Below are 114,944 nucleotides of genomic sequence, written 5' to 3' on the forward strand. Positions count from 1 at the left end.
GGCGACGTCACCGACCTCGGCCCGCACATCCTGGACCGTCTGTCGAACTGAGGGGCTGGAAGCTCATGGCGTACGACGTCGAGAAGCCGGACGAGCAGTGGCGCGCGGAGCTGAGCCCGGGCGAGTACGCGGTCCTGCGGCAGGCGGCCACCGAGCCCGCCTTCACCGGTGAGTACACCGACACCAAGACCCGGGGCGTCTACTCCTGCCGCGCCTGCGGCACGGATCTGTTCACCTCGGAGACCAAGTTCGAGTCCCACTGCGGCTGGCCGTCCTTCTTCGACCCCAAGGACACCGACGCGGTGGAGCTCATCGAGGACCGCTCGCACGGCATGGCGCGGACCGAGGTGCGGTGCGCGAGGTGCGGCTCGCACCTCGGGCACGTGTTCGCGGGCGAGGGGTATCCGACGCCCACGGACCAGCGGTACTGCATCAACTCGATCGCGCTGCGCCTGGTCCCCGAGGAGGGCTGAGGCGGCGCTCAGCGGATCCGGCACTCCTGCTGGGTGAGGCGCCTCGTGTCCCCCGCGGTGCGCTTGCACAGCACCCGGGGTTCGGAGGTGCCGTCTTTGGCGCGGCGGACCTCCTTGAGGACGATGCTGTGCCCGGTGCGGTCGCCGTAGAGCGGCGCGCCGGTGAAGTCGATGGTGCCGGTGGCCATGCCCTCGATCTTGACGTTGCGCAGGTTCACCCAGGTCGAGGCCCGGCTCTGCGGCCGGTCGTCACGGGTGGCCGCCCAGAACAGGGCGCGGGTCGCGTCGTGGGCGAGGGCGGTCTGGCCGCTGGCCAGGGCGGGGCTGTCGTAGCGCAGGCGGCGACCCTGCACCCCCGGCAGGTGCTTGGTGGCGTCCAGGTAGAAGCCCGTCTTGCCGGCGGCCGTCTCCAGCTCCGCGAGGGCCGCGTGGTACAGCGTGACCTTCGGCGCGACGGACTGGCCGCCACCGCCGAAGTCGGCCTTGGACAGATCGTCGCCGGTGAGGATGGCCAGGGGCTTCCCGGCGCAGCCCGGCTCGGTGCCCAGCTGGGTCATCAGGGGGTCGATGTCCTCCACCCGGCCCGCGAAGTAGACCACGGACGGGACCCGGCCGCCCCGGCAGATCTCCTGGGCGTGCGAGCGGAGTTCGGGCTTGCCGCCGCTGAGGGTGTAGCGGCGCTGCGGGAGCGGGGTGAAGCCCTGGTGGCGCAGCATCCCCTGGCCGTAGCGCGCCTGCTCGTCGGTGTAGAGGTCGTCGGTCTTCGCCGTGTCACGGGCCAGGACGAGGGAGTACTGGGGCCGGTCGGGTCTGCGCAACTGGGCGGCGATCAGGCCGAGCTGCCGGGTCTGCCACTCGTCCGTGGCGGCCAGGCTGAACCAGTTGGCGAACTCGCGGGGCAGATAGGTCGCGGAGTTCGTGCCGGAGACGACCGGCAGCCCGGCTTCCATCAGGGTGCGGGTCGTGGCCCGGCTCGACTTCAGGTCGCGGCCGGTGCCGACGACCCCCACCACGGTCGGGTCGTGGACGGCGTACGCGGCGATCGCCTTGGCCATCTCCTCCTGGTGGCCCAGGTCCACGCCGCCGTTGGCGATCAGGACGCGCAGCTTCACGCTGGAGTTCTCGTTGATGACGGCCTGCGCCAGATACACGCCGGCCAGCTCCTCGGCGCCCTTCACCAGGGAGGAGCCGGTGGCGGTGTCGGCGCTGAGCGGACCGGCGTAGACGACGGTGACGTACTTGCCGGTGTGCCGGGCGACGACGTCGGCGTTCTGCCGGGCGATACCGTCCTCCAGGTCGGCCACCGTCCAGGGCGTCTCGTCGTCGGCCCTGAGCGCCTTGACGTCGTCACCGGGCTCGGGCGCGGGCAGCCAGTCGGCGAAGCGGACCCCGTCCGTCGCTATGCCGATGCACTCCGTGCGGCCGTCGGGCCCCTGCTCGCGCCGGGTGTCGCGGTTGGCGGTGAGCACGGACGCCGAGCAGTACCGGTCGTGCAGGGCGTCGGCCCGCATGACGGCGCCCGCGGACAGCAGGGCGATCACCAGGACCAGGGTGTGCAGGGCCCACACCAGCCGGGCGGATGTCGGCCGTGCGGAGGCCCGCAGATGGCGACGGCCCTCCTCGACCGGACCCAGCTGGTCGTGCGGCAGCGGGATCCTCATCACCCACGGCAGGACGGACCGTTCCCGGCTGGGTGACTGCTCGGCGCGCAGGTTGCGGCCCCACTCCCGGTACCAGGTGCGCAGCCGGACGCCGAAGGTGGGCGGTGCGGTGTCCGGGACGGGTGCCGTCTGGACGGCGCTGCGCTCCAGGCGTGGCACGTCGTGCGTACGCACCGCGGCGACCACGAGCAGCGGGTCGAGCTCGCTGCGCCGGCTCCGGACGTCGCTGATGGCCCGGATCAGCTCGATGCCGCCGTTGCGGTCGTCCGCGTGCGGCAGGAACAGCATCGGCGGGCGCGGCCGTTTGAAGCCGCGCAGGTCCCAGCTCCAGCGGCGGTGGTTGTCCCGCAGGTCCTCGCGCAGCGCCAGCACGCACAGCTGGAGGTGGAAGTCGCCGCCCGCCGTGAGCGCCTCGGCCACGTCGTAGGCCCGGGCGGCGATCGCCTTCCAGGAGCGCACCGGCCGCAGCAGCGACACCTCGGTGGACCCCTCCTGGTCCGCCGCCCTCAGGAAGGTCGTCGTCATGAACCAGCGGCTCTCCCGGCGCAGCCACAGGAAGATCGGAGACCGCCCCGGCAGGACGTAGTTCAGGACGGTCAGCAGCAGCAGGAAGACGAGACCGGCACCCACCGCCACGTACCACTCGCTGCGGGCGAGGAGCGCGGCGAGCACGGTCACGAGGCTCGCCGGGAGGATGTGCGCCATGTCGAACAGCGGCAGGCCCGAACGCCAGCGGGCGGTGTTCTTCGGTCGCCAGCGCTGCTGCGCCAGCTCGTTGAGCAGCCGCTGCCGCTGGTCCTGCCCGGACTCCGGGCTGCCCGGGGCGGGCGTCGGCCAGCTGTCGCCGAGGGCCGCGACCGCGTCGTCGATGGCGTGCACCAGTCGCAGCCGCGGGAACGCGTAGCGCCGGTAGACCGCCTTCGGGCCGCCCCACCTGCGCGGGTCGCTCAACGCCCGCACCAGGGCGGTGGCCCGGCGCACCTCCGTGGTGCCCTCGTAGGCGTCCTGGGTCACCGCGCAGCGCGTGCCGTGCGCCTCCTGGCCCGCGTGCAGCTGACGGACCAGCCCGGCCACCGCGTCGTCGTCCCGGTCGTCCTGAGCATGCACGACGAACACCGGCATCGGCGGTTCGGTGCTCCTGCGGAAGTCCTGGATGAGGATTTCCAGCTGGTTCTGGAGGTGGCGCCCGGCGTCGCTCTCCGGCATGCCGTCATGGCCCCCAGGGCAGTCCGGCGGCGTGCGGTCGGCGTTCACCATGGGTAACCCCCGTTAACCTTCGGCGACCTACGAGGTTAACCGGTGCGGCTGTTGTGGGAGTGGGTGACGCACGAACTGTTCGTTCCGCCCGGGTCATTGACGCGGCCCGTCCGGATCACCACACTGGCGTGACTACGTAGTCAAGCAAGCCCTTTCTCCCTGCGAGGAGTGGGTGACTGCGTAGTCCGTACCGCAGGCCGCCACCCCGGGGAGCCCTCATGACGACGACCGCGGCCGCCGGTGGGCGACGCCGTCGCGGGCCGGGCATGACCGAGGTCGCCCGGGCCGCCGGGGTGTCGCAGAAGACCGTGTCGCGGGTCGTCAACGGCGAACCGCACGTCAGCCCCGAGGTGCGGGACCGCGTGCTGAGGGCCGTCCGCGACCTGGACTACCGTCCCAACACCGCGGCACGGGCCCTGCTCCTCGGCCGTTACCGGCGCATCGGCGTGGTCTCGCTGGGCAGTTCGCTCTACGGCCCCTCGACGCTGCTCATCGCCCTGGAGCGGGCCCTGCGGCGGGCCGGGTACTCCGTGGCCCTGGCCGGCACTCTGGAGGGGGGGAGCATCTCGGCCTCCGTGGACGCGCTGCTGGAGCAGGGCGTGGACGGGATCGTGCTGTCCGAGCCGATCGACGACGGCACCCCGCTGCGACCGACCGCGGACGTGCCCGTGGTCAGCCTCGGGGAGGGCGTCGAACTGGCGCCGGGTGCCGGGGTCGTGGTCGGCGCCGACGGCGTCGCCGCCGCACGGCTCGCCACCGAGCACCTGCTGTCCCTCGGACACCGCACCGTCTGGCACATACCCGGCCCGCAGGACTGGTGGGCCGCCCGCGACCGGCTGCGCGGCTGGCGCGAGGCCCTCGCCGCCGCCGGGGCGCCCGAACCGCCGCTGCCGTCGCCGGGCGACTGGAGCCCGGCTTCCGGATACGCCGCCGGAGAACAGCTCGCCCGCCTCTCCGAGGTCACGGCCGTGTTCGCCGCCAACGACGACATGGCCATCGGTGCCCTGCGCGCCTTCGCCGACGCGGGCCGCGCCGTCCCCGGTGACGTGAGCGTCGTCGGGTACGACGACATCCCCGCCGCCGCCTACCTCGTCCCGCCGCTGACCACCGTCCGGCAGAACTTCGCCGCCGTCGCCGACCGCGCCGTCGACGTACTGATCGCCCTGGTCGAGGGCCGCCCCGCACCGGCCGGACCGGCCGGGCGGGCGGTCGAGCTGACCGTACGGGCCTCGACCGGGCCGGTACGCGAAACGGACCCCGACCGCCCCCGCCCGTAGCCGCCCCACGTGAGGAGTCACGTGTCGTACCTCCCGGCAGCACCAGCCCCTCCCACCCGCCGCGCCCTGCTGCGCGGTGCCCTCGGCCTCGGCACGGCCGGCGCCCTCTCCGCCTGCGGCGGCGCCGGCACCACGCCCCGCACCTCCGGCGACGTCACCCTCGGCCTGTGGACCCACGACCCGGGCTACGAGGCGTTCTTCGAGAAGGGCATCCCGGAGGCCGACCGGGCCGGCGACTTCCGCTACCACCTGAGGGTCACCCGCTCCGGCGCCCCGGACATCGTCACGAAGCTGCTCGCCCGGGCCGTCGCCGGGCGTGGCACCCCCGACCTCGTCGGGTTCGAGATCGGCAGCTTCCCGCGCATGCTGCGCGGCGACATCGCCGAGCGGCTGCTGCACGACTTCACACCCGACATCGAGGCCGTACCCGGGCTGAAGGAGGACCTGCTGCCGGCCCGCACCGCCCCCTTCAGCCGGGACGGCCGGATCTACGCCTTCGACTCGGACACCCCGATGGTCGTGTACTTCCAACGCCAGGACCTCTTCGAGAAGTACGGCCTGCCCGAGGACGTGGGCACCTGGGAGGAGTTCGCCGAAGCCGGTGCGCGGGTCCACCGGGACCACGGCGCCTCGATGTGCGTCGTCTCCACGGTCGGCAGCGACCCGGGCCAGGTCGTGCAGTCCTTCCAGATGCTGCTCTACCAGCGCGGCGGCGCCTTCTTCGACGCCGACGGGACGCTGGTCCTGGACTCGCCGGAGGCCGAGGAAGTGCTGCGGTTCCTCTGCGAGGGGCTGCGCAGCGGATTCGTCGTGGAGGTCTCCGACTACTACGGGGCCGGCATGCAGACCGCGTTGAAGCGGAGCCGGGTCATCGGGCTGCCCATGGCCATCTGGTACAAGAACTACGGCCTGGTGACCAACGTGCCCGAGCAGAAGGGCAGGTGGCGGGTGCGGGCGCTGCCGCGCTTCGCGGGTGGCGGCGGGGTGACCGCCGCGCTCGGCGGCACCGGTTTCGGCGTCGTCGAGGGCAAGGCCGGCACCCGGGCGGCGACGGAGTTCCTCTTCAGAACCTGGCTCACGCACGACGGACAGGTCCGCCGGTTCACCGAGACCGGATACCTGCCCACGCGGCGGTCCGTGTACGAGGACCCCCGGCTGGGCGCCTACGAGGACGAGTTCTGCGGCGGACAGCGGCTGTTCGGGCTGTACCGCTCGCTGCTGCCGGACGTGCCGCCGTTCCACCAGAGCCCCGACCAGTCGATCCTCTACGACGTGCTCGGGGGGAACCTGCTGCGGGCGTACCACGGGGACCTGTCGCCGCGGCAGGCGCTGCAGCGGACGGCTGAGGACTTTCGTGACCAGGCCGGGCGGTAGTTCGTCCGCTGCGCCGTTGGGGCTTGTCGCGCGGTTCCCCGCGCCCCTGAGGTGCTGACGATCTCGGCGGATGAGGAGCAACTCACCATGACCACCACCCTTGCCGGGACGCCCGGCACCGCCCGTACGCACGACGCACCGGGCCGGAAGGCACACCGACCCCACAGAACCTGGGCGCCCTACCTGTTCGTCTCGCCCTTCTACGTCCTCTACGTCCTGTTCATGCTGGTCCCCGTCGGTGTCTCGCTGTGGCTGAGTCTCACCGAGTGGGTCGGGCTCGGACCGCCGCGTCGGGTGGGGCTGCGCAACTACCGGCTGCTCGCCACCGACATCAGCTTCCACCGGGCCCTGGGCAACACCACCGTGTTCGTACTGGTCGCTCTCTGCCTGGTCGTGCCGCTCGCGCTGCTGATCGCCCAGGCCCTCAACACCCGCGGGCTGCGCGTGCGCGACCTGTGGCGGACCGCCTACTTCGTGCCGATCGTGGTCTCCCCGATCCTCGTCGCGCTCATCTTCGGCCTGGTCTTCGACCGGCAGTTCGGGCTGGCGAACGCCGCGCTGCGCGCCCTGTTCGGCACCGGCGGCGTCGACTGGCTCGGCGATCCGAACCTGGCCGGAGTGAGCATCGCCCTGGTGATGCTGTGGCGCTGGACCGGCTACCTCACGGTCTTCTTCCTCGCCGGGCTGCAGAACGTGCCCCGGGAGCTCTACGAGGCCGCGGCCCTGGACGGGGCCGGGCGGCTGCGTACCTTCACCACCGTCACGCTGCCGGCGCTGAAGCCGGTGACCGCGTTCGTCGTGGTCACGTCCTTCATCGGCGCGGCGCAGATCTTCGAGGAGCCGTATCTGCTGACCGGCGGCGGACCGGCCGAGTCCACCCTCTCGGTGACCATGTTCATCTACCGGGCCGCCTTCCAGCGCCAGCAGTTCGGCTACGCCTCTGCCGCCGCCGTCGTCCTCTTCGTCCTCGTCTTCGGCCTCAGCCGGCTCTTCAACCGTCTCCTCGGCATCGGGAGGGCCGCCTCGTGACACGCGCCCGCATGCCGCTCCACGTCTTCCTGCTCCTGCTGTTCGTGGGCTTCCTCGCCCCGCTGGTGTGGGCGCTGAGCGGCTCGTTCAAACCGCGCGGCGAGATCTTCGGCTACCCGCCGGAACTCGTCCCGGACCCCTTCACCCTGGACAACTACCGCACCCTGCTGACCGAGCAGCCCTTCGGCCGCTGGTTCCTGATGAGCACCGTGGTGGCCGTAGTCGCCACCCTCGTGTCCGTGTTCGTGTGCGCGCTCGCCGGGTACGCCTTCGCCAAGTTCCGCTTCGCGGGCAGACGGCTGCTGTTCAACGTCATGTTCAGCTCGCTGTCGATACCGTTCGCGGTGATCCTCGTGCCGCTGTTCGTGATCCTGGTGAAGACCGGGCTCGGCAGCCCGTGGTTCGCGCTGATCGTGCCATGGGTGGCGCCCGCGTTCGGGATCTTCATGATGCAGCAGTACATCGTGCAGTCCATCCCGGACTCGGTACTGGAGGCCGCCCGGATCGACGGCGCGAGCGAGTTCGGCATCTTCCGGACCATCGTGCTGCCGCTGCTGCGGCCCGCGCTGGGCGCGCTCGGCGTCTGGCAGTTCCTGCAGAGCTACAACAGCTTCCTGTGGCCGCTGGTGCTGGTGTCCGACAGCTCCCGGTACACCCTGCCGCTGGGCCTGCAGACGCTGTTCGTGTCGGAGCAGCGGCAGTACGACCTCGTGCTCGCCGGAGCGGTCCTCGCCGTCCTGCCCGCCGTGGCCCTCTTCGTGCTGCTGCGCAAGCAGCTCCTCGAAGGGCTCTCCACGGGCGCGGTCAAGGGCTGACATCTCGACAACCCCCTGGAGGACAAGCATGCCCGAGCTGCCCCCGCGCGTCCTGTTCGGTGCCGCCTACTACCACGAGTACCAGCCGTACGAACGCCTCAAGGACGACCTCGACCTGATGGCCGAGGCCCGCTTCACCGTCATCCGGGTCGGGGAGTCCGTCTGGTCCACCTGGGAGCCCGAGAACGGGCGTTTCGACCTGGACTGGCTCCAGCCGGTCCTGGACGGCGCCCACGAGCGGGGCATCTCCGTGATCCTCGGGACGCCGACGTACGCGGTGCCGCCCTGGCTGGCCCGGCAGTACCCGGAGATCGCGGGGGAGTCCCGCACGGGCGAGCGCATCGGCTGGGGCGCCCGGCAGGAGGTGGACTTCACGCACCCGGCGTTCCGCTTCCACGCCGAACGGATCATCCGCAAGGTCGCCGAACGGTACGCCGGTCACCCTGCCGTCATCGGCTGGCAGGTCGACAACGAACCCGGTCTGCACCTCTTCCACAACCACGGCGTCTTCCAGCGCTTCACCGACGAACTGCGCGAGCGGTACGGCGACGTGGAGACCCTCAACCGCGAGTGGGGCCTGGTCTATTGGTCGCACCGGCTGTCCACCTGGGCCGACCTGTGGACCCCGGACGGCAACGCCCAGCCGCAGTACGACCTCGCGTGGCGGCGCTTCCAGGCCCGGCTCACCACCGAGTTCATCGCCTGGCAGGCCGGCATCGTGCGCGCGTACGCCCGTCCCGGCCAGTTCGTCACGACGTGCATCTCCTACGACCGTCAGGGCGTCGAGGACGACAAGCTCACCGAGCACCTCGACGTCACCGCGGGCAACCCGTACTACACGATGCAGGACGCCCTCGCCCTGCCGGATACGGGCGCCGGCGGGCAGGACTGGACGACCAACGGCACCTGGGCGCTGTACCGCAGCGCCGACCGCATGTACTCCTCACGCCAGGAGCCGTTCCTGGTCACCGAGACCAACGCGCAGGCCATCGGCGGGCCCTGGGACAACCGCCCCGCCTACGACGGGCAGTGGCGGCAGGCGGCCTGGGCGCTGATCTCCAGGGGCGCCTCGATGATCGAGTACTGGCACTGGCACACCCTGCACTTCGGCACCGAGACCTACTGGGGCGGCATCCTCCCGCACAACGGCCGCCCCGGCCGCGTCTACCGCGAACTGGCCGCACTCGGGGCGGAGTTGGAGCAGGCCGGTGATCTGGTGTCGGCCCTCACCCCGGACGCCGACGTCGCCTTCCTCTACGACGGCCCCAGCAAATGGGCGCTCCAGGGCCAGCCGCCGCTGGCCGGTGCCGACGGAGGCCCGGACGGGCGGTCGTACGAGAGGATCTTCGACGCGTACTACCGGGGTGCCTTCGACGCCGGGCTCCAGGCACGCGTCATGCACCCCGGGCAGCTCCCGGACGCGGACCTGCCGCCCCTCCTGATCGTCCCGGCCTACTACGCCGCCGACGACACCGTCCTCGACCGGCTCCGCGCCTACGCCGGGGCCGGCGGGCATCTCGTCCTCGGTCCGCGCACCGGCTACGGCGACACCGAGGCCCGGGCGCGCACGGATCTCCAGCCGGGCCGACTGGCCGAGGCGGCCGGGGTGACGTACGACGAGTTCAGCAACCTGCGCGTCCCCCTGCCCGTCACCGGCACGGACGAGCTCCCTCTTCCGCCCGGCGCGCACGCCCTGCACTGGGCGGACGGGCTGTCGCCGCGGGGCGCCGAGACCCTGGCGGCGTACGAGCACCCGCACTTCGGCCGCTGGCCCGCCGCCACGGCCCATCGTCACGGCGCCGGGCGCATCACCTACGTCGGCACCGTGCCCGACCCCGTCCTCGCCCGCGCCCTGTTCGACCGGTACGCCCCGGACGGTGCCTGGCGCCCCGCCCACCCGAGCGTGACGGCCACTTCGGCGACCGCACGGGACGGCCGCCGCGTGCGCTTCCTGCACAACTGGTCGTGGGACGAGGTGTCCGTGCCGGTGCCGACGGCCCTGCGGGACGTGCTGTCGGACACCCTGTACGCCGACGCGGTGCCGCTCGGACCGTGGGACGTCAAGGTGCTGCGGGAGGAGTAACCCCGCCGGCCACTCCCCGGACCCGGTGAGTCGGGCCGCCTGTTCGCCGGGCGGGCTTCCTGGAAGCCCTGCCCGGCGCCTGACCCTCCGCCACCGGGAACCCCGCGCTGCGCAGCACCCGTCGCCCGGCGTCCACCGCGAACACCTCGCAGTGCTCCCGGGCCGCCGCCCACGCGACGCCCTCCACGCCGAGTGCGAACGCCGCCGTCGCGACCGTGTCCGCCTCCGTCAGGGTCGGGGCCACGACGGTCATGCCGAGCAGTCCTGTCGCGGGGCGGCCGGTGCGGCCGTCGAGGATGTGGTGGTCACCGCGTTCGTAGCGGGCCGAGGTCGCGACGGCCCGGTCCGTGACGTCCAGGACCGCGCAGAGCCGGTCGGCCCGCTCGGGATGGCGCACGCCGACGCGCCAGGGCCCGCCGGAGGCGACCACGTCGCCGCCCGCGTTGACACAGAACCGCCTCGCCCCGGCCGCTCTCAGCAGCTCCGCTCCCTTCTGCACGGACCAGCCCTTCACCACGGCGCAGGGGTCGAGGCCGCGACCGGGCAGGCGCGCGTCGAAGGCGCCCCCGGTCGCGATCCGGTACTCCTCGCACAGGTCCAGGACCTCGCGGAGCCCCGGGCTCGGCTCGCTCACCTCGCCCCGCTCCAGCCGGGACACCTCGCTGTCCGGACGGAACGGGCTGAACCGCGTGTCGACCTCGCGCAGCCAGGCGAACAGGGCGTCCACCGGTGCCTCGGGGAAGTCCTCGTCGTCGATCCGGACCGACACCGGGAACCCCATGACGTGCTCGACGCGCCGCATGCCGTCAGCCCTTCGCGTCGATGGCGGCCTGGAGCGACTCCCGGTAGCCGTCGCTGGTGACGGTGGCGCCGGACACCGTGTCGATGTCGGCGCTCTGCGCCTGGAGCGTCTCCTCGATCAGCCGGGGTACGGCGGCCGTGGTCTGCGGGTGGTCCGGCTGCCGGAGCATCCGCACCGAGGCGATCTCGTCGCCGTCGAAGGTGACCTCGACCCGCACCGGGCCCTTCTCGGTGTCGACGAGGGACCCCGACACGACGGTGGTCGTGGTGCCGCCGGACGAGGAGACCGAGGGGGTGGACGCCGGCGCCGCCTGCGCTGGGGCCGGCGACGAACCGGTCTCGTGCGAGGGCGCGTAGCGCCAGAGCGGGATCAGGCCCGCGACGCTCAGAACGAGGACGGGTATGGCTCGCTTCACGAATCTCTCCTCGTCATCCGGCCAGGCTGAAGCGTTCGAAGTGGACCTGCGGCGTCGGCACGCCCAGCTCGCGCAGGCTGCCGAGCACCGCGTTCATCATGGGCGGGGGACCGCACAGGTAGACGTCCCGCTCGGCGATGTCGGGCACCAGCCGGGCGAGCTCCCGGGGCGCCAGCCGGTCGGGCACGGACGGGCCCGTGACCAGGTGCAGTTCGGCGCCCCTGGCGAGCGCGAGGTCGCGCAGTTCGTCGTAGAGCACGGCGTCCTGGTCCGTGGCCACCCGGTAGATCACGACCGCGTGGCCGTGCAGCTCCTCCAGCAGGGCCCGGATCGGCGTGACACCGACGCCGCCGGCGATGAGCACGGCGTCGGGCCGGGTGCGGTGCAGGGTGGTGAAGGCTCCGTAGGGACCCTCGGCGAAGACGCGCGTGCCGACCTTCAGATGGCGCAGGGCGGCGCTGCCGTCACCGGCCCGCTTGGCGGTCAGACGCAGGGTACGGCCGTCCGGGGCGGCCGACAGGGAGAACGGGTTCGCCTGCCACCAGCGGTCCTTCGTCAGGAACCGCCACAGGAAGAACTGCCCGGCCCGGGCGGGCAGCCGGTCCAGGTCGCGGCCCGTGATGTAGACCGAGACGACGTGGGCGTTCTCCGGGACGACGGCCGTCACCCGGAGCCGGTGGCGGAGGTTGCGCCACAGCGGCAGCACCAGCCGGCCCGTGAACACCGAGGCGAGGGCCACACCCCACACGCCGTACCAGTAGGCCTCCGCCACGGACGACGAGGCGAACGTCGTCCCCGCCGCGACCTGGTGCGTGAAGGCCAGCACCACCGCCACGTAGGTGTACAGGTGGATGAAGTGCCAGGTCTCGTACGCCAGCCGGCGCCGGGCGTAACGGGCGGACACCGCCCCGACCACGAGGATGATCGCCAGCGCGACGATCGCCCGCAGCACGCCCTCGACCGTCCCGGCGAGGTCCACCAGCTGGTTCACCGGGTCCAGGGACGAGGCCTGCGCGTAGCCGAGGACGATGAACACCGCGTGCGACAGCAGCAGCCACAGCACCGAGAAGCCCGTCCAGCGGTGCCAGGACGTCAGCCGGTCCATGCCGATCCGCCGGTCGAACCAGGGCAACCGCGCCACCAGCAGCAGTTGGAACGCCATCAGCAGCGCCGCGTACAGCCCGGTCAGCCGGCCCAGCACGATCAGCGCGTTCGAGGTGAAACCGGCCTGCGCGAAGAACACGGCCACCACGACCGCGTTCGCCAGCAGCACCGCGTACAGGCCGGTGCGGCCCACCACTCGGGGCCGCACGCCCCGGCGGGTCGCCGCTGGGGGTTGATGGAGGGTCGTCACGGTCGGCAGCTCCTTGATCGGCTCCTGGGACACCGAGCTTGGCGCGGGGGAGCTGTCGGAAAGCTGTCGCTCGACTTTCAAGTCTTTATCGATCCCGCCGCGGGAGGGCGGGCGGCTATGGCGGCACGGGACCCGTGCAGCACTATGAGGTCGTGGAAAAGGTACGACTTCTCGTCGTCGACGACGACCCGCCCATCGCCGACCTCGTCGCGACCGTCGCCCGCTACGAGGGCTGGGACGCGGTCACGGCATACACCGGCGAGGACGCGCTGCGGCGGGCCGCCGAGTTCCACCCCGACATCGTGGTGCTCGACCTGATGCTGCCCGGCGTGGACGGCTTCGGCGTCCTGGACCGGCTGCGCGCCTCCGGCACGATGGTGCCGGTGGTGTTCCTCACCGCCCGCGACGGCGTCGCCGACCGGGTCGCGGGCCTGACCAGGGGCGGCGACGACTACCTGGTCAAGCCGTTCGCCGTCGAGGAGCTGATGGCCCGGCTGCGGACCGTGCTGCGGCGCAGCGCCGGGCCCGCCTTCCAGCGGTCCGTGCTCCAGATCGGCGACCTGACCATGGACGAGGACACCCGGGAGGTCCGGCGCGGCGAGCGGCTGGTGTCGCTGACCCCGACCGAGTACGAGGTGCTGCGCTACCTCATGCGCAAGTCGCCCACCGTGCTGACCAAGGCGCAGATCCTCGACCACGTGTGGGAGTACGGCTTCGGCGGCCGCTCCAACGTCGTCGAGCTGGTCGTCAGCCGGCTGCGCCGCAAGCTGGACGAGACCGACGACGGCGGCTCGCCGCTCATCCACACCGTGCGCGGGTTCGGATACGTGCTGCGGCAGGCCGCCGAGTGATCGCCCGGCTGCGACGGGCCTACCGCGGAATGCGCCTGGGCACCCGCATGGCTCTCGGCCTCGGCGCCCTCTCCCTGGTCGTGTTCGCCGTCGTCGGCACGGCCCTGACCACATACATGCGCGACTACCTGTCGGCCCAGCTCGACACCCAGCTCGCGCAGGCCCAGATCGCCCAGTCCAAGAGCATCGCGGACTACGGCACGCTCTCGGGCAAGAAGTACTACAGCTGGTTCTACGCCGTGTACGACGTCTCGGACGGCCCGCCCGAGCTCCGCAGGCCCGAGGACCCCGCCGACCTGCCGAAGGACGTCGACGACTTCACCGCCCTGGCCTCGGCGCAGACCACCGCCCACACGGAGCTGCTGCGCACCGAGCACCTCAGGGGCGCGGGCTCCTACCGGCTGCGCGCCTGCGAGGTCGAGCCCGGAGTGATCCTGGTGAGCGCCGCGCCCATGGAGGACATCGAGGACACGGTCGGGCAGCTCATCACCATCCAGGTCGTCACCTTCGCCCTCGCGCTGCTCGCGCTGGTCGTCTTCGGCCGCCGGATGCTGCGCCGCGGGCTGAAGCCGCTCAGCGACATGGCGTCCACCGCGCACGGCATCGCCTCGCACGACCTGACCGAGTCGGCGGCCCGGCTGCCGCTGCGCGCCGACGGCCGGGACGGCGGCCCGGAGGTGGACGAGCTGCGGACCGCCTTCAACACGATGCTGGAGCACATCGACGACTCCCTCGCCGTGCGCGCCGAGGCCGAGCAGCGGCTGCGGCGCTTCGTCGCCGACGCCTCGCACGAGCTGCGCACCCCGCTGATGTCGGTGCGCGGCTACGCCGACCTGTTCCAGTACGCCGCCGCCAACGCCCCCGAGGAACGCGACCGGCACCTCGCCCGGCTGCGTGCCGAGGCCGCCCGCATGGGCATCCTCCTGGACGACCTGCTGCTGCTCGCCCGGCTGGACGCGGCGGAGGTGGAGGCGCCGCTGCGGATGCAGGACGCCGACCTGGTGGAGCTGGTGGGCCAGGCCGCGGACGCCTTCCGCGCGGGCCGCCCCGGCCATCCGCTGACCGTCCTCGCGGGTCCGGGGCCGGTGCGGCTGCCGATGGACCCGCTGCGCATCCGGCAGGTCGTCGACAACCTCCTGACCAACGCCGCGGTGCACACCCCCGCCGGGACGAAGGTGTCGGTGGAGGTCGCCCTCCTGCCCGGCGCCGCCGAGGTGCGGGTCGCCGACACCGGCCCCGGCATCCCGCCCGACGACCGGGCCCGCGTCTTCGACCGCTTCTACCGCGTCGACAAGGCCCGCAGCCGCGACCGCGGCGGCAGCGGCCTGGGCCTCGCGGTCGCCCAGTCCCTGGTCCGTGCCCACGGCGGCCGTATCGAGCTGAACAGCGCACCGGGAGCGACGGTGTTCACCGTGCGCCTGCCCGTGCGGGACGTACGCCCCGCGGACGGATGACAGGCGCCCTCTAGACTCGTCCGGAAACAGCCCGTACGACCATGGCCAACGCTACCGCCAACCCGAAGGGCTCCGGCGCCTTGATACGGATCGAATCAGTCACCAAGCGCTATCCGGACGGCACGGTGGCTGTCGACCGGCTCTCCCTGGAGATACCCGACCGCTCCATCACCGTCCTCGTCGGACCCTCGGGCTGCGGCAAGACCACCACCCTGCGGATGATCAACAGGATGGTCGAACCCAGTGAGGGAACCATCCTCCTCGACGGCGAGGACATCCAGCGCCGGCCCGTCACCACCCTGCGCCGCTCCATGGGTTACGTCATCCAGAACGCCGGCCTCTTCCAGCACCGCACGATCCTCGACAACATCGCCACCGTGCCCCGCGTGCTCGGCTGGGGCAAGCAGAAGGCCCGGGCCAGGGCGGCCGAGCTGATGGAACGCGTGGGCCTCGACACCGCCCTCGCCAAGCGGTACCCGTACCAGCTGTCCGGCGGCCAGCAGCAGCGCGTCGGCGTGGCCCGGGCGCTCGCCGCCGACCCGCCCGTGCTGCTCATGGACGAGCCGTTCTCCGCGGTCGACCCGGTGGTGCGCAAGGGACTCCAGGACGAACTGCTGCGCATCCAGGCCGAGTTGGGCAAGACCATCGTCTTCGTCACCCACGACATCGACGAGGCGATCAAACTCGGCACGATGGTCGCCGTGATGCGCGAGGGCGGTCACCTCGCCCAGTACGCACCCCCGGCCGAGCTGCTGTCCGACCCCGCCGACGCCTTCGTCGAGGACTTCCTCGGGGCCGACCGAGGCATCCGGCGGCTGTCGTTCTTCCCCGCCGCCGAACTCCCGCTGACGACCGGCCCGGTGCTCCCGGCCGACGCCACCGCCGAGCAGCTCGCCGCCCCCGACGAGCCCTGGCTCCTGATCACCGACGCCGACGGCCGTCCCCTCGGCTGGGGCGAGCGGCGCAGCCTGACGGCCGGTGACATCAGGACCGACCGGCTCGTCCCGCACGGACGGCCCTTCGTCCCCGGCAGCGACTCCCTGCGGACCGCCCTCGACAGCGCCGTGCTCTCCCCGGCCGGCCACGCCGTGGCCGTCGACGACACCGGCCGCGTGATCGGCGTGGTCTCGCAGGCGACCATCGGCGAGGCGATCCGCAGCGCCCACGCCGGCGGTCACGCCGACGAGGCCAAGGTCGCCTCGTGAACGGCTTCTTCGACATCCCGAGCGACCTCCAGCACAGCTACCAGGGCCTGATCGGACTGCACCTGCGCGAGGCCCTGCTGCCCGTCCTGGCCGGCCTGCTGCTCGCCCTGCCGCTCGCCCAGCTCTGCGTCCGGTTCCGCTGGCTCTACCCGCCCGTGCTCGGCGCCACCACCATCCTCTACGCCGTCCCGTCGCTCGCCTTCTTCGTGGTCCTCATCGACTACACCGGCCAGACCGAACTGACCGTGATGATCCCGCTGGCCGTGTACAGCCTGGTGGTACTCGTCCCGGCCATCGTCGACGGCGTGCGGTCCGTGCCGCAGGAGACCCTGGCCGCGGCCACCGCCATGGGCTTCGGGCCCGTACGCCGCTACCTCCAGGTGCAGTTGCCGATCGCCGTGCCCGCCATCATCGCCGGGCTCAGGGTCGCCACCGTCTCCAGCATCTCCCTGGTCAGCGTCGGCACCCTCATCGGCAACCAGGGCGCCCTCGGCAACCTGCTCGCCGACGCGCAGAAGTACGACCGGCCCGAGCTGGCCGTGAACTCCGTGATCACGACGGCCGTCCTGGCCATCCTGTGCGACGCCCTGCTGGTGCTGCTCCGCGTCGCGCTGACCCCGTGGATGCCCAAGAGCACCCGAACGCGCCCGAAGACCGGCGTGCGGCAGCGACGCCCCGCCCCCCAGGACGTGACCCGGTGAACGTACTGAACTTCGTCAACGCCTTCTTCAGCGACAGCGCCCACTGGCACGGTTACGACGGCATTCCGCAGCGCCTGCTCGAACACATCCAGTACTCCGCCCTGGCGCTGGCCCTCGCCGCCGCGATCGGCCTGCCCGTCGGCCTGCTCACCGGGCACACCGGGCGGGGCGGCAACGCTCTGGCGTTCATCGCCACCGCGGCCCGCGCGCTGCCCAGTTTCGGCCTGCTCGTGCTGATCGTCATCATGATGGGCTTCGGGCTGCTGCCCGTGATGATTCCCCTGGTCATCCTCGCCGTGCCGCCGATCCTGGTGACCACCTACGAGGCCGTCCGCACCGTCGACCCGTCCCCCGTGGACGCCGCCCGCGGCATGGGCATGCACGAGTCGCGGATCCTCTTCCAGGTCGAACTGCCGGTCGCGCTGCCGCTGATCCTGAGCGGACTGCGCTCGGCGGCCATCCAGATCGTCTCGACGGCCACCATCGCCGCCTACGTCAGCCTGGGCGGCCTCGGCCGGTACATCGTCGACGGGCTCTACCAGCGCAACTACGAGAAGGTGGTCGGCGGCGCCACCCTCGTGGCCGTCCTGGCACTGGTCACGCTGGCGTTGTTCTGGGCGGTGGGCCGCCTGGCGGTGTCACCGGGGGTGCGCCGGCGCTGACGTCCTGGCGACGTCTGTAGGAAACCGTGACCAGGCGTCCCTTGACTGATCGTGAAGCCGCTGGATTGGATCGGTGGATGACTTCTACCGCGAAGAGCAGCCGGTCCAGGACGAGGCACACCGGCGCGGCGGCCGCCGCGCTCACCGCCGCTGCGGCGCTGCTCGCGGGCTGTTCGTCCGGCGGCACCTCCGACGACCCCCTGGCGGGGGAGAAGGCGGAGGCGGGCACCGTCGTCGTCGGCTCGAACAACTTCGCCGAGAGCACCCTGCTCGCCGACATCTACGGCGAGGCGCTCAAGGCCAAGGGCATCAAGGTCGCCTACAAGCACAACATCGGCAGCCGCGAGACGACGTACGGCCTGATGAAGAACGGCACCGTCACCGTGCTGCCCGAGTACAACGGCTCGCTGCTCGCCTACCTGGACCCCAAGGCCCGGCAGAAGTCCGCGGAGGCGGTGAACGAGGCCGTCAAGGCCAAGCTCGACAAGAAGCTGACGCTGCTGGAGTCCTCGCCCGCCGAGGACAAGGACTCGGTGACCGTCAACGCCGCGACCGCCGAGAAGTACAAGCTCACCTCCTCGTCCACCCTCGCGGACCTCAAGGAGGCCGCCCCGGACCTGGTGATCGGCGGTTCGCCCGAGTTCCAGACCCGGCACCAGGGCCTGGAGGGCCTGAAGTCCGTGTACGGCCTGGAGTTCAAGTCCTTCAAGGCGCTCGACGCGGGCGGCCCGCTGACCCAGGCGGCGCTCACCAGGAACACCGTCCAGGCCGCCGACATCTTCACCACGGACCCCACCATCGTGAAGGAGAAGTTCGTCGTCCTGAAGGACCCGGAGAACCTCTTCGGGTTCGCGAACGTGACCCCGCTGGTCCACAAGGACGGCCTCTCCCAGAAGGGCGTCGACGCGCTCGACGCGGTCTCCGCCAAGCTGGACACCAAGACGCTCCTGGAGCTGGACGCGCAGGTGCAGCTGGAGAAGAAGGACCCGCTGGACGTGGCGACGGCGTGGCTGAAGTCGGCGGGCCTCAACTGACGGTCTGAAGACTGACGGCCTGACGGAGACGGTCACGGGCCCGGGTCCGGGCCCGGGCCACGCGACAGCCCGGGCCGGTCCCACCGGCGGCCGGCCCCTACGCCCCTACGCCTGCACCGCGGAGGCGATCAGCTGGTCGATCAGGGCGATCAGCACGTCCCGGCACGACTCCCGGTCCCGCGCGTCGCACAGCAGTACCCGCACGTGCTCCGGCACCGCGAGCGCCTCCCGGATGTCCTCGGGCGGGTACGGGTGTTCGCCGTGGAAGCCGTTGACGCCGACGACGAACGGTATGCCCCGGCGCTCGAAGAAGTCGATCGCGGCGAAGCTGCACTCGGGTCTGCGCACGTCGACCAGGACCACGGCACCGAGCGCGCCGAGCGCCAGGTCGTTCCACATGAACCAGAACCGCTGCTGCCCCGGTGTGCCGAACAGGTACAGCACCAGTTCCCGGCTGATGGTGATCCGGCCGAAGTCCAGGGCCACGGTGGTGGCCCGCTTCTCCTCGATGCCGTCGAGGTCGTCGACGTCCAGACCGGCGATGGTCAGGGGTTCCTCGGTGCGCAACGGGACGATCTCGCTGACCGACCCGACCAGGGTGGTCTTGCCGACGCCGAAGCCCCCGGCGATGAGGATCTTGACCGTGTCGGGTGCCGAAGACGCGTCAGGGGCAAGGTCAGAGCCGGCCAAGGCCGTCCCTCACTTTCTGCAGCAGGTCCAGGTCCGGGGTGGTACGGGAGACGAGGCGCGGCGGGCGGACGGTGATCCGGCCCGCCTCCAGCAGGTCGCACAGCAGGATGACGACCACACTCACCGGCAGGTCGAGCCGGGCGGCCAGCTCCGCCACGGCGACCGGCTCGGCGCACAGCCGGAGGATCCGGGTCTGCTCGGGCTGGCACCGGGCCGCCGTGGCGGGCTGCGGATCGACCGCCGTGACCGTCGAGATGAGCGTGAAGTCGGCGCGGCTGGGGCGGGTCCGGCCCCCGGTCAGAGCGAACAGCCGGACGAGCCGGCCCGCCGAATCACCTACGGTCACCTCACACGCCGGGATCGACGACGAGCCCGGCCATGCCCCGCGGTGCCGCGCTGAGGTGCTCGCCGATCTTCTTCACCAGCATGTTCATCTGGTACGCCACCACCCCGACGTCCGCACCCGGCCCGGTCAGCACGACCAGATGCGCACCGGGACCGGCGGAGGTCAGGATCAGATAGCTGTTGGCCATCTCGATGAGGGCCTGGCGCACCGGACCGCCTCGGAAGTCCATGCTGACGCCCTTGCTGAGGCTCATCAGCCCGGAGGCGGTCGCCGCGAGCCGCTCGGCGTCGTCCCGCAGGAACCCGGTGGACTTGCTGACCACCAGGCCGTCCTCGGAGAGCACCACGGCCTGGTTCACGTCGGCGACCCGCTCCACGAGTCCGGTCAGCAGCTGGTCGAGCTGGGTGTGCGTGGCGGGAATGGGGCGTGTCATTGCGGTGTCCTTCGTCAGCGGTCGGCGGGCGGAGTCGAGGGGACGGGACCGGCGGCCTGCCGGGGTACCGCGGCCGCCTTCTCGTCGAGGGGCGGCTCGGCGTCGTCGTCACGGGCCCGGAGCGTGCCGCGCTGGAAACCGGCCAGCGAGGAGGCGGCGGCCTCGGCGGTGAAGTCGTCGAGGGAGCCGTCGTCACCGGCGGGCGCGGACTCCTCGCGCAACTCCTCCACCAGGCTGGTCTGCGGCACCCTGCGAGGGAGTGGCGTGAGCCCGTCCCGCCGGGGGACGGTCTCACGGGCGGCGGAGGGGGCGGCGGAGGCGGTGCGGGCCGTGACCAGAGGCCGGGGCTCGGGATCGGGCGCGGCGCCGTGTTCCGCTCCCCGGGGCGCCTCACTCCGCTCGACGTCCGTCGAACCTCGTCCGTCCACCGCCGCCTTCTCGCCCTGCGGGGCGGCGCCGTCCTTCACACCGTCGCCGGGAGCCTCCCGCACCACGATCTCGTGCGGTATCAGCACGATCGCCGTGGTCCCGCCGTACGGTGACGAGCGCAGGGTGACGGCGATGCCGTGCCGGTGGGCCAGCTGGGCGATCACGAACATGCCGAGGCGCAGGTCGTCGGCGAGCGCCACCACGTCGAACTGCGGCGGCACCGCCAGCTGTTCGTTGAAGGACGTGTAGTCCTCCTCCGACATGCCGAGGCCGCGGTCCTCCACCTCGACGGCCAGGCCCTTGGCCACCATCCCCGCACGCACCGTCACGGGGCTCGGGGCGGGGGAGTACGCGGTCGCGTTGTCGATGAGCTCGGCCAGCAGATGGATGACGTCGGCCACCGCGGGCGGCGCGACGAACACCTCCTCGTCGGTGAGCACCTCCACCCGCTGGTACTGGGCGACCTCCCCGACCGCGCTGCGCAGGATGTCCATCAGCGCGACCGGCTCGGCCCAGCTGCGGCCGGGCCGTTCACCGCTGACGATGACGAGGTTCTCCTCGTAGCGGCGCAACTGGCTGGCCGTGGAATCCAGTTCGTACAGGCCCTTGAGGATGTCGGGGTCGGTGTGCTCGCGCTCCAGCGTGTCGAGCTTGCTCAGCTGGAGGTTGACCAGGTTCTGGCTCTGCCGCGCGATGCCCAGAATGATCTTCTGGAACCCGCGCCGGGTGTCGGCGAGTTCGACCGCGGTGTGCACGGCCGTGCGCTGGGCGGTGTTGAACGCCCGGGCCACCTGGCCGAGTTCGTCGTGGCCGTAGTCCAGCTCGGTCGTCGCCGACTCCGGGTCGACCGTCTCGCCCCGCTCCAGCCGCGCCACCACGTCGGGCAGCCGCTCCTGCGCGAGGCTGACGGCGGCCCGGCGCAGGCCGCGCAGCCGCCGGGACAGCGAGCGGGTGATCCGCCACGACATGCCGACGCACACCAGCAGAGCGAGCAGTCCGCCGGCGCTCAGCAGCGCCGCCTTGAGCAGCAGGGCGTCCGATTTGTCGGCACTGCGCTGCAACAGCCCCGCCGTCTGCTGCTGGATGAGGCCCTCGTACTGCTCGGACAACGTGTCCATGGCGCGGGACCACCGCTGTTGCGCGTCCGGCAGGGCGATCCGGTCGGAGGCGGCGCCCGCGTTGCGCGACGCCAGCACCTGGTCCTCGACGGCCTGCAGTGTCTGCCAGTCCCGGCTCGCCAGGATCCGCTCGGTCTGCGCCTTGGCGCTGCCCGTCAGCTGTGGCAGGACCTGGTCCTTGACCAGCCAGCGCCGGGTGTTCACCAGCTCCGTGAACTGCGTCCACGTCTCGTCGTCCAGATGCCCGGTGGGCCAGGCCAGGGTCAGCTGCGCGTCCTCCCGGGAGACCAGCTCCGCCGCGTGCTCCAGACCGACCAGGGGGCCCGCCTGCGAGGTGAGGTCGCCGTCGTCGACCTGGGACAGCTCCTGGAAGGCGTGGATCTGGTCGTCGATGATCGAGGAGTACTGGTCCAGCGCCTGCTGCGGGGTGATGTCGGTCGGGTCGTCCACCTGGTCCCGGTAGTACTCCAGGCTGCCCACCGAGCCCAGCACCGAGTACAGCCGGTCGGATATGCGGGAGGGCGCCTTCTCGATCGCGTCCGCCTGCCCCACCAGCTTGGCGACCGCCTTGTCGGTCTCCTCGCGCTGTGCGTCGAGGGCGGCCCTGGAGCCCGTCGGCGAGGCCATCCAGGCGGCCGACAGCTGACGCTCCCGCTGCAGCGCGAGCGTCGCGTCGGTGCCCATGGCGCCGGTCGACCGGCTGAGCTCCGTCTGGTCGCGCAGCCTGAGTCCCTCCGAGAACATCTGGATCGTCGTGACGCCCCACATGGTGGCGAGGGTGACGCTGGGCACCAGGGCCAGGAGCACCAGGGAGAGGCGTATGGAACCGAGGCGGCGCCGGGCACCTGTCCGTCGAGGCATCGTCGTCCTAGGGCGTTCAGCGGGGAGTGAGGAACGGGGAGGCGGAGCGGTCGGGGGGGAGTGGGGTACGGGCGCGGGGGTGGTGCCGTCCCGGGCACGGCACATGGGATGTGCTGGATGTTATCCGTACAAGTGGGTGTGCGGGCCCGGCCTGACCGAATCTTTGGCGACTCCGTCACAGGATGTGCCCGGTCACCGGGTCCCGGCGGCCGCGAACCGTGCCACGGTGGCCACGTTCGACCTCGTCACGAAGGCGGGGCCGGTCAGCACCGGGGCCGTCCCGCCACCGCTGACGTTGCCGTTGGTCCGGTACAGCCACAGGGCGTCCACCGCGAGGTAGCCCTGCAGATACGGCTGCTGGTCCACGGCGAACTGCACCTCGCCGTCCTTGACCGCCCTGACCAGGTCCTTGTTCAAGTCGAAGGTGGCGACCTCGGCCCGGCTTCCGGACTGCCGCACCGCCTTGACCGCGCTCAGCGCGGCCTGGGCGCTGTTGGTGACGACCTCGTCGATGCTCGAGTCCTGCCGCAGCCGGGAGGCGATCGTGGCGGTCACCGCGTCCAGATCGGTGCCGTCCACGTACAGGTTGTCGGTGTCGCCCCGGAAGGTCTTGCGCACACCCGCGCAGCGGGCCTCCAGCGCGACGTTGCCCCGCTCGTGCACCACGCACAGGGCGTGCTCGGCCTTGAGGCCGTCCAGCTTGTCGCCTACGGCCCGGCCCGCGACGGACTCGTCCTGGCCGAAGTACTGCAGGAGCCCGGTCGGCCGCCAGGCGTCGATGCCGGAGTTGAGCCCGACGACGGGGATGCCTGCCGCCTTGGCCTGGGCGACCGGGCCGCGCATGGCCGCCGGCTTGGCCAGCGTCACCGCGATGCCGTCGGCCTCGGCGCGCACCGCGTCCCGCACCAGATCGGCCTGCGCGGCCGGGTCCGCGTCGCTGGCGTAGGTCAGGTCGATGCCGTCCTTGGCGGCCGCCGCCTCGGCGCCCCTGCGCACCAGGTCCCAGAAGGCGTCGCCCTTGCCGCCGTGTGTCACCAGGGTGACCTTCATCCCGTCGCCGGCTCCGGCCGCCGCGTCCTGCTCGTCGCCGGCCCCGCCGAGGACGGAGCAGCCGGACACCAGCAGACACAGGGCGGACGCCAGGGCGGCGGCACGCGTGCGTCTCACGGAAGTGTGTGGCGGGGGAGGAAGGTTCATGAGGGGCGGACCTCGCTGTGCGGCCGAGCAAGAGCAGGGTGAGAGTGCGTGCGGCCGCCGAGTGTGCAGCGGCCTGATGACTCTCGCTGGCCCGGAGCCAACCGTGTGTGACCACTGGTCGTCAAGTGAGCGGCCACATGCCGTGAGTTGATGCTGCCGCATCGTGATGATCTGTCCGACCCGTCGAACAGCGGCATTCCGGTTACGGCTTGTGCGCCACCGCCCCGTACATCGCGATGTCCTCGTCGCGGATGCTCCCACCTCCGCTTTCCATACCGTCCGTGCGGTTCGGACGCCACTTGTGGACCTGGACCACGCCCGGTTCCACGAGGTCGAGACCCTCGAAGAACTGCGCCGCCTCCGCATGGGTGCGCAGCCTCATCGGCATGCCCCGGGCCGCGTACTCCCGGGCGACCCGGCCGACTTCGTCCGGGGCGAAGTCGGCGGTGCCGACCGACATCGCCAGACAGCTGCCGGACGGCAGCGGTTCGAGGAGCCGGCGGACGATACCGACGGCGTCGTGCTCGTCGAGCATGAAGTGCACGATCGCGATCACCGTCAGCGCGACCGGCTCCGACAGGTCGAGCGTCTCCCGGAACCCCTGGGCGTCGAGGATGGCCGCCGGATCGCGCATGTCCGCCTCCACGTACGCCGTCCTGCCCTCCGGCGTGCCGGACAGCAGCCCCCGCGACAGGGCGAGGACGAGCGGGTCGTTGTCGACGTAGACGACCCGCGCCCCGGGGGCCGCCTCCTGGGCGATCTCGTGCAGGTTGGGGGAGGTCGGGATGCCGGTGCCGATGTCGAGGAACTGGCGGATCCCCGCCTCCCGGGCCAGATGGCGCACGGCCCGGTGCATGAAGTCGCGGTTGGCCCGCATGTGGACGGGCAGGGCCGGCCACTCGCGGCACATGGCGTCGCCCGCCTCCCGGTCGGCCGGGTAGTGGTCGTCGCCGCCGAGGATGTAGTCGTAGATCCGCGCGGAGTGCGCGCTCCCGGTGTCGACGCGGTGCTCCGTCATCTGGCCTCCCGGTGCTCAACTGTTCTGCAGAAGGCAGCAGTTGGCCGCCGCACGTGATTCCACCACTCCTGGCCCCGCGAGGGAAGGAACCGCTTGCTCCGGTGGTCCTGGGGCCCGTCGCGAGCGCGGCGTCGCGCGGACGGGCACGTTCGCAGAGCGTGCTAGGACTGCCGCGCCGGCGTCGGGGGCAGGTTCTCGGCTGCCCGGGCCTGCTTCCGGCGCCGTCTGCGGCTGACACGGGGTTCCTGGTCCGGGAGCCAGCCGAAGGCGAGGCAGCTGCCGGTCACGCCCAGGAGCAGGCCGACGAAGAAGCCGCCCAGGTTGGAGGTCATCCAGGTGCCCAGGGAGACCAGGACGCCGATGACCGAGTAGAACAGGCGCTGGGTGGGGTTGAAGAGGATCAGCACGCCGCACAGCAGCATCACGACCGGGAGCAGGTAGCCGGCCAGGCCCTGCATGCCGACGTGCAGGATGACGTCCAGCGACGCCTTCAGGGTGAGCAGGACCTCCGCCCCGCCCAGGGCGAGCAGCAGCCCGCCCCAGAACGGGCGGCCGGCCCGCCACTGCCTGAAGGCGGGCCGGACTCCCTCGCGCGGGCCGCGCGGCATCAGCAACCCGATCCGCTGAAGCCCAGCTTCAGGCCAGGCAGCTTGAACACACCGGCTGTGGTGGCGTAGTTGGTCTGCCGCAGGTTGGCGATGTGCACGGTGTCGGACTGCTGGCTGAACACGCCGATCGGCCCACGGCCCTTCGGGCCGGCCTTGTTCAGGGTGCTGGCGTCGTTGCCGATCTCGATGTTGGTGAAGGCGGCGTCGCCGGTCAGCTCGGTCGAGTCGGTCGTCAGATCGCTGGCGCGCACCTTCTGCGAGCCCTCACCCGCCCTGATGACCAGGTTGGTGCCGCCCAGGTCCACGCTCTGGCAGAGCTTGGTGAGCGTAGCGTTCTTGATCACGGACGTGACGACCAGCACCTGGCCGCCGGTCTCACCCGCGTTGGGGCTGCCCTCGGCCATCTCGTCCAGGCCGCCGAACTGTGCGAAGCCGGTGCCGTCCAGTTCGGTCGCGGTGACCGTGAAGGGCATGCCGGAGATGGCGAACTGCACGCCCAGGGCCCCTTCGGCGGTGAGGACCGCCAGGCCCGCGGCGACCAGGGTGGCCGGCACCGCCATCACCGCGGCCCGGCGCGCCCGGACCCGCCCGCGTCGTGCGGGGGCGTCACTGACGTCCGGGGCGGCGGCGCCGTCCGGTCTTTCGGGGGTGTGCTCGGCGGAGGAGGTCATGTCTGCTCCAGGTGCATGTCGGTGCGGATCGGACTTCGGTGGCAGGTTGCCCTGGCGCGGACACCGACCGCGTGCGCACGTCTCCCGCAACTCCCGGCGGGTTGCAAGGGCTTTCTCGTTACGCCGCAGTAGCCGTCGAGGAAGTTACCGGGGGTTACATGAAGGGTCAAGGGAAGTGTGAACAAAGAGTGGTGATTGTGCGTCGCGGGTGAGTCACCGGTTTCCCGAAAGGCTCACCGTACGCACAACTCCCTTGCAAAGCCTTGACGTTGACGGAGGGGCGGGTCTACAACTCTCCTCGTCCCACCGGATCCGTGGCGCCGGATCCGCAACGCGGCACGTCCGTGTGTCCCGGACCCGCTCGTCCCGTCAGGGCATCTCGTCGCCCGGTGCGTCCGCACGGGCTTTCCCTCGCCCGAGTCCCCCCCCCGCCACGGCACGGCCGCTTCCTCCGGAGCCGTGTCACCAGCCACCCCCCGCCCGGCCCGGCCGGAGGTCCCTTCCCGTGTGAACCTCCGGCCGGTGGCCGGCCTGCCGTTGCCGGCCCGTCACGTACGGAGAAGGCGTGACGGGCAGGCAACGGCGGACGCCCGGCCCACCCCCACCGCTCACCCCCCCCCGCTATGGAAAGAGGTACACCCGCATGCGTACGCGCACCCTCCTCACCCTCACCGCCGCCGTCGCCGCCCTGGGCCTCGCCGCCCCCGCCTCCGCGGCCGACACCCCCGTTCTGACCACCGCCGACGGAGCGGCCGTCGCGGTCGGCGACGTCCTCGACGCGTCCCTGGCCGACGGCACCGCCGCCACCTTCTACTCCAGCGCGACCGGCACCAGCGGCATCTCCTGCACCAAGTCGGCGTTCTCCGCCGCCGTCACCGACAACCCGGCCGCCCCCGGCACCGCCACCGAGTCCCTGACCTCGCACAGCTTCGACACCAGTGGCTGCACCGCCAACGTCATCGGGGTGCTCGGCGTCAGCGGCATCACCGTCGACAACCTGCCCTACACCACCAGCGTGTCCTCCGACGGCACCGTCTCCGTGACTCCGGCCGAGGGCTCCGCCGTCCAGTCCACGGTCAAGCTCCGCACCCTGCTCGGCACCATCACCTGCGTCTACCGGACCCCCGGCCTGACCGGCACGGCGAGCAATGCCGACAACAGCATCTCCTTCACCAACCAGCACTTCACCAAGGTGTCCGGCTCGTCACTGTGCTTCAGCAACGCCTACTTCACCGCCAAGTACGCCCCGGTGACCAAGGGGGGCGCGGCCGTCGTCGTCAACTAGGGGCGGTCGACGGTAGTTCAGCGTCGCCGTAGCCGTACGGCCAGGGCGGCGCCGCCGGCGAGCAGCAGCACCGCCGCGGCGCCGCCCGCCAGCAGGGGCGCGGACGGGCCGGAGGACGGGCCGGACGTGGTGGCCAGTGGCGTGTGGTCGTCCTGGGGCCGCGGGCCGGAGGAGTCGACGGCGGGGCTCGCCACCGGCTCCTTCTTCTCCGGCGCCCTCTCCTGTTCGGACTTCCTCTGCTCCGGCTCCGCCGTCTTCCGCTCCGTGCTCGCCTCCTCCTTCCGCGGCTCCTTCTCCGTCTTCTTCTCCGTCTCCGGGAACACCACGTCCGAGCACGAGTAGTAGGTGTCCGGCGTGCTGCTGTTCTGCCAGACCGTGTACAGCACATGCCGCCCGGCCCGGTCGGACGGGACAGTCGCCTCGATGCGGTACGCGCCGTCCGTCAGGGCCGGGTCCCTCACCTCGGCGAACGGTTTCGAGGGCAGGTCGGACCAGGACAGCGGCCCGGCCGGGTCGTAGCCGGGCTTCGTCAGATACATCCGGAACGTGCCGGTGTGCGGGATCGTCGAGACGTACCGCATCGTCAGCGTCGCGCCGGGCGTCATCCGGGTCGACGGCCAGTCGGCGCGGGCGAGGTCGAGGCCCCGGTAGGCGGGCAGGCCACCGCTGCACAGCTTCCCGTCCGGGATCACCGCGCGGTCCCGGCCGTTCACGTTCGCCACCCGCAGGTTGTCCCACGCCGTGAAGGGTGTGCCGTTCGCGGCGACGGCCGCACGGCACGCCGCCGTGCCCGCCCGGTCACCGCCCTGTGGGGAACAGGCCACCACCCGGCTCATCGGGTCCGTCGGCGCCCCGTGCGCGCGGGCGGGTCCCGCCGTCCCGAGCGGCAGCAGCAGCGGGGTCACCAGGACCGCGGCGAGTGCGGTGCGGTGTGCGGTCGTACGAGGCATCCGTCTGCTTCTCCTCGGCCCGGGCGGCGACGTTCGGTGTGCAGTACGGGAAATCGACCCGACGCGTTCATCGCGTCACGACCCGCTGCAAAGCGCCCATTGGCCGCCCAACTGCCCGCTGTCGCCTGCCATAGAGGGTGGGGTGGCGAAGGGAACGAGGGTTTCCCCTGTATCCCGATGACCTTCCCTTTGCCTATCGTTCGAACACAGCTGACCCACAGGTAACCCCGAACGGTCCGCTTCCGCCACACGCCTGGCCGGCCATCGCGTCGCTCTTCGCTTTTCGAACCACCCCCCTCCGCTTCGAGGACGAAGCGACCCCACCGCCGCTCCGCCCAGCCCGGAGTCCGGCCACGAAAGGCAACGACTGTGCGTATCTCCCCAGAGCTCAGACGGAAGCTGATATCCGTCGCCGTCGTCTCCACCGCCCTGCTGACCGCAGCCCCCGCCTCGGTCGCCGTCGCCCAGGAGCCGGCCCCCCGCCCCGCCGCCGTCCCCGCCGCGCAGACCGAGGCCGCCCCCGGTGTCCAGGCCGAGCGCCTCATCGTCGGCTACAAGTCCGGCGCGAGCGAGGCCAAGTCCGACAAGGCGGCGGTCGCCGACGCCGAGTCCAAGGCCGAGAAGACCGGCGAGGAGATCGACTTCCAGCGCCGCCTCGGCACCGGCGCCGCCCTCGTCGAGCTGGGCAGCGACCCCACCCGTGCCTCCGTCGCCGACGTCGTCGCCCAGTACCAGGCCGACCCGCAGGTCGCCTACGTCGTCCCGGACCGTCTGAACAAGCCGACGGCCGTCACCCCGAACGACACCGACTACGGCAAGCAGTGGGACCTGTTCGAGTCCACCGCGGGCATGAACGTCCCCGGCGCCTGGGACACCACCACCGGCAGCGGCGTGACCGTCGCCGTCATCGACACCGGTTACGTCGCCCACTCGGACCTGGCCGCGAACATCGTCGGCGGCTACGACTTCATCTCCGACACCGCCGTCTCCGTCGACGGCAACGGCCGTGACAGCAACCCGGCCGACCCGGGCGACTGGTACAACGCCAACGAGTGCGGCCCGGGCATCCCGGCCTCCACCTCCTCCTGGCACGGCACCCACGTGGCCGGCACCATCGCCGCCGCCACCAACAACGGCAAGGGCGTCGCCGGTATCGCCCACGGTGCGAAGATCTCCCCGGTCCGCGTCCTCGGCAAGTGCGGCGGCTACGACTCCGACATCGTCGACGCCATCACCTGGGCGTCCGGCGGCAGCGTCTCGGGCGTGCCCGCCAACACCAACGTCGCCAAGGTCATCAACATGAGCCTCGGCGGGGGCGGCGCCTGCTCCAGCGCGACCCAGAGCGCCATCAACGGCGCCGTGAACCGCGGCACCTCGGTCGTCGTCGCGGCCGGCAACGAGAACCAGAACGTCTCCAACGCCTCCCCGGCGAACTGCAACAACGTCATCACCGTCGCCGCGACCAACCGCGCCGGCAGCCGTGCCTCGTACTCCAACTACGGCTCCCTCGTCGACATCGCCGCCCCCGGCGGTGAGACCCGCACCTCGACCGCCAACGGCATCCTCTCCACGCTGAACTCCGGCACCAAGACGCCGTCGAGCGAGAACTACGCCTCCTACCAGGGCACCAGCATGGCCGCCCCGCACGTCGCGGGCCTCGCCGCCCTGATGAAGTCGGCCAACTCCGCCCTCACCCCGGCGCAGATCGAGTCGGCCGTCAAGGCCAACGCCCGCGCCCTGCCGGGCACCTGCTCCGGCGGCTGCGGCGCGGGCCTCGCGGATGCCGCCAAGACGGTCCAGGCCGTCAAGGGCGGTACGCCCACCGGCACCACGTTCTCCAGCACCACCGCCGTCGCCATCAGGGACAACGGCGCCGCGATCGAGTCGCCGATCAGCGTCACCGGCCGCAGCGGCAACGCCTCCTCGGCCCTCCAGGTCGGCGTCGACATCACCCACACCTACCGCGGTGACCTCGTCATCGACCTGGTCGCGCCGGACGGTTCGGCGTACCGCCTGAAGGGCGCCTCCTCGGACTCCGCGGACAACGTGAACACCACCTACACGGTGAACGCCTCCAGCGAGGTGGCCAACGGCACCTGGAAGCTGCGCGTCCAGGACACCGCCGCCCAGGACACGGGCACCCTCAACGGCTGGAAGCTGACCTTCTGATCCTCCTTCGGGAACGCTGAACGAGGCAGGCCACGAACGGGCGGGCCGGCCGGTGCGGATGGGGCACCGGCCGGCCCGCCTTTACGTCCGGCCCCGAATCCCCCACAGTCAGATACCGAACGTGCTGTTTTCTTTCACCAGTTGCGCTTGTTTTGCCGGATGTGCACCCGCACTCCGGCACACTGGTGTGATGAGCGCCGTCTCAGGGTGAGTTATCGTGTACGGGGGGTAAAAACAAACGGCATGACCCGTTCATTTCCGTCCCGGGAGAGTTCAGCCGATGGCGAGGCAGTTGCGAGCCGAGCAGACCCGCTCGACGATCATCACGGCCGCCGCTGACCTGTTCGACCGTCGCGGCTACGAATCGACCAGTCTCAGCGACATCGTGGAGCACGCGCACGTCACCAAGGGCGCCCTGTACTTCCACTTCGCGGCGAAGGAGGATCTCGCCCACGCGATCCTCGAACTCCAGTCGCACACCGCCCGCCGGCTCGCGACGGACACGGACAACCGCGGCCACACCTCCCTGGAGGCGCTGATGCGCCTCACGTTCGGCATCACCCGCATGTCCGTCGAGGACCCGGTCCTGCGGGCCGGGCTGCGGCTCGCCACGGGAGGGATCCGGCCCCGGCCGCCCCTGAGCCACCCCTTCACCGAGTGGCTGGACATCGTCACGGCCCGGCTCGTCGGCGCGGTCAAGGAGTCCGACGTCCATCCGGACGTCGACATCGACGTCGTGGCCCACTCGTTGGTCTGCTTCTTCGTCGGCACTCGCGTCGTGGGCCGCTCCCGCGAGCCGGTCGCCCGCCAGCCCCGCCGGACGGCCGAGATGTGGAACATACTCATCCGCGGCCTGGTCCCGGTGACCCGCCGAGCCCGCTATCTGAGCCTGGCGGCCCGCCTGGAGCGGGAGATCGCACCGGTGTGACCGGGGCGGGCCCGGCGACCGGGCCCGTGCGACGGGCATGCGCATCAGCACGACGTGCACGCCCATCCCCGCGGTGGGCAACGCCCATCCCCGCGACGGGCACGCGCATCCACCGGGCGGGGGCACGCGCATCACCGCGACGCACGTGCGCGTTACCGTGAGGCCCATGCCCGACACCCCCTCCGCACCCCTGCTCCTCGGCAACCAGCCGGGCTCCTTCCCCCACAGCGTGCTGGCCGAGCGGCACCCCGCCATCATCGAGCAGGTCCGCGAGGCCTTCCCGTACGAACCCGGGCAGCACCGCGCCCTCGACGAACTGCTCGCCAACTGCACCGAGGGCGAGATCGAGCCACTCCCCGCCGACGCGCACGACCGGCACCACTGGGAGACCTGGGGGCTGCGCGCATACACCGGCCGCTCCTGGTTCGACGTGCCGTGGCTCTGGTCCGAGAGCTGGTTCTACCGCCGACTGCTCGAAGCCGTCGGGTACTTCGGCCCCGGCCCGTGGCAGGGCATCGACCCCTTCCGCCCCTTCAAGCTCGCCGAACTCGACTCCGCCGAGACCGACGAGGAACTCGCCGCGCTCGACGACCTCGCCGGCCGCCCCGCCGCCGAACAGGAACAGGCCCTGCTGCACGGCTCCCTGTGGGGCAACCGCGCCGACCTCGGCTTCCGCCTCTCCGCCGAGGGAGCGCGGACCGCGGACGCCGCGCCCGGCCTGGTCGCCGACGACAGCGACCGGCTCCGGTCACTGCTGGACGGTGCCGGCGGGGGAACGCTGTGCCTGGTCGCCGACAACGCGGGCCGTGAACTCGTCCCCGACCTCCTCCTCATCGCGCACCTGCTGCGAAGCGGCCGTATCGGACAGGCGGTCCTGCACGTCAAGCCGTATCCCTACTACGTCTCCGACGCCACCACCGCCGACGTCGTGGACGCCCTGCGCCGGCTGACCGGGGCCCGGGGAGCGGCCGCCGCGTACGGGCGGCACCTGTGGTCCGCCCTGGGCGACGGGCGTCTCACCCTGCGCGCCCACCCCTTCTCCAGCGGCCCGCTGCCGTACGCGGAGATGCCCGGCGACCTGCGCGCCGAGTTCGCCCCGGCCGTCCTCACGATCGTCAAGGGCGACCTCAACTACCGCCGTCTGGTGGGCGACCGGCTCTGGGACCCCACCACACCGTTCGCCGACGTCGCCACCTGCTTCCCCGGCCCGGTCGCCGCCCTGCGCACCCTGAAGTCCGACGTGATCACGGGCCTCGACGCGCACACCGAGGCGGCCCTGGTCGCGGCGGAGGACCAGCGCTGGCGCACCAGTGGCACGCACGCGCTGATCCAGCTACGGGACGCCCCCTGATTCACGCGATGGTGTGATCATGTGCGACTCGGTGGATGCCGTCGCGGGGCGCCGGGTAGGGCCCGGCCATGACGCAGCCGTTCGAACTCCCGCACTTCTACCTGCCGCATCCCGCGCGGCTGAACCCACACCTCGACGAGGCCAGGGCGCATTCGACGGAGTGGGCGCGCGAGATGGGCATGCTGGAGGGATCCGGAGTCTGGGAGCGGGCCGACCTCGACGCGCACGACTACGGCCTGCTCTGCGCCTACACCCACCCCGACTGCGACGGCCCCGCCCTCTCCCTCATCACCGACTGGTACGTGTGGGTCTTCTTCTTCGACGACCACTTCCTGGAGATGTACAAGCGCAGCCAGGACCGCACCGCCGGCAAGGCCCACCTGGACCGGCTGCCGCTGTTCATGCCGCTGGACCTGTTCGCTCCCGTGCCGGAGCCGGAGAACCCGGTCGAGGCGGGCCTCGCCGACCTGTGGGCGCGCACGGTGCCGAAGATGTCCGAGGACTGGCGCCGTCGCTTCGCCGTGGCCACCGAACACCTCCTCAACGAGTCGATGTGGGAGCTGTCCAACATCAACGAGGGGCGGATCGCCAACCCCGTCGAGTACATCGAGATGCGCCGCAAGGTCGGCGGTGCCCCCTGGTCGGCGGGGCTCGTGGAGTACGCGACCGCCGAAGTGCCCGCCGCCGTCGCCGGGACCAGGCCGCTCAGGGTCCTGATGGAGACGTTCTCCGACGCCGTGCACCTGCGCAACGACCTGTTCTCCTACCAGCGCGAGGTCGAGGACGAGGGCGAGAACAGCAACGGCGTGCTCGTCCTGGAGACCTTCTTCGGCTGCACCACCCAGGAGGCCGCCGACACCGTCAACGACGTCCTCACCTCCCGCCTCCACCAGTTCGAGCACACGGCGTTCACCGAAGTGCCCGCCCTGGCCCTGGAGAAGGGGCTCCGGCCGGACGAACTCGCGGCGGTGGCGGCGTACACCAAGGGGCTGCAGGACTGGCAGTCCGGCGGCCACGAGTGGCACCTTCGCTCCAGCCGCTACATGAACGAGAACGCGGTGCGCGGCGGCAGCCCGTGGCCGGGATGCTCCGGCATCGGCACCTCCGCCGCCGACGTCCGCGCCCTGCTCACGAAGGCCGGTGCCGAGCGTCTGCGCTCGTACACGCACGTGCCGTACCAGAAGGTCGGGCCGGCGCGGATCCCCGACATCCGCATGCCGTTCCCGCTGGAACTCAGCCCGCACCTGGACGGCGCCCGCCGGAGTCTGCGCCACTGGGTGGAGCGCATGGGCATCCTCGCCGAGGGCGTCTGGGACGAGGACAAGCTCCGCGCCTACGACCTCCCGCTCTGCTCGGCCGGCCTGGACCCGGACGCCACGCGCGAGGCCCTCGACCTCAGCGCGCAGTGGCTCGCTTGGGGCACCTACGGCGACGACTACTACCCGCTGGTCTACGGCCACCGCCACGACCTCGCCGCCGCCCGGCTGACCACGGCCCGCCTGTCCGACTGCATGCCGCTCGACGGGGCGGAAGCGCCCCTCCCGGTCAACGCCATGGAGCGCGGCCTGGCCGACCTGTGGGCGCGTACCACCGCGGGGATGACGCCCGAGGCGAAGCACACGCTGAAGGACGCGGTCGACGTCATGACCGAGAGCTGGGTGTGGGAGCTGTCCAACCATCTCCAGAACCGCGTGCCCGACCCGGTCGACTACCTGGAGATGCGCCGGGCGACCTTCGGCTCCGAGCTGACCCTGAGCCTGTGCCGGATGGGACACGGCCCGGCCGTCCCGCCCGAGGTCTACCGCAGCGGCCCCGTCCGCTCCCTGGAGAACGCGGCGATGGACTTCGCGTGCCTCCTCAACGACGTCTTCTCGTACCAGAAGGAGATCGAGTACGAGGGCGAGATCCACAACGCGATCCTCGTCGTGCAGACCTTCTTCGGCTGCGACTACCCGACCGGGCTCGGCATCGTGCACGACCTGATGAGCCGGCGCATGAGCCAGTTCGAGCACGTCGTCGAGCACGAACTGCCCATCCTGTACGACGACTTCCAGCTCACGGGCGAGGCGCGCGCGGCGATGCGGACGTACGTGGCGGACCTGCGGAACTGGCTGGCCGGGATCCTCCACTGGCACCGCGAGGTGGACCGCTACAAGGACGAGTGGCTGTCCCGCCGTGCCCACGGCTTCCTCCCGGACCGGCCGCCGGCCGTACCCGTGCCCGCTCTTCGCTGACCGCCCACCTGCCCCACGGCTCGTGCCGCGCCCCGGTCTCCACGGCTCGTGCCGCGCCCCGGTCTCCACAGCTCGTACCGCGCCCCGCGACCGGGTGCGGTACGAGCCGTGCCCGTGTTCGCGCCGCGTCCGCGCCGCGTCCGCGCCGCGTCCGGACCGCGTCCGGCCCCGGCCCCGGCCCCGGCCCCGGCCCCGGCCCCGGTCAGTCTCACTCGTTCGTGGCTCGTCGGCCGCCGATGTGCCGGGTAGTGCACCTGCCGTGATCGTTCCGGGTCCGCCGGAGGCGATCGGCACCATCCGGAGGCGAGCCATGGAACAGACCGCGCTGCGACCCAAGCCGATGCCGGGGCAGGAGCCCGACGGGCCGGCGCCGACGACGGGGCCCGGCCTGTCACGGCCCCGCCCGCACGCCGCCCGGCGACGGGGGAGACGGCTCCTCAACGTGCTGCTCGCCGGATGCACCGGCGCGGTCCTGGTGCTGTCCGGGATCGGCCTCGGGGCGATGGGCGCCACGGTGCTCGGAAAGGGCGGGCGCTTCGACCCGCGGGGGTGGCACACGGCCTCGCTCCCCGGCCCCTCGCCCTCCGCCGCTCCCTCCGCGCCCGCCGCCGCGACCCTCGGCGTGCAGGTCATGGACGCCCGGAAGCCGGGGGCCGTGGTCGTGGGGCTGCACGTCCCCGGGCCGGCCCAGGCCGCCGGGCTGGTGCGCGGCGACGTCCTCCTCGCCTTCGGCACGACCCGGATCGACACGGCCGCCGATCTGGTCCGGGCCGTCGCCCGCGCCCGCCCGGGGTCCGAGGTCAGGCTGACCGTCCGCCACCGCAGCGGCGGCTACGAGCAGCTGATTCTCGTACCGGCCGTCGCCGCCTGATGCACGCCCACACGGCACGACCGGGGACTCCGTGACGGCCTCGGCCGGGCCCCGATGGAAAAACCGCCACCGGGCATGAGCACGGACGCGTGAGCAGCCCTCCGTCGTCAGGCAGGTTGCCCGGGTGAATGCCCGCAGACGGCTCGCGCCGCCCCCTCCGGCGGGGCAGGATGCTGCCCGTAGCCCCTTCGCCCGTCCTGGGAGGCCCGGATGACCGGAAGCACGGCCGCGACCTTCACCGCCGACGACTACGGGGCCCGCATGGAGCGCGCCGCGCGGACGGCAGCCGAGGCCGGTCTCGCGGGTCTGCTGGTGGCCCCGGGGCCGGACCTGGTGTGGCTCACCGGTTACACACCCCCGGCGGTCACCGAGCGGCTCACCCTGCTGGTCCTCGCCGCCGGGCAGGACCCCGTCCTCGTCGTCCCCGCCCTGGAGGCCCCGGACGCGCACCGGGCGGCCGGCGCGGCCGCCCTGACCCTGCGCGACTGGACCGACGGCAAGGACCCCTACGCCGCCACCGCCGCCGTCCTCGACGCCTCCGGCCGGTTCGGCATCAGCGACAACGCCTGGGCCCTGCACCTGCTGGCCCTCCGGCAGGTCCTGCCCGGCAGCTCCTACGCCTCGCTCACCGAGGCCCTGCCGATGCTGCGCGCCGTCAAGGACACGGCCGAGCTGGACCTCATGGCGGCCGCGGGCGCCGCCGCCGACGCGACGTTCGAGGAGATCCGGAACGTCCCCTTCGCCGGCCGCCGGGAGTCCGACGTGGCCGCGGACCTCGACCGGCTGCTGCGCCGGCACGGACACGAGCAGGTCGACTTCACCATCGTCGCCTCCGGCCCCAACGGCGCCAACCCGCACCACGAGGCGGGCGGCCGGGAGATCGCCCGCGGCGACATGATCGTCCTCGACTTCGGCGGTCTGCGGGACGGCTACGGCTCCGACACCTCGCGCACGGTCCACGTCGGCGAGCCCACCGACGAGGAACGCCGCGTCCACGACATCGTGCGCGAGGCCCAGGAGGCCGGCTTCCGCGCGGTGCGGCCCGGGGCCGCCTGCCAGGACGTGGACCGGGCCGCCCGCCGGGTCATCGCCGACGCCGGCTACGGCGAACACTTCATCCACCGCACCGGACACGGCATCGGCGTCACCACCCACGAGCCGCCCTACATGATCGAGGGCGAGGCACGGCCCCTCGTGCCCGGCATGTGCTTCTCCGTCGAACCCGGCATCTATCTGCCCGGCCGGTTCGGAGTCCGCATCGAGGACATCGTGACCGTGACCGAGGACGGCGGGCGGCGCCTGAACACCACCACACGTGAGCTGGTCATAGTGGAGTGAGGCCCCGATGTCCCCTGCCCGCCTCCCGAACGGCAACGGCGCGACCATGACCCAGGCACCCACACCCACCGCGGACACCGTCCGCCGGCTGGTCCTGTCCCTCCTCAAGGACGCCAAGGACGGCAAGAACGTCAAGGACGCCGGAGACGACGCGGGCGGCCGGGGCGGGCGTAAGGCCCGGCAGGGCGAGAGCGGCCCCGGCCCCGACGTCCGGCCCGCCACCGAGGACGCCGAACCCGTCACCTGGTGGGTCGGCTCCCGGCACGTGCTGCGCCTCGCCCCCGACCGCGAGGCCACCCTGCGCCAGCGCCGCGAACTGCGTCTGCGCGACCTCGTCCGCCAGCACGTCCCGCCGGCCGTGCCCGTGAGCGTCGCACACGGCGAGTGGGCCCCCGGCCTCGGCTACACGCTGGACACCAAGGTGCCCGGGGGCTCGGGGGAGGAGCACGACGTGTCCGCCGTCGGCGAGGCCGATCTCGCCGGGCTCCTGACGGGTCTGCGCGAGGTGCCGGTCCGGCAGGCCGAGACGCTCGGTCTGCCGCGCGCCGCACCCCGCTCCCTGGAGGCGCTGCGCCGTTCCGCCGTACGCGCCGCCGAACGCCTCGCCAGGGCCGACGAGTTCGACGCCGCACGCCTGAACCAGCTCACCCCGCCCGCAGCGTCCCAGCTCGCCGCCCAGGCCGGCTCCGCGGTCCTCACCCACCGCGCCCTCACGGGTGGCCATCTCGTGGTCAGCGCCGACGGCCGGGTGCGCGGTGTCCTCGGCTGGGCCGGCGCCGTCGTCGGTGATCCGGCCGAGGACATCGCGGGCCTCGCGCTCGCCGTCGGATCGCCCGCCGCCGTACGCGCCGCCACCCTCGCCGGTTATGGCGCCCGCCCCTGCCTGCGCGGCCTGTGGCTCGCCCGCTGCGACACCGTCGTCCGCCTGGCCGAGGACCTCACCGGCAAGAACGCCACCCTCCTGCGCACCCGGCTGCGCCGTGCCTGGGAGCCGATCCTGCTGGAACGGGTGACGGACCTGGGGGACGCGGACGACGCCCTGTAGCGGGCATCGTCCTGCTCCACGGGGACGCCATCCGTCCGCGCCGCGGTGGGCGGCGCCCCATCGCGAGGCCGGCGCTCCTCGCGCGCCCGTCCTTGAGGCGGGGCGCAGGACGCGAAACCGTGCTGACCACGCCCGGCCCTCAGTCCTGTGCCAGCACCACGGCCGACTCCCCGGGCAGCCGCACCGCACCGTCCGCCCCGGGTGTCTCCACCGGCTCCCACGCGGCCAGTACGCGCGCGTGGGGCACGCCGAGCGGCAGGACGGCCGGCTCGGGGGCCAGGTTCACCGCGACCAGGACGTCCCCGCGCCGGAAGGCGATCCAGCGGTGTTCCTCGTCGTAGGCCACCTTGGTGTCGGCGAGGTCGGGATCGGTCAGGTCCGGCTGCCCGTGGCGCAGGGCGAGGAGCTGCCGGTACCAGGCCAGCACGCGCGCGTGGGGCTCGCGCTCCGGCTCGGACCAGTCGAGGCAGGAACGGTCCCGGGTCGCCGGATCCTGCGGGTCGGGCACGTCCTCCTCCTTCCAGCCGTGCTCGGCGAACTCCCGCCGCCTGCCCCGCCGTACGGCATCGGCCAGCTCCGGATCGGTGTGGTCGGTGAAGAACTGCCAGGGTGTGCCCGCCGCCCACTCCTCGCCCATGAACAGCATCGGTGTGAAGGGCGCCGTCAGGATCAGCGTGGCCGCGCAGGCGACAAGCCCCGGGGAGACGAGGGCCGAAAGCCGGTCCCCCTGGGCCCGGTTGCCGACCTGGTCGTGGGTCTGGCCGTAACCGAGCAGCCGGTGCCCGGCCACCCGCGTCCGGTCCAGCGGGCGCCCGTGGCGGCGCTGACGGAAGCTGGAGTACGACCCGTCGTGGAACCAGCCGCCGGTCAAGGTCTTGGCGAGCCCGCCGAGCGAAGCACGCGCGAAGTCGGCGTAGTACCCCTGCGACTCGCCGGTCAGCGTGGTGTGCAGGGCGTGGTGGAAGTCGTCGTTCCACTGCGCGTGCAGCCCGAGGCCGCCCTCGGTGCGGGAGGTGATGAGGCGCGGGTCGTTCAGGTCCGACTCGGCGACCAGGAACAGCGGCCGGCCCGTCTCGGCGGCCAGGGCGTCCACGGCCGTCGACAGCTCCTCCAGGAAGTGGAGCGCGCGGGTGTCCACCAGCGCGTGCACCGCGTCCAGGCGCAGCCCGTCGATCCGGTAGTCGCGCAGCCACGCCAGCGCGCTGCCGAGCAGGTACGCGCGCACCTCGTCCGAGCCGGGCGCGTCCAGATTGACCGCGGCGCCCCAGGGGGTGTGGTGGGTGTCCGTGAGGTACGGGCCGAACACGGGCAGGTAGTTGCCGGACGGACCGAAGTGGTTGTGCACCACGTCGAGCACCACGCCCAGGCCGAGTTCGTGGGCCCGGTCGACGAAGCGCTTCAGCGCCTCGGGCCCGCCGTACGGCTCGTGCACCGCCCACAGCGAAACACCCTCGTAGCCCCACCCGTGGGTGCCCGGGAAGGGGCACAGCGGCATCAGTTGCACGTGTGTGACGCCCAGTTCGGCGAGGTGGCCGAGCCGCTCGGCGGCCGCGTCCAGGGTGCCCTCGGGCGTGTAGGTCCCCACGTGCAGCTCGTACAGCACCGCACCGGGCAGCGGCCGTCCCCGCCACGCCGCCCGCCACGCGTAGCGCTCGTGGTCGACGACCGCGCTCAGCCCGTCCGGGCCGTCCGGTTGCCGCCGCGAGCGCGGATCGGGCCGCACGGGCCCGTCGTCCAGCGCGAAGCCGTACCGGGATCCTTCGCGCGCCTCGGCCTCGCCCCGCCACCAGCCCGCGCGTTCCGGATCGCGCTGCATCGCGTGTGTGACGTCGTCGCACTGGAGCGTCACTCGGCCGGCCTGTGGTGCCCACACCTCGAACTGCACGGACGGTTCCCCTTCGTCTGCTCACCGTGATGTAGCCCGTCCATGGTGCGGCAAACGAGATCAATCCGCTGGCGCATCCACCCATTTGCGGCGGGTCTCCCCGGCTACGCGCGTGTGGCGGCCGATTTCCCGTTTTCTGGACAGCCCGGCCGCGCTGCCCGACAATCACCCAGTGACGTCGTCCTTCGAGTTCAACACGTTCCCCGCGCGGCTCTCCGACGCGGAGCGCGACCGGGTGCTGAAGGTGCTCCGCGACGGTGTCGCCGTGGGCCGGCTGTCCCACGACACGTTCGTCCGCCGCATGGAGCTGGCGCTCGCCGCCCGCCGCCCGGACGAACTCGCCGCGCTCACCGCCGACCTGCGCACGGAGAGCCGGTTCGCGCGCCTGGTGTTCGGCACCGTCGAGGCCGTCTCCGGGTTCTCCGTACGGCTGCGCCGGGCCTGGCACGCCGAGCGGCTGCCCAAGCTGCAGCTGCCCCACCCGTCGCACGACCATCCGCTGCGCATAGGCCGCGACCCCGGCAGCGGACTGCGCCTCAGCCACGAGACCGTCTCCCGCGTACACGCCGAACTCCGTCACCAGGGCGGCCTGTGGGTCCTGCGCGACCTCGGCTCCACCAACGGCACGACGGTGAACGGACGGCGCGTCGTCGGAGCGGCCGTCGTCCGCGAGGGCGACCAGGTGGGCTTCGGCCGGATGACGTTCCGCCTGTCGGCGGGCTGACGTTCCGGCTGTCGGTCGGCTGAGGTTCCGGCTGACCGGAAACACAGCCACGCCTCAGCTCTGGCCTGGGCATTACCGAAAGTCCGTCCCGCGAGGGTGGCTGAAATACCTGTGTCGTCCACGGTGTTGACGAACTCCCGAAGTCGTGACTCACTGTGCGTACGCCATCTACACCTGGTGAACCGGCGGCAACCACAGGGGAGGTGTGTCCTGCCACCCCTCCTGCGCTACCCGAGCGTCGACGAACTGAGCGCCGGGGCCGCCGCCCTCGTCGCCCGCCACCCCCGTGACGCCCGGCTGCGCCGGGTGGGCACCTCCCGCGCGGGCATCCCCATGTGGCTCCTCTCCGTGGGACACGGCAGCCGTCAGGCCCTGGTCGTCGCCGGTCCGCACGCCAACGAACCGGTCGGCGGTGCCACGGTGCTGCGCCTGGCCGAACGCGCCCTGGCCGACCCGCGTCTCACCGAGGGCGCCGACGCCACCTGGAACCTGCTGCTGTGCCTCGACCCGGACGGGTCGCGCCGCAACGAGGGCTGGCTGCCGGGCCCGTACACGCTCGGCCGGTACATCCGGAACTTCTTCCGGCCCGGCTTCCTGGAGCAGCCCGAGTGGCTGCCCGACGGCGCGGCCGGCGCAGCCCTGCCGGAGACCCGTGCCCTGCTCGGCCTCCAGGACGAACTGCGCCCGTTCCTCCAGTGCTCCCTGCACGGCGTCGACATCGGCGGCGGCTTCGTCGAGCTCACCCACGACCTGCCGGGCTTCGACCGGCGTCTCGCCCATATCGCCGCCCGCCTCGGCATCCCCCGCGAACTCGGCGCGTACGACGCCCTGTACTGGCCCGGCCTCGGCCCCGCCGTCTACCGGATCCCGCCACCGCGCCGCGCCGACCTGGCCGCCGCCATAACAGAGGCCGCCGTCGAGTCCACGTGGTTCCACCCGTACCGGCACGGCACCGTCACCGCGGTCGTCGAGGCGCCGATGTGGGGTGTGACGGCCGTGGCGGACGGCTCCCCGCCCGCGGACCGGGACGCTGAGCTGCGGGCCGTCAGCCGCACCCTGCGCCACGACACGGACCTCCTGCGGCACCTGCTGGCCAGGATCCGGCCGCACCTCGCCACCGTTCCCGACGCGGCCCGCCTGCTCGCCCCGGTCGACGACTACCTCCTGGTGTGCCCCGGCCTGGCCGACGCCTGGGACCCCGACACCGGTGACAACCCGGCCCACCCGCTGCCGCCCCTGAGCACCGCCCACCTGGTCGCCCTGCGCATTTCCGGGCGCCGGCTGGCGCTGCGCACGGCGGGGCTGCTGCACCAACTGGTACGGGCCGCCGGCCGCGACCCGGCCGGGGCGCTGCCGGCGCTGGACCGGCTGATCGACCAGTGGTGCGCCGACTACCGCGACGGCTGCGGGGCGCGCTGGATCCCGGTGGCCCGCCAGGCCGAATACCAGACCCGCGTGGTGCTCGCCGCGTTCGAACTGGCCGGGCGCCGCCCGCGAGCCCGCTCCGGCTCGGGCGAGCCGGTGCCTTCTGGGCGCACGCCTGCCCGGGATGATCACGGATCTTCCTCTGACCAGAGCGCTGAGCGTGAGGGACACCTGGCGAAGTAAGATGTGCCCGCGTGTGCTTGACGAACCCAGCCGGACGACCTCCACGAAGGCGTACGCCCTGGCGCCGCGCGGCAGCGCCTCCAGGGTGCAGGCGATCGCGGGCAGCGCTCACGTTTCTGACAGTCGCCCAGCTCCCTGATCAGGCCACTGCGAAACGGAGGTGACAGGCGATGTCTGCTGAGGAAGACTCGCGTCGTGCGTGATCGTGTAGATGCTTCCTCTGGCCTGGTGTTGCGGAGATGGACGACTGAGGATGCCCTGGCGCTGATGACCGCGTTCGCGGACCCGCTCATGCGTGGACAGTCCATCGAGCCGGTTGATTCTGTGCGGGCCGCTGAGCGGTGGATAGCGGCTCGTGGTGACCAATGGGTCGCGGATTCTGCCTATTCCTTCGCCGTCGTCGATGGTGGTGGCCTCGTTCTCGGCCAGGTATGCGTCGGCTCGGTGGATCGGCGTCATGCCGTTGGATGGGTGTCCTACTGGACGACGGCAACGGCTCGTGGCCAGGGCGTAGCTTCCCGTGCCTGCTGTGCTGTGGCCCGCTGGGCTTTCGACGATGCCGAACTCTTCCGGCTGGAGCTTGGGCACCGGGTGAACAATCCCGCCTCATGCGGTGTGGCTCGCGCTGCCGGCTTCACGGTGGAAGGACAGCAACGACAGAAGCTCGAGTACGACGGTGTGCGCTTCGACGTGGAACTCCATGCGCGACTGGCAACGGATAGGGAGCCTGTGTCGCTGTGAAAAGGCGGTACGGAACGGCCCGCTGCCCGCGGGTTTCGACGGGCCGTCGGATGAGTGCCCGCATCTTGGCGGGTTCTTCAGCTCGGGCTCAGGTGCCGGCGATTTCACCATGGGGCCGGGGGACGCCATCAGCGAGGCGATGTGACGAGCCCCGTCTCATAGGCGGTGATGACCAGCTGGACCCGGTCCCGGGCGCCCAGTTTGGCGAGCAGCCGTGACACGTGCGACTTGGCGGTGGCCACCGTGATGAAGAGGTCCTCGGCGATCTCGGTGTTCGACCGGCCACGTCCGACCAGGGTCAGCACTTCCCGTTCCCGCTCGGTGATGCCCTCGACCGACCGCGGGGAGCGCTCCGAGACAGCCGCAGGGCGCCTGATGAAGTCCGCGATCAGACGGCGCGTCACACCCGGCGCGATGAGTGCGTCGCCGGCGGCGACGACGCGGATCGCCGCGAGGATGTCGTCCAGCGCCATGTCCTTGACCACGAACCCGCTCGCGCCGGACCGGAGCGCGCCGTAGACGTAGTCGTCCTCGTCGAACGTGGTCAACACGAGGACGCGTGTGGTTGCCGGACCGGCCGTGATCAGGCGGGTGGCCTCGATCCCGTCCATGCCGGGCATCCGGATGTCCATGACCACGACGTCGGGGCTGGTGTCGCTCACCAGTTGGACGGCCTCGGCGCCGGTGGCGGCTTCACCGACGACCTCCAGGTCGGTGTGATCGGCCATGAGCACGCGCAGGCCGGACCGCACCAGGGGCTGGTCGTCGGCGAGCACCACCCGGACGGTCATCGGGCCTCCACCGGAACCCCGACGGGTGCGGGCAGCGGCAGCCGGGCCGCCACCCGGAAGCCGCCCTCGGGGCGCGGCCCGGCGCTGAGCCGGCCGCCCAGCAGACCGACCCGCTCCCGCATCCCGATGATGCCGAAGCCGTGGGCCGAGCCGTTCCCGGTGGCGCCACGCCCGTCGTCGACGACCTCCACGGACAGCTCCTCGTCTCCGTAATCGATGGCCACCCGGCAACGCCCGGTGCCCGCGTGGCGGACCACGTTGGTCAGCGCCTCCTGCACGATGCGGTAGGCGGACAGGTCGATGTCGGCCGGCACAGGACGCCGCTCTCCGCTGCAGCGCACCTCGACGCGTACCCCCGCGTCCGCGATCGCTGCCGCCAGCCGTTCGACGTCCGCCAGCCCCGGCGAGGGTGCGAGCGGTGACTGCTCCGAGGCGGTCGCGCCCCGGTCGGCCTGACGGAGCGACACCAGCGTACGCCGAAGCCCCGACAGGGTCTCTCTGCTGGTGACCTCGATGGCGCGCAGGGCCTCGCGTGCCTCCGCCGGCTGGGTCCGGATGACCCGGCCGCCCACACCGGCCTGAATGGCGATGATGCCGATGCTGTGCGCGACCATGTCGTGCAACTCCCGTGCGATCCGCAACCGTTCGGCCGTCACGGCCTCGGCCACCTCCTGCGCGCGCAGGGCCACCGCGTGCTTGCGGCGCTCGCGACTCAGCAGACCTGCCATGCAGGACGCGGCCGTCGCGAGGAAGGCGATCACCGCGTTGACCGTCAGGTTGTCCCCGTGCGCGAAGCCGCCGATCACCAGGAGTTGCACGGCGACAGACACGGCCACGGCGACAACAGAAGCGCGCCGTACGCAGGTGGCAACGATGAAACCCAGCACGAGGTCCACCGCCAGATACGACAGAAACTGGCCCTGGTACGACGCCGCCAGGCTCTCCTGGTCGGAACTCGGAGGGCCCACCACCGCAGCAGTGGACCCTAGGAGTGCCATGGCCAGAGCCAGCAGCGGCATCCGGCGCACCACGCCGGCGAGCAGGCTCACAGCCAGCAGTGCCCCGACACCGTGCACCGTGCCCGACGCCCGCGGCGCGCCCCCCACCAGCAGACCCACCACGAGGAGGTAACAGACACCCCCCGCCCAGGCCACGGCCTTCGTTCTGATCATCGGCGGCGTTCCCTGGCGGGAACAACACCGTGATGCGAGACGCGCACAGGCAGCGAAGTGGTCGTCATGGGGTTCACGCCGCGAGACTAACCGGCGACCGCCAGCCCGGCATCAGCCCGGGGACGTACGCCCACGGGCCAATGCGGCCGCATGATTGCCGCCCACGGCCCCCTGTCCGGACGGGGGCCCGCTCGGCAGTGTGGGTGCCGTGATCGAAGTCAAGGAACTCACCAAGCGCTACGGCGGCAAGACGGCCGTCGACCATCTGTCTTTCACCGTGCGGCCGGGGCGGGTCACGGGATTCCTCGGCCCCAACGGAGCCGGCAAGTCCACTACCCTGCGGATGATCCTCGGCCTGGACGCGCCCACCACCGGCGCCGCCACCGTCAGCGGCGTCCCCTTCCACCGCCACCCACGCGGACTGCGGCACGTCGGCGCCCTCCTCGACGCCGGACAGATCCACGGCGGACGCAGCGCCGCCGCCCACCTGTCCGCTCTGGCCCGCAGCAACGGCATCCCGCGGCGCCGGGTGGACGAGGTCCTTCAGGAGGTGGGGCTGGCCGAGGTGGCGAACCGCCGCATCGGCGGATTCTCCCTCGGCATGAAGCAGCGCCTCGGTATCGCCACCGCCCTGCTCGGCGACCCGCCCGTGCTGATCTTCGACGAGCCGATCAACGGCATGGACCCGGAGGGCGTGCTCTGGGTACGCCGCCTCTTCCGGCGCCTGGCCGCCGAGGGGCGCACGGTCTTCCTCTCCAGCCACCTGATGTCGGAGATGGAGAACACCGCCGACCACCTGGTCGTCATCGGCAGAGGCCGGCTCATCGCCGCCGAGTCACTACGGGACTTCGCGGCCCGCGGCACCCGTAGCAGCGTCGTGGTGGGGACACCGCAGGCCGCCGAGCTGGCAGCCGTGCTGACCGCGGCGGGCGCCTTTGCCGAGCCGGAGGGCTCCGCGGGCGCCGAGAAGCTCGCCGTGACCGGGCTCACGGCTCAGCGGATCGGAGCGCTCGCCTTCGAGAACGGTATCCGGCTGGACGAGCTGACCACCCGCACCGCCTCAGTGGAGGCGGCCTTCATGGAACTCACCGCCGACAGCATCGAATACCAGGCAGGACAGCCCTGATGACCACACTCGCCTCCGTCCCCCCGACCGCCTCCCTCATCGGGCCACCCGCCCGCTTCCGCGACCTGCTCGCCTCCGAGTGGATCAAGATGCGGTCCCTGCGCTCCACCCCGTGGACCATCATCCTCACCGTCCTGTTCGTTATCGGGTCCTCTGCCGTGGCCACGCTCACGGACAACGCGGACCCCTCCGGCTCCGCTGATTTCCTTCCCCATGTCACCTATCCGCCGGCCGGCTACTGGACGCTGACGCTCGTCGCCGGCGTCATCGGGGCCCTCACCGTCGTGAGCGAGTACAGCAGCGGGCTGATCCGCACCACCACTGTGGCCGTCCCCGCCCGTGGCTCGGTGGTGCTGGCCAAAGCGGCCGTCACCGCCGCGCTGTGGACCGCGGTCGGCACAGCCGTCTCCACCGGTTCCTTCCTGGTCTCCCAGGCCATCCTCGACGGGCGGCACGCCGGGGTCCCGCTCACCCACCCCGGGGTGTTCCGGGCGCTGGTGGCATCCGCGCTGCTGGCCCCGGTCTGCGCACTGATCGGTCTCGGCCTCGGCGTTCTGCTCCGGCATGGCGCCGCGACCATGGTCACCAGCGTCTTCACCCTGCTGATGCTGCCCCCCATGTTCTCGGAGAGCGATCGCTGGTCGGCGGACGTCAACCACGCGATGGTACTGGCCGCCTGGAAGCGCCTGATCCAGAACTGGGAGGCGGATCCCGGATCCCTGGGGTACACCGCCACGGTCCCCGGCTCCTGGATCGTGTACGCGCTCTGGCCGCTGATCACAGTCGCACTCGCCGTGCTCGTCGTGCGGCACCGCGACGTGTGAGTGCGACTCCGGAGGCGGGGTCCCGGTAGCTCGTCGCAGCTTTGATGACGGTCTCTCACAACTGTGACGCGCCCGCCGCCAGCGCCTGCCGCACCCGGGGCGGGAAGACCGCCGCGAAGTACCACACCACGCGCTCTTGGGCGGCGAGCCGAATCGGGACGAAACCCGCCCCGATGACACAGCCGGGCCGCTGAGCGAGCGACGAGGTGGGGAACTCGTCGGCGGGGCTCCCCTTCACCGGTCGCGCAGCCTCGTCGCTGCGCGCGGAATCCGTACGCGCGAGCGGTGGTGTGGGACGCACCCAGGTGCGTCCCACACCACCCTCCTCACAGCAGACCCAGTGCCTGCTCGATACGGAGCACCAGTGGCGCAACCGCGATGAAACCGCCGCCGCCCCAACCCAGAGCGGCGGGGAGCTCGACGCCGGCTGCTGCCCCGATGATGCCGACGGTGAGCGCAGCGACGATGCCGATGAGAACTGCGATGATCACGGCCATGATGTTCACCGTGGTCGTTACGGGAGGACGCTGCGGGCTCATCGCTGTGCGCCCCCCGGTTTCTCGATCATGTAGTGATCATTGTTCATGTGTACCTTCATGAGTGGGCCCCCTTGGTGGCTCGAAGGAAAGGACCCTGTCTGCTGAATCCCCGGCAAGGTTGCAAGCAGGCAGGGTTCTTGCCGATCGCCCGAGCCATTGCGGTGTCCGCCGCGGCCCCGGCGTTCTCAACTGAAGCACACCGTTCGGGCGTTATGACTGGTGGCGCAACAGGGGGCGCACCATGCGCCCCGGCTGGACCGGAACACTTGATGCAGCTGTGATAGGCGAGTTGAAGCTTTGAGCGGCCTTTACCGAAAATCGCCGTGAGAACAGATGCAGATGTGGCGCATGCGTCAATTCAAAAAGCTGTTGAAGCAAGCCCGTGGCATGGCTGCGGGAACACGCGGACAGCGGCTGTGAGCACGGCGTCCAGCAGGCTCGGCCACGTCTCCGCGGGAGTACCGTCACGCAGGAAAGCATGCTCCGCAGGCTCGTGCTTTACTGCGCCCCTTCATGCTTGCGTGCGCCTTCCGTGCAATTTGCTGGCCTCCAGAAGCTCTCCGGCTGGTGATCTCGCTACTGGCAGCCCTGCCGCCGCTCCCTCATACCAGGGCGCTGGGACCATTGCGCGGCTGTGGCGACCGGGCCGGTGCCGCGCGTGCCCGACGTGAATTTTCATCAGCCTTCTAACACGCCCTCTCGCGCGCGTGCAGTGCCGCCGCGACGACCGTGCGGGACTGGTGCTCCACCTGGTGCTCCAAGGGCACCCAGCGGGCGCGGAAGCGCTCCGCGAAGGCGTCGCTCCAGGTCGAGACGAGCTCCTCCAGCTGCTTCGCCGCCTCGTCGTCGGTCCCGCGCAGCACCCGCAGCAGCATGGCCGCCGCCCGCAGCGGCACGCGGCGGGCGAACGCGTCCACGCTGCCGACGTACGCCCGGGTGAGGTCGGCGGGCGGGGTGTGGGCCAGGTCGGAGGCCAGACCCGGAACCAGCTCCAGCCCCCAGCGGGCGGCCCGCAGCAACGGCCCGTCCAGCTCCGCCAGCCGGGGCAGCGCACCGTCGAGCACCCGCGTCACCTCCAGCGCGTCGCGCTGGAGCCGGCACGCCAGCCGCCCGATCGCCGCCGCCGGAGCCGGATGCGGAGCCGGGTCGTCCACCAGGTCGCTGGCCCACATCGGCACCTCGACCACCGCGGTCAGCCCGCCGTACCGGTGGGCGTGGTACCAGGTGCTGTGCCGCGCGTCGTCCGGCAGGCTCGGGTACGCCGGCCCCACCCCGGGCGCGGGCATGACATGCACGCCCGGCCCTGACGCGGGCCAGCCCGCGGCGTCCGACGCGCCGGTCTCCACCGGGATGTGCAGCTCCGCCGCGGACTTCGCGAACGGCTCGGCGAGTCCCGGCACGTCCTTCGTCAGCTGCACCCAGCTGCCGCCCAGGTCCGTGCCGTGCAGGGTGACCTGCAGATACGGGCGCAGTTCGTCGATGACGCCCGTCAGGGCCCGGGTCTCGGGCGGCAGCCGGTCCGGCGGCAGCACGGACGGCGCCCACTCGGGCTGCTCCGGGCCCGCGGGCCGGAAGAACCCGAGGTGGTAGTCGTACAGACTGCGCGGCGCCGGCGTGATGTGCAGGCTCGCCCCGTCGGGGTCCGCGCACAGCAGGAAGTGCCAGGAGATGCCGTCACGCAGCTCCCGCTGCTCCAGGACCCGCCGGGCCAGCGCGAGCAGGGTGCAGGAGCCGGTCGGCTCGTTGGCGTGGGCACCGGCCACCACCAGCACGGCGCGGTGGGCGCGGCCCACGGACAGCAGGTGCAGGGGCCTGCCCGCACGCGAGGCACCCACCTGCCGAAGGGTGCACACGCCGGGACGCTGAGCGGTCAACGCCCGGGCAGCAGAGACCTGTTCGGTCACCGTCGGGTAGCGCAGCTCCGGCAGGACACTCACCCCCGTCACATCCGCCCGAGTTCGCCATCGCAGTACCCCACGGCCATGGTGCGGTGTCAAGGGCCCGGCGGGGGAGGCTCCGGGGGGCGCCCGGAAGCATGGCCCCGCCCTCAGCCGTCCACCCTCTCCAGCAACGCCACCGGCACCCTGGCGAACAGTTCCTCCACGCGCGCGTGCCCCGTGAACTCCCGCCCCGGATCCAGCGCGTCCGCCCAGCGGCCCGGTGGCAGCGGCAGCCGTGTGTCCCGCCACCCGCCCGACTCCGTGAGCCGCAGGGACAGGCGGGTCACGGCCGTCAGTACCGCGCCGGAGCGGACGAACGCCAGGCAGTGGGCCGCCGCCGGGCCCTCGGCCGGCAGGGCCTCGTACGTCGCCGTGTCGCCGAAGACGCCGGGCCGCCGGGCCCGCAGCGCCAGCGCCGCCCGGGTCACCGCCGCCTTCTCCCCGGACGTGCCGCCGGACTCCGCGGGCGGGAAGTCCACCGCCCGCCGGTTGTCCGGGTCGACCAGTGCCCGGTACTCGGCCTCCGTGCCCTGGTAGACGTCCGGCACGCCCGGCATCGTCAGCTGCACCAGGGCCGTGCCCAGCACGTTGGCCCGGATGTGCGGCGCCAGCGACTGACGGAACGCGGCGACCCGCTCGCCCGGCGCCCCGCACGGCCCGGCCGCCACGAACCGCTCAACCGCCTCCTCGTACGGCGGCTCCTGCTCGGTCCAGCTCGTGTACAGGCCCGCCTCACGCACGTGCTTCAGCAGCGCCCCCTGCACCCGCTCCCGCGCCCCGGACGCCGGGCCGAGGCCGAACACCGTCTGCCAGGCCGCCCACGCCAGCTGGGCGTCCGGCACACCCTCCCCGGTGCGGGTCACCTCCGCGAGGACGTCCGCCCAGCGCTCCGGGCACTCGGTGAGCACCTGCAGCGCCGCCCGTACGTCGGCACTGCGCTTGGTGTCGTGCGTGGTGGCCACCGTCCCGGTGGCGGGCCAGTCCCGCTGCACGCGCGCGCAGTACGCGTGGAACTCCTCCGGCGACAGCGCGGGCGCGCCCGGGTTGCCGCCCACCTCGGTCGCCGACAGCAGCGGCACGTACCGGTAGAACGCCGTGTCCTCCACCGACTTGGCCCGCAGCGCCGACGAGGTCTGCGCGAACCGCGTGCGGAACTCCAGCTGTGCGGGCCCGTCGCCGTACCGCCCCAGCACCAGGTCCCGGACGACGTCCACCGCACCGGCCTCCTCGGGCACGGCGAAGGCCTGCCGGGCCTCGGCCGCTGCCTCCTGCGTGACCACGGACGCGGCGTCCACGGACTCGTACGGCCGGTAGACCTCCAGGCGGACCAGGAGCTCCTGGAGGGCGGTGCGCAGCGCCCAGGGCGCGCGGTCGCGCAGCGCCGGCTCGGGCGAGGTCGCGCACAGCCGGGCCGCCACCCGCGTCAGGCGTTCCGTCTCGGTCGCCAGCTCGTGCGTGAGGACCTTGTACGCCGCCCGCCGCACCGTCGCGTCCCACTGCCCGCCCCGGTCCGTCTGCGGAGCCGCGAAACGCCGGTAGCGCCCCAGCAGGTCCCCGAACCCGGCGGGGTCCGTGAAGACCCCGTCCACCTGCCGCAGGGCGTCGTACCCGGTGGTCCCCGCGACGGGCCAGGATGCCGGCAGGTGCTCACCGTCGGCCAGGATCTTCTCCACGACCGTCCAGCGCCCCCCGGTCGCCTCGTGCAGCCGCCGGAGGTAGCCGTCGGGGTCGGCGAGCCCGTCGGGGTGGTCGATGCGCAGCCCGTCGATCACGCCCTCGTGCAGCAGTTCGAGGATCTTGTCGTGGGTGGCCTCGAACACCTCCGGATCCTCCACCCGCACCCCGATGAGCTCCGAGATGCTGAAGAACCGCCGGTAGTTGAGCTCGGTCCGGGCCAGCCGCCACCACACCGGGCGGTACCACTGGGCGTCCAGCAGATGCGGCAGCGGCAGGTCCTCGGTGCCCTCGCGCAGCGGGAGGGCGTGGTCGTAGTAGCGCAGCACGTCACCGTCGACGCGCAGCTCGTCGAGCACCTCGCCCAGGGGCCCGCCGAGGATCGGCAGCAGCACCTGACCGTCCTGTGCCTCCCAGTCGATGTCGAACCACCGTGCGTACGGCGACTTCGGGCCCTCGCGCAGCACCTCCCACAGCGCGCGGTTGTGGCGCGGGGCCATCGCCATGTGGTTCGGGACGATGTCCACCACCAGCCCCAGCCCGTGCTCGCCCGCGGTGCGCGCCAGCGCCCGCAGCCCCTCCTCGCCGCCCAGCTCCTCGCGCACGCGCCCGTGGTCGACGACGTCGTAGCCGTGCGTCGAGCCCGGCACCGCCTCCAGGACCGGGGACAGATGCAGGTGCGAGACGCCGAGCGAGGCCAGGTACGGCACGACGGCCGCGGCTGCTCCGAACGGGAAGTCGGGCTGCAGCTGCAGCCGGTACGTGGCCGTGGGCACCGCCGGGTCAAGTCGCTCAGGTGTCATGGAACGTACGTACCCGCCCCGCCGCCGTTCGTGTCATCGCCCGCGCCGGCTGCGCCGCGCGTCGCCCGGACGGGTGGCTTCCGGGCGACGCGCACGCGCCGTGCGGTCAGACGGGCCACCGGAGCACCGTCGTGCTCCGGTCCGTCCAGCCGGGCGGGCGGTCAGACGGGCCGCTGGAGGACCGTCATGCTCCGGTCCGTCAGGGTCAGCCGGTCCCCGGCCTGCACCTTCGGGCCGGTGCCCGAGGGCACACCCTCGGGGAGCGCCGTGTCGACCACGACCTCCCACTGCCGCCCGTGATCGACCGGAACCACGAACTGCAACGGCTTCGGCGAGGCGTTGAACATCAGCAGGAACGAGTCGTCGGTGATGCGCTCCCCGCGGGCGCCCGGCTCGGAGATCGCGTTGCCGTTGAGGAACACCGTCAGCGCGGACGCCCGCGCCGAGTCCCAGTCCCGCTGGGTCATCTCCCGGCCGCCCGGGGTGAACCAGGCGATGTCGGACAGGTCGTCGTGCGTGCCCTCCACGGGCCGGCCGTGGAAGAAGCGCCGGCGGCGGAAGACCGGGTGGTTGCGGCGCAGCCAGACCATCGCACGGGTGAAGGCCAGCAGCTGCCTGTCCGGGCCTTCCCCGGCGTCCTCTGCCTCCTCGGGCCACTCCACCCAGGCCAGCTCGTTGTCCTGGCAGTAGGCGTTGTTGTTGCCGCCCTGGGTGCGGGCGAACTCGTCGCCGTGGCTGATCATGGGCACGCCCTGGGACAGCATCAGCGTCGCGATGAAGTTCCGCATCTGCCGAGCCCGGAGCCGCAGCACGTCCGGGTCGTCGGTCCCGCCCTCGACGCCGCAGTTCCAGGACCGGTTGTGGCTCTCGCCGTCCCGGTTGTCCTCGCCGTTGGCCTCGTTGTGCTTGTCGTTGTAGGCCACCAGGTCGTGCAGGGGGAAGCCGTCGTGGCAGGTCACGAAGTTGATCGAGGCCAGCGGGCGGCGCCCGTCGTCCTGGTACAGGTCGGACGAGCCGGTCAGCCGCGAGGCGAACTCCGCGAGGGTGCGCTGCTCGCCCCGCCACAGGTCGCGCACGGTGTCCCGGTACTTGCCGTTCCACTCGGTCCACAGCGGCGGGAAGTTGCCCACCTGGTAGCCGCCCTCGCCCACGTCCCACGGCTCGGCGATCAGCTTCACCTGCGAGACCACCGGGTCCTGCTGCACCAGGTCGAAGAACGACGACAGCCGGTCCACCTCGTGGAACTGCCGGGCGAGCGTCGCCGCCAGGTCGAAGCGGAAGCCGTCGACGTGCATGTCCGTGACCCAGTACCGCAGCGAGTCCATGATCAGCTGGAGCACGTGCGGGGACCGCATGAGCAGGGAGTTTCCGGTCCCTGTCGTGTCCATGTAGTAGCGGGGGTCGTCCGTCAGCCGGTAGTAGCGCGAGTTGTCCAGGCCCTTGAAGGACAGAGTCGGGCCCAGGTGGTTGCCCTCGGCGGTGTGGTTGTAGACCACGTCGAGGATCACCTCGATCCCGGCCTCGTGCAGCGCCTTGACCGCCGACTTGAACTCCAGCACCTGCTGGCCCCGGTCGCCCCAGGACGCGTAGGCGTTGTGCGGGGCGAAGAAGCCGATGGTGTTGTAGCCCCAGTAGTTGTTCAGGCCCATGTCGACCAGTCGGTGATCGTTCACGAACTGGTGTACGGGCATCATCTCCAGGGCGGTCACCCCGAGCTCGGTGAGGTGCTCGATGATCGCCGGGTGCGCGAGGGCCGCGTAGGTGCCGCGCAGCTCCTCCGGGAGCCCCGGGTGGCGCATGGTGAGGCCCTTGACGTGGGCCTCGTAGATCACCGTGTGGTGGTACTCGGTGCGCGGGCGCCGGTCGTCGCCCCAGTCGAAGTAGGGGTTGACCACGACCGACGTCATCGTGTGCGGCGCGGAGTCGAGATCGTTGCGCCGGTCGGGGTCGTCGAAGTGGTAGCCGTAGACCTCCTCGCCCCAGCTGATCGAACCGCTGATCGCACGCGCGTACGGGTCGAGCAGCAGTTTCGCGGAGTTGCAGCGCAGCCCGCGTTCCGGGGCGTACGGGCCGTGCACCCGGAACCCGTACCGCTGCCCCGGCATGATGCCCGGCACGTACGCGTGCCGCACGAACGCGTCGCTCTCCCGGAGCTCGATCGCCGTCTCCGAGCCGTCGTCGTGGAGCAGACACAGCTCTACTCGGTCCGCGGCCTCCGAGAAGACCGCGAAGTTGGTACCGGCGCCGTCGTACGTGGCACCGAGTGGATACGCCTCGCCAGGCCAGACCTGCATGTATACGACTCTTTCAGGTGTGCGGCGCCGGTGGGGACGCCTTGGTCCCGAGTCTCCCCGAAAGTGAGGGAACCTCCTATGACTTATCTCCCTCTTACCGAGTGACCAGTGCATACGCGGTATGCCGAACTCTTGGGGCAAACACATACTCCCGGGGCTGTTGGGGGAGTAGGGGGAAGACGTGCGCAACATAGTGCACCGCCACCTGGGCAAGATGGTGGCCGGTACGGCCATCGCGGTGGCGGGGACCGCCGCGATGGTAGCGGTGACCCTGCCGGGCACGGCGGGGGCGGACGACACCGGGACCCGGGCGGGGCAGTCCGTCCCGCAGGACGCCGGGGCGGCCGGGGCGGCCGGGGCCGCCGGGACCGGTGATGCGGCGGCGGGCGGCCGGGCCGTGGCGCCGGGGGTCGTCGAGGCGGCGCCCGCAGAAGGGCGGCAGGGCAAGGGTCGCGATCCGCTGACCGACGACGAACTGGAGCGGGCCGAGAAGATCGCCCTCAGCCGGCAGCTGTTCCGGAGCGGTGAGAGCGTGGACGGGGACCGCGGCCCGCAGCCCCTCGGCGTCGACCTCGCCGAACCCGAGGCCGACGAGGTCGGCAAGCCCGACGCGCCCCGCCGTGCCGACGTGACGTTCTACGACTACCGGGACGACACCCTCGTCACCCGGACCGTCGATCTCGGCACCGGCAAGGTGGTGGCGACCGGCAGCCAGCACGGCGTCCAGCCGCCCCTGAGCCGCGCGGAGAAGGCCGAGGCGGCCGCTCTCCTGATCGCCGACCCGCTCGGCTCGGGGCTGAAGGCCGACTACAAGGACGCCACCGGCAAGGCGCTCACCTCCCCGGACCAGCTCCAGCTCAGCGGAGCCGTCTACCGGGCCGCGTCGGGCGCGCAGCCCGCCGTGCTCGACAAGTGCGGAGAGCACCGCTGCGTCCGGCTGTTCCCGAAGATCAAGAACGGTCCGTGGGTCGACGCCCGGCAGCTGGTGATCGACCTGAGCGCCCGCAAGGCCGCCCGGCTCGACCGCTGACCCGCCCGCTTCGCTCACCCGTCCACCCCGCTCCTCCTCGTCAGGGAGTCATCTCGTCATGCGCGTGAACAGCAACACCAAGGCCCGCACCCGGGCGGCCGCGGGACTGACCGTGGCCGCGCTGGCCGCGGGTGCCACGGCCGGCGCGGGACCGGCCACCGCCCAGCCGAAGGCCGCCCCCGCCGCGGCGGCCGCCGACTGCAGCGCCGCCTACCGCATCGAGCAGAAGCTCTCCTCCGGAACCACCTGGCGGATGTGCTGGCGCTACGACGGCAAGGCGGGCCTCGTGCTGGAGAAGATCTCGTACCAGCCCAAGGGCGAGCCCAAACCGATCAGGGTCCTCAACAGCGCCCGGCTCGGGCAGATCCACGTCCCCTACGACGACGGCAACATCGAGTACGACGACCTCACCGGCTTCGACTTCGCCCAGGGCCTGATGAACCTGACGCCGGGCGAGTGCCCCGGCGGCACCATCAAGACCGTCAAGGTCCCGGACTCCTGGAACGAGGACCCGAACGTCAAGGGCCTGTGCACCACCACCCGTTCCCGCGGCCACGCCTACCGCATGCAGGGCGACACCGCGAACAAGGTCTTCCAGGCCCAGGGCAAGGACCTCCTCGTCTACACGGTCAACCAGGTCGGCTGGTACGAGTACATGACCGAGTGGCGCTTCCAGGACGACGGCGCGATCACCATGAACGTCGGCGCCACCGGCAGCCTGTCCTGGGACGACTACGACGCCGGCGACGGCCGCGGCTGGCCCATCGGCAAGGGCGCGAGAGCCAAGTCCACCAGCCACAGCCACAACGCCTTCTGGCGGCTCGACTTCGCCCTGGACGGCTCCACGAAGAACCGCGTCGAGCAGTACGACTCCACCGTCAGCGCGCCCACCCGGGGCCAGCGCGCCCCCACCACCAAGACCACGCGCACCAAGGTGACCAAGGAACTGGCGGGGGACAGCAAGAACTACCGCTGGTGGCGCATGGTCAGCGCGACCGGCAAGAACAAGGACGGACACGCGCGCTCCTACGAGATCGTCCCCGGGCCCACGACCAAATACCCGGGCCGCAGCTACACCAAGCGCGACCTGTACGTCACGCAGTACAACAAGTGCGAACTGTTCGCCAGCCACAACCCCGGCAACTGCGGCCCCGGAGCGGGGAAGTCCGTGGACAAGTGGGTGAACGGACAGGCCTTGACCCACCCGGTGGTCTGGATGAACATCGGCTTCCACCACATAGCCCGGGACGAGGACCAGCAGCCCATGCCCGTCCACTGGCAGGGCTTCTCCATCGCCCCGCGCGACGTCACCGCCATGAATCCGCTCACTCCGGCGGAGCTCGGCTGGCAGAACGGGCACTGGCAGCCCCGCCGTTGAGATCGACCCTGCCCATCCGGCTGCACCGCCGACCGCTCCCGGAGTACCCTTCCTTGATCGTTGACAAGGGGAGTGCTCGGGGGAGCGGAAGGCGGTGCGCGGGTGGGCTCGGGAGGGCTGGAGCTGCCCCCTGGTGACGAGGGTCACGAGGGGCACTCCGCAGACGTCCCGACCGGTGCCGTGTCCTTGGCGCGGCCGATGGACGCGACGGGCTCGATCGGCCCGGAGCTGGACTGGGACGCCGACGCCTGGCGCGAGGTGCGCACCCGCGCCCAGCGGGCCGGCCGGGCCTACATCTGGCTCAACCTCGTCGAACAGCGGCTGCGCGCGGTGGTCGCCGCCGTGCTGCGGCCCGTCTACGAACCCGTCCACGGCGAGGACTGGGTGGTGGCCGCAGCCGGACCGGCCGGCCAGGAGTGGGTGCAGCGCGCGGTGGCCGTCCGCGAGGTCAGCCGCCGCAAGGGCTACCTGCTCGACCCGGCCGACGACAACGTGCTCTCCTTCCTCACCCTGCCCCAGCTGCGCGAGCTGATGGTGCAGCACTGGCCGTGCTTCGAGCCCTACTTCGACGACCGCCGGGACGTCGAACTCGCCCTGGACGAGCTGGAGGTCACCCGGAACGTCGTCTCCCGCAACCGGGCCCTGTCCGAGGCCGTGCTGAGCCAGGCCGAGCGGGCCTCGGCCCGGCTGCTGGAGATGCTCGGCGCGGGCGGTGACGTGCCCTCCGCGCGCCGGCTGCCCATCGACGCGGTCGAGGACCTGGTCGGCGACCGGTACGCCGACGTGGTCGCCGTCCATTCGGACCGGGTGCGGCTGATGCGGCAGTTCCCCGCCGAGGACATCTTCGGGGGCGCCCGCCGCCTCGACGCCATCGGCATCGGCCTCAACCTGCTCGTGCAGAACTTCTCCGGCCGGCGGCTGGTGCGGCTGGCCGAGTCCGGCTGCCGGGTCAGGCTGCTGTTCCTCAACCCGGCCTCCAGCGCGGTCAAGCGCCGCGAGCGGGAGCTCGGCATCAAGCGCGGCGAGCTGAGCCGGGCAGTCGAGATGAACATCCTGCACATGCGCCGGGTGCGCGCCCGGCTGCGCGACCCGGGGGCCTTCGAGATCCAGGTCTTCGACGAGACCCCCCGCTTCACGGCGTATCTCGTGGACGGCGACGGCGCGGACGGCATCGCGGTCGTGCAGAGCTATCTGCGCCGCACCCGGGGCATGGAGGCGCCCGTCTTCGTCCTGCGCAACAGCGGCAAGGTGGTCAAGCCGGGTGAGATGGACGAAGCGGGCCTCTTCCCCACCTATCGCGAGGAGTTCGAGGTGATGTGGGCGGATTCACGTCCGGTGTCCTGAACTGTGCCGTGCTGCACGGTGGTTCCGGGGCCTGCCGCCGCGGGTAAGCGGAACGCGGTCCTCTGGTTGTCAGTGGTGCGTGGGAAGGTGGGGACCACTGGGGGAACGCACCACAAGAAGGGGGACGGCCCATGGGCTGGCACCGGGAGCTGCTGGTCGGCTTCGACCTGGAGACGACGGGCACCGATCCGCGCGAGGCGCGCATCGTCACGGGGGCCGTGATCGAGGTCAGGGGCGGAGAGCCGATAGGGCGCCGGGAGTGGCTGGCCGACCCGGGAGTGCTGATCCCCGAGGACGCGGTGGCGGTGCACGGCATCAGCAACGAGCGGGCGGCGGCCGAGGGCAGACCCGCCGACCAGGTGGCGGACGCGCTGGCCGACGTCCTCACCTCCTACTGGAAGACGGGCGTGCCGGTCGTCGCCTACAACGCGGCCTTCGACCTCACCCTGCTCTCCGCGGAGTTGCGGCGGCACGGCCTGCCGTCGCTGCGCGACCGTCTGGGCGGCGCGGACCCGGCGCCGGTCATCGACCCGTACACCATCGACCGCTGGGTCGACCGCTACCGCCGAGGCAAGCGCAACCTCGAGGCGGTCTGCGCCGAGTACGGCGTCGTCCTGGACGCGGCCCATGACGCCATGGCCGACGCCCTGGCGGCGGCCCGCCTGGCCGGCGCGATAGCCGACCGCCACCCCAAGATCGCCACCCTCGGCCCGGCGGCCCTGCACCACCGCCAGATCGAGTGGTACGCGCAGTGGGCGGCGGACTTCCAGGCCTTCCTGCGCGGCAAGGGTGATCCGACCGCTTCCGTCGACGGGACGTGGCCCCTGCGGGAGCCGGCGGACGAGCCGGTCTGAGGCGTCTGCCGGGCGGCCGGGCGATCACACCTTCAGGCAGCGCCGAGGTCTGGCAGGCGGTCAGGCGGTCTGGCAGGCGGTCGGGCAGGCGCCCGGTGTGGCGGTCAGAACGGATACCACCGCACCGTCTCGTCGCCGTCCCGCAAGGACCGCACCCGCCGCTCGAACTCGGCCAGCGCCTTCGGATTGCCCGGCGCATGCTGGGCGACCCAGGCACAACTGGCCGTCTCCCGGGCTCCGCGCAGCACCCGGCAGCCCTCCCACTCGCGCACGTCCCAGCCGTAGGTCCGCGCGAACGACGCGTAGGCCTCGTCCCCGAGCCCGTACCGGTCGTGGGACAGCACCATCACCACGAGATCGTGCTCGCGCAGATCCGCGGACACCGTCTCCAGGTCCACCAGCACGGGCCCGTCGGGTCCGACATGCACATTGCGCGGCAGCGCGTCCCCGTGGATCGGCCCCGGCGGCAGTTGCGGCGTGAGCGCGGCGGCCCGAGCGGCGAAGGCATCCCGTCGCTCGCGCAGATACGCGGCGTCCGTGGGATCGATCGCGTCCCCCGCGAACCGCAGCCACCGCTCCACACCGCCCAGCAGGTCACGGCCCGGAAGGTCGAAGGGAGGAAGAGGCGTGGCATGTACGACCCGTAGCAGTTCGGCCAAATCGCGCGGCTCGGCGGGCCGTACGGCATCCGGCAGCCGATGCCACACCGTCACCGGATGCCCGTCGGCCAGCAGCGCCTCCGGCTCGGCAGCCCGCACCGCCGGCACGCCCGCCTCGGCGAGCCACACCGCGATGTCCAGTTCGCGGCGCGCCCGGTCCAGAAGCTCGGCGTCGCGGCCGACCTTGACGACCAGGTCACCGGCGGCGAACACCGCGTTCTCGCCCAGGGCGAGCAACCGCGCCTCCCCGGCCGCACCGGGCAGCACCCCGGCCGCCGCCAGTACGTCCCGCGCCCGCGCCTCGTCCATCGTCCGCCTCCGTCGTCCGCGCCCCGACCGTCGGGTTCCGGCCATCCACCGGTCAGTGTCGCATCGGCACAGGTCGGGCGGCATACGCGGTGCCTTGACGAGGCACCTGGCCTTCACGAGCATGACCAGGCCGGGCGAGCGTGCAAAGGGGCTGATTCCGTGACACCGGTGACCGAGGCGTCGCCACCTTCGCCACCGGTGAGGAGGGCCGGCCGCAGACCCGGCCGGGACCGGCCCCGGAGAGCCGTCGACCACGGTGCCTGGTTCCTGGTGCTTCCCGCTCTGATCCCGATCCTCGTCCTCAGCGTCGGACCGCTGCTGTACGGCATCCTGCTGGCCTTCACCGACGCCCAGTCGGGCCGCACCGAGCCCACCCGGTGGACCGGCGCCCTCAACTTCCGGGACCTGCTGCACGACACGCTGTTCTGGGAGTCGTTCCGGATCGGGCTGGTGTGGGCGGTCGGCGTGACCGTGCCGCAGTTCCTGCTCGCCCTGGGCCTCGCCCTGCTGCTCAACCAGGACCTGCGGCTGCGCTGGCTCGCCCGCGCCCTGGCGATCATCCCGTGGGCCATGCCCGAGGTCGTCGTCGGCATCATGTGGCGGCTCGTCTACAACCCGGACGCGGGCATCCTCAACGAGACCCTGCGCGACATCGGTCTGGGCAGCGGCCGGGACTGGCTCAGCGGACTGGCGACGGCACTGCCCGCCGTGATCGTCGTCGGCGTATGGGCCGGCATGCCGCAGACGACGGTCGCGCTGCTCGCCGGGCTGCAGAACACCCCGCGCGAACTGCACGAGGCGGCGGCCGTCGACGGCGCGGGCGCCTGGCGCCGCTTCCGCACGGTCACCTGGCCCGCCCTCAGACCCATCGCCCTCGCCATCACCGCGCTCAACCTGATCTGGAACTTCAACTCCTTCGCCCTGGTCTACGTCCTGACCAACGGCGGCCCGGGCGGCCGAACCCGGCTGCCCATGCTCTTCGCCTACGAGGAGGCCTTCCGCTACGGGCAGTTCGGCTACGCGGCGGCGATGGGCTGCGTGATGGTGGCCGGGATATCGATCGCCCTGGCCGTGTTCCTCGCCGGCCGCCTCAGAGGAGGTGACGACGCGTGAGGACCAGCACGCCCGCGCGCATCGGCCAGTACACCGCGCTGCTCGCGTACCTCGTCTTCCTCGCCTTCCCGTTCCTCTGGCTCATCTCCACCGCGTTCAAGCCCCCACGCGAGCTGGGCAGCCTGCACCCGACGTGGATCCCCGAAGACCCCACCCTCGGCAACTTCCGGCAGGCGTTCGACGAACAGCCGCTGCTGCAGGCCGCCCTCAACTCCCTGCTCGCCGCTCTCGCGGCGGCCGTCGTCGCCGTCCTGATCGCGACGCCGATGGCGTACGTCGTCGCCCGGCGCCGTACCCGGCTCGCGAAGGCGGTGACCGGCTGGGTGGTGGTCAGCCAGGCGTTCCCGTTCGTGCTGCTGATCATCCCGCTGTTCCTGGTGCTGAAGAACCTCCGGCTGATCAACTCCCTGCCGGGACTGGTGCTGGTGTACGTGGTGTGGGCGCTGCCCTTCGCGCTGTGGATGCTCGCCGGGTACGTACGGGCCGTGCCGCCCGAACTGGAGGAGGCCGCGGCGGTCGACGGGGCGGGCCGGGTGCGGACCCTGGTCTCGGTGACGGCACCGCTGCTCGCGCCGGGCATCGTGGCGACCGGGCTGTTCGCGTTCATCACGGCGTGGAACGAGTTCTTCTTCGCGCTCGTGCTCCTCAAGACGCCGGAGAAACAGACGCTTCCCGTCATCCTCACCCACTTCATCGGTGCCGAGGGCGTCGCCGACCTCGGACCGCTCGCGGCGGCCGCGTTCCTCGCGACCCTGCCCTCCCTGGTCGTCTTCGCGGTCATCCAGCGGCGGATCACGGGCGGCATGCTCACCGGGGCGGTGAAGAGCTGATGCGCGCACGCATGCTGGCCCTGGTCCTCCTGCTGCTGCTCGCCGGCTGCTCCTCCGGCGGCACCCGCGACGACGGCCGGATCACCCTGCGCTTCCAGTCCCTGGCCTGGCAGGAGGAGTCCGTCGAGGCCAACCGGCAACTGGTGAAGGAGTGGAACGCCACCCACCCGGACGTCCGGGTCGAGTACGTCCAGGGCACCTGGGACAGTGTCCACGACCAGCTCCTCACCGCGTTCGAGGGCGGCGAGGCCCCCGACATCATCCACGACGCCTCCGACGACCTCGCGGACTTCGCCTACGGCGGCCACCTGGCCGACCTCACCGGCCTGCTGCCGGCCCGGCTGAAGTCGGACATTCCGCGGCGCAGCTGGGAGACGACCACCTTCGGGGACGGCGTCTACGGCGTGCCGTTCCTCCAGGAACCGCGCGTGCTGATCGCCAACGCGACGTGGCTCCGGCAGTCCGGCGTGCGGATCCCGACCCCCGAAGATCCCTGGAGCTGGGCCGAGTTCCGCCGGATCACCGAACGCCTCAGCGGCCCGGGGAAGTACGGCGTCGCCTGGCCGCTGAAGGAACCCGTCTCCGCCACGCTCAACCTCTCCCTGTCGGCGGGCGGACAGCTCTTCCACCGCGGGCCGGACGGCAAGGTGACGGTCCGGTTCGAGGCAGCCGACCAGTTGGTGCCCCGCACCATCCACGACCAGGCGAACACCGACCGCAGCGCCTCGCCCACCACCCTGGGCAGCGGCGGCTCCGACACGCTGCCCGGCTTCTTCGCAGGCCGGTACGCGATGGTCCCGCTCGGCTTCTCCTACCGTCAGCAGATCGTCCAGCAGGCCCCGGAGGGCTTCGACTGGCAGGTGCTGCCCGCCCCGGCAGGAGCCGCCGGACTCACCCAGGGGGTCAGCCCCCAGACCCTCTCCATCGCCGAGGACTGCCCGCACAAGAAGGAAGCCGCGCAATTCCTCGACTTCCTGCTGCGGCCGAAGAACATGGTCCGCCTCGCCCTCGGCGACTGGATGCTGCCCACGGGCACCCAGGCGCTGGGAGACCCCGCCCTGCGCACCACGCGGCACGGCTGGGCCACCGGCACCGCCCTCGCCGTCCGTCTGCGCCCGGCACCCGCGCAGACGGTCCGGGGCTACCCCGAGTGGAAGGACAAGGTGGCGACCCCCGCCCTGCAGGAGTACTACAGCGGAGCCATCGGTCTCGGTGAACTGCGCGAACGGCTGGAGGAGGACGGCAACCTGGTGCTCGCCCGCTATCAGCGCTGACCCGGAAAACCCGTTGTCCGTCCGCACCGGCGCCGCCTAGCGTGCTGCTCGTGGGTATCAACGCGATCTACATCTCCGGTCCCGCCCGGGGCTGTGCGCACTCCGCCAGGACGCGCCGCCGCCCCGGAGCCCTGACCGGCCCGGGGAGCCACACCCGCTGAGGCACTGAGCCCGGCGTCCCGCCCTCCCTCGTTCCCACCTGTCTTCCGGTCAGGGCCCCCGTCTGCCCTTCTCCACCTTCCGGAAGACAAGGACCCGCAGGCCATGGCCCGCCCCACCGCGCTCTCCCGCGCCCTCTCGCAGAACTTCCTCGCCGACCGTGCCGCCGCGGAACGCTTCGCCCGGCTCGCCGTCCCACGGCCGGGCCCCGTCCCGCTGCTGCTCGAAGTCGGCGCGGGCAAGGGAGCGTTGACCGCCCCACTGGCCGCGCGCTGCCAGGAGCTGCGCGCGTACGAGATCGACCCGCGGCTCGCGCCCGTGCTGCGCGCCCGGTTCTCCGGCACCCCGCAGGTGCTTGTCGTCGAAGGTGATTTCCTGGCCGCGCGTCCGCCCCGCACGGGCTTCTCGGTCGCCGGGAACGTGCCGTTCTCCCGGACCGCGGACGTCGTCGACTGGTGTCTGCGCGCCCCCGCCCTCACCGACGCCACCCTGCTCACCCAGCTCGAGTACGCCCGCAAACGCACCGGGGACTACGGCAGTTGGACGCTGCTCACGATCCGGAGCTGGCCCCGCTTCGAGTGGCGGCTGCTCGGCCGGGTCGGCCGGCGCAGCTTCCGGCCGGTGCCGCGCGTGGACGCCGGCGTGCTCCGCGTGGAGCGGCGTGAGACCCCGCTGCTCGACGACGGCGCCTGGCGCAGCTGGCGGTCCCTGGTCGAGCTGGGCTTCTCCGGGGTGGGCGGCTCACTGCACGCCTCGCTGCGCAGGGCCCATCCGAGGCGGCGGGTGGACGCCGCGTTCCGGGCGGCGCGGCTGGACCGGGGCGTGCTGGTGGGCGAGGTGGCCCCGGCGCGGTGGCTGCGCCTGCACGAGGCGCTGACCTCGTCGGCCTGAAAGGTTGCACGAGACGTCTCGTCTCGCGTACGGTCGGCGCATGACCAGTCGCGCGCACATCGCCATGTTCTCCATCGCCGCCCACGGCCACGTGAACCCGAGTCTGGAGGTGATCCGCGAGCTCGTGGCGCGCGGCCACCGGGTGACCTACGCCATCCCGCCCGCCTTCGCGGACAAGGTCGCGGGCACCGGTGCCGAGGTGAAGCCCTGGACGTCGACGCTGCCCTCGCCCGACGACGACCCGGAGGCGTGGGGGAGCACGCTGCTGGACAACGTGGAGCCGTTCCTCGACGACGCGATCCAGGCCCTCCCGCAGCTGACCGAGGCCTACGAGGGCGACGAGCCGGACCTCGTCCTGCACGACATCGCCTCCTACCCGGGCCGGGTCCTCGCCCACCGCTGGGGCGTCCCCGCGGTCTCCCTGTCACCGGCCATGGTCGCCTGGGAGGGGTACGAGGAGGAGGTCGCCCGGCCCTTGTGGGAGGAGCCGAAGAAGACCGAGCGGGGGCAGGCCTACTACGCCCGCTTCCAGGCCTGGCTGGAGGAGAACGGGATCACCCTGCACCCCGACGACTTCGGGGGCCGGCCCGACCGCTCGATCGTCCTGCTCCCCAAGGCGCTCCAGCCGAACGCGGACCGTGTCGACGAGCGGGTGTACTCGTTCGTCGGCGCCTGCCAGGGCGATCGCACCGCCGAGGGGGAGTGGCGGCGGCCGGCCGACGCGGAGAAGGTCGTGCTCGTGTCCCTCGGGTCGGCCTTCACGAAGCAGCCCGGCTTCTACCGGGCGTGCGTCGAGGCGTTCGGCGACCTGCCCGGCTGGCACCTGGTGCTCTCGGTCGGCAAGCACGTCGACCCGGCGGAATTCGCCGACGTCCCGGCAGACGTCGAGGTGCGCACCTGGGTACCGCAGTTGGCGATCCTGAAGCAGGCCGACCTGTTCGTCACGCACGCGGGCGCCGGCGGCAGCCAGGAGGGCCTCGCCACCGCCACTCCGATGATCGCCGTACCGCAGGCCGTGGACCAGTTCGGCAACGCGGAGATGCTCCAAGGTCTCGGTGTGGCCCGCTACCTGCCCACGGAGGAGGCGACCGGCGAGACCCTGCGCGCGGCGGCCCTCGCCCTGACCGGCGACCCGGAGGTGGCCCGCCGTCTGAAGGAACTCCAGGCCCGGACCGCCGAGGAGGGCGGCACCGGGCGCGCCGCCGACCTCATCGAGGCCGAACTGCCCGCCCGGCGCGGCTGAAGCCGCCCTGCCGCGTCAGGCCGTCGTCACACCGCGACGGCCTGACGGGTGAGGGTCAGGCGGGCGTTGTCGAGCGTGGCGTCCATGCGCGCCGACTGGCCCTTGGTGAACATGAACATCGCGGCGTCGTCGGTGTAGTCCATGTAGTTCATGAACATGTCGCCGTCGGGCCCGTTGCCGCACGTCACATGGGGGAAGCGGGGCGAACCGGCGTTCGCTCCGGCCTGGTTGGGAGTGTCCGCCACGAAGTCGCTGCCGTTGCAGCCCTCGTCGTCGTCGCCCCAGATGTGCCGCAGGTTCAGCCAGTGCCCGATCTCGTGCACAGCCGTGCGGCCGCCGTCGAACGGCGCGGTGGCGGTGCCGGTGGTCCCGAGGGCGGTGTGCGTGACCACCACGCCGTCGGTGGAGGCGGCGCCCCCGGGGAACTGGGCGTAGCCCAGCAGCCCGCGGCGCAGCTGACAGACCCAGAGATTCAGGTAGATGTCCGCCGGCCAGGCGTCCTGACCGCCGCTGAGGCTGAACTTGACCAGGTCGTCGGTGTCCCAGCCCGGGTTCGTGGTCTGCGTCCGCGTGATGCCGTCCGTGGGGCGGCCCAGCGGGTCGGTCCGGGCGAGGTGGAACTGCAGGCGGGCGTCGGCCACCAGATCCTGCCAGACCGCCGGTACCTTGCTCACGTCCGGGTTGCTCGCGCGGAAGTCCTGGTTGAGCACGTCGATCTGACTGTGGATCTGGGCGTCGCTCACGTTCTGCTCGGGGGTGTTGTGCACGACGTGCACGACGACGGGGATGTCGATGAGGCCCTGGCGGGCGGTGACCTGCTCCATCGACTCGTAGGCGAACGCGGTGTTCTCGATCAGGGCCCGGTTCTCGGCGTACTCCGGGTTCAGGGTGAGGAGTCTGCGGTGTACCTCCATGGCGCCGCACCAGCGGCTGTAGTCGGGCGAGGTGGCGCGAAGGAACGCCTGCGCATCGGACATGGCTGCCCCTCGGGGGAGCTGGGAGTGTGCCGCACACGCGGCTGCGGAACTGCGCGTCTGTCACGCGCGGCGAGGGCCGGGCGACGCCGGGCGGAGCGTTCGGTTGCCCGTTCCCTCCGGACCCATACACTGGTAATTCTAGTCACTTCGGTGCAAGAGCAGCAATGTGGACGGCTTCGGGCAAGTGAGGTGGCCGGGCATGCGAGAGCCCCCGACGGGCCTGTTCCGCCCGTGGCTCCACTCCTACGAGGAGGACCACGAGGACGTGCGGGTCTACCGGCCCGAGGACTTCCCCTTCCCGCCCGCGCGCGGGCGCCGCGGTATGGAATTCGCGCCCGACGGCACCTTCGTCGACCATCCGCTGGGACGCGGTGACGCCCCCGGAGCCGTGCCCGGTCGCTGGCGGCTCCTGCCGGGCCGTCGCATCGCGCTCACCTTCGGGGGCGCCCGCCCGGACCGGGAGCTGGAGATCGTGCGCTGCGACGCGGAGGTCCTCCAGGTGCGGCGCCTGACCTGACACAGGGCACCTGACAGGGGACCTGACGCAGGGCGCCTGACACGGGACCTGACACGGGGCAGCGAAGGGCCCGTTGGTTGCCCCGGCAACCAACGGGCCCTTGTCTCCGCCGCGGAGATCAGACCTTGAGGGGCTCGCCCTCGTCGTCCCGCGCCGCCGGTCCGGCGACCGCCTGCGGCGTCTCGTCGTGCGTGAGGTCCGGCAGCCGGTGCAGCCACTTCGGCAGGTACCAGTTGCGCTCGCCGAGCAGCGCCATCACGGCCGGCAGCAGCACGCCCCGGATGATCGTCGCGTCGATGAGCACCGCCGCCGCGAGGCCGACACCCATCTGCTTCATGGACTGCATGGACAGCGTTCCGAAGATCGCGAACACGGCGACCATGATGACCGCGGCACTGGTGACGACCCCGGCTGTGGTGACCACGCCGTGCCGGATCGCGTCCTTCGTCGTCAGCCCCCGCAGCCGCGCCTCGCGGATCCGGGAGACCACGAACACGTGGTAGTCCATCGACAGGCCGAACAGGATGACGAAGAGGAACAGCGGCAGCCAGGTGATGATCGCGCCGACGCCCTCCGCGCCCACCAGGGACGCGCCCCAGCCGTGCTGGAAGACGGCGACGAGGATGCCGTAGGCGGCACCCACCGACAGCAGGTTCAGCACGATCGACGTGATGGCGATGGTCAGCGAGCGGAACGACAGCAGCATCAGCGCGAAGGCGAAGACCACGACGAACGCGAACACCGGGACGACGGCGCCCGCCAGCTGGTCATTGAAGTCCTTGGAACCCGCGACCTGCCCGGTGACGGGCGCCTCGACCCCGTCGACCCTGCCGAGCGTGGCCGGACGCACCTCGTCACGCAGCTTGTCCAGGCTCGCGCCCGCCTTGTCCAGGTCGGAACCGCCGACGAGTGGGACGTAGACGAACGCCACGTTCTGCGCGTCGTGCAGCTTGATCTCCACCGGGCCGCGCGAGGCGCCCGAACTGATCGCCCGGTCACGGAAGTCGGCGAGCGCGGACTTCACCTCGGGCGCGTTGATGTCGTCGGCCTTCACGACCACCTCGGCCGGCTCGGAACCGCCCGGGAAGGCCTCGTTGAGCCGGTTGTACGTCTGGACGATCGGCAGCGAGTCGCCGAACTCCTGGTCCAGCGTGAGCTGCTGCGTCTTCATACCGAGCGCGGGAGCCGCGATGGCCAGCAGCGCTCCGGTCGCGACCGCCACCGCGATCACCGGCCTGGCGAGGACGCGCCGCAGCACGGCCGTCCAGAACCGGCTGTCCTGACCGCCGCCGCTCCGCTTGCGCCTGCGCAGGAACGGTATGCGGCCCTTCTCGACGCGCCCGCCGAGCAGCGACAGCAGCGCGGGCAGCACGGTCACGGACCCCACCATCGCCACGGCCACCACCATCAGCGAGGCCAGGCCCATCGCCTCGAACTCGGCGAGGCCGGTGAACAGCATGCCCGCCATCGCCACGCACACCGTGACACCCGAGACGACGATCGCCCGGCCGCTGGTCGCGGCGGCGATCCTCAGGGCCGTCTGCGCGTCCCGGCCGGCCTCGCGCTCCTCGCGCTCGCGGCGCAGGTAGAACAGGCAGTAGTCGACGCCGACGGCCAGACCGACCAGCAGCATCACGGAGTTCGCGGTGTCGCTCATCGGCATGACGTGGCTGACGACGCCCATCAGGCCCATCGTCGCCATGATCGCGGTGATCGCCAGCACCACCGGCAGCAGCGCCGCGACCAGCGCGCCGAACGCGATGAGCAGGATGCCGAAGGCCACCGGCACCGCGGAGTACTCGGCCTTCTTGAAGTCGTCGCCGAACGCGTCGTCGAACGTCTTCATCATGCTGGCGCCGCCGATCTCCTCGATCCGCAGCGCATCGTGGTCCTGCTGGACCCCCTCGACGGCCTTCAGCACCGGCTCGACCCGCTCGCCGGCGGTGTCCGGCTCGCCGCGCATGTCGAACTGCACGAGCGCGCTGCGGCCGTCCTTGGAGATCGTCTTCGTGTCGTACGGCGAGGCCACCTCGGTGACCCGGCCGGTCCCCTCGACCGCGCGCACGACGGCGTCGACGGCGTCCCGGAACTCGGCGTCCGTCGCCTTCAGGTCACCGCCCTTGGCCTGGATCAGAACGTTCTCACTGGCCGGCTCGTCGATCCCGGCGTCCTCGACGATCCGTGCGGCGGTGTGCGTCTCGCCCTTCAGCTGGTCGCTGTCCTTGACGTCGACCCGGCCCGCTGCCGAACCGAGCCCCATCGCCAGGACGACGAACAGGACCCAGATTCCGACGGCAGCCCATCGGTGCCGGGCGCTCCAGCCGCCGGCCCGGGCGGCGAGGCCCCGCACCCGTTTGTCTCGGTTCCCCATGACGGGCTTGCCCCCTCGAGATGCGGTGGCGGCCCCCTGCCGCCCCCTCTCGCTTCGAAGGTATGGGTCGGATAAAGCCATCTCGTCGTGCTGTCCGGTGAACTGGCGGGGCCCGGACTCATCCCGATGGAGCGAGCCCTCTCCCCACTGGGGAGGACCCCCACCCACTGTGGTCCCTTACACCTATCGTCAGACATTTCGGGCTCCTCGGGTGTGTGGATCCTGGGCAGACGGTTGTGCCACGCGAAGACCGGTGAGTAATTTACGGGCCGGGCAGCTGCCCGCGGCGGTCGTCGTGCCCACCCCCACGGGGCACGACGGCCGCTTTATCGTGAGTGGATGACGACGACATACGCGGCCCTGCTGCGCGGAATCAACGTGGGCGGCAGCAGGAAGGTCCCCATGGCGGACCTGCGCACGCTCCTGGCGGACCTCGGCCACGACGACGTCCGCACCTACCTGCAGAGCGGCCAGGCCGTGTTCTCCTCCGGCCACGGCGGCGAGGAGTCGCTGGCCCGCGAGATCGCGCAGGCCATCGAGAAGCGCTTCGGCTTCGGCGTCGACGTGATCGTGCGCGACCACGCGTATCTGCGGGCGATCGCCGAAGCCTGTCCGTTCCCCGCCGCCGACCTGGAGCCCAAACAGCTCCACGTCACCTACTTCTCCGCGCCCGTCACCCCCGACCGCTTCGCGGAGATCGACCGGGACGCCTACCTCCCCGAGGAGTTCCGCCTCGGCGACCGGGCCCTGTACCTGTACGCCCCGAACGGCCTGGGCCGCTCCAAACTGGCCGAACACCTGTCGAAACCGCGCATCGGCAAAGGCGTGATCGCCACGACCCGCAACTGGAACACCGTCGTCAAACTGGTGGAGATGACAGGTGCCTGAGCGCAACCCGGCCGTCGAGTCCGCGATGGAGGGCGAACTCGCCCTGCTCACCCCGAAGGTCCGCCGGTCGCCCGAACGGGTCGGGGCGCTGCTGCACCCCGACTTCCACGAGTTCGGAGCCTCCGGCCGGCACTGGAGCCGGGCCGCCATCATCGCCTCCCTGGCCGCCACGGCCGAGCCCGGCGCCGAGCCCGTCGCCGTCTCCGCCCTGAGAGGCGTGCAGCTCGCCCCCGACCTGGTCCACCTCACCTACGACACCGAGTACGACGGCAGCCGCGCACACCGCAGTTCACTGTGGCGGCGCACCGAGGGCCGCTGGCTGCTCTACTTCCACCAGGCGACCCCGTTCAGCACACGGGCAACGTGACCCGGTCCCCCGGGCGGGGCGTGTGCGACGTGATCTCGGCCGGCACGGTCAGCCGCGGGTCCCCGAAGCGAAGAGGCCGCCCTCGCCCCGTCGGCCGACCAGGCCCCTGACCGTCGCGGCTGCCTCGTGCGGCTCACGGGGCAGCCCCTTCCCCGCCGAGGTCCCCGGGATCGCCGTACGGCGTCCGCCGCGGGAAGAAGGCGTCGCTCATGCCGGGCCCCTCGGCCCCACCCCCCGGGGCCACGCCAACCCGCCGGCCGTTCCTTGAACGCTTGTGCCGTCCCCCGCGTACCTACGGACGGACGGCACGAGAACGGAGTCTCGCGAGAGGAACGCACGGCCACCGACAGGAGCCCGCAGTCATGAGCGACACGAACCTCGTCTACACCTACGCGGTCCTGCGCCGCACGCCCGAGGCCGCGGCGGCCACGGCCCACCTGCGCGGTGTCGCCGGAGAGCCGATCCACCTGGTCGCCCCGGCCTTCAGCGGCCCCCAGCTCGCCTTCGCCGTCGGCCACGTCCCGCCGGCCGACTACGCCGACGCTCCCCTCCAGGCCCACCTCGCCGACGTGGACTGGCTGGAGTCCACGGTCCGCTCCCACCACGCCGTGGTGGCCGCCCTGGTCGCCTCCGGTACTGCCGTGCTGCCCCTGCGCCTGGCCACCGTCTTCCGCGACGAGGACCGCGCCCGCCAGGCCCTCGACACCCGCCGCGGCTACTTCCTCTCCCTCCTCGACCGCCTCACGGGCCATGTCGAACTCGGCGTCAAGATCTACGCCGCCCCGGACATCACCCCGCCCGAGGCCGACCCTGAGCCCGCACAGGAGCCGGTCACCGGCCTCGGAGTGGGCCGCGCCTACCAGGTGATCCGCCGCCGCAGACAGCGCAGGAACGAGGAGGCCTGGCGTACGGTCGCGCAGGCCGCGGGCCGCCTCACCGAAACGGCCGGAACCCTCGCCGTCGACCGCGTCGCCCACACCCCCGAACGCGGCAGCCTGGCGGGCTCGGCCCCCGGCACCAACGTCGCCAACGACGCCTACCTCGTCCCGGCCGAGCGCGTCGTCGCGTTCCGCGCGGGCATCCTCGCGGCAGCCCGGGGCGTCCCCGGCCTCCGTGTGGAGATCACCGGCCCCTGGGCCCCGTACTCCTTCGCCCTCCAGCCGGAACCCCACGAGGAACCGGCGGCGTGACGGTCAGCCCGTCCGCATCCCTGTCGTGATGGTCTCGGACACCGTGCGGTGGCGCAGGTAGTCGCGCACGCCGTGCGGCCAGGCCGGCGCGATGCTGATCTCCGGCAGTTCCTCGACTCCAGGGAACACCCGGGCCACCGCCCCCTTGGGGATGGCCACGAAGTCCCCGGCATCGGCGACGTTCACCCACCGCCGCACGGCCGTGGGCTTCGCGCCCTTCCCGTCGCACGGGACGGGGTCGAGGCGGTGGAACACCGCGTGGGGGAGGGCCAGCGGCGAGCCGAGGGTGAGCAGCAGCCTCACGTCCAGTTCGTCCGCCAGTTCGTGCAGGGCCTCGTAGGCGACGACGCTGCCCAGTGAGTGCGCGACGACGACGTCGGGCCGGTGCCGGAGCAGCGCTTCCTCCACTCGCTCGCGCACCGCTGCCCGCCGGCCGGCGAAGTAGCGTCCCACCTCGGGAAAGAACATCCGGACCGTCTTCTCGACGACGGCGGGGCGCTGCCCGGATCGCCGAGCGATCTGCCCGCAGACCCACCGGACCCAGCCGGTCGCCGTCCCTTGCACACCGCTCGGGTCGACCCCCCAGGCCCGCGCCCACTGCTCGATCAGCACCACGTCGGCGTCGTCCAGCTCGTCATTCTGCCGCTCACTGCGCAGAAGATCGGCGTAGTACGCGGTTTCGAGCTCGAGCCCGGGGAGCCTGTCGCCGAGCGCTTCGAGCCAGTCCGCGCGCAGGCGTTTGCCGCCGAGGTCGGGGGTGGTGTCGGCGGCTTTGTAGTTGCGGACGCCGTGGATGCCGAGGAGGCGGGTCATGGCAGCGGGGCCTCCGGTTCCGGAGGAGTGCAGCTGTAGGTGCCCAGGGCGCCGTCGACGACGACGTAGACGAGCTGAGGACCGGCGAACCCGAACGATGACAGCTGCCCGGCGACCGGGATCCTTGCGCAGGGGTTCAGCGTCCGGGCCTCCCGGACCTCGACGACCTGAACGCTCCCTCGCTTTCCGAGGGCCACGCCGATGAGCCTGCCGTCAGGAGAGAAGACGAGCGGGAGCAAGGAGGACGGCTCGTCCGACAGGGAGACGCTTCTGAAGTCCCTCAGGAGCGCCGGGTCGGTGGGGAAGACGCACAGCCGCTGGAACGACCTCGCGGCCAGGAGGGAACCGTCGGGCGAGCTCGCCAGATGTGCCAGCGGTTCCGCCCAGGGGCAGCTGGCGATCTCCTCGCCCGTGACCGGGTTCCGCAGACTCAGCAGCCCGTTGCCGACATCATGGACGGCGATGAAGTGCCCGTCGGGTGAGCCGACGACGCCCTCGTCGAAGCGCGGCAGCTCCGGCAGACGCGCCTCCCCGGTGAGGCTCTTCCACAGCCGCAGATGACCGTCCTCGTCACCGCTCACCAGCACCGAGGTGTCGGGATGCACGGCGATGGAGGCCGACCTGGCCGCGACCGGCAGCCGGTTGACGAGGTGCATCGACACCGTGTCGATGATGTGGAAGTCCCTCCAGCCGCCTACGACCAGCAGGCTCCCGTCACAGGTGAAGGCCAGGTCGTTCCCACTCGGCACATCCAGGCTGCCGACCTGGGTGCGCGTGGCCACCGAGTACAGGGCGACCCGGCCTGGGGCCGCTACGGCTACAAGGCCGCCATCGGGGGAGAAGCAGACCGATCGGGCGTACTCCTCACCGTCCACGAGTGTGCGGTCACCGCCCGCGACGTCCCAGAGCGTCGTGCCGTTGGAGGAACCCACTGCCAGCAGATTCCCCCGGGGGCTGAAGGCCACAGCATGGACTCTGGTGAAGTCCTCCGCTTCCCCGAGGTCCCACCGCGCCTCCTCGGACGGGCAGTCATCGGTGATGTCCCACACGGAGACGCCGAGTTCCTCACTCACGACCGCGAGCCAACGGCTGTCGGACGAGAAGGCGAGCGCCCGTACCATGCCGGTCCTGCACTCCCAGGGCGGCCCGGCCGGGACGCGGTTCTCCACGTCCCACAGCTGCACGCTCCGTGTGAAGGAGTTTCGTGAGAAGGCGAGCAGGCGGCCGTCAGGGGAGAAGGCCACTTTGTGGACCCCGCCGAGCGGCGTCCTGCCGAAGAGGGGTGCGACCGACCGCCACGTCTCCGTCTCCAGCACCTGCACACCGCGGTTGGTCGTTGCGGCGAGCAGCGAGCCGTCCGGGGAGAACGCGATGTCGTACACCGCGCTGCCCGCGGTCGTGACCGAGCGGCTGCTGGAGTTCACGTGACCGCCGCGCGACCACAGGAGCGAGTACGTCGCGTCCTCGGGCCGGACGGCGGCCTCCTGCGCGATACGGCTGAAGCCTTCCCGGACATCGGAGAGCCCCAGCCGGTCGGCGTCGAAGGCGAACACCGACGCGCGTTCGGCGGCACCGTGCAACCGGGCGTGGGTGGCCCACGAGGCGCTGAGCAGCCGCAGAAAGTCCGAAGCCTGCTCCGAGCGGACGAGGTCGAGAGCGCGATGGTCCTCACGGAGGTCGAACCGGACGAGGAAGTGCGGATCGGTGAGCAGGGACTCGGCATGCGCGACGGAGCGTGCCCGAGCGGCATGCCCCAACGCGTGACGCAGCACGTACGGTTCGCCTTCGGCGGCCTCCCAGGAGGCGCCGTGTCCCGGCTCGGCCGACGCGTACGGCTCGATGAGCTCCGACAGCAGCCTTCCTTCGAGAGCGAGACTCCCCGCCTCGTCCAGCGGGTCCTCACCCGTCGGATGGTCGTGCAGGTAGTCGACCAGGCCCTGGTGGAAGAGCCGGTACAGCGTCTCACCGCTTAGGGGGTCGCTTCCGTACCGCAGGAAGGGCGAGGCCTCCCACAGGGTGTCCTGGAAGAGTCGCTCGTCGAGGGATTCGACGTTCAGAGCCCGCAAGCAGCGCTTCAGGGTCGTGCGTGGCATGCCGTCACCGCGAGAGCGGGCCAGCACGGCGAGCACCGCCCGCATCTGCGGGTAGTCGTCGCGCCGTGTCTTCAGGATCGATTCGAGCAGCGCCGGCAGTTCGGGCGACGCCGCCTTGGCGTACATGTCGGCACCCACCTCGTCGCGGGGCGGGTACTTCAGAGTCAGCAGGAAATGGACGTACAGGCCGGCGAGCAGGAACGGACCCCACGGTTCGTCCGGTCGCGCGCCGCGCACGATGTACGCCGCGCCCTTCCTGGCCAGCAGTCCGGTGAACGGAGAGGACTCGCCGGTGGCGTAGGGCTCCCGGGTGGCGAGGAGCCGCTGGACGTAACGCCGGACGTCCTGTTCGACCGCGGCGGGTGCGGCCGAGTCGAGGTCGATGTGGACGCCGTCGATGTCGGCCGCCTCCTCAAGAGACGACAGCGCGGTGACCACTTCCCGGCGGCCGCCCAGCAGGATCCTGCACGGCACACGGAGGGACTGCTCACCCACCGGCCGAGGTGCCAGAAGCTCGGCCACCAGCCGGAGAACCGCCTGGGGCTCGGTGCTCTCGTCCACGGCATCGAGCACGATGAGACGGTCCTTCTGTTCCCGAGCCAGCAAGAAGCGCAGCGCCTCGGCCGTCTGCGGCGGCGTGCTCCACTCCCGGCTGCCCGCCTCCTGGTCATCTGTGTGCCTGGGCCACCGCGCCCCCACCACGGAAGCGATGGCTTCGACCACCTGCCGAGCCGACCGCTGCCGCGCGTGCACCGCGACGACGTCCGGTACCTCGGGCAGATCGAGCCCGGACGACTCCCACAGCTCGCGGAAGCGCCGGCGCAGCCCGGGGTCCGCGGCGCAGACGATGACCCCGAGGAGCCCGGACTTCCCCGCACCGGCCGCACCCGTGACGGTCAGCAGAGGACCTGTTCCGGACAGCCACTCCATGTAGCGGGTGAGTTCCGAGGTGCGGCCGGAGAAGAAGCCGATGCCGGTGTCGACGGGGACGAGGCCGCGGCCCGAGGCGCGGTCGGCGAAGTAGGCGGTGTCGTCGGTCCGCCCACCGGAATCGCCCTCACCGGGGACGTGGCCCAGTGAGCGCCGCCGGGCCTGAAGCTGCTCCGCGGTCAGGGCGACCAGACGGGGGTTCGGCAGGAACGGCCAGTCGGCGTCCCCCAGTTCCACACTGAAGCCGAGGGAGAGGCGCTGATCGGCCGGGTCGCTGCGGATCACCCGGATGAGCTCGCGGACGAACCGGCTGAAGCTGATCGACTCCTCGTCGATGTGGAGGTCCAGGTCGGCCAGTCGGTGCAGGGCCGCGGCGATCCTGCTACTGAACCGGCCTTGTTCCGTCGGGGAGTCGCTGACGGCGGCGCCCAGGGCCCAGACCCCCCGGTCCGCGTCGATCTCGGTGAACGGCTGCCTGCCTGTCGCCACGCCGGCCGAGCAGGTGTCCACGAGGAAGACGACACGGTGCCGCATACCACCGCGCTCGACTTCCTGCTGCGCCTTCTCGATCCACCGGTCGACGTCCACCTCACGGTTGTCGCGTGCGACGAACGACAGCCGGTGACCCCGGTCGATCCTGCCGTGCCCGATGAGATGGACGACCACGACACCGGAAGCCGGGGGGCTGTCGACGAGTTGCCCGCGCAGGAGCGCCTCCACCTCGGTCTCCGTCGGGTCGAGCGAGGTGCCGACCTTGGCGCCGAGCCGGTCGAAAGCCTCCTCCAGCTCGCTCATCCGCGCCGGAACGAAACCGAGTTCCTCCAGGTCGGAGCCGTCGTCGAAGCTGCCCACACCGATCGACAGCACGGTGACGCCGGGAACCGCGGACCGCCGGGTCTCGCTCTCCAACTGGCCTCCCAGGCGCCTGGTTCGGGGCGGCGCCGGGACGAGGGGTCAGCGTCGCTCTCCGACGCTACCCGATCAACCGCCGGGCACAAGGCCGATCGTGACGCCCGGGACGGCGGCGCCGACGAGCGGAGTTCGCGGGCCGGGCCGGGGAAGTCGTCAGGCGCTCACGGCCGCGGGCAACGGCATCCGTGCCGCCTCGTACCGTTCCAGCACCACCCGCGCCACCTCGGGGGCCGGGCCCAGGACGTCCGCCAGGACATCCGCCTGCGCGGCGCCCCGGGCGATGCGGTCCGGGAGGAATCCGGGGGCCAGGACGTACGGGGCGACGGCGACCCGGGAGCAACCCAGAGCCCTGAGTTCGCGGACCGCGTCCTCGGTGCGCGGGAACCCCGCGGGAGAACCAGCGGAGGCGAACGCAGGCCGCACGGCGCACCAACCGGTGCGCCGCCACTCCCGCGCGATGTCTGCGATCACTGCGATCGCCTCCGGGTCGGTGGACCCCGCCGAGGCCAGGACGACCCCGGTCGAGGACTTGTCGGCGGGGGTCAGCCCCGCCTCGTGGAGGCGTCGTTCGAGGGCCGCCGTGAGCAGGGGGGAGGGGCCCAGGACGTCCGCCTGGTGGATGCGCAGCTGCGGCGGCGCATCCGCGAGGACCGCGGGGATGTCCGCCTTGGCGTGGAACGCCCGGGTGAGCAGGAGGGGCAGGGCGACGACGTCGCGCACACCCTGCACCGCCAGGGACTCCAGGACGCCCTGCACCGAGGGGACGTTGAAGTCCAGGAAGCCCGTCTCCACGCGTACGTCGGGGCGCGTCGCGCGCACCCGGCGCACCAGGGCGTGCACCGTCGCCGCATGGCGCGGGTCGCGGCTGCCGTGGGCGATGACGAGGAGAACGGGCTGGTTCGTCATGGGACTCAGCTCTTCACCAGCAGGCCGCGGCTGCGCAGCACCCACCGCTCCAGCGGGCTGAAGATCAGCAGGTCGATGGCGATGCCGACGATGAGGATCAGAAGGATCGCCTCGAACACCATGGCCATGTCGCTGGCGTTGCGGCCGTTCTCCAGCAGCTGCCCGAGGCCGACGCCGAGGTCGGGGAAGGACGCGATGATCTCCGCGGCCATCAGGGAGCGCCAGGAGAAGGCCCAGCCCTGCTTCAGGCCCGCCACATAGCCGGGCAGGGCGGCGGGCAGGACGATGTGCCAGGTGCCCTTCAGACCCGTGGCGCCGAGCGTGCGCCCCGCACGCAGGAACAGCGGGGGCACCTGGTCGACGCCGGACACCAGGCCGTTGGCGATCGAGGGGACCGCGCCGAGCAGGATCACCGCGTACATCATCGAGTTGTTCAGACCCAGCCAGATCACCGCCGGCGGCACCCAGGCGACCGACGGCAGGGACTGCAGGCCCGACAGGATCGGCCCGATCGCCGCGCGGATGAACTTCACGCGGGCCACGATCAGGCCCAGCGGCGTGCCGATCAGCAGGGCGAAGCAGAAGCCGAGCAGACCGCGCGAGACGCTGGTCCAGATGTAGCCGAGCAACTCGCCCTGGAGCCACGCCGTCTCGACGACGTCCCACACCGCGGACGGCGCGGGCAGCTTGGTCGGATCGTCGACGATCTTGAAGGAGACGAGCGCCTGCCAGACCGCCAGGACCAGCGCGACGGCCAGGAGCGGCGGCAGGATCTTCTGGACGAAGGTCTGCCGGAACGGCGTGCGGAGCGTCTGCCGCGTCTCCAGCGCGTCGAGGCCCGCCTCCAGCCCGGCGAGATCGCTGCCGTCCTTGGCGACGGTCGTCGAATCAGTGCTGGCCATGACGGCGGATCTCCCCACGCAGTTCTTCGGTGATCTCGACGGACAACTCCGCCACGGCGGTGTCCTCGATGCGGCGCGGATGCGGAATGCCCACGGTCCACTCACGCGCGATCCGCCCCGGGCGGGAGGACAGCAGCACCACGCGCTGCGCGAGCCGGACCGCCTCGCGCACGTTGTGCGTGACGAACAGGACGGACACCTGCGTCTCGCGCCAGATGCGGGTCAGCTCGTCGTGCAGCACGTCCCGTGTGATGGCGTCCAGCGCCGCGAACGGCTCGTCCATCAGCAGCAGCTTGCTCTCCTGGGCGAGCGCTCGGGCCAGGGCGACGCGCTGGCGCATACCGCCCGACAGCTCGTGCACCCGCTTGCCGTACGCGCCCTTCAGCCGCACCAGTTCGAGCAGCTCCTCGGCCCGCTCCCGGCGCTCGGCCTTCGGCACGCCCCGCAGCTTCAGGGCGAGTTCGATGTTCTTGCCCGCGGTCAGCCACGGGAACAGCGCGTGCTCCTGGAACATCAGCGCCGGACGGCCGTCCGTGGCGATCTCGCCGGCGCTGGGGCGGTCGAGGCCCGCCACCAGGTTGAGCAGGGTGGACTTGCCGCAGCCCGAGGCCCCCAGGAGGGTGACGAACTCTCCGGGCGCGACATCGAGGGTGATGTCGTCCAGGACGAGCTGCTGCCCGGCGGGGCCCGCGAACGACTTCGACACGTGGTCGATCCGGGCGGCGTGCGTGGCCGACTCGGTGCCGTCGGCGGCCTTGGCGAGGGTCGTGGCCATGGTCGTCACCTCCTGGGAACTGTTCACAATGCGGCTTCGGGGTGCGGGCTTACTTCACGCCGAGGCCGGCGTCGTCGACCGTGGGCTCGCCCTCGGCCTTCAGGACCTTGTTCAGCGGCGCGAGGTCGTAGATGCCCTTCAGGTCCGGCGTCTCCAGCAGCCCCGCCTTCACCGCGTGCTGCGCCTCGGTGCCGAGGGTGGAGGCCAGCGGGTCGTCGGTGAACCGGATCGACTTCCACGCCGGGTCGAGCACGTCGGCCGGCAGCGCCTTGCCGGAGTCCTCCTCCAGCCGCTTGTTCGCCGCTTCCTTCGCCGCGTCCGGGTTGGCGTTGATCCACTTGTTGGTCTCGACCGAGCCCTTGAGCACCGCCTCGACGACCTTCGGGTGCTCCTTCAGGAAGTCCTGCCGCACGATGATGTTCGTGATCACGAACTTCTTGTCCGGCCACAGCGCCGACTCGTCGAGCAGCACCTTGCCGCCCTCGGCGACCAGCTTCGACGCGGTCGGCTCCGGCACCCAGGCGCCGTCGACCGACCCGGCCTTGAAGGCGTCCGGGGTGACCTTGTTGTCGCTGCGGACGACCGTGACGTCACCCTTGCCGCTCTGCGGGTCGACCTTCCAGCCCTGCTCCGCGGCCCAGTTGAGGAACGCCACGTCCTGCGTGTTGCCGAGCTGCGGGGTCGCGATCCGCTTGCCCTCGACGTCCTTCAGCGACTTGATCTTGTCCGGGTTCACCACGAGCTTCACCCCGCCGGACGCCGAACCGCCGATGATGCGCAGGTTCTTGCCCGCCGACTTGGTGTAGCCGTTGATCGCGGGGGAGGGGCCGATCCAGCCGATGTCGATGGAACCGGAGTTGAGCGCCTCGATCTCCGAGGGGCCGGCGTTGAAGACGGCCGGCTCGGCCTTCGTGGCGCCGAGAGCCTTCTGGAAGAAGCCCTTCTGCACACCCACCAGAGCGGTGCCGTGGGTGAGGTTGCCGAAGTAGCCGATCCTGACGGTGTCGAGACCCTCGATCTTCTTCGCCCCGGCCGCGACCTCGGCGGTGCCGTCGTCCTTGGCCTGGGAGCCGTAGCCGCAGGCGGCCAGCGTGAGCAGGGGGAGCGCGGCGATGACCGCGAGACCGCGGCGCAGAGCGGATGGAGCAGGCACGGGAGGTGGTCCTCTCGGAGGCCCGGCGGTCACGTTCCGATCAGGTCGTGGCCGGGAGGTCGGCGGGTTTTCGTCTACGGCGGTGGGGGGTGAGGGCGCGCGGGCAGTGCGCGTACGTCAGCGCACACATCGCGCCACTCCGCCCTGCCCGCTGCCCAAGGCACCGCTGCCGACGCGGCCGCCCTCCTTGGCGAACATCGAGTAGAAGTCGGGGGAGGTCATGTCAGAAGTCCCACCCGTCGTCCTCGGAGCCGTCCTTGACCGGTTCCGGGGCCGCGAAGGACTCGCCGACCATCCCGGCGGTGAGGGTCTGGCCGTCGTTCGGGTCGATCAGGATGAAGGAGCCGGTGCGGCGCGAGTCGGCGTAGGAGTCGACCGGCAGCGGCTCGGCGGTGCGGATCTTCACCCGGCCGATGTCGTTGGCGACGAGCTGTCCCGGGTGCGGGTGCAGGGACAGGTCGTCGAGCGTGAGGCGGGACGGGATGTCCTTGACGATCGCCTTGACCGTGCGGGTGCCGTGCTTGAGCAGCACCCGGTGGCCGACCGTCAGCGGGGCGTCGGCGACATGGCAGACGGTCGCCTCGATGTCCTGCGTCGTGGCGGGCGCGTCCTTGCTCGGCACGATCAGGTCGCCGCGCGAGATGTCGATGTCGTCCTCCAGCAGGAGGGTCACCGACTGCGTCGTCCAGGCCACGTCCACCGGCTCGCCCAGCAGGTCGATGCCGGAGATCTTCGAGGCGCGGCCCGACGGCAGCACAGTGACGGACTCACCCACGTGGAAGGAACCGGCCGCGATCTGACCGGCGTAGCCCCGGTAGTCGGGGTGGTCCGGGCTCTGCGGCCGGATCACGTACTGCACGGGCAGCCGGGCGTGGCAGTGGCTCAGGTCGTGCGCGACCGGGACCGTCTCCAGGTGCTCCAGCACGGTCGGGCCGCCGTACCAGTCCATGTTCGCGGAAGGCTCCACGACGTTGTCGCCGACGAGCGCCGAGATCGGGATGGCGGTGACCTCGGGGACGCCGAGTTCGGTCGCGTACGCCGTGAACTCCTCGGCGATCGCCGCGAACACCTTCTCGTCGTAGCCGACGAGGTCCATCTTGTTGACGGCGAGGACCGCGTGCGGGACGCGCAGCAGGGCGGCGATGGCCGCGTGCCGGCGGGTCTGCTCGACGACGCCGTTACGGGCGTCGACGAGGATCACCGTCAGCTCGGCGGTGGAGGCGCCGGTGACCATGTTGCGCGTGTACTGCACATGGCCCGGGGTGTCGGCGAGGATGAACCGCCGCCTGGGGGTGGCGAAGTAGCGGTACGCCACGTCGATGGTGATGCCCTGCTCCCGCTCGGCCCGCAGGCCGTCCGTCAGCAGCGCGAGGTCCGGCGCCTCCTGGCCGCGGCTCGCGGAGACGCGCTCCACGGCCTCCAACTGGTCGGTCAGGACCGACTTGGAGTCGTGCAGCAGCCGCCCGACGAGGGTGGACTTGCCGTCGTCGACGGAGCCGGCGGTGGCGAACCGCAGAAGGGTCGTTTCCGCGAGTTCCTCGGTGGTGATGGTGCTCATCTCTAGAAGTACCCCTCGCGCTTGCGGTCTTCCATCGCGGCCTCGGACATCTTGTCGTCGGCGCGGGTGGCGCCCCGCTCGGTGAGCCGGGAGGCGGCGATCTCCACGATCACCTTCTCGATGGTGTCGGCGTCGGAGTCCACCGCGCCGGTGCAGGACATGTCACCCACGGTCCGGTAGCGCACGAGCCGCTTCTCGACGCTCTCGCCGTCCTTCGGCCCGCCCCACTCGCCGGCGGTCAGCCACATGCCGCTGCGGGAGAACACCTCGCGCTCGTGGGCGTAGTAGATCTGCGGCAGTTCGATGCCCTCGCGGGCGATGTACTGCCACACGTCCAGCTCGGTCCAGTTGGACAGCGGGAACACGCGCACGTGCTCACCGGGCGCGTGTCGGCCGTTGTACAGGTTCCACAGCTCGGGGCGCTGGCGGCGCGGGTCCCACTGGGAGAACTCGTCGCGCAGGGAGAACACCCGCTCCTTGGCCCGGGCCTTCTCCTCGTCGCGGCGCCCGCCGCCGAAGACGGCGTCGAACTTCTCCGCCTGGATCTTCTCGGTCAGCGGCAGCGTCTGCAGCGGGTTGCGGGTGCCGTCCGGGCGTTCCTTGAGGACACCGCGGTCGATGTAGTCCTGCACGGAGGCGACGTGCAGCCGCAGCCCGTGCTTGTCGACCGTGCGGTCGCGGTAGTCGAGGACCTCGGGGAAGTTGTGCCCGGTGTCCACGTGCAGCAGCGAGAACGGCACCGACGCCGGCCGGAAGGCCTTCAGCGCCAGGTGCAGCATGACGATGGAGTCCTTGCCGCCGGAGAAGAGGATCACCGGCCGCTCGAACTCGCCCGCCACCTCGCGGAAGATGTGCACCGCCTCGGACTCGAGGGCGTCGAGGTGCGACAGCGCGTAGGGGCTGCCGGTCTCCTCGGAAACGGTGGCGACGGTCGTCATGCCAGTCCCCTTTCGGTCAGCAGGGCGAACACGGAGGCCGCGGACTCCTGCACGGTCTGGTTCTGCGACTCGATGCGCAGATCGGGCGACTCGGGCGCCTCGTACGGGTCGTCGACCCCGGTGAGCCCGGTGAGCTCGCCCGCGGCCTGCTTGGCGTACAGGCCCTTCACGTCACGCTCGCTGCACACCTCGACGGGCGTCGCGACATGCACCTCGACATAGCCGGTGCCGTTCGCCTGGTGCCGCTTGCGCACCGCCTCCCGGCTGTCCTGGTACGGCGCGATGACCGGGACGAGGGCCAGCACGCCGTTGCGGGCGAGCAGTTCGGCGACGAAGCCGATGCGCTGCACGTTGGTGTGCCGGTCCTCGCGGCTGAAGCCGAGACCCGCCGAGAGGAACTCGCGGATCTCGTCGCCGTCGAGCACCTCGACCCGGTGGCCCTCCTCGCGGAGCCGGCCGGCCAGCTCGTAGGCGATCGTGGTCTTGCCGGCGCTCGGCAGACCCGTGAGCCAGACGGTGGCTCCGGTCGTCACGTCACTCTCCTGAATCGTCGTCGTCATCCGTGCAGCCCGCACTCGGTCTTGCTGCGGCCCGCCCAGCGGCCGGCGCGCGCGTCCTCGCCCTCCAGGACCCGGCGGGTGCAGGGCGCGCAGCCCACGGAGGCGTAGCCGTCCATCAGCAGCGGGTTCGTCAGCACACCGTGTTCGGTGACGTAGGCGTCCACGTCGTCCTGCGTCCAGCGGGCGATCGGGGAGATCTTGACCTTCCGCCGCTTCTCGTCCCAGCCGACCACCGGGGTGTTCGCCCGGGTCGGGGACTCGTCGCGGCGCAGACCGGTCGCCCAGGCCCGGTAGTCCTTCAGGCCCTGCTCCAGCGGCTGCACCTTGCGCAGCTTGCAGCACAGGTCGGGGTCGCGGTCGTGCAGCTTCGGGCCGTACTCCGCGTCCTGCTCGGCGACCGTCTGGACCGGGGTGAGCGTGATGAGGTTGACGTCCATCACGGCCTCGACCGCGTCGCGGGTGCCGATGGTCTCCTCGAAGTGGTAGCCCGTGTCGAGGAAGACCACGTCGACGCCGGGCATCGCGCGGGCGGCGAGATGGGCGACCACCGCGTCCTCCATGGAGGAGGTCACGCAGAATCGCTTGCCGAACGTCTCGGCCGCCCACTGGAGGATCTCCAGCGCGGAGGCGTCCTCGAGATCGCGGCCCGCCTGCTCGGCGAGTTGCTTCAGTTCCTCGGTGGTGCGCTCTTCCTGAGCGGTCGTCATATCTGTGCCCCTCCGGAGTCGGATCGCTTCACTCCCTGGGCCAGCAGCCCCAGGAACTTCAGCGAGAAGGCCCGGCTGCACGCCGCGCATTCCCACGCGCCGTGCCTGCCCTCGGCGGCCTCGCTCGGACGCAGGTCCTCGTCCCCGCAGTAGGGGCAGTAGAACGGGGCCATCCGCTCGCTCACGACAGGGCCTCCTCGCCGGCCCGCGCGGCCCACGTGGCGAACCGCTCGCCGTCCTCGCGTTCGGCCTGGAACCGCTTCAGGACGCGCTCGATGTAGTCGGGCAGCTCCTCGGAGGTGACCTTCAGACCGCGGACCTTGCGGCCGAAGCCGGCCTCCAGGCCCAGGGCGCCGCCCAGGTGCACCTGGTAGCCCTCGACCTGCTCCCCCTGGTCGTTGAGCATGAGCTGGCCCTTGAGACCGATGTCCGCGACCTGGATACGGGCGCAGGCGTTCGGGCAGCCGTTGAGGTTGATGGTGAGCGGCTCGTCGAAGTCCGGCAGACGGCGCTCCAGTTCGTCGATGAGCTGCGAGCCGCGCTGCTTGGTCTCGACGATGGCGAGCTTGCAGAACTCGATACCGGTACAGGCCATGGTGCCGCGCCGGAACGAGGAGGGCCGGGCGGTGAGGTCGAGCGCCTCCAGAGCCTCGACGAGCGACTCGACCTGGTTCTCCTCGACGTCGAGGACGATCATCTTCTGCTCGACGGTGGTGCGCACCCGGCCCGACCCGTGGGCCTCGGCGAGGTCGGCGATCTTCGTGATCGTCGCACCGTCGACACGTCCCACGCGCGGGGCGAAACCGACGTAGAACCGGCCGTCGTTCTGCCGGTGCACACCGATGTGGTCGCGCCACAGCTGGGACGGCTGCTCCGGGGCGGGCCCGTCCACCAGCTTGCGCTTCAGGTACTCGTCCTCCAGGACCTGCCGGAACTTCTCGGCGCCCCAGTCCGCGACGAGGAACTTCAGGCGGGCGCGGGTGCGCAGCCGGCGGTAGCCGTAGTCACGGAAGATCGAGATGACGCCCTCGTAGACGTCCGGCACGTCGTCGATCGACACCCAGGTGCCCAGCCGCACGCCCAGCTTGGGGTTGGTGGACAGGCCGCCGCCGACCCACACGTCGAAGCCCGGGCCGTGCTCGGGGTGCCGGACGCCGACGAACGCGACGTCGTTGATCTCGTGCACCACGTCCAGCACCGGCGAGCCCGAGATCGCGGTCTTGAACTTGCGGGGGAGGTTCGAGTACGCCGGGTTGTTCAGGACGCGGCGCTTCATCTCCTCCAGGGCCGGGGTGGCGTCGATGATCTCGTCCTCGGCGATGCCCGCCACCGGCGAGCCGATCATCACACGCGGGGTGTCGCCGCAGGCGGTGACCGTAGACAGGCCCACGCCCTCCAGCCGGTTCCAGATCTCGGGAACGTCCTCGATGCGGATCCAGTGGTACTGGACGTTCTGCCGGTCCGTGATGTCGGCGGTGCCGCGCGCGAACTCCTGCGAGATCTCGCCGATGACCCGCAGCTGCCGCGTGGTCAGTGCTCCGCCGTCGATCCGGACGCGCAGCATGAAGTACTCGTCGTCCAGCTCCTCCGGCTCCAGGATCGCCGTCTTGCCGCCGTCGATGCCGGGCTTGCGCTGGGTGTACAGCCCCCACCAGCGCATACGGCCGCGCAGGTCGTTGGGGTCGATCGACTGGAAGCCGCGCTTGGAGTAGATCGTCTCAATGCGTGTCCGCACATTGAGACCGTCGTCGTCCTTCTTGAACTGCTCGTTGCCGTTCAGCGGGGTGTGGTGCCCCACGGCCCACTGGCCCTCACCGCGGTGACGGCTCACCTTGCGGCGGGGAGTCGCGGCGGCAGGCTTCTGCGGGGAGGCGGCCATGGTTGATACGTCCTTCGGACAGGCGGGAATGCGGCTCTGACCTGCGCGTGCGCGCATGGGCATACGTGCGCGTCATTGCGCGGGAAAGGAGAAGAGAGGGGGATGTCGGGCGCGGGCTGAGTACGCTCAGTGCGCCGGACAGATGGCGCTGGACATGCGGCCGAGGTCGACGTGCCGCCGACTCACCAAGGCGATCCCAGTTCCAGACATGACGGAAGCGTGTCACGGCGATCTGGACACAGTCCAGCTTCATCCAAGATGCGGACACCCTTGTCTCGCAGAGCAAGACAAGGGTGTTATGGGTCACATTGGCCGTTCTCGAAGTGTCCGTCCAGGTCAGACGGGGTACGCCCCGGGCCACGGTCCCGGAGTGGCAACCTCCGCTTCCTCTTCGACCTTGGTGTCGAACAGTGTGAAGCCCCGCCGCCGGTAGTTGTCCATCGCGTGCTCGCCGTCCTTGCTGCAGGTGTGCAGCCAGACCCGCTTCGTCGGCGCCAGTCCCGCCCAGCGGTCCGCGAGGTCCCAGGCCCGGGCCGTGCCGTACGACAGCAGGTGCCCGCCGATGCGCCGGCCGCGGAAGGCGGGGAGCAGGCCGAAGTGGGAGATCTCCACGACCCCGTCGTCCTGGGCCTCCAGCTCCACGTACCCCGCGGGTGTGCCCCGGTCGTACGCCACCCACGTCTCCACGCCGGGCCGCTCCAGGTGCTCCAGCCACCGCGCGTGCGACCAGTTCAGCTGGTCGGTCCAGAGGATGTCACCGCCGACCGAGGTGTAGAGGAACCGGCTGAATTCGGGCGAGGGCACCTCGGAGCGGACGACCCGGACGTCTCCATCCGGCGCGACGGCCGGCTGCAGGTCGGTCGGGGCGGTCTGCTCCAGAGACCAGGTGGTCACGGCGATGGTGGTCATGCGGGCCAGAAAATCATCCGATCCACTCGTCTGTCGATCGGCCCCGTGCTTCGCGGGCGGCTCCGGTCAGCCCAGCGCCCGGTCGATCGACGCCAACGGCAGCGCGAACAGCATCCGCCCCGCCTGGGACCAGACCTCGCCGGTCTCCTCCCAGTAGGACAGGGAACCCGACCGGCCGCTCCAGCAGTGCCGCGTCTCGTCCGTGCCGCACTCCGTCGCCCGTGCGCCGTCCGTGTCCTGGCGCCACAGCGTGCCGTGCCCGCCCGGGCTTCCCGACGCGCGGTCCAGGTACCAGCCGGTGCGGTGGGCCAGCACGCCCCGCACGTCCGCCGTCTTCGTCTCGTACGCCTCGACCGGGTCCGCCTCCCCGGAGGAGTCGGTGGCGAGCAGCCCGGAGCGGGCCGGGTCCCGGCTCAGCGCGTAGCGCCACAGCCGGGTACGCCGGTCGCCGTCAGCGGGCACCCACTCGCCGGCGACCAGGCTGTCGGGGGAGGTGCTGCGGTCCAGGGAGACGGTGGCCGGTCGGGCCGCGTCGTCCCCACCGGGCAGCGTGTACGAGCCGACGGCCGGCAGCACGAACCGGGAGCCGTGCGCGGCCCAGCCGCCCCGCACCCGGCCGACCGCGTCGGACTCGACGGTGGCGCGCTGGATGCGGTCCATGTCGTACACGTACAGCGCGTTCCGGTCGTCCTCGCGGGTCGTCACCAGCAGCTTGTCCTGGTACCAGACCATGCCGGAGACAGGGGAGACCAGCCCCCGGTAGTCCCGCCCGCCGTCCACCGGGACGGCCAGCAGGGCCCATGTGTAGCGCAGCGCGCCGGGATCGTTCGCGTCGACGAAGGCGACCTTGGCCAGGCCCTGCCCGGGGGCCGGACCGTCCAGGGAGCCGCCCTCGGCGCCCCGGGTCCAGCCCGACAGGATCACGCGGTTCGCGCCCCAGCGGCCGTCGTCGTCCGCGTCGCCCGAGGTCGTGACCGCGCCGGCCCGCCAGCCCCGGGTGCCGGAGTCGCCGAAGCAGTAGGCGCGCGTGGCCGCCGGTTCCACCGGCAGGCTGTCCTTCTCGAGGGCCGGGCAGTCGGCCGCCTTCCGCAGCGGGGCGTCGGCGTTCTCCAGGACCGTGCCGACGCCGACGGGGCGGCCCATCTCCGACGCGAGCCGGTCCAGCCACCGCCCGGGCACCCGGTGCTCGGCCAGCGGCAACCGCCCGGCTCCGTCGGACGCGGAGACCGGCTTGAGGGCCCCGGGGGCGTCGGCGACGGTGGCCTGCGAGGCGCTGATCAGGGTGGCGGCGGCGGTGAGCGCGAGAGCCGTCCCGGCCAGGGTCGCGCGCAGCGCCCTGCCCCGCCTGCGCCGCCGGTGTCTGCCGCGATGCTTCATAACGTCCTCCCGAGACGGACCAACTGCGCCTGTTGATCCGCACGTTGACGGAGGAGCAGGTGGGGTGGCCCGTAGAGGGATGCTACGGCAGGTGAGCGGCGCGCGGGACGAAGACCCTGCAAATATGCGAAAGATGCACCCCTCGGGGCGGCTTGTACGGCACTCGCGGTGAACCTCAGGGCGCCGCTGCGGATCCGCGCCGCCTGCTCACCGCCGGTGCGGCCGAGTGCGGCAGCAGATCCCGCGGGTCCTCCGGAAGCCGCACCTCGACCTCGGCGTCCTCGGCGAACCGGTACGGCCGGTGCTCCAGCAAGGCCCCCAGATACCGCCGCACCCGCGACATCTCGGCACGCACCGTCACCGTGCGTGCCGGATCGCCGAACACGTCCCCGGCCAGGCCCGAGGCGCTGCGGCCGGAGCGGTGAACGGCGAGCAGATACAGCAACTCCGCGTGCCGCGGGCTCAGTTCCCGGGTCCAGGAGCCCGCCCCGCCGAGCACCTCCACCGACCAGCGCCGCGCCTGCCTGAGGTCCAGCACGATCCTGGCCGGGCCGCGCGGCACCGGCTCGTCGTCGACCACCCGCACCAGCCAGCCCTCCGCCAGCGGCTCCACCGAGCACAGCCCGAGCGCCGGCAGCCATCTCGGGCCCGGCGACCGCGACTTCGGCAGGGCCACCCGCCGCGCGTACGGCATCCCGCTGACCGCGGCGGTCCAGCCGTCCGGATCGACGACCAGGGCACGGCCGCCGATCCGGGCCAGCACCGGCGCCGCCACCGCGCGCAGCCGCTCCAGCGACTCCGTGTGCATCTCCCGCAGCCGGGCCTCGGCGAGCCTGGCCACCGAGCCGACCCAGGCGAGCGTGGCCGGATGCATCGTCTCCAGCGGGCCGCTGACGTCCACCACGCCGAGCAGCCGGCCGTCCCGCGGATCCGTCAGAGGAGCGCCCGCGCAGGTCCAGCCGGCCTGGGAGCGCACGAAGTGCTCGGAGGCGAAGACCTGCACGGGCCGGCGCACCACCGCCGGGGTGCCCAGACCGTTCGTGCCGACGACCTCCTCACGCCAGTCCGCGCCGAGTCCGAACCCCAGCCCGTCGGCCTTGCGCAGCACCGGCGGGCTGCCCTCGCGCCACAGCACCCGGCCGTCCTCGTCGGCCACCACCATGATGTGGTGGGCTACGTCCGCGGCCGCCAGCAGCCCCTCCCGGAGCACCGGCAGCACATGGCGCAAAACCGACGTCTCGCGCCGCCGCTGCACCTCCTCGCGGGACAGCGGATCCGCCCGGACGTCGTGCTCAGGATCCACACCGCTGCGCATCATCCGCTCCCAGGACCGCTCGATCACCGGACGCGGCGCCACCGGAGCGGGCCGCCCGGCCAGCCGCGCCGAGCGGACCTGCTGGAGAACCCGGGCCGCGCGCGTGCTGTCGACGGCGGCCAAATGCGTGACGTCCATACGCGTGCGCCCCCGAGTCGCTTTTGACTGACCGTCTCATAGTGCCGTCTGCCCCAGCGGCGCGCGCACAGTCCGCAGACTGGCAGCAGCAAGTTGCAACCCCCTGCAACCCTGGTGGACAGCCTGGCCGTGTCCGAGACTTGAGCGGCGCCGTCCCGAGCGGGGTTCAGCGGCTCGAACGGGGCCAGTGCGGCGGGGGTGGTGCCGTGTCGGCGCAGCACCACCCCCGCTCTTCCGCGTACGCGGGCGACGCCGGCCGGATCAGGACACCGGCCGCGCCCGCTCCACCACCGATGCCAGGTCCAGCGTGTGCGGCAACGTCCCGAAGACGGCGCCCCCGTCGCCGCCCAGCCGCCCCGCGCAGAACGCGTCGGCCACCTGCGGCGGCGCGAAACGGACCAGCAGCGAACCCTGGAGCACCAGCGCGAGCCGCTCCGCCAGCCGCCGCGCCCGCCCCTCCACGCCCTCCAGATCGGCGAGTTCGGTCAGCAGGTCCTTGATCGCCCCGTCGAGACGGTGATCGGCACCGCGCGCCTGCCCGACCTCGCGCAGATACGCGTCCAGCGCGCCCGGCTCCCGCTGCAACGCCCGCAGCACGTCGAGCGCCTGCACGTTGCCCGCGCCCTCCCAGATCGAGTTGAGCGGCGACTCGCGCACCAGCCGCGGCATCGCGGACTCCTCCACGTATCCGTTGCCGCCCAGGCACTCCGCCGCCTCCACCGCGAGGGGCGGGCACCGCTTCGTCACCCAGTACTTGGCGGCCGGCAACGCGATCCGCAGCAGCGCCCGCTCCTGCTCACCGCCGTCGTCGCAGGCAGCCGCGAGCCGTAGCGCCAGGGCCGTCGCCGCCTCCGACTCCAGGGCCAGGTCGGCGAGAACGTTGCGCATGAGCGGCTTGTCGACGAGCTTCCCGCCGAACGCCTCGCGGTACGTGCAGTGATGCACCGCCTGCGCCACCGCCTGCCGCATCAGCCCGGCCGAGCCGAGCACGCAGTCGAGCCGGGTCGCCGCGACCATCTCGATGATGGTGCGCACCCCGCGCCCCTCCTCGCCGACCCGGCGCGCCCAGGTCCCCTCGAACTCCACCTCGGCGGAGGCGTTCGACCGGTTGCCCAGCTTGTCCTTGAGCCGCTGGATCCGGAACACGTTGCGCGTGCCGTCCCCGAGCACCCGCGGCACCAGGAAGCAGGTCAGTCCGCCCGGAGCCTGCGCCAGCACCAGGAATCCGTCGGACATCGGCGCCGAGCAGAACCACTTGTGGCCGGTCAGCTCGTACGTACCGTCCTCGGCGAGGGGCCGCGCCGACGTGCGGTTGGCCCGGACGTCACTGCCGCCCTGCTTCTCCGTCATCCCCATCCCGAACAGCGCCCCGGCCTTGAGGTGCGCGGGCCGCAGCTCACTGTCGTAGACCATGGCCGTCAGCCGCGGCTCCCACTCGGCGGCCAGGCCCGGGTCGGTGCGCAGGGCCGGCACCGCGGCGTGCGTCATCGACAGCGGGCAGCCGTTGCCGGCCTCGACCTGCGTCCACACCACGAAGGCGGCGGCCCGCCGCAGATGCCCGGCCGGCCGGCCCCACGCCGCCGTCAGGCCGGCCGAGACGCCCTTGCCGAGCAGCCGGTGCCAGGAAGGATGGAACTCGACCTCGTCGGCGCGGTTGCCGTACCGGTCGTGCGTCACAAGCCGCGGCGGGTTCTCGTTGGCCAGCCTGCCCCAGTCCTGCACCTGCGCCGAGCCGGACGTGCGGCCCAGTGCCGTCAGCTCGCCGAGGACCTCCTCGCGCAGGGCCGGATCGAGATGCCGGCCGACCGCGTCGGCCAGGGCCCGGTCGGCGGAGAAGACGTCGTACCCGACCAGCGGCGGGACCTGGTTCGTCACGGTGTGGGTGCTGCCTGCCATGGTGCGAAAGTACCCCGCGGCGGCACCTCGGTCACCAGCGGACCCGGCCCGGTCCGCGAAGACCCGGCCTGTGGGTGAGTGGGGCCGGGCACGGCGGATACCGTTAGGGGGTGCAGCCAGCAAGCGAAACCCCCGACACACCCTCCGGGCGCCTCCACCGGGCGCGAGCCCTCTACCGGAACGTCTCCAAGCGCAAAACCGCCTGGCTGCTGGTCAAGGACACCGTCAACTCCTGCATCGAGTACCGCATCCTGGGCCTCGCGGCCGAGGCCGCGTTCTTCACCCTGCTGTCGGTGCCACCCCTGCTGCTCAGCATGATCGGACTGCTCGGCTACGTCGACGCCTGGACCGGCGCCGACACCATCCAGAGCCTGCAGACCAACCTCCTGGAGGCCGCCCGCACGGTGCTGTCCGACCGTGGCGTGCGCGAGATCGCGGAGCCGATCCTGCACGACGTGACGAAGGGCGGCCGGCCCGACATCATCTCCATCGGCTTCCTGTTCGCCCTGTGGTCCGGCTCCCGCGCGGTGAACGTCTTCATCGACACCATCACCGTGATGTACGGCCTCGACGGCGTCCGGGGCATCGTCAAGACCCGCCTCATGGCCTTCCTGCTGTTCATCGTGGCCCTGCTGATCGGCTCCGTCGCGCTGCCGCTGATGGTGGCCGGGCCGGACGCGGTGGTGCGGATCGTGCCGTGGTCGACGACGGTCGTGCAGGTCCTCTACTGGCCCACGGTCATCCTGCTGTCGATCGCCTTCCTGACGACGCTGTACCACGTGTCGGTCCCGGTCCGGTCCCCGTGGATCGAGGACGTGCCCGGCGCGCTGGTCGCCCTCGGCATGTGGGTGCTCGGCAGCTTCCTGCTGCGGATCTACCTGACCAGCACGGTGGAGGGCCCCACGATCTACGGCTCCCTCGCCGCGCCCGTCGCCGTGCTGCTGTGGATCGGTGTGGCCGCGTTCGCCGTGCTGGTCGGGGCCGCGGTCAACGCCGCCATCGACCGGGTCTGGCCGGCCGCCGCCACGGCTGCTGCCCGTGAGGCGAACGAGCGGCTGCGGCAGGCCCAGGTCGCCGAGTACGTCGCCCGCGCCACCGCCGCGGGGGAGGCCGACCCCGACATGCCCTCCGAGTTCCCCGAACGCTGGTCCCGCTTCCTGCCGCCGGAGGACGTGTCGGCCCGCCTGCGCACCCATGTGAAGAACACCCCCGTGAAGAACACCCACGTGAAGAGCACCCAGGTCAACGGGGAGGGGACGCCGCCCGAGGACCGGTGACGGGCGCCGGCTCCGGGCATCGTGAAAGGACCCCTCAGGCCTTCCAGGTCCCGGCCGCGGCCTCCTCGCGCACGAAGTCGCCGAAGTCCCGGGGAGCGCGGCCCAGGACCTCCCGCACGCCGTCCGAGAGGTGTGCGTTGCGGCCGTCGAGGAGCGTGCCGAAGATCTCCGTCATCGCCGCCACCTCCTGCGGCGGCACACCGAACCCGGCCAGCGCCTCGCCGTAGTCCCGCGTCGAGACGGCCCGGTACGACAGCGTGCGCCCCGTCACCCCGGCGATCTCCGCGACCGCCTCCCCGAAGGTGAGCAGCCGGCCCCCGGAGAGGTTCAGGATCCGCCCCGCGTACCGGTCGCCGGAGGTCAGCACGCTCACCACCACGTCCGCGATGTCGCGCACGTCGAGGAACGGCTCGCGCACCTCGTCGGCCGGGAACACCAGCCCGCCGCGCTCCCGCAGCTCCGCCACCAGCGGCCCCTCGCTGAAGTTCTGCGCGAACCACGCCGCCCGCACGACCGTCCAGTCCGCCCCCGAGGCGCGCAGTGCCTCCTCGGTGGGCAGGGCCTGGTCCTCGCCCCGCGCGGACAGCAGCACCAGCCGTAGCACGCCGAGTCCGACCGCCTCCCGCGCGAGCGCGCCGACCACCTCCGCTGCCCCCGGGGCGCCGACGTCCGAGGGGTGGGCGAGGTAGGCCGCGTCGGCGCCGCGCAGGGTGTCCGCCCAGGTCGAGGAGTCCCACCAGTCGAAGCCCGTCGCCCGCGAGGCCGCCCGGACGGTCAGTCCGGCCGCCTCCGCGGCCCGCGCCACCCGGCTCCCGGTACGCCCCGTGGCGCCCGTCACCACCACCGTCATGAGCTGTGTGTTCCGTGCCGTGTTCTCCGCCGTGTTCGTCATGCCGTCGAGTCAACTGCCGTACGCCGCACGGAACCATCGCTGAACGGCTCATTCCCATACGCCCGCGTCTACGCTGGCCGCATGGACGCTCTCGCCGGTCTGCTGGAGGGACCCCGCGCGCGGGGCGCGTTCATGATCAGGGCCTGTTTCGACCCGCCGTGGGCGATACGTGTGGAGGACCGGGCCCCGCTCACCGTGATGCTCGTCGTCCGCGGCGAGGCCTGGATCGTGCCCGACCGGGGCGAGCGGACGCGGCTCAAGGCCGGGGACCTCGCCATCGCCCGCGGCCCGGACCCGTACACCTGCGCCGACGCCCCCGGCACATCACCGCAGGCGGTGATCCTGCCGAACCAGGAGTGCCGCTACCCCGACGGGCGGCCCCTCAACGGCTCCATGGACCTGGGCGTGCGCACCTGGGGCGACCGGCTCGACGGGAACACCGTGATGCTGATCGGCACCTACCCGATGCGGGGCGAGGTCGGCGGGCGGCTGCTGGACGCCCTGCCGCCGCTGCTCAGCCTCCCGTCCGACGTGTGGGACTGCCCGCTCACGCCGTACCTCACCGAGGAGGTCGTCCGGGACGAGCCGGGGCAGGAGGTCGTCCTCGACCGGCTGCTGGACCTGCTGGTCATCGCCGCGCTGCGGGCCTGGTTCGCACGCCCCGAGGCGGAGGCACCGGCCTGGTACCGGGCCCTCGCCGACCCGGTCGTCGGCGGCGTGCTGCGCCTGCTCCAGGACGACCCGGCCCACCCCTGGACCGTCGCCGCGCTCGCCGCGAAGGCCGGGGTGTCCCGGGCGGCGCTGGCCCGCCGCTTCACCGCCCTGGTGGGCGAACCCCCGATGACCTACCTGACCGGCTGGCGCCTCGCCCTCGCCGCCGACCGCCTGCGCGACTCCGCCGACACCCTCGACGCGGTGGCCCGCAGGGTGGGCTACGGCAGTGCGTTCGCCCTGTCGACGGCGTTCAAGCGGGTGTACGGGGTGAGCCCGGTGGAGTACCGGGGGCGGTTGACGTAGCGGCACGGGAACCCGTCGTGGTACGGGAACCCGTCGTGGCACGGGAATCGGTCACGGTTCGGGAATCGGTCGCGGTTCGGGAATCGGTCGCGGGCCCCGTTCCGGCACCGGTTCCCGTTCCGGCACCCGGCACCGGCACCCGGAACCGAAACCAGAACTGGCACCGGAATCGGTACCGCCCCGCGCCTGCCGCCGTGCCCCGGCGTAGCCTGGCCCTCGTGTACGTGGAGCGGGCGTCCCGGCTGCCCGGAGCGGTCGTGTGGACCAACACCCCGACGCGGCCCGGGGTGGCGCGGGTCCTGCCCGACGGGTGCATGGATCTGCTGTGGCACGACGGGCGGCTGATGGTCGCCGGGCCCGACACCCGCGCCTACCTCCCGGACGGTGTGACCGGCCCCTGGGCCGGAGTCCGCTTCTACCCGGGCACGGCCCCGGCGCTCCTGCGCGTGCCGGCGCACGAGCTGCGCGACCGGCGCGTCGAGCTCGCGGACCTGTGGCCGGCCTCGCAGGTGCGGCGCCTGTCCGACCGCGTGAACGCGGCCCCCGACCCGGCGAGCGGCCTGGAGGAGCTGGCGCTGAGGCGGGCGGCCGGTGCCGAACCCCCCGACCCGCTGCTCCGGCAGATCGTCACCGCCCTCGACGCGTGCCGTCCGGTCGCCGCCACCGCCGACGAACTCGGCGTGGGCGCACGCCGGTTGCACCGCCGTTCGCTGTCCGCCTTCGGCTACGGCCCCAAGACCCTGGCCCGCATCCTGCGGCTGCACCGCGCCCTCGCACTGGCCCGGGCCGGTGTGCCCTTCGGGGAGACGGCCGCCCGGGCCGGATACGCCGACCAGGCCCATCTGGCCCGGGACGTCAGGGGGTTGGCGGGTCTGCCGCTGGGTGAGCTACTCGGCCGCGGTGCCCAGGGGGCTTCTGACTCGGGCGTCGGAGAACCGTCAGGAGCCCCCTAGCGGAGCGAACAGGTCCACCCCGTTGCCGTCCGGGTCCTGCACGACGGCGTACCGCTGCCCCCAGAAGGCGTCCCACGGCTTGAGCTCGCCCTCATACCCCGAGCCGACCAGGTCGTCGTACAGCGCGTCCACCTCCTCCGGTCCGTCGCAGCGCAGGGCCAGCGAGGTCCGGCCGCCGCCGGCGGGCGGCTGCCAACCGGGCAGGAAGGAGCGGACCGTCTCCTCGGTGTCGAGCATCAGCCGCAGCCCGCCGGGCAGTCCGGCCTCGGCGTGCGGCTGGTTCTCGGCGCCGTCCGGGAAGGCGAACCCGATCCGGCGGTAGAACGCGACGGAGGCGGCCATGTCGGAGACGACCAGGCCGATGGCATCGAATCGTGCAGTCATGTCACCACCGTAGGCAGCCCGCACCGCCCGGTCTTGAAGGAATCGGACACCCCGCGCCGGACGGCCGTGGCGCCCGGTCGCTGCGCCGAACCCGAAAATTTCGGTCGCCACGAGGCCCCCGGCGGCTACCGATCTCCTGGGTTCGGACGCCATGGCACCACGACTGCTCGTCCACACCCGCACCACCGGCTTGGCGGCTTCGTGGGCGTGCACGCGGCGGCCCGCACGGAGTACGACTGGCCCGCACTACGGCGAACTGCTGGGCGCGCGGTTCGCCCGGCACCCGCTCCACCAGCCCGGCAAGGCCGTCGTCGAGGACCACCACCGGCCGGGCCCGGTGCGCCGGTCGGCGGCGACCGCTCAGGGGGCGGCCGGGAGCACGTCCCGTGCGCGCGGCCCGGCCGTACTCGCCCGTACCACCAGTCGCGTCGACAGCTCGGTACGCGTGCTCTCGGGACGGTGCCCGTCCATCATGCGCAGCAGCGACCGCAGGGCCGTCGCGGCCATCTCGGACAGCGGCTGGCGGACGGTGGTCAGGGCGGGGGAGGCCCAGCGGGCCTCGGGCAGGTCGTCGAAGCCGACCACACTCATGTCGTCCGGGACCCTCAACCCCCTTTCGGACAAGGCCTCGTAGACACCCAGTGCCATCCGGTCCGAGCAGACGAAGACGGCGGTCGGCGGCTCGGGCAGGTCGAGGAGTTCCAGCATGCGGCGGTGGGCCACGCTCTCGTCGAAGCCGGCGTGCCGGACGTACTCGGCGCGGTGCCGGACCCCCGCCGACGCGAGCGCCGAGCGGTACCCGGCGACCCGCGCGCTGCTGCACATCGTGCGCCGTGGACCGGCGATGACCGCGATCCTCTCGTGGCCCAGGGACAGCAGGTGCTCCGTGGCCGTCAGACCGCCCTGCCAGTTCGCGGCGCCCACCGAGACCACGCCCTCCGGCGGTTCCTGCACCGGGTCGATCATCACGAACGGTATGCGGTGCTGCTCCAGCCACGCGTACTGCGAGTCGCTGAGCTCGGCCAGGTTGAAGAGGACCCCGGAGGAACCGCGGGCGACCAGCTTGTCCAGCCAGCCGCGCTCCGGACGGCCGACCCGGGAGCGGATCAGGGCCGCCGACACCACGACCTCCAGGCCCGCGTCGTGCGCCGCGTCCTCCACCCCGTGCAGCACTGCGCCCGACCAGGAGCTCTCCAGCGAGTGCACGACCAGATCGACCAGCCGGGGTGCCTTCGCCGCGTCGAAGCGGGGTCTGCGCACGTACCCGAGCCGGTCGAGTGCCTCGGTGACGCGGCGGCGGGTCTCGGGTGCCACGTCCTCGCGGCCGTTGACCACTTTCGACGCGGTCGGCACCGACACCCCCGCCTCGCGCGCCACGACCGCCAGTGTCGGACCGGCAGCCACGCTCGCACTCGCCGTACGGACCATCGGGAACCCACCTCTCCGGCCCGCCCGAGGGCCGTGGAAAGTTTCGACCAGCTCTGCGCGCGGCGGACATGGCGGACCGCCGGACAGAAAGCGCTTCCTACTGTAGGTGTGGCGCAGGACGGGTGGAAGAGAAGTGAATTCACCGCTTCGCTTCGGCCAAAACTTTCGAAACCCCGAACGCCTCGCTCAGCAGGGTGTGCAGGTCAGCCGAAACCCGGTGAAGTCCGCCGTGAACGCCGCGTCCACGAGGTCCCGGGCGTGGATCCCCGCCATCGCCCCCGTGAACCGCAGCCGGGAACCGTGGTCGTCGGACAGCCGGCCGAAATCCAGCACCGGTCCGACCTGTGCGCGCTCCCCGTCGCGTATGTACCAGAAGCGCGCGTCGGCCCCCTCGACCGTCACCCCCAGCGTCACCGGCCCGTCCACGGCCACGTCGACGACAGCGGCCTGCCGCACGCCGTCCTCGTCGCGCTCGACGAGGCTGAGCACCGTACGGCCGGGGGCCCCGTCCCACTGCTGGCCGCGCTGCGGCTCGCCCGCCGGTTCCGCCCATGTCAGGTCCAGGGCGAAATACGCCTCGGGGTTGTACCAGAGCACCAGCCCGGCCGCCTGCGTGAAGGTGACCGGCCGTGCCTCGACCGTCACTTCGGCCTCCGCGCGGTGCTCGGTGACGCGCTGGGCCAGCAGACCGGCCGCCCACCGGGACTCCGGCCCGTGCCGGCCGCGCAGCCGGATCCAGCCGGGCCGGGTCGTGGTGTCGGCCCAGGACGGGTCCGGTGGCTCGCGCAGGGTGCTCCACGGCCAGGACAGATCCTGCGGCGGTGCGGCCGGGGGCAGCGGGTGCGGCCGCGTCGGTACGTCGACGTCGACCGCGGGGTGCCACCCGCCCTGCCGCAGCCGGGGCCAGCCCTCCGCGTCCCAGGTCACCGCCTGGACCGCGGTCTCCCGGCCGAGCGTGCAGCGGCGGCCCTGCGGGGTGTGCAGCGGACGGGCCGTCAGATGGCTCAGGAGCCACTGCCCTTCCGGCGTCCTGACCAGCTCGCCGTGCCCCGCCTTCTGCAAGGGCACCTCCGGGTCGTCCCGGGTCGTCAGCAGCGGCCGTGCGTCGAGTTCGTACGGACCTGTCAGCTCCTTGCCGCGGGCCACCCGCACCCCGTGCTCCCAGCCCGTGCCGCCCTCCGCCAGCAGCAGGTAGTACCAGCCGTCGCGCCGCAGCAGTTTCGGCCCCTCGATCAACCGGTCGTGCCGGAGCAGCAGACGCGTCCCGCCGACGGGCTCCAGCGTCTCCCGGTCCAGCTCCGTCACGACGATCCCCGCGAACCGCTCACCCCCCGGCCGGTGGTCGTTCTGCAGGTTCAGCAGCCACAGCCGGCCGTCCTCGTGGAACAGGGCCGGGTCGAAACCGTGACTCGCGACCCGGCGCGGAGCGCTCCACCCGCCGTCGACGCGGGTGGCCGTCGAGACGTACGTGTCGAGGTCGAAGTACGGGGTGCCGACGGAGCGCACGACGGTGTACGTCACCCAGAACCGCTCCCCGTCCCAGCTCAGCGACGGTGCCCAGACGCCCCCCGAGTCGGGCACACCGGCCAGCGAGTTCCCGGGGACCGCTCCCCGGACGTGTCCCGCGTACTCCCAGTGGGCCAGGTCCCGGGAGCGGTGGATCGGGACGGTCGGAAACCACTCGAAGGAACTGGTCGCCACGTAGTACCAGTCACCGACCCGCACCAGCGACGGGTCGGGGGCGAAGCCGCGGAGGACGGGGTTGCGCAGGACGGTCACGCGAGGGCTCCCGGAGCGTCGGTCACCCTGGAGGCCGCAGGGAGTCAGGATCACCTGCGACCCCCAGGAGTCGGGGGAAACGGGGAAGGAACATCACTTGAGGGCGCCGAGCGTCACGCCGGAGCGCCAGTAGCGGCGCATCGCGACCATCATGATCGCCATCGGGACGATCGACAGCAGCGCGCCGGTCAGCACCAGTCCGGTCAGGTCGATGCCGGACTCCAGCCGGGTGCCGGTCCAGTTGTAGAGTCCGAGGTTGAGCGTCCAGTTCTCCTTGCCGCGCAGCACGGTCAGCGGCAGGAAGAAGGCGTTCCAGGTGTTCACGAAGGCCAACAGGAACACCGTCGCACCGCCCGTCGTCATCATCCGCAGCACGATGCTGAAGAAGATCCGCAACTCCCCGGCGCCGTCGATCCGGGCGGCCTCCAGCAGCTCGTAGGGGATCGTCGCCTCGGTGTACACCTTGGCCAGGTACACGCTGAACGGGTTGATCAGACAGGGGATCAGCATCGCCCAGGGCGTGTCCACCATGCCGATCGCGGAGAACAGCAGATACAGCGGCAGCGTCAGCAGCGCGATCGGGATCAGGAACGAGCCCACGACACACGCGAAGATCGCGTTGCGCCCGGGGAAGTCGAAGCGGGCCAGTCCGTAACCGGTTGCGAGCGCGATCAGCGTGCCGCCGAGCGAACCCACTCCCGCGTACAGGAACGAGTTGGCCGTCCACCGCAGGAAGATCCCGTCCTGGTAGGTGAACACCTGATGCAGGTTGTCCCACAGGTGCCAGCCCGAGAACCACAGGCCGTTGCTCTGGTACAGCGCCGTACGGTCCTTGGTCGCGGCGACGATCAGCCACCACACCGGGAACAGGCTGTAGGCACTGGCCAGCACCAGCCCCACGAGCAGGAAGCGCTGACCACCCCGCCCGCGGGAGGCCGGGTCCGGCCGGGTCAGCCTGCGGACACCGCGGACTTCCGGCCGCTCGGTCGTCTGCTCGGTCAGCGTCATCAGTCGGCCTCCTTCGAGGTGAGCCGGTAGAAGAGGAAGGAGGCGATGCCCAGGATCAGGGCGAGCAGCACCGACAGGGCGGCGGCGTAGTTGTAGTTGCCCGCGTTGAACGCCTGGTTGTAGATGATCATGATCGGGGTGAAACTGTCGCTGACCGTCTGCGGGGTGATGTTCCGGAACAGTGCCGGCTCGTTGAAGATCTGCAGCATCTGGATGATCGACAACAGGCCCGTCAGGACCAGCGCCCCGCGCACGAACGGGATCTTGATGCTGCGCGCGATCCGCAGCTCCGAGGCGCCGTCCAGCCGGGCCGCCTCGAACAGCTCCCGGGGCACGCCCTGCAGCGCCGAGTAGATGATCACCATGTTGTAGCCGATGCCGTGCCAGGTCAGCAGGTTGCCGATGGCCGGCCACACCATCGACGGCGCGAAGAAGTTCCAGTCGAGGCCGAGGGACGCGCCGATCGCGGTGAGCGGGCCGACGTCCGGGCTGTAGAGGTTGACCCACACGATCGCCGCGACCACGCCGGGAATCATGTACGGCACCAGCAGCACGATCCGGAACCTGCTCGCCGCCCTGGACGTGAGCGCGTCCAGGAACAGCGCCAGCAGCAGGCTGATCACCAGCATGAACGGGATCTGGACACAGGCGAAGAGCACCACCCGCAGGATGGAGTTCATGAACGCCGGGTCCGACAGCCCCTGGGTGTAGTTGTCGAGCCCGACGAACTCCGTCGTCGCACCGCCGAGACCGAGCCCGGACTGCTTCTCCGTGAACAGCGACTCGTAGACGGCATAGCCGATCGGGAGCAGGTACAGAAAGACGAAGCCGAGCTGGAAGGGCACCGTGAACGCGGCACCCTTCCAGCGCATGGAGCGAATCATCGAATGCCTCAGCCCTTGACGCTGATACCGCGGGACTTCAGGTCCTTGACCGTCCACTCCTGCATGTGCGCGAGCAGGTCGGTGACCTTCTCCTGCTTGTTGACGACCTTGGCCCAGCCCGCCTGCATCTCCGTGAACATCGCGGTCCAGTTCGGTCCGAAGGTCCAGTCGGTGGTCACCGTGCCCAGGCTGTCCGTCACGACCTTCTGCGCCGGCTGGTAGTTCTTGCCGAGCAGCTTCTGCGAGATCGACTCACCGACGTAGGAACCGCTGTCCTTCAGCGCCGGCATCACGCCGTTCCCGGTCTCCGGGCTCGCCATCGTCTTGACCGCGTCCTGGTTGGTGGACATCCACAGGGCCGCCTGAGCCGCCTGCTTCTGGTTCGCGCACTGCTTCGTCACCAGCGTCACGCCGCCGGTCAGGTTCGTACCGGCCGGCGTCTTCGCCGGCTCACCCTCGTATGCCGGCCAGGGCGCGAGCGCCCAGTCGCCGAAGGACTTGGTGAAGTTCTGCACCATGCCGGCCATCTGCCAGGTGGAGATCTGCCGGGTCGCGGTGGCACCGCTGTCGTAGCTGCGCTGCACGGCCGCGTAGTCGGCGAAGGACAGCTTGGCGTTCAGGTCGTTGTCGATGATCTCCTGGATCACCTTCGCGGCCTTCAGGGTGCCCTCGTCCTGGAAGTTCACCTTCCAGGCGTTGCCGTCGACCGCGTACCAGTGGGCCCCGGCCTGCATCGCGAGCACCTCCAGGGTGCTCGGGTCCTCACCGGCGTAGTTGGTGATCTTGATGTTGTGCTTCTTCAGGACCTTGCCCGCGGCGATGAAGTCGTCCCAGGTCGCCGGGGGCTTCAGGCCGTACTTCTTGAAGATGTCCGTCCGGTAGATCGTGAACTGGGGCGCCGAGCTGGTGGGCACGCCGTAGAGCTTGCCCTGCACCTGTGCGCTCGCCCATGCGCCGGTGTTGAACCGGCCCTCCTCGCCCTCGACGTACTGCGTGATGTCGGCGAGCGCGCCCTGCGACACCCAGCTCGTGACGTACTCGGCGGTGTTCTGCACCAGGCAGGGGGCGTTTTCGGCCTTGACCGCGTTGGTCAGCTGCTTCTGCATGGTCAGCTGGTCGGTGACCTTCGTGTACTTCAGCTGGATGTCCTTGTGCGAGGCGTTGAAGGCCTTGACGACCGCTTCCTGGCCGTTGGCCCAGCCCCAGAAGGGGAGCGTGACCGGGCCGGACTTCGATGCGGCGTCGTCGCCCGAGGCGGATCCGCCGCAGGCGGAGAGCAGGCCTGTCAGCGCGATACCCGCGACAGCGGCGGAGGCGAACCTTCTCCGGGGGCTGGTGAAGTTCATCTGACCGTGATCCTTCGGAATAGGGCGTTCTCAGAACGAGAGGACGGCGGCGGCTTGGGTGCCGGCCAGGAACGGCGGCCGGAAAACGTCGGCTCGCGGCTGCGGGGGGTTCGGCCAAGCGGAAGCTGTAGTAAGCGGTTGCTGGGACCGTAGGCGGATGTGTCCGTGCATAGCAAGAGGTGCGCGGAAATTTGTTACGGCGGATGGTCGAGTGGGTTGCCGCTGGGCACGCCGGAGCGGCTTCCGTCCTGCGGCGCGTAAGGGCAGCTCAGAGGGGTGCTGGATGCGCCGCGCGCAGGTTCGGTGGAGGTGGCGATGAGCCTTGGGGAGTGCTGCGGCCGACCAGGAAACCGGTTACGTAACGCTCTCTAGCGTCTTGGCTGATCGTCCCCGGCGGGGGCCACTGCCCCCGGAGTGCGAGCTATCCGCGAGGGGCGGGCGGCCGGACCGAGTTGCGGACCACGACATGGGTGCCCAGCACCAGATGGTCGCCCTCGGCGCTCCTGCGGCGGCCTCCGCCGCCCTCGCGCCGGTCGGCCACCGCCCGCAGCGCGACCCGGCCCATCTCCTCGTACGGCACGTGCACAGTGGTCAGTTGGGGCGTGAGCTGCGAGGCCAGCGGGATGTCGTCGTAGCCGACGATCGAGACGTCCTCGGGGACGCGCAGGCCCGCCGCGCGCAGCGCCTGCATGGCACCCGCGGCGACCACGTCCGTCCCGGCCAGCACCGCGGTGAAGTCCGGCGACTCCTGCAGCGCCGTCTCGACGGCCTCGTACCCGTGCTCGTAGTCGTACTGGCCGTGCCGCACCAGCCCCGGGTCGAACGGCACCCCGTAGGCTTCGAAGGCCCGCTGCGCGCCCCGCAAGCGGCCCTGGGCGGTCGTCAGTTCGGCGTGCCCGGGCAGGACGAGGACGCGGCGGTGGCCGGCCGAGAGCAGGTGGCTGGCCATCGCGTAGGCGCCGCCCTCGTTGTCGTAGTCGACGGTCGTCGCCGGGACGTCGCCCTCCAGCGAGGGCCGGCCCACCAGAACCAGATGCGAGCCCGCCGCGTCCAGGGAGCGCGCGAAGCGGGCCATACGCAGCTGGTACTCGTCGTAGTCGTAGGCACCGCCGAGCAGGATCACGGCGGCGACGCCCTGCTGGCGCATGAGGTTCACCAGCGCGAGCTCCCGCTCCGGGTCATCGCCGGTCGTGCCGACGAGAGAGAGCCAGCCGCGCAGGGTGGCGGCGCCCTCGACGCCCTTCGCCACGTGGGCGAACGCGGCACCGGTGATGTTGTTGATGAGGATCGCCACCGTCGGTGTGCCGCCGCCGGCCAGCGAACGGGCGTGGGCGTTGGTGACGTAGTCCAGGTCCCGGACCACCTTCATCACCCGGCGGCGCAGCTCCTCCGACACCGGGTAGTTGCCCGACAACACCCGCGAGACGCTGGCCACGGAGACGCCCGCGCGCTCCGCGACATCACGGATGGTCGCCCGGCCGGCGTCACTCGTCGTCGCCTTGCGCTGACTCACCCTTGCGGCTCCTTCGCGGTAGTGACCCGGTCCGTTGCGGCCCGGTTGTTGCGGTGCGGTTGTTGCGGTGCGGTTGTGGTCGGCCAGACTTCTCGTGGCCGGTGGCCGGTGGCCGGTGGCCGGTGGCCGGTGGCCGGTGGCCGGTGGCCGGTGGCCGGTGGCCGGGGCAGGCGCCCCGGGTCCCCGGGCGCCCGGCCGTGATGCGCCGGCCAACCCTGCGGCGGCGCGGCCGTGGGGCCTCGGTCCGGCCGGGAATGCGGGAACGCCGGGACGTGACGCGCCGGTGCGCGCCCATGCCCGACCGGACCGGGCACTCCCGCTCCGTCGCCCATCGCCTTCCGAGGCGTTGCCTCGTCGCCCCACCGAGCCTTCGCCTCACTGAGCCGTCGCCCCACCGAGCCGGTCGAACCCATCGAGCAGTCGAGCCGGTCGAACCCATCGAGCCAGTCGAGCCAGTCGAGCCGATCGAGCGATCGACCCCACCGGACCGGCCGCCGAAGCCACCGGTGCGGAAACCGTATCCCATCGTTACCCCAGGCTGGAGGGGCTGTGGACAACCGGTGTCACGGCCCGCCGCAGCGATGTCACGCCACCCGCGCCAGATCTGCGTGCCGCACCTCGTGGAGCGGCGGTACGCCGGCCGCCAGGCGCTCCAGGTCCTCGACGACGATGCGGCCGAGCCGCTCCAGTTCGTTGCCGAGGGAGCCGGCGATGTGCGGGGTGAGGAACACGTTGGGCAGGTGGTACAGCGGCGATCCCGCGGGCAGCGGCTCCGGGTCGGTGACGTCCAGCACCGCGTTCAGCCGGCCGGAGACCAGCTCGTCGGTGAGCGCCTCGTGGTCGACCAGCGCACCGCGGGCGGTGTTGATGAGCACACCGCCGTCCCGCACCAGGGCGAGCCGGTCGCGGTCGAGCATGTGATGGGTCGCGGGGATGTCGGGGGCGTGCAGGCTCACGATGTCGCTGTGTCGGAGCAGGTCCTCCAGGGACAGCGGCTCGGCACCGAGGGCGGCGGCCTCGGCGGGGCTCACGTACGGGTCGTGCAGCAGGACGGTGAGGTCGAAGGGCCGCAGCAGTTCCAGCAGGCGGCGGCCCACGCGCGAGGCGCCGATGACACCGACGCGACGGCCGAGGTTGCCGGTCGCCGCGGTCTCGGCGGGGCCCGGGTAGGCATGGGTCCGGCGGAAGCGCTCGCGGTGGTCGAAGGCGTCCTTGCCCAGCAGCAGGATCATCGCGAGCGTGTACTCCGCGACCGGCACGGCGTTGCCCGTCACCGCGCTGGACACCTTGATCCCGCGCTCCCACAGGGCCTCGCCGACCAGGGAACGGACGGAGCCCGCCGCGTGCAGTACGGCGTCGAGCTCCGGGGCCGCCGTGAGGACCTCGGCGTCCAGGTGCGGGCAGCCCCAGCCGGTGATCAGCACCTCGGCGGAGGCCAGGGCGGCGGCACCGGCCGGATCGGCGAAGTCGCGCACCACCAACCCGGGATCGATGTCGGCCGTGCGCCTCAGCCGCTCCATCAGCGGCGGAGGGAAGAGCAGCGGGAGGTGTACCGGGTCCATCGCGAACACGGCCCGCGGCAGCTGAGGGCTGGGCATGACTCTCCTGGAGCAGGGGGATAGAAACAGTTTCAGAAAGCGTCTTCTACCGTAGGTCTGTCGGGAAGCGATGGTCAATCGCCCGGCTGGGGCGAACTTTGGGGGAGTCGATGCAGGTCCACCCTGGCGCCGAAACCCCGCACCGTCACTGTTTCCGGAAATCGATTACTGCGTTTTCGGTGTCGAGCAGTCAGTCCCGGGAGGCCCGCCTTCGGTGTGATGCCGCGCTGAGGTGCCCTGTAGCAACCGGTTCCCGACCGTTCCTGCCCCAAAGTCTTTTCGAAAATCGGTCCAGGCACTTGACGCCTCCTCTTGGCCGGAAGAAGCTCTGCCCCACGCACAACAACCGGTTGCCGAGCAGTTGCCACGCAGTGCCAGCAACCTTCCGCGGCCGGTGTTCCGTCGTCCGGCCGGTCTCGAACAGCAAGAGCAGGAGGTGGTGCGTTCATGCACCCACGTGCCGGTGCATCCCTGAGCCGCCGCCGATTCCTCGCCATCTCGGCCGCCGGTGCCGCGACCGGCACGGCGTCGCTGAGCGGCTGCGCGATGCAGGTCTCCAGCGGTGTCGGCGGCGGCGGCGAGACCGTCACGATGATGGCCAAGCCCGACGACATCTCCCCGGAGCTGATCCGGCAGGCCCGGAAGGACATCGGGGTCAAGATCGTCACGGTGCGGTACGACATCACCAAGCTCATCGGCATGATGACCAACGGCGCGCCGCCCGACCTGGTGCGCGGCGTCGGCGCCACGGACGCCCCCTACTTCGCGGCCCGCGACGTGATGGAGGACCTGGACCCGTACTTCGCCCGGAGCACCGTCCTCAAGTCCGGCGACCTCGACCCGGTCAACGACCTGTGGCGCTACGACGGCCGGACCCAGGGCAAGGGCCCCCGCTACGGCATGGCGAAGGACTTCTCGCAGGACTCCATGTTCTGGTACAACACCGCCCTCTTCGACAAGGCGGGCGTCGGCCACCCGCCGGAGACCGAGCCGGTCACCTACGAGGAGTGGCTGGAGAACGCCAAGCGGCTCACCCGGCGCCGCAACGGCCAGACGATCGTCTTCGGCGGCAGCTACAACGGCGTCCTGACACCCAACCTCCTCGCGAGCCTGACGGCGGCGGCGGGCGGTAGCCTGTTCAGCGACGACTTCTCCCGCGTCGACTTCACGACCCCCGAGGCCCGCAAGGCGCTGAACTGGTACGTCGAGTACGGTCGGAGCAGAGTCGGGCCGAGCATCGTCCAGCCCGACCCCAACGCCTGGGACGGTCCGACGTACCAGGCGAGCCGGATGGCCATGTCCAACTCGGGCTATTGGCTCGGCGGTCTGATCAACACGGACAAGAAGCTGGCGCCGCTCTCGCGCCTCGCCCCGGCCCCGCTCTTCGCGGGCGGCCGACGGGTCAGCCCCTGCCAGGCCGGGACCGGATTCTGGATGCCGAGGCAGGCCAGGAACAAGGACGCGGCCTGGCGGGTCTTCGAGTGGTTCTTCGGTGAGGGACCGGCCCGGGCCCGCGCCTCCGGCGGCTGGGGCATCCCCACGCTGAAGTCCCTGCGCCCGCTGATGCCCGCCCAGGAGGACTACCAGAAGCGGGTGCTGAAGGTGCAGAACGCCGAGCTGAAGCACTTCTCGGTGATCGCCTTCACGCCCTACGCCTCGGTGGACTCGCTCTACGCCCTCTTCAACCAGGAGGCGCCGGCCGCGATGAACGGTCACCTGTCCGTCGACGCCCTCGCGGGCCGCCTGAACTCCGTCATGAACGAGCAGCTGAAGCGCGGTAAGGAGCAGGTGGGATGACGGTCGAGCAGATATCCGTCACCGGGAGGTCCGGCCCCCCGGCGGCGAGCACCGCCCGCCCGGCCCCGGCCGGGCGGCCCAGGATCTCCATGACCGGCCGCAGGCACCGCGCCTTCTACCTGTTCACCGCGCCCTGGATCATCGGTTTCCTGCTGCTGACCATCGTGCCGATGGCGTACGCGCTGTGGCTGAGCTTCACCACGTACGACGGCATCTCGCCGCACTGGCGGTACGTCGGACTCGGCAACTACACGGAGCTGTTCTCCGATCCGCAGACGTGGAACTCCCTGGGCCGCACCGGACTGTTCGCGCTCACATCGGTACCGCTTTCCATCATCGCGGGGCTCGGGCTGGCCGTCCTGGTCAACCGGCCCATCAAGGCGCGCGGGCTGTACCGCACCCTGCTCTACCTGCCGGCCGTGGTGCCCCCGGTCGGTGTCGGCCTCACCTTCAAGGCGCTCTTCGACCAGAACTCCGGTGCCGCCAACGGCGTCATCACCCTGTTCGGCTTCGACGCGCTGGGCTGGCTCGCCGACCCCTACGCCCGCTACGTGCTGCTGATGAGCGTGCTGTGGGCGGCCGGAAACGTCATGATCATCTCGCTGGCGGGGCTCCAGGACGTACCCCGGGAACTCCACGAGGCCGCCCGGATCGACGGGGCGAGTGCCTGGCGGACCTTCCGCAGCATCACCGTGCCGCTGCTGTCGCCGGTGCTGCTCTTCCAGACCGTGACCGGCGTGATCGCCTCCGTGCAGACCATCATGCCGCTGCTGCTGTCGCCGGACGGCACCACGGCCGGCGTCACCGCCCTGCCGCAGTCCAACTACCTCTACATGATGCACGTCTTCTCGCAGTACTTCGCGCTCGGCCGCTACGGCTACGCCTCCGCGCTGCTGTGGGTGCTCTTCGTCCTGATCCTGATCGTGACCGGACTCATCTTCAAGTTCACGTCCGGCGTGGTGTTCTACAACGTCGACCCGGAGGCGAAGAAGTGACCGCCACCAGCTTGCCCCCGAACTCGGCGCCCCCGGTGCGGGTACGTGTCAACCGCCTCGTCCTCTACACGGTCCTCGTCGCCCTCACCGGGCTGTTCATCGGCCCCTTCGGCTGGCTGATCCTCTCCGGCCTGAAGACCCCGGCCGAACTGGCCGCCTCGCCCGTGCACTGGCTGCCCACCGACTTCCAGTGGCACAACTTCGCCGACGCCTTCAACCTGATCGACTTCCTCGGCTACGCCCGCAACTCCCTGATCATCGCCCTGATCTACGCCGTGCTCGTCACGCTCAGCTCGGCCTGGGTCGGTTTCGGCTTCGCCCGCCTGGAAGCCCCCGGCAAGAAGACGCTGTTCGGCATCCTCATCGGCTCGATGATGCTGCCCCAGATGATCACACTGCTGCCGACCTACCTGATCTTCGCCAAGCTCGGCATGGTCGACACGTACTGGCCGTGGGTGTTCTGGGGACTGGCCGCCGCCCCCTATCTGGTCTTCCTCTTCCGGCAGTTCTTCGCCGGGCTGCCCCGTGAGCTGGAGGAGGCCGCGATCGTCGACGGCTGCGGCTACGGCACGATCTTCTGGCGGATCTTCCTGCCGCAGTCCTGGCCGGTGCTGTCCGCGAGCTTCGTGATCGCCTTCACCTGGTCCTGGGGCGACTACATCGCTCCGCAACTGCTGCTGTCCACCGACAAGTCGACGCTGGCCGTCGCCGTCATGAGCACCTACGTGACGTCGGCCGGAACACCCGTCGCCAACCTCCAGGCCGCGGCCTCCGTGATGTACGTCGTCCCGATCCTGCTGATCTTCCTGATCGCTCAGCGCGGTTTCGTCGCCGGGATGTCGACGACCGGCCTGAAGTAACACCTCTTACCGAACCTTCTTGCAAGGAGTTGCGCATGAACAGCCCCCTGTCACGCCGAACCACCCTCCAGGCCGCCGGTGTCATCGCTGCCGCCGGCTTGGCCGGCAGCCTCATGGGAACTACGCAGGCCGTCGCGGCGGATGACGCCGGCACCGGCGACAGCGTGGTCATCCACCCGCCCCTTCCGAAGGTGCCTGTCAACAACTCCTTCACCGTCAAGGTCCGGCCTGCCGGAGGCACCTGGCAGAAGCTCGGCGTCTACCTCGCCAAGCTCGCACAGATCGACCCGAACACCGGCAGCAACAGACCCCAGAACTCCTCCTGGGCCGCCTTCGACTTCTCCGGCACCGTCGAGGTCGAGGTCACGTACAACCCGGGTGGCGGTGAGAAGGTCCGCATCCGCCCGGACTCGTACGGCATCAAGCCCGAGGTGCTCGGCAGCACCGCGCGCTTCACCCTGGACCGGCCCCGCAACCTCGTCGTCCAGGTCGACGACAAGATCTTCGACTGCCTGCACCTGTTCGCGAACCCGCTCGAGAAGGACGTGCCCGCCGAGGGCGACAAGAAGGTCATGTACTTCGGGCCCGGTCTGCACACCCACCCCGACCGGACCCTGAAGGTACCCACCGGCACCACCGTCTACCTGGCCCCGGGCGCCGTCCTCACCTCCGCCGTGATCTTCGAGAACGTGGAGAACTCCCGGCTGATCGGCCGCGGCGTGGTCTACGACACGCCCGGCGGCGCGGTCTTCGTCCGCAAGTGCGAGAACGTCACGATCGACGGCGTCACGATCCTCAATCCCCGGTACGAGAACGTCAGGGTCGCCGAGTCCCAGAACCTCACCATCAGGAACCTGCGCGCCTTCAGCCACCAGGGCTGGGGCGACGGCATCCAGCTCTACTGCTCCGAGAACGTCACGGTCGACGGCTGCTTCCTGCGCACCTCCGACGACTGCGTCGCCCTCTACACCCACCGCTGGGACTTCTACGGCGACACCCGCAACATCACCGTCAAGAACTGCTCCCTCTGGGCCGACGTCGCCCACCCGATCAACATCGGCGTGCACGGCAATTCCGAGACTCCCGAGGTGCTGGAGAACCTGCGCTACGAGAACATCGACATCCTCGACCACCGCGAGCCGCAGGTGACCTACCAGGGCGCCATCGCCTTCATGGTCGGTGACAGCAACATCGTCCGTGACGTCAGGTTCGACAACATCCGCGTGGAGGACTTCCGCTGGGGCCAGCTCATCCACATGCGGATCGAGTACAACCCGAAGTACAACACGTCGGCGGGCCGCGGCATCGAGTCCGTCTACATCAAGGACCTCAGCTACAACGGCAAGAACGCCGACCTCTCGATCATCGCCGGCCTCGACGCGGAGCACGCGATCAAGGACGTCACCTTCGAGAACCTCCGCGTCAACGGCAGGGTGATCGCCGACAGCGGGGGCAAGCCGGCGTGGTACCTGGCCTCGGACGGCGTGCCCATGTTCGTCAACGAGCACGTGACGAACCTGAAGTTCCTCACCACCGCCGAGGCCGAGGCCGCAGCGTCATGATCACTTCTGCTCCGAGCCGCCGGAACTTCCTCGGCGGCACGGCGGCCCTGCTGCTGGTGGCGGGCGCGAGCGGACTGCTCGCGCCCGGCACCGCCCGGGCCGCCGCCCAGGACGGCACCACCGGGCTCCGCGCCTTCACGCACCCGGGGCTGCTGCACAGCGCCGACGACCTGGCCCGTATGAAGGCCGCCGTCGCCGCCAAGGAATCCCCGATCCACGACGGCTACCTGGCGCTCGCGGCCCACGCGCGCTCGAAGGCCACGTACACCATCCAGAACACCGGCCAGATCACCTCCTGGGGCCGCGGCCCCACCAACTTCCAGAACCAGGCCGTGGCCGACTCGGCAGCCGCCTACCAGACCGCGCTGATGTGGTGCGTCACGGGCGAGCGTGCCTACGCCGACAAGTCCCGCGACATCCTCAACGCCTGGTCGGCGTCCCTGACGGCCGTCACCGGCGCCGACGGCCCGCTCGGCGCCGGGCTCCAGGTCTTCAAGTTCGTCAACGCCGCCGAGCTGCTCCGGCACAGCGGCTACGACGGCTGGGCGAAGGAGGACATCGCGCGCTGCGAGGAGTCCCTCCTGCGCGTCTGGTATCCGGCGATCTCCGGCTACATGCTCTACGCCAACGGCAACTGGGACCTGACGTCCGTCCAGTCGATCCTGGCCATCGGCGTGTTCTGCGAGGAGCCCACCCTCTTCGAGGACGCGCTGCGCTTCGCCGCCGCCGGCGCGGGCAACGGCAGTGTCGCGCACCGCATCGTCACCGACGCGGGACAGGGCCAGGAATCCGGCCGCGACCAGGGCCACGAGCAGCTCGCGGTCGGCCTGCTCGCGGACGCCGCGCAGGTCGCCTGGAACCAGGGCGTCGACCTGTACGCCTTCGACGACAACCGGCTGCTGAGGAACACCGAGTACGCCGCCCGCTACAACCTCGGCGGCGACGTGCCCTTCGTCCCCGACCTGGACCGCACCGGCAAGTACGTCAAGACGACCGTCTCCGACAAGGTCCGCGGCAACCTGCCCCCCATCTACGAGATGGCCTACGCGCACTACGCCGGAGTCCGGGGCCTCGACACCCCCTACACCAAGGCGGCCGTCTTCCGCGGCACGGGCGGTGCCCGGGCCGTCGAGGGCAGCAACGACGACCTGCCGAGCTGGGGCACCCTCACCTTCGCGGGCACGAAGGCCCTGTCTCCTGACAAGCCCACGGCTCCGGCCGGTGTCACGGCGGTGGGCGGCGGCAAGGCCGTCACCGTGACCTGGGTGCCGTCGGCGTGGGCCGAGTCGTACACGGTCCTGCGGGCGACCAGCGCCGACGGACCGTACGAAAGGATCGCGACCGGTCTCGACAAACCGGCGTACACCGACCGGGACGCCCACCCGGGCAAGCCCTCCTACTACACGGTGACAGCCACCAACTCCCGGGGCACCAGCGCCAGGTCCCCCTGGACGGCAGCGGTTTCCCAACTGCCCGACCCCTGGAAGACGCGGGACATCGGGAGCGTCAGGATCCCCGGCTCGGCCGTCTTCGACGGCGAGCGGTTCGTGCTGGAGGCGTCCGGCACCGCCGACACCCACCGCCTGGCCTACCTGCCGCTGGACGGCGACGGCACCATCACCGCGCGGATCGTGTATCCGCTCAGCTCCCAGTACTCCAAGATCGGTGTCACCGTACGGGCGGGCCTGGACGCGGACGCCGCCCACGCCGCCATGCTGATCCAGGGCCTGCCGCTGCACACCTGGAGCGGCGTGTGGTCCGTACGGGCCAAGGCGGGTGCCGGGACCAAGGGCACCGGCAGCACACCCGTGCCGCCGTCCCAGCAGGAGGCGATCACCACGAGCGCCGGCTTCCCGATCTCCTCCTTCGGCACGCTGCCCGAGTCGGCGACCCCGCTCGAGGCCCCGTACGTCGAGGGCGCGGGCGACGGCTACCGGATGCGCATGCCGTACTGGGTCCGCGTGACCCGCCGGGGCGACCGCTGCACCGGCGCCATCTCCCCGGACGGCATCCGCTGGACCGAAGTCGGCTCCGCCGACGTCGCGTTGGGCCGTACCGCCTACGTCGGCCTCACCCTCACGTCCTGCCTCGGCGTCGACGAGGAGTACGCCGAGACCGGCTCCGGAGCCTTCGACAACGTCAGCGTCGTCTCCCGGACCGCCGGGGAGGTCTGGTCCGTGCCCCGCCCGGCCACGGCCGCCGGTGACCTGCGGGCCGTCGCGGGCGCCGACGCGGTCGAGCTGGCCTGGACCGATCCGGACCTCTCGGCCCGCTACAAGGTGCTGCGCACCGCAGCGGCCGACGGCCCCTTCGAGACGATCGCCACCGGCATCGGCGCGGTCGGCTTCGGCACCCGCGTCCGGTACGCCGACGCCACCGGCACCCCCGGCACGACGTACCACTACGCCGTCGCCAAGACCAACTGCGCCGGACGCGGCCCCTTGTCGGAGTCCGCCACGTCGGCGATGCCGACACCCGCCAAGCCGCAACTCACCTCCGGCGCCGCGGCGTTCGCCAACAAGGGCGTGCCCTTCAGGCACCTCCTGCGCGCCTCGCACGAACCGATCCGGTTCACCGCGGACGGGCTGCCCGACGGTCTGCGCGTCGACCGGCGCACCGGCCTGATCTCCGGAACACCCACGCAGACGGGCCAGTTCAAGGTCGGCACCAGCGCGGGCAACGCCGCGGGGGACGCCACCGGCACCCTCACCCTCACGGTCGGCACCCCGCCGCCCGCGCCCTGGACCTACGGCGACCTCGGCGACGTCATCCTCGACGAGCGCGCCTACGGCACCCTCGGCGTGGTCGCCGTCCAGACCCCCGGCAGCACCGCCCACCACGACGGGACCTTCGTGGTGCGGGGCGCCGGGACCGACCTCACCGTCAACAACCAGGGCATGACCGGCCAGTTCGTACGACGGCCCGTCACCGGCGACTGCGAGGTCACCGCCCGCCTGCACTCCCGCGCCGGAGCCACCGGCGACCGGGTCGGCCTGCTCATGGCCAAGTCCCTGTCGCCGTTCGACCAGGCGGCCGGGACGATCGTCACCGGCGGCACGAGTGCCCAGCTGATGCTGCGCACGACCGTTGCCGCCCGGTCCACCTTCACGGGCAACGTGGCGGTCACCGCCCCCTGCCTGCTGCGGCTGAAGCGCACCGGGACGCACTTCACCGCATCCGCCTCGACCGACGACGGCGCCACCTGGACCCCCCTCGCCGAGGGAGACATCCCCGGCTTCGGTGACGCCCCCTACTACGTGGGCCTCGTGGTCTGCTCCCGCAGCCCCCTGACCCACAGCACCACCGAGTTCGACGAGGTGAGCATTACCCCCATGTAGTACTCCACGGATCGGAGAACCCCACATGAGCCGCACGTCCCCCCACACGCACCACGAGAGCGGCGCAGTGAGCCGCCGCGGTCTGCTCAAGACCGCCGGCGGCCTCACCGCAGCCCTCGCCCTCGGCGCCACCGCCTCCGCCACCACGGCGAACGCGGCCCCTGCGACCTTCACCCACCCCGGCATGCTGCACAACTGGGGCGACATCAACCGGGCCAAGGTCAGGGTCGCCGCGGGCGACGACCCCTGGCTGTCGGGCTGGACCAAGCTGAGGGAGAACCCCCACTCGCAGTCCACCTGGACCGCCAGGCCGCAGTCCATCGTCTACCGGGGATCGGGCACTCCGGAGAACTACACGCTCCTCTACAACGACATCGCCGCCGCCTACCAGAACGCGCTGCGCTGGCAGATCGCCGGCACCGCCGCGAACGGCGACTGCGCCGTACGCATCCTCAACGCCTGGGCGAACACGCTCACGTCCGTCCAGGGCAACGCCGACCGGTACCTCGCCGCGGGAATCTACGGCTGGCAGCTCGCCAACGCCGCCGAACTCATGCGCGGCTACGCCGGGTTCGACCTGAACAAGTTCAAGCAGATGATGCTGAACGTGTTCTACCCGCTGAACAACAGCTTCCTGACCAACCACAACGACGCCTGCATCACCAACTACTGGGCGAACTGGGACCTGTGCAACATGGCCTCGATCATGGCCATCGGGATCCTGTGCGACGACGGCGCCAAGTACGACCAGGCCGTGAACTACTTCAAGAACGGCGGCGGCAACGGCCAGATCCGGCGCGCGGTGCCGTTCCTGTACCCGGGCGTCGAGGGCTACGACCTCGGCCAGTGGCAGGAGTCCGGCCGCGACCAGGGCCACACCATGATGGGCATGGGCCAGATGGGCGCGATCTGCGAGATGGCCTGGAACCAGGGAGAGGACCTCTACTCGTACGACGGCCGCCGCTTCATGAAGGCCGCCCAGTACGTCGCCAAGTACAACCTGAACATGAACGTGCCCTTCACCACCTACACCTGGGGCAGCGGCCAG

The 114,944-nt window shown here is 71.6% G+C and carries 98 protein-coding genes and 1 pseudogene (2 of these 99 cut by a window edge); 49 read left to right on the plus strand and 50 right to left on the minus strand.

Annotated features, from left to right (window positions below; genetic code table 11):
• Both murC and msrB read left to right on the plus strand, forming a co-directional pair.
• Positions 1-51, plus strand: partial view of a UDP-N-acetylmuramate--L-alanine ligase gene (murC, locus tag ACFY9S_RS17945; protein WP_391129154.1) — the end only. Its footprint begins 1,341 nt before the window's first position; 51 of the gene's 1,392 nt are visible here — the last part of the coding sequence; its start codon lies beyond the left edge, outside the window; its stop codon occupies positions 49-51.
• 14 nt (positions 52-65) lie between these two features.
• Entirely contained in the window at positions 66-473 is a 408-nt protein-coding gene (msrB, locus tag ACFY9S_RS17950; RefSeq protein WP_102910930.1) for a peptide-methionine (R)-S-oxide reductase MsrB, read from the plus strand.
• 8 nt (positions 474-481) lie between these two features.
• Here msrB and ACFY9S_RS17955 read toward each other — a convergent pair whose 3' ends face one another.
• Entirely contained in the window at positions 482-3,340 is a 2,859-nt protein-coding gene (locus ACFY9S_RS17955; protein WP_391129157.1) for an ABC transporter substrate-binding protein, read from the minus strand.
• A gap of 269 nt (positions 3,341-3,609) precedes the next feature.
• On the opposite strand from ACFY9S_RS17955, the gene ACFY9S_RS17960 reads away from it, so the two are divergent.
• From ACFY9S_RS17960 to ACFY9S_RS17980, 5 genes are all read left to right on the plus strand, one after another.
• Positions 3,610-4,668, plus strand: coding sequence for a substrate-binding domain-containing protein (locus ACFY9S_RS17960; RefSeq protein ID WP_391129160.1), 1,059 nt, complete (start codon positions 3,610-3,612; stop codon positions 4,666-4,668).
• A 21-nt stretch (positions 4,669-4,689) separates the two neighbouring features.
• Entirely contained in the window at positions 4,690-6,042 is a 1,353-nt protein-coding gene (locus tag ACFY9S_RS17965) for an extracellular solute-binding protein (RefSeq protein WP_391129163.1), read from the plus strand.
• Between the two features lie 87 nt (positions 6,043-6,129).
• On the plus strand, positions 6,130-7,071 hold the full coding sequence (locus ACFY9S_RS17970) for an ABC transporter permease subunit (RefSeq protein ID WP_391129166.1): 942 nt from the start codon (positions 6,130-6,132) through the stop codon (positions 7,069-7,071).
• Positions 7,068-7,886, plus strand: coding sequence for an ABC transporter permease subunit (locus ACFY9S_RS17975; RefSeq protein WP_391129169.1), 819 nt, complete (start codon positions 7,068-7,070; stop codon positions 7,884-7,886). Before ACFY9S_RS17970 ends, ACFY9S_RS17975 begins: the two co-directional genes overlap by 4 nt.
• Before the next feature lie 28 nt (positions 7,887-7,914).
• Entirely contained in the window at positions 7,915-9,969 is a 2,055-nt protein-coding gene (locus ACFY9S_RS17980; protein WP_391129172.1) for a beta-galactosidase, read from the plus strand.
• On the opposite strand, the gene ACFY9S_RS17985 is transcribed toward ACFY9S_RS17980, so the two are convergent.
• From ACFY9S_RS17985 to ACFY9S_RS17995, 3 genes are read right to left on the minus strand one after another with little or no spacing between them, the layout of a single operon-like run.
• Positions 9,947-10,771: an FAD:protein FMN transferase gene (locus ACFY9S_RS17985; RefSeq protein WP_391129176.1), complete on the minus strand. Its 825-nt coding sequence runs from the start codon at positions 10,769-10,771 to the stop codon at positions 9,947-9,949. The genes ACFY9S_RS17980 and ACFY9S_RS17985 overlap by 23 nt on opposite strands.
• A gap of 4 nt (positions 10,772-10,775) precedes the next feature.
• Positions 10,776-11,186 (minus strand): FMN-binding protein, encoded by a 411-nt coding sequence (locus tag ACFY9S_RS17990; protein WP_391129179.1) that lies wholly within the window; start codon positions 11,184-11,186, stop codon positions 10,776-10,778.
• A 13-nt stretch (positions 11,187-11,199) separates the two neighbouring features.
• Positions 11,200-12,486 (minus strand): ferric reductase-like transmembrane domain-containing protein, encoded by a 1,287-nt coding sequence (locus ACFY9S_RS17995; RefSeq protein WP_391129580.1) that lies wholly within the window; start codon positions 12,484-12,486, stop codon positions 11,200-11,202.
• Positions 12,487-12,692: 206 nt separating this feature from the next.
• Between ACFY9S_RS17995 and ACFY9S_RS18000 the strand changes: the two genes are divergently transcribed.
• The 6 genes from ACFY9S_RS18000 to ACFY9S_RS18025 all read left to right on the plus strand — a co-directional run bounded on the left by ACFY9S_RS18000 (position 12,693) and on the right by ACFY9S_RS18025 (position 18,447).
• On the plus strand, positions 12,693-13,391 hold the full coding sequence (locus ACFY9S_RS18000) for a response regulator transcription factor (protein WP_102910934.1): 699 nt from the start codon (positions 12,693-12,695) through the stop codon (positions 13,389-13,391).
• Positions 13,388-14,845, plus strand: coding sequence for an ATP-binding protein (locus ACFY9S_RS18005; protein ID WP_391129182.1), 1,458 nt, complete (start codon positions 13,388-13,390; stop codon positions 14,843-14,845). The genes ACFY9S_RS18000 and ACFY9S_RS18005 overlap by 4 nt, the downstream gene beginning before the upstream one ends.
• A gap of 80 nt (positions 14,846-14,925) precedes the next feature.
• Complete coding sequence (locus ACFY9S_RS18010; protein ID WP_391129583.1) at positions 14,926-16,050, plus strand: ATP-binding cassette domain-containing protein; 1,125 nt, start codon at positions 14,926-14,928, stop codon at positions 16,048-16,050.
• Entirely contained in the window at positions 16,047-16,751 is a 705-nt protein-coding gene (locus ACFY9S_RS18015) for an ABC transporter permease subunit (protein WP_391129185.1), read from the plus strand. The genes ACFY9S_RS18010 and ACFY9S_RS18015 overlap by 4 nt, the downstream gene beginning before the upstream one ends.
• Positions 16,748-17,413 carry an ABC transporter permease subunit gene (locus ACFY9S_RS18020; RefSeq protein WP_391129187.1) on the plus strand — a complete coding sequence of 222 codons (666 nt, stop codon included), beginning with the start codon at positions 16,748-16,750 and terminating at the stop codon, positions 17,411-17,413. Before ACFY9S_RS18015 ends, ACFY9S_RS18020 begins: the two co-directional genes overlap by 4 nt.
• A 77-nt stretch (positions 17,414-17,490) precedes the next feature.
• Complete coding sequence (locus ACFY9S_RS18025; RefSeq protein ID WP_391129190.1) at positions 17,491-18,447, plus strand: glycine betaine ABC transporter substrate-binding protein; 957 nt, start codon at positions 17,491-17,493, stop codon at positions 18,445-18,447.
• A gap of 105 nt (positions 18,448-18,552) precedes the next feature.
• Here the strand turns inward: ACFY9S_RS18025 and ACFY9S_RS18030 are convergent, their stop codons facing one another.
• The 8 genes from ACFY9S_RS18030 to ACFY9S_RS18065 form a co-directional block, all read right to left on the minus strand.
• Positions 18,553-19,137, minus strand: a complete 585-nt coding sequence (locus tag ACFY9S_RS18030; RefSeq protein WP_102910922.1) for an ATP/GTP-binding protein — start codon at positions 19,135-19,137, stop codon at positions 18,553-18,555.
• Positions 19,124-19,483 (minus strand): DUF742 domain-containing protein, encoded by a 360-nt coding sequence (locus ACFY9S_RS18035; RefSeq protein WP_391129193.1) that lies wholly within the window; start codon positions 19,481-19,483, stop codon positions 19,124-19,126. Before ACFY9S_RS18035 ends, ACFY9S_RS18030 begins: the two co-directional genes overlap by 14 nt.
• Position 19,484: 1 nt before the next feature.
• Positions 19,485-19,916, minus strand: a complete 432-nt coding sequence (locus tag ACFY9S_RS18040; RefSeq protein ID WP_391129196.1) for a roadblock/LC7 domain-containing protein — start codon at positions 19,914-19,916, stop codon at positions 19,485-19,487.
• Between the two features lie 14 nt (positions 19,917-19,930).
• Positions 19,931-22,324, minus strand: coding sequence for a nitrate- and nitrite sensing domain-containing protein (locus ACFY9S_RS18045; protein ID WP_391129199.1), 2,394 nt, complete (start codon positions 22,322-22,324; stop codon positions 19,931-19,933).
• A 192-nt stretch (positions 22,325-22,516) separates the two neighbouring features.
• Positions 22,517-23,521 carry a substrate-binding domain-containing protein gene (locus ACFY9S_RS18050; protein WP_391129202.1) on the minus strand — a complete coding sequence of 335 codons (1,005 nt, stop codon included), beginning with the start codon at positions 23,519-23,521 and terminating at the stop codon, positions 22,517-22,519.
• Between the two features lie 202 nt (positions 23,522-23,723).
• Positions 23,724-24,539 carry an SAM-dependent methyltransferase gene (locus ACFY9S_RS18055; protein ID WP_391129205.1) on the minus strand — a complete coding sequence of 272 codons (816 nt, stop codon included), beginning with the start codon at positions 24,537-24,539 and terminating at the stop codon, positions 23,724-23,726.
• Positions 24,540-24,700: 161 nt separating this feature from the next.
• Entirely contained in the window at positions 24,701-25,147 is a 447-nt protein-coding gene (locus tag ACFY9S_RS18060; RefSeq protein ID WP_180989868.1) for a DUF6114 domain-containing protein, read from the minus strand.
• Positions 25,147-25,818, minus strand: a complete 672-nt coding sequence (locus tag ACFY9S_RS18065) for a DUF6230 family protein (protein WP_391129208.1) — start codon at positions 25,816-25,818, stop codon at positions 25,147-25,149. Before ACFY9S_RS18065 ends, ACFY9S_RS18060 begins: the two co-directional genes overlap by 1 nt.
• A 643-nt stretch (positions 25,819-26,461) precedes the next feature.
• Between ACFY9S_RS18065 and ACFY9S_RS18070 the strand changes: the two genes are divergently transcribed.
• Positions 26,462-27,103 (plus strand): Tat pathway signal sequence domain protein, encoded by a 642-nt coding sequence (locus tag ACFY9S_RS18070; protein ID WP_391129210.1) that lies wholly within the window; start codon positions 26,462-26,464, stop codon positions 27,101-27,103.
• Positions 27,104-27,120: 17 nt separating this feature from the next.
• On the opposite strand, the gene ACFY9S_RS18075 is transcribed toward ACFY9S_RS18070, so the two are convergent.
• Positions 27,121-28,053, minus strand: coding sequence for a lytic polysaccharide monooxygenase (locus ACFY9S_RS18075; protein WP_391129213.1), 933 nt, complete (start codon positions 28,051-28,053; stop codon positions 27,121-27,123).
• Positions 28,054-28,422: 369 nt separating this feature from the next.
• On the opposite strand from ACFY9S_RS18075, the gene ACFY9S_RS18080 reads away from it, so the two are divergent.
• The 7 genes from ACFY9S_RS18080 to ACFY9S_RS18110 all read left to right on the plus strand — a co-directional run bounded on the left by ACFY9S_RS18080 (position 28,423) and on the right by ACFY9S_RS18110 (position 37,989).
• The gene (locus ACFY9S_RS18080) at positions 28,423-30,222 is read left to right on the plus strand and encodes a S8 family serine peptidase (protein ID WP_391129215.1); all 1,800 of its coding nucleotides are present in this window, start codon (positions 28,423-28,425) and stop codon (positions 30,220-30,222) included.
• Positions 30,223-30,502: 280 nt separating this feature from the next.
• The gene (locus ACFY9S_RS18085; protein ID WP_391129218.1) at positions 30,503-31,150 is read left to right on the plus strand and encodes a ScbR family autoregulator-binding transcription factor; all 648 of its coding nucleotides are present in this window, start codon (positions 30,503-30,505) and stop codon (positions 31,148-31,150) included.
• 166 nt (positions 31,151-31,316) lie between these two features.
• Positions 31,317-32,501: an ARMT1-like domain-containing protein gene (locus tag ACFY9S_RS18090; protein WP_391129221.1), complete on the plus strand. Its 1,185-nt coding sequence runs from the start codon at positions 31,317-31,319 to the stop codon at positions 32,499-32,501.
• Between the two features lie 68 nt (positions 32,502-32,569).
• Entirely contained in the window at positions 32,570-34,735 is a 2,166-nt protein-coding gene (gene cyc2, locus ACFY9S_RS18095; protein WP_391129224.1) for a germacradienol/geosmin synthase Cyc2, read from the plus strand.
• A gap of 310 nt (positions 34,736-35,045) precedes the next feature.
• Complete coding sequence (locus ACFY9S_RS18100) at positions 35,046-35,606, plus strand: PDZ domain-containing protein (protein ID WP_391129227.1); 561 nt, start codon at positions 35,046-35,048, stop codon at positions 35,604-35,606.
• Between the two features lie 210 nt (positions 35,607-35,816).
• Positions 35,817-36,944 (plus strand): M24 family metallopeptidase, encoded by a 1,128-nt coding sequence (locus tag ACFY9S_RS18105; RefSeq protein ID WP_391129230.1) that lies wholly within the window; start codon positions 35,817-35,819, stop codon positions 36,942-36,944.
• A gap of 46 nt (positions 36,945-36,990) precedes the next feature.
• Entirely contained in the window at positions 36,991-37,989 is a 999-nt protein-coding gene (locus ACFY9S_RS18110) for a phosphotransferase (protein WP_391129586.1), read from the plus strand.
• 139 nt (positions 37,990-38,128) lie between these two features.
• On the opposite strand, the gene treZ is transcribed toward ACFY9S_RS18110, so the two are convergent.
• The gene (treZ, locus tag ACFY9S_RS18115; RefSeq protein ID WP_391129233.1) at positions 38,129-39,874 is read right to left on the minus strand and encodes a malto-oligosyltrehalose trehalohydrolase; all 1,746 of its coding nucleotides are present in this window, start codon (positions 39,872-39,874) and stop codon (positions 38,129-38,131) included.
• A gap of 172 nt (positions 39,875-40,046) precedes the next feature.
• Between treZ and ACFY9S_RS18120 the strand changes: the two genes are divergently transcribed.
• The 3 genes from ACFY9S_RS18120 to ACFY9S_RS18130 all read left to right on the plus strand — a co-directional run bounded on the left by ACFY9S_RS18120 (position 40,047) and on the right by ACFY9S_RS18130 (position 42,947).
• On the plus strand, positions 40,047-40,598 hold the full coding sequence (locus tag ACFY9S_RS18120) for an FHA domain-containing protein (RefSeq protein ID WP_391129236.1): 552 nt from the start codon (positions 40,047-40,049) through the stop codon (positions 40,596-40,598).
• 177 nt (positions 40,599-40,775) lie between these two features.
• Positions 40,776-42,206 (plus strand): M14 family zinc carboxypeptidase, encoded by a 1,431-nt coding sequence (locus tag ACFY9S_RS18125; protein ID WP_391129239.1) that lies wholly within the window; start codon positions 40,776-40,778, stop codon positions 42,204-42,206.
• A gap of 228 nt (positions 42,207-42,434) precedes the next feature.
• Positions 42,435-42,947, plus strand: a complete 513-nt coding sequence (locus tag ACFY9S_RS18130) for a GNAT family N-acetyltransferase (protein ID WP_391129589.1) — start codon at positions 42,435-42,437, stop codon at positions 42,945-42,947.
• Positions 42,948-43,075: 128 nt separating this feature from the next.
• On the opposite strand, the gene ACFY9S_RS18135 is transcribed toward ACFY9S_RS18130, so the two are convergent.
• Positions 43,076-43,738: a response regulator gene (locus ACFY9S_RS18135; RefSeq protein WP_391129242.1), complete on the minus strand. Its 663-nt coding sequence runs from the start codon at positions 43,736-43,738 to the stop codon at positions 43,076-43,078.
• On the minus strand, positions 43,735-44,910 hold the full coding sequence (locus tag ACFY9S_RS18140; RefSeq protein ID WP_391129245.1) for a histidine kinase: 1,176 nt from the start codon (positions 44,908-44,910) through the stop codon (positions 43,735-43,737). The genes ACFY9S_RS18135 and ACFY9S_RS18140 overlap by 4 nt, the downstream gene beginning before the upstream one ends.
• Positions 44,911-45,118: 208 nt before the next feature.
• Here ACFY9S_RS18140 and ACFY9S_RS18145 point away from each other — a divergent pair, with 208 nt between their 5' ends.
• Together ACFY9S_RS18145 and ACFY9S_RS18150 are read left to right on the plus strand one after the other, a co-directional pair.
• Positions 45,119-46,036, plus strand: a complete 918-nt coding sequence (locus tag ACFY9S_RS18145) for an ATP-binding cassette domain-containing protein (RefSeq protein WP_391129247.1) — start codon at positions 45,119-45,121, stop codon at positions 46,034-46,036.
• Positions 46,036-46,860 carry an ABC transporter permease gene (locus ACFY9S_RS18150; protein ID WP_391129250.1) on the plus strand — a complete coding sequence of 275 codons (825 nt, stop codon included), beginning with the start codon at positions 46,036-46,038 and terminating at the stop codon, positions 46,858-46,860. The genes ACFY9S_RS18145 and ACFY9S_RS18150 overlap by 1 nt, the downstream gene beginning before the upstream one ends.
• Before the next feature lie 55 nt (positions 46,861-46,915).
• Here ACFY9S_RS18150 and ACFY9S_RS18155 read toward each other — a convergent pair whose 3' ends face one another.
• The 5 genes from ACFY9S_RS18155 to glgX all read right to left on the minus strand — a co-directional run bounded on the left by ACFY9S_RS18155 (position 46,916) and on the right by glgX (position 54,110).
• Positions 46,916-47,176: a hypothetical protein gene (locus ACFY9S_RS18155; protein WP_391129252.1), complete on the minus strand. Its 261-nt coding sequence runs from the start codon at positions 47,174-47,176 to the stop codon at positions 46,916-46,918.
• A gap of 10 nt (positions 47,177-47,186) precedes the next feature.
• Positions 47,187-47,357 (minus strand): hypothetical protein, encoded by a 171-nt coding sequence (locus tag ACFY9S_RS18160; RefSeq protein ID WP_391129254.1) that lies wholly within the window; start codon positions 47,355-47,357, stop codon positions 47,187-47,189.
• Positions 47,358-48,085: 728 nt separating this feature from the next.
• Positions 48,086-49,336 carry a M14 family zinc carboxypeptidase gene (locus ACFY9S_RS18165; RefSeq protein ID WP_391129257.1) on the minus strand — a complete coding sequence of 417 codons (1,251 nt, stop codon included), beginning with the start codon at positions 49,334-49,336 and terminating at the stop codon, positions 48,086-48,088.
• 110 nt (positions 49,337-49,446) lie between these two features.
• The gene (treY, locus tag ACFY9S_RS18170) at positions 49,447-51,816 is read right to left on the minus strand and encodes a malto-oligosyltrehalose synthase (RefSeq protein WP_391129260.1); all 2,370 of its coding nucleotides are present in this window, start codon (positions 51,814-51,816) and stop codon (positions 49,447-49,449) included.
• Positions 51,817-51,977: 161 nt separating this feature from the next.
• Entirely contained in the window at positions 51,978-54,110 is a 2,133-nt protein-coding gene (gene glgX / locus ACFY9S_RS18175; protein ID WP_391129263.1) for a glycogen debranching protein GlgX, read from the minus strand.
• 181 nt (positions 54,111-54,291) lie between these two features.
• Here glgX and ACFY9S_RS18180 point away from each other — a divergent pair, with 181 nt between their 5' ends.
• From ACFY9S_RS18180 to ACFY9S_RS18195, 4 genes are all read left to right on the plus strand, one after another.
• Complete coding sequence (locus tag ACFY9S_RS18180) at positions 54,292-55,140, plus strand: Tat pathway signal sequence domain protein (protein ID WP_391129266.1); 849 nt, start codon at positions 54,292-54,294, stop codon at positions 55,138-55,140.
• 58 nt (positions 55,141-55,198) lie between these two features.
• Positions 55,199-56,518, plus strand: a complete 1,320-nt coding sequence (locus tag ACFY9S_RS18185; RefSeq protein WP_391129269.1) for a copper amine oxidase — start codon at positions 55,199-55,201, stop codon at positions 56,516-56,518.
• Between the two features lie 102 nt (positions 56,519-56,620).
• Positions 56,621-57,862, plus strand: coding sequence for an SAV2148 family HEPN domain-containing protein (locus tag ACFY9S_RS18190; RefSeq protein ID WP_391129272.1), 1,242 nt, complete (start codon positions 56,621-56,623; stop codon positions 57,860-57,862).
• A gap of 131 nt (positions 57,863-57,993) precedes the next feature.
• On the plus strand, positions 57,994-58,716 hold the full coding sequence (locus ACFY9S_RS18195; RefSeq protein WP_102913256.1) for a 3'-5' exonuclease: 723 nt from the start codon (positions 57,994-57,996) through the stop codon (positions 58,714-58,716).
• Between the two features lie 104 nt (positions 58,717-58,820).
• Here ACFY9S_RS18195 and ACFY9S_RS18200 read toward each other — a convergent pair whose 3' ends face one another.
• Positions 58,821-59,684, minus strand: coding sequence for a phosphotransferase (locus tag ACFY9S_RS18200; RefSeq protein ID WP_391129275.1), 864 nt, complete (start codon positions 59,682-59,684; stop codon positions 58,821-58,823).
• Between the two features lie 159 nt (positions 59,685-59,843).
• On the opposite strand from ACFY9S_RS18200, the gene ACFY9S_RS18205 reads away from it, so the two are divergent.
• From ACFY9S_RS18205 to mgt, 5 genes are all read left to right on the plus strand, one after another.
• Complete coding sequence (locus tag ACFY9S_RS18205; protein ID WP_391129278.1) at positions 59,844-60,797, plus strand: ABC transporter permease subunit; 954 nt, start codon at positions 59,844-59,846, stop codon at positions 60,795-60,797.
• Positions 60,794-61,627 (plus strand): ABC transporter permease subunit, encoded by an 834-nt coding sequence (locus ACFY9S_RS18210; protein WP_391129281.1) that lies wholly within the window; start codon positions 60,794-60,796, stop codon positions 61,625-61,627. The genes ACFY9S_RS18205 and ACFY9S_RS18210 overlap by 4 nt, the downstream gene beginning before the upstream one ends.
• Complete coding sequence (locus ACFY9S_RS18215) at positions 61,627-62,901, plus strand: extracellular solute-binding protein (protein WP_391129283.1); 1,275 nt, start codon at positions 61,627-61,629, stop codon at positions 62,899-62,901. Before ACFY9S_RS18210 ends, ACFY9S_RS18215 begins: the two co-directional genes overlap by 1 nt.
• A 264-nt stretch (positions 62,902-63,165) precedes the next feature.
• Positions 63,166-63,951 carry an ErmE/ErmH/ErmO/ErmR family 23S rRNA (adenine(2058)-N(6))-methyltransferase gene (gene erm, locus ACFY9S_RS18220; RefSeq protein ID WP_391129286.1) on the plus strand — a complete coding sequence of 262 codons (786 nt, stop codon included), beginning with the start codon at positions 63,166-63,168 and terminating at the stop codon, positions 63,949-63,951.
• Positions 63,952-63,991: 40 nt separating this feature from the next.
• Positions 63,992-65,194: a macrolide-inactivating glycosyltransferase gene (gene mgt, locus ACFY9S_RS18225; protein ID WP_391129289.1), complete on the plus strand. Its 1,203-nt coding sequence runs from the start codon at positions 63,992-63,994 to the stop codon at positions 65,192-65,194.
• A gap of 26 nt (positions 65,195-65,220) precedes the next feature.
• Here mgt and ACFY9S_RS18230 read toward each other — a convergent pair whose 3' ends face one another.
• Positions 65,221-66,171, minus strand: a complete 951-nt coding sequence (locus ACFY9S_RS18230; RefSeq protein WP_391129292.1) for a M43 family zinc metalloprotease — start codon at positions 66,169-66,171, stop codon at positions 65,221-65,223.
• Positions 66,172-66,370: 199 nt separating this feature from the next.
• On the opposite strand from ACFY9S_RS18230, the gene ACFY9S_RS18235 reads away from it, so the two are divergent.
• Positions 66,371-66,688 (plus strand): hypothetical protein, encoded by a 318-nt coding sequence (locus ACFY9S_RS18235; RefSeq protein ID WP_391129295.1) that lies wholly within the window; start codon positions 66,371-66,373, stop codon positions 66,686-66,688.
• 118 nt (positions 66,689-66,806) lie between these two features.
• Here the strand turns inward: ACFY9S_RS18235 and ACFY9S_RS18240 are convergent, their stop codons facing one another.
• Positions 66,807-69,059, minus strand: coding sequence for an MMPL family transporter (locus ACFY9S_RS18240; RefSeq protein WP_391129297.1), 2,253 nt, complete (start codon positions 69,057-69,059; stop codon positions 66,807-66,809).
• Positions 69,060-69,398: 339 nt separating this feature from the next.
• Here ACFY9S_RS18240 and ACFY9S_RS18245 point away from each other — a divergent pair, with 339 nt between their 5' ends.
• From ACFY9S_RS18245 to ACFY9S_RS18255, 3 genes are all read left to right on the plus strand, one after another.
• On the plus strand, positions 69,399-69,947 hold the full coding sequence (locus ACFY9S_RS18245) for a DUF1697 domain-containing protein (protein ID WP_391129300.1): 549 nt from the start codon (positions 69,399-69,401) through the stop codon (positions 69,945-69,947).
• The gene (locus tag ACFY9S_RS18250; RefSeq protein WP_102907636.1) at positions 69,940-70,314 is read left to right on the plus strand and encodes a DUF4440 domain-containing protein; all 375 of its coding nucleotides are present in this window, start codon (positions 69,940-69,942) and stop codon (positions 70,312-70,314) included. The genes ACFY9S_RS18245 and ACFY9S_RS18250 overlap by 8 nt, the downstream gene beginning before the upstream one ends.
• A 362-nt stretch (positions 70,315-70,676) precedes the next feature.
• Positions 70,677-71,504, plus strand: a complete 828-nt coding sequence (locus tag ACFY9S_RS18255; RefSeq protein ID WP_391129304.1) for a GvpL/GvpF family gas vesicle protein — start codon at positions 70,677-70,679, stop codon at positions 71,502-71,504.
• Between the two features lie 3 nt (positions 71,505-71,507).
• Here the strand turns inward: ACFY9S_RS18255 and ACFY9S_RS18260 are convergent, their stop codons facing one another.
• The 17 genes from ACFY9S_RS18260 to ACFY9S_RS18340 all read right to left on the minus strand — a co-directional run bounded on the left by ACFY9S_RS18260 (position 71,508) and on the right by ACFY9S_RS18340 (position 91,265).
• Positions 71,508-72,317 carry a hypothetical protein gene (locus tag ACFY9S_RS18260; RefSeq protein ID WP_391129307.1) on the minus strand — a complete coding sequence of 270 codons (810 nt, stop codon included), beginning with the start codon at positions 72,315-72,317 and terminating at the stop codon, positions 71,508-71,510.
• A complete protein-coding gene (locus ACFY9S_RS18265) occupies positions 72,314-76,249 on the minus strand; it encodes a hypothetical protein (protein ID WP_391129310.1) in 3,936 nt (1,311 codons plus the stop codon). The genes ACFY9S_RS18260 and ACFY9S_RS18265 overlap by 4 nt, the downstream gene beginning before the upstream one ends.
• A 156-nt stretch (positions 76,250-76,405) precedes the next feature.
• Positions 76,406-77,158, minus strand: coding sequence for a CbiX/SirB N-terminal domain-containing protein (locus tag ACFY9S_RS18270; RefSeq protein WP_391129313.1), 753 nt, complete (start codon positions 77,156-77,158; stop codon positions 76,406-76,408).
• Positions 77,159-77,163: 5 nt separating this feature from the next.
• Entirely contained in the window at positions 77,164-78,060 is an 897-nt protein-coding gene (locus tag ACFY9S_RS18275; protein ID WP_102907633.1) for an ABC transporter permease, read from the minus strand.
• A complete protein-coding gene (locus ACFY9S_RS18280; RefSeq protein ID WP_184556049.1) occupies positions 78,047-78,835 on the minus strand; it encodes an ABC transporter ATP-binding protein in 789 nt (262 codons plus the stop codon). The genes ACFY9S_RS18275 and ACFY9S_RS18280 overlap by 14 nt, the downstream gene beginning before the upstream one ends.
• A 49-nt stretch (positions 78,836-78,884) precedes the next feature.
• Positions 78,885-79,988 carry an aliphatic sulfonate ABC transporter substrate-binding protein gene (locus ACFY9S_RS18285; RefSeq protein ID WP_391129317.1) on the minus strand — a complete coding sequence of 368 codons (1,104 nt, stop codon included), beginning with the start codon at positions 79,986-79,988 and terminating at the stop codon, positions 78,885-78,887.
• Positions 79,989-80,211: 223 nt separating this feature from the next.
• Positions 80,212-81,546 carry a GTP-binding protein gene (locus ACFY9S_RS18290; protein ID WP_391129320.1) on the minus strand — a complete coding sequence of 445 codons (1,335 nt, stop codon included), beginning with the start codon at positions 81,544-81,546 and terminating at the stop codon, positions 80,212-80,214.
• A 2-nt stretch (positions 81,547-81,548) separates the two neighbouring features.
• Positions 81,549-82,484 (minus strand): sulfate adenylyltransferase subunit CysD, encoded by a 936-nt coding sequence (cysD, locus tag ACFY9S_RS18295; protein ID WP_390994072.1) that lies wholly within the window; start codon positions 82,482-82,484, stop codon positions 81,549-81,551.
• Positions 82,481-83,017 carry an adenylyl-sulfate kinase gene (cysC, locus tag ACFY9S_RS18300; protein ID WP_033306737.1) on the minus strand — a complete coding sequence of 179 codons (537 nt, stop codon included), beginning with the start codon at positions 83,015-83,017 and terminating at the stop codon, positions 82,481-82,483. Before cysC ends, cysD begins: the two co-directional genes overlap by 4 nt.
• 23 nt (positions 83,018-83,040) lie before the next feature.
• Positions 83,041-83,751, minus strand: coding sequence for a phosphoadenylyl-sulfate reductase (locus tag ACFY9S_RS18305; protein WP_391129324.1), 711 nt, complete (start codon positions 83,749-83,751; stop codon positions 83,041-83,043).
• The gene (locus tag ACFY9S_RS18310; protein ID WP_102907626.1) at positions 83,748-83,936 is read right to left on the minus strand and encodes a hypothetical protein; all 189 of its coding nucleotides are present in this window, start codon (positions 83,934-83,936) and stop codon (positions 83,748-83,750) included. The genes ACFY9S_RS18305 and ACFY9S_RS18310 overlap by 4 nt, the downstream gene beginning before the upstream one ends.
• Positions 83,933-85,630, minus strand: coding sequence for a nitrite/sulfite reductase (locus ACFY9S_RS18315; RefSeq protein WP_391129328.1), 1,698 nt, complete (start codon positions 85,628-85,630; stop codon positions 83,933-83,935). Before ACFY9S_RS18315 ends, ACFY9S_RS18310 begins: the two co-directional genes overlap by 4 nt.
• 126 nt (positions 85,631-85,756) lie before the next feature.
• A complete protein-coding gene (locus ACFY9S_RS18320; RefSeq protein ID WP_311241247.1) occupies positions 85,757-85,840 on the minus strand; it encodes a putative leader peptide in 84 nt (27 codons plus the stop codon).
• A 126-nt stretch (positions 85,841-85,966) separates the two neighbouring features.
• The gene (locus ACFY9S_RS18325; RefSeq protein WP_391129331.1) at positions 85,967-86,539 is read right to left on the minus strand and encodes a GNAT family N-acetyltransferase; all 573 of its coding nucleotides are present in this window, start codon (positions 86,537-86,539) and stop codon (positions 85,967-85,969) included.
• 66 nt (positions 86,540-86,605) lie between these two features.
• Positions 86,606-87,916: a hypothetical protein gene (locus ACFY9S_RS18330; protein WP_391129334.1), complete on the minus strand. Its 1,311-nt coding sequence runs from the start codon at positions 87,914-87,916 to the stop codon at positions 86,606-86,608.
• 175 nt (positions 87,917-88,091) lie between these two features.
• Positions 88,092-89,369: a GAF domain-containing protein gene (locus ACFY9S_RS18335; RefSeq protein WP_391129337.1), complete on the minus strand. Its 1,278-nt coding sequence runs from the start codon at positions 89,367-89,369 to the stop codon at positions 88,092-88,094.
• Positions 89,370-89,630: 261 nt separating this feature from the next.
• On the minus strand, positions 89,631-91,265 hold the full coding sequence (locus ACFY9S_RS18340) for an acyl-CoA dehydrogenase family protein (RefSeq protein ID WP_391129339.1): 1,635 nt from the start codon (positions 91,263-91,265) through the stop codon (positions 89,631-89,633).
• A 110-nt stretch (positions 91,266-91,375) separates the two neighbouring features.
• Between ACFY9S_RS18340 and ACFY9S_RS18345 the strand changes: the two genes are divergently transcribed.
• On the plus strand, positions 91,376-92,542 hold the full coding sequence (locus ACFY9S_RS18345) for a YhjD/YihY/BrkB family envelope integrity protein (protein ID WP_391129342.1): 1,167 nt from the start codon (positions 91,376-91,378) through the stop codon (positions 92,540-92,542).
• A 34-nt stretch (positions 92,543-92,576) separates the two neighbouring features.
• Here the strand turns inward: ACFY9S_RS18345 and ACFY9S_RS18350 are convergent, their stop codons facing one another.
• Positions 92,577-93,434, minus strand: a complete 858-nt coding sequence (locus ACFY9S_RS18350; RefSeq protein ID WP_391129345.1) for an NmrA family NAD(P)-binding protein — start codon at positions 93,432-93,434, stop codon at positions 92,577-92,579.
• 81 nt (positions 93,435-93,515) lie between these two features.
• On the opposite strand from ACFY9S_RS18350, the gene ACFY9S_RS18355 reads away from it, so the two are divergent.
• Together ACFY9S_RS18355 and ACFY9S_RS18360 are read left to right on the plus strand one after the other, a co-directional pair.
• Positions 93,516-94,451, plus strand: coding sequence for a cupin domain-containing protein (locus tag ACFY9S_RS18355; RefSeq protein WP_391129348.1), 936 nt, complete (start codon positions 93,516-93,518; stop codon positions 94,449-94,451).
• A 218-nt stretch (positions 94,452-94,669) separates the two neighbouring features.
• Positions 94,670-95,404: a DUF6597 domain-containing transcriptional factor gene (locus tag ACFY9S_RS18360; RefSeq protein ID WP_391129592.1), complete on the plus strand. Its 735-nt coding sequence runs from the start codon at positions 94,670-94,672 to the stop codon at positions 95,402-95,404.
• On the opposite strand, the gene ACFY9S_RS18365 is transcribed toward ACFY9S_RS18360, so the two are convergent.
• A complete protein-coding gene (locus ACFY9S_RS18365) occupies positions 95,390-95,788 on the minus strand; it encodes a VOC family protein (RefSeq protein WP_391129351.1) in 399 nt (132 codons plus the stop codon). The two genes, ACFY9S_RS18360 and ACFY9S_RS18365, sit on opposite strands and share 15 nt — an antisense overlap.
• Before the next feature lie 192 nt (positions 95,789-95,980).
• On the opposite strand from ACFY9S_RS18365, the pseudogene ACFY9S_RS18370 reads away from it, so the two are divergent.
• Positions 95,981-96,119: pseudogene (locus tag ACFY9S_RS18370) on the plus strand (ThuA domain-containing protein); the annotation flags it as partial.
• A gap of 29 nt (positions 96,120-96,148) precedes the next feature.
• On the opposite strand, the gene ACFY9S_RS18375 reads toward ACFY9S_RS18370, so the two are convergent.
• From ACFY9S_RS18375 to ACFY9S_RS18405, 7 genes are all read right to left on the minus strand, one after another.
• Positions 96,149-97,216 (minus strand): substrate-binding domain-containing protein, encoded by a 1,068-nt coding sequence (locus tag ACFY9S_RS18375; protein ID WP_391129354.1) that lies wholly within the window; start codon positions 97,214-97,216, stop codon positions 96,149-96,151.
• Positions 97,217-97,402: 186 nt separating this feature from the next.
• Positions 97,403-98,995, minus strand: a complete 1,593-nt coding sequence (locus ACFY9S_RS18380; protein ID WP_391129357.1) for a family 43 glycosylhydrolase — start codon at positions 98,993-98,995, stop codon at positions 97,403-97,405.
• Between the two features lie 93 nt (positions 98,996-99,088).
• Entirely contained in the window at positions 99,089-100,003 is a 915-nt protein-coding gene (locus ACFY9S_RS18385) for an ABC transporter permease subunit (RefSeq protein ID WP_391129360.1), read from the minus strand.
• The gene (locus ACFY9S_RS18390; protein ID WP_102907612.1) at positions 100,003-100,887 is read right to left on the minus strand and encodes a carbohydrate ABC transporter permease; all 885 of its coding nucleotides are present in this window, start codon (positions 100,885-100,887) and stop codon (positions 100,003-100,005) included. Before ACFY9S_RS18390 ends, ACFY9S_RS18385 begins: the two co-directional genes overlap by 1 nt.
• A gap of 8 nt (positions 100,888-100,895) precedes the next feature.
• Entirely contained in the window at positions 100,896-102,233 is a 1,338-nt protein-coding gene (locus ACFY9S_RS18395; protein WP_391129364.1) for an extracellular solute-binding protein, read from the minus strand.
• A 421-nt stretch (positions 102,234-102,654) separates the two neighbouring features.
• Positions 102,655-103,746, minus strand: a complete 1,092-nt coding sequence (locus tag ACFY9S_RS18400; RefSeq protein WP_391129367.1) for a substrate-binding domain-containing protein — start codon at positions 103,744-103,746, stop codon at positions 102,655-102,657.
• Between the two features lie 584 nt (positions 103,747-104,330).
• On the minus strand, positions 104,331-105,344 hold the full coding sequence (locus ACFY9S_RS18405; RefSeq protein WP_391129369.1) for an NAD(P)-dependent oxidoreductase: 1,014 nt from the start codon (positions 105,342-105,344) through the stop codon (positions 104,331-104,333).
• A 447-nt stretch (positions 105,345-105,791) separates the two neighbouring features.
• On the opposite strand from ACFY9S_RS18405, the gene ACFY9S_RS18410 reads away from it, so the two are divergent.
• The 6 genes in view from ACFY9S_RS18410 to ACFY9S_RS18435 are tightly spaced (at most 35 nt apart) and all read left to right on the plus strand, a layout consistent with a single transcriptional unit that may run on beyond the window.
• Positions 105,792-107,141, plus strand: coding sequence for an extracellular solute-binding protein (locus tag ACFY9S_RS18410; protein ID WP_391129372.1), 1,350 nt, complete (start codon positions 105,792-105,794; stop codon positions 107,139-107,141).
• Positions 107,138-108,136 carry an ABC transporter permease subunit gene (locus tag ACFY9S_RS18415; protein ID WP_391129375.1) on the plus strand — a complete coding sequence of 333 codons (999 nt, stop codon included), beginning with the start codon at positions 107,138-107,140 and terminating at the stop codon, positions 108,134-108,136. The genes ACFY9S_RS18410 and ACFY9S_RS18415 overlap by 4 nt, the downstream gene beginning before the upstream one ends.
• Positions 108,133-108,996, plus strand: coding sequence for a carbohydrate ABC transporter permease (locus ACFY9S_RS18420; RefSeq protein WP_102907607.1), 864 nt, complete (start codon positions 108,133-108,135; stop codon positions 108,994-108,996). Before ACFY9S_RS18415 ends, ACFY9S_RS18420 begins: the two co-directional genes overlap by 4 nt.
• A gap of 35 nt (positions 108,997-109,031) precedes the next feature.
• Positions 109,032-110,558 carry a glycosyl hydrolase family 28 protein gene (locus ACFY9S_RS18425; protein WP_391129379.1) on the plus strand — a complete coding sequence of 509 codons (1,527 nt, stop codon included), beginning with the start codon at positions 109,032-109,034 and terminating at the stop codon, positions 110,556-110,558.
• Positions 110,555-113,896, plus strand: a complete 3,342-nt coding sequence (locus ACFY9S_RS18430) for an alginate lyase family protein (protein WP_391129382.1) — start codon at positions 110,555-110,557, stop codon at positions 113,894-113,896. Before ACFY9S_RS18425 ends, ACFY9S_RS18430 begins: the two co-directional genes overlap by 4 nt.
• A 25-nt stretch (positions 113,897-113,921) precedes the next feature.
• Positions 113,922-114,944, plus strand: partial view of an alginate lyase family protein gene (locus ACFY9S_RS18435; RefSeq protein ID WP_391129385.1) — the 5' portion only. It continues 228 nt past the right edge of the window; 1,023 of the gene's 1,251 nt are visible here — the first part of the coding sequence; it begins with the start codon at positions 113,922-113,924; the stop codon falls past the right edge of the window.

This window comes from Streptomyces sp. NPDC012474 (assembly GCF_042955185.1).
Taxonomy (GTDB): Bacteria; Actinomycetota; Actinomycetes; order Streptomycetales; family Streptomycetaceae; genus Streptomyces; species Streptomyces cahuitamycinicus.

What these genes read in the sequence shown, in the direction of transcription:
- ACFY9S_RS18255 (WP_391129304.1), top strand. Translation starts at nt 70,677, where the DNA reads ATGAGCGACACGAACCTCGTCTACACCTACGCGGTCCTGCGCCGCACG.
- treY (WP_391129260.1), bottom strand. Translation starts at nt 51,816, where the DNA reads ATGACACCTGAGCGACTTGACCCGGCGGTGCCCACGGCCACGTACCGG.
- ACFY9S_RS18375 (WP_391129354.1), bottom strand. Translation starts at nt 97,216, where the DNA reads ATGGTCCGTACGGCGAGTGCGAGCGTGGCTGCCGGTCCGACACTGGCG.
- cysD (WP_390994072.1), bottom strand. Translation starts at nt 82,484, where the DNA reads ATGACGACCGTCGCCACCGTTTCCGAGGAGACCGGCAGCCCCTACGCG.
- ACFY9S_RS18070 (WP_391129210.1), top strand. Translation starts at nt 26,462, where the DNA reads ATGCGTACGCGCACCCTCCTCACCCTCACCGCCGCCGTCGCCGCCCTG.
- ACFY9S_RS18350 (WP_391129345.1), bottom strand. Translation starts at nt 93,434, where the DNA reads ATGACGAACACGGCGGAGAACACGGCACGGAACACACAGCTCATGACG.
- ACFY9S_RS18065 (WP_391129208.1), bottom strand. Translation starts at nt 25,818, where the DNA reads ATGACCTCCTCCGCCGAGCACACCCCCGAAAGACCGGACGGCGCCGCC.
- ACFY9S_RS18185 (WP_391129269.1), top strand. Translation starts at nt 55,199, where the DNA reads ATGCGCGTGAACAGCAACACCAAGGCCCGCACCCGGGCGGCCGCGGGA.
- ACFY9S_RS18405 (WP_391129369.1), bottom strand. Translation starts at nt 105,344, where the DNA reads ATGCCCAGCCCTCAGCTGCCGCGGGCCGTGTTCGCGATGGACCCGGTA.
- ACFY9S_RS18260 (WP_391129307.1), bottom strand. Translation starts at nt 72,317, where the DNA reads ATGACCCGCCTCCTCGGCATCCACGGCGTCCGCAACTACAAAGCCGCC.
- ACFY9S_RS18245 (WP_391129300.1), top strand. Translation starts at nt 69,399, where the DNA reads ATGACGACGACATACGCGGCCCTGCTGCGCGGAATCAACGTGGGCGGC.
- ACFY9S_RS18025 (WP_391129190.1), top strand. Translation starts at nt 17,491, where the DNA reads ATGACTTCTACCGCGAAGAGCAGCCGGTCCAGGACGAGGCACACCGGC.
- ACFY9S_RS17955 (WP_391129157.1), bottom strand. Translation starts at nt 3,340, where the DNA reads ATGCCGGAGAGCGACGCCGGGCGCCACCTCCAGAACCAGCTGGAAATC.
- ACFY9S_RS18230 (WP_391129292.1), bottom strand. Translation starts at nt 66,171, where the DNA reads ATGTCCGATGCGCAGGCGTTCCTTCGCGCCACCTCGCCCGACTACAGC.
- ACFY9S_RS18430 (WP_391129382.1), top strand. Translation starts at nt 110,555, where the DNA reads ATGATCACTTCTGCTCCGAGCCGCCGGAACTTCCTCGGCGGCACGGCG.
- ACFY9S_RS18195 (WP_102913256.1), top strand. Translation starts at nt 57,994, where the DNA reads ATGGGCTGGCACCGGGAGCTGCTGGTCGGCTTCGACCTGGAGACGACG.
- ACFY9S_RS18200 (WP_391129275.1), bottom strand. Translation starts at nt 59,684, where the DNA reads ATGGACGAGGCGCGGGCGCGGGACGTACTGGCGGCGGCCGGGGTGCTG.
- ACFY9S_RS18215 (WP_391129283.1), top strand. Translation starts at nt 61,627, where the DNA reads ATGCGCGCACGCATGCTGGCCCTGGTCCTCCTGCTGCTGCTCGCCGGC.
- ACFY9S_RS18320 (WP_311241247.1), bottom strand. Translation starts at nt 85,840, where the DNA reads ATGTCTGGAACTGGGATCGCCTTGGTGAGTCGGCGGCACGTCGACCTC.
- ACFY9S_RS17985 (WP_391129176.1), bottom strand. Translation starts at nt 10,771, where the DNA reads ATGCGGCGCGTCGAGCACGTCATGGGGTTCCCGGTGTCGGTCCGGATC.
- ACFY9S_RS18305 (WP_391129324.1), bottom strand. Translation starts at nt 83,751, where the DNA reads ATGACGACCGCTCAGGAAGAGCGCACCACCGAGGAACTGAAGCAACTC.
- ACFY9S_RS18075 (WP_391129213.1), bottom strand. Translation starts at nt 28,053, where the DNA reads ATGCCTCGTACGACCGCACACCGCACCGCACTCGCCGCGGTCCTGGTG.
- ACFY9S_RS18280 (WP_184556049.1), bottom strand. Translation starts at nt 78,835, where the DNA reads ATGGCCACGACCCTCGCCAAGGCCGCCGACGGCACCGAGTCGGCCACG.
- ACFY9S_RS18135 (WP_391129242.1), bottom strand. Translation starts at nt 43,738, where the DNA reads ATGACCGTCCGGGTGGTGCTCGCCGACGACCAGCCCCTGGTGCGGTCC.
- erm (WP_391129286.1), top strand. Translation starts at nt 63,166, where the DNA reads ATGGCCCGCCCCACCGCGCTCTCCCGCGCCCTCTCGCAGAACTTCCTC.
- ACFY9S_RS18150 (WP_391129250.1), top strand. Translation starts at nt 46,036, where the DNA reads ATGACCACACTCGCCTCCGTCCCCCCGACCGCCTCCCTCATCGGGCCA.
- ACFY9S_RS18235 (WP_391129295.1), top strand. Translation starts at nt 66,371, where the DNA reads ATGCGAGAGCCCCCGACGGGCCTGTTCCGCCCGTGGCTCCACTCCTAC.
- ACFY9S_RS18055 (WP_391129205.1), bottom strand. Translation starts at nt 24,539, where the DNA reads ATGACGGAGCACCGCGTCGACACCGGGAGCGCGCACTCCGCGCGGATC.
- ACFY9S_RS18050 (WP_391129202.1), bottom strand. Translation starts at nt 23,521, where the DNA reads ATGAACCTTCCTCCCCCGCCACACACTTCCGTGAGACGCACGCGTGCC.
- ACFY9S_RS18110 (WP_391129586.1), top strand. Translation starts at nt 36,991, where the DNA reads ATGACCCAGGCACCCACACCCACCGCGGACACCGTCCGCCGGCTGGTC.
- ACFY9S_RS18410 (WP_391129372.1), top strand. Translation starts at nt 105,792, where the DNA reads ATGCACCCACGTGCCGGTGCATCCCTGAGCCGCCGCCGATTCCTCGCC.
- ACFY9S_RS18105 (WP_391129230.1), top strand. Translation starts at nt 35,817, where the DNA reads ATGACCGGAAGCACGGCCGCGACCTTCACCGCCGACGACTACGGGGCC.
- ACFY9S_RS18415 (WP_391129375.1), top strand. Translation starts at nt 107,138, where the DNA reads ATGACGGTCGAGCAGATATCCGTCACCGGGAGGTCCGGCCCCCCGGCG.
- ACFY9S_RS18315 (WP_391129328.1), bottom strand. Translation starts at nt 85,630, where the DNA reads ATGGCCGCCTCCCCGCAGAAGCCTGCCGCCGCGACTCCCCGCCGCAAG.
- ACFY9S_RS18385 (WP_391129360.1), bottom strand. Translation starts at nt 100,003, where the DNA reads ATGACGCTGACCGAGCAGACGACCGAGCGGCCGGAAGTCCGCGGTGTC.
- ACFY9S_RS17960 (WP_391129160.1), top strand. Translation starts at nt 3,610, where the DNA reads ATGACGACGACCGCGGCCGCCGGTGGGCGACGCCGTCGCGGGCCGGGC.
- ACFY9S_RS18365 (WP_391129351.1), bottom strand. Translation starts at nt 95,788, where the DNA reads ATGACTGCACGATTCGATGCCATCGGCCTGGTCGTCTCCGACATGGCC.
- ACFY9S_RS18160 (WP_391129254.1), bottom strand. Translation starts at nt 47,357, where the DNA reads ATGGCCGTGATCATCGCAGTTCTCATCGGCATCGTCGCTGCGCTCACC.
- ACFY9S_RS18325 (WP_391129331.1), bottom strand. Translation starts at nt 86,539, where the DNA reads ATGACCACCATCGCCGTGACCACCTGGTCTCTGGAGCAGACCGCCCCG.
- glgX (WP_391129263.1), bottom strand. Translation starts at nt 54,110, where the DNA reads ATGCAGGTCTGGCCTGGCGAGGCGTATCCACTCGGTGCCACGTACGAC.
- ACFY9S_RS18060 (WP_180989868.1), bottom strand. Translation starts at nt 25,147, where the DNA reads ATGCCGCGCGGCCCGCGCGAGGGAGTCCGGCCCGCCTTCAGGCAGTGG.
- ACFY9S_RS18355 (WP_391129348.1), top strand. Translation starts at nt 93,516, where the DNA reads ATGGACGCTCTCGCCGGTCTGCTGGAGGGACCCCGCGCGCGGGGCGCG.
- ACFY9S_RS17980 (WP_391129172.1), top strand. Translation starts at nt 7,915, where the DNA reads ATGCCCGAGCTGCCCCCGCGCGTCCTGTTCGGTGCCGCCTACTACCAC.
- ACFY9S_RS18270 (WP_391129313.1), bottom strand. Translation starts at nt 77,158, where the DNA reads ATGACGAACCAGCCCGTTCTCCTCGTCATCGCCCACGGCAGCCGCGAC.
- ACFY9S_RS18335 (WP_391129337.1), bottom strand. Translation starts at nt 89,369, where the DNA reads ATGGACGTCACGCATTTGGCCGCCGTCGACAGCACGCGCGCGGCCCGG.
- ACFY9S_RS18240 (WP_391129297.1), bottom strand. Translation starts at nt 69,059, where the DNA reads ATGGGGAACCGAGACAAACGGGTGCGGGGCCTCGCCGCCCGGGCCGGC.
- ACFY9S_RS18085 (WP_391129218.1), top strand. Translation starts at nt 30,503, where the DNA reads ATGGCGAGGCAGTTGCGAGCCGAGCAGACCCGCTCGACGATCATCACG.
- mgt (WP_391129289.1), top strand. Translation starts at nt 63,992, where the DNA reads ATGACCAGTCGCGCGCACATCGCCATGTTCTCCATCGCCGCCCACGGC.
- ACFY9S_RS18290 (WP_391129320.1), bottom strand. Translation starts at nt 81,546, where the DNA reads ATGAGCACCATCACCACCGAGGAACTCGCGGAAACGACCCTTCTGCGG.
- ACFY9S_RS18330 (WP_391129334.1), bottom strand. Translation starts at nt 87,916, where the DNA reads ATGAAGCATCGCGGCAGACACCGGCGGCGCAGGCGGGGCAGGGCGCTG.
- ACFY9S_RS18340 (WP_391129339.1), bottom strand. Translation starts at nt 91,265, where the DNA reads ATGGCAGGCAGCACCCACACCGTGACGAACCAGGTCCCGCCGCTGGTC.
- ACFY9S_RS18045 (WP_391129199.1), bottom strand. Translation starts at nt 22,324, where the DNA reads ATGCCTCGACGGACAGGTGCCCGGCGCCGCCTCGGTTCCATACGCCTC.
- ACFY9S_RS18140 (WP_391129245.1), bottom strand. Translation starts at nt 44,910, where the DNA reads ATGATCAGAACGAAGGCCGTGGCCTGGGCGGGGGGTGTCTGTTACCTC.
- ACFY9S_RS18275 (WP_102907633.1), bottom strand. Translation starts at nt 78,060, where the DNA reads ATGGCCAGCACTGATTCGACGACCGTCGCCAAGGACGGCAGCGATCTC.
- msrB (WP_102910930.1), top strand. Translation starts at nt 66, where the DNA reads ATGGCGTACGACGTCGAGAAGCCGGACGAGCAGTGGCGCGCGGAGCTG.
- ACFY9S_RS17970 (WP_391129166.1), top strand. Translation starts at nt 6,130, where the DNA reads ATGACCACCACCCTTGCCGGGACGCCCGGCACCGCCCGTACGCACGAC.
- ACFY9S_RS18090 (WP_391129221.1), top strand. Translation starts at nt 31,317, where the DNA reads ATGCCCGACACCCCCTCCGCACCCCTGCTCCTCGGCAACCAGCCGGGC.
- ACFY9S_RS18395 (WP_391129364.1), bottom strand. Translation starts at nt 102,233, where the DNA reads ATGAACTTCACCAGCCCCCGGAGAAGGTTCGCCTCCGCCGCTGTCGCG.
- ACFY9S_RS18040 (WP_391129196.1), bottom strand. Translation starts at nt 19,916, where the DNA reads ATGACACGCCCCATTCCCGCCACGCACACCCAGCTCGACCAGCTGCTG.
- ACFY9S_RS18100 (WP_391129227.1), top strand. Translation starts at nt 35,046, where the DNA reads ATGGAACAGACCGCGCTGCGACCCAAGCCGATGCCGGGGCAGGAGCCC.
- ACFY9S_RS18390 (WP_102907612.1), bottom strand. Translation starts at nt 100,887, where the DNA reads ATGATTCGCTCCATGCGCTGGAAGGGTGCCGCGTTCACGGTGCCCTTC.
- ACFY9S_RS18425 (WP_391129379.1), top strand. Translation starts at nt 109,032, where the DNA reads ATGAACAGCCCCCTGTCACGCCGAACCACCCTCCAGGCCGCCGGTGTC.
- cyc2 (WP_391129224.1), top strand. Translation starts at nt 32,570, where the DNA reads ATGACGCAGCCGTTCGAACTCCCGCACTTCTACCTGCCGCATCCCGCG.